Origin of the sequence: Bacillus altaicus (assembly GCF_042136375.2) — a bacterium.
Lineage (GTDB): Bacteria > Bacillota > Bacilli > Bacillales > Bacillaceae_G > Bacillus_A > Bacillus_A cereus_U.
The window spans coordinates 5,008,825-5,117,040 of sequence record NZ_CM143394.1 but is presented as its reverse complement, the minus strand read 5'-3'; the positions used below and the strand labels follow the sequence as shown (position 1 = coordinate 5,117,040).

The following is a 108,216-nucleotide window of genomic DNA, read 5'->3' as shown; positions in this document are numbered from 1 at the left end:
TGCCAAGCAAAAACCTAAGTCGTTTCGACTTAGGTTTTTTTGTGTTTATTTTTATTTACCGAATGTTAAAATCCATAAATTTAATAACGCTAAAGAAGAAAAAAGAATGAAATAGAGGCTGTTTAAAATAAGGGCAATGATTTTTTGTACTCCTGATTTTCCGAATGCTCCTAAAATAATCCCTAAGATAGGAAAGATTATTTCTATCATAAGTGTATATTTAAAATAATGAGAGTAGAAAAAATGGGATGATATAAATAAGTATTCAATAATTACAGCAATTACTGCGATGGAGAAAAATAAATAGGATAATAACACAGTTATTTTTTTCACGGTTATTCCCCCTTAGAAATTAAATCGTTATAATATAAGTTCTATTGATGTATAGAACAGAAGAGTGTATATATTTTAATTAAAACATACTGAAGTACCATATAAACAGTTATACGTAAAATAGATCTCTAGAAATATATATTCTAATTCCCTTTCCTTCTTGTATATAGTTGCAATTCTTCTTTTGAATATAACTAAAACACGAACGTTATCGATGACTAATAAAAAAACATTCGATTATTTATTGACATTGTTTATGAAATATTGTTAATATAGCCATAGAAACAATAATATATAAGACCTCATATAATCGCGGGGATATGGCCTGCAAGTCTCTACCTAACGACCGTTATTCGTTAGACTATGAGGGAAAGTCACTCGGTATTTTTCTATTCACAAGGGATACGTATGCCTGAGTAGAGCGCTTTCTCTCATAGTAAAAGAGAAACTGTTCTATTTCAGGCTTTTTTTATTTGAATCGGGGGGATTCTAATATGAAATCACTAGTTGGAGTCATAATGGGAAGCACGTCAGACTGGGAAACAATGAAATATGCTTGTGACATTTTAGATGAATTAAATATACCGTATGAGAAAAAAGTTGTATCGGCTCATCGGACTCCGGATTATATGTTTGAATATGCAGAAACTGCTCGTGAACGTGGATTAAAAGTTATTATTGCTGGAGCTGGTGGAGCAGCACATTTACCAGGAATGGTTGCAGCGAAGACAAATCTTCCTGTAATCGGTGTCCCAGTTCAATCAAAAGCGTTAAACGGCCTAGATTCGTTATTATCCATTGTCCAAATGCCAGGAGGGGTTCCAGTTGCAACTGTTGCAATTGGTAAGGCTGGTTCAACAAATGCTGGATTGCTTGCTGCACAAATACTTGGATCATTTCATGATGACATACATGATGCATTAGAGTTGAGACGAGAGGCTATTGAGAAAACTGTGCGTGAAGGTAGTGAGCTAGTATGACGAGAATCATCTTACCTGGAAAAACAATCGGCATTATTGGAGGCGGCCAGCTTGGAAGAATGATGGCGCTGGCAGCTAAGGAGATGGGTTATAAAATTGCTGTTTTAGATCCTACAAAGCATTCACCATGTGCACAAGTTGCTGATATTGAGATTGTTGCATCTTATGACGATCTAAAAGCAATTCAGCATTTAGCAGAGATAAGCGACGTTGTCACATATGAATTTGAGAATATTGATTATAGATGTTTACAATGGCTTGAGAAACATGCGTATTTACCACAAGGTAGTCAATTATTAAATAAAACGCAAAATCGTTTTACTGAAAAGAATGCAATTGAAAAAGCGGGGTTACCGGTAGCATCGTATAGATTGGTTCAAAATCAAGATCAACTTACAGAAGCAATTAAAGAGTTATCTTTCCCTTCTGTCTTAAAAACAACGACAGGTGGATACGATGGTAAAGGGCAAGTGGTTTTAAAGAGTGAAGCTGATGTTGTGAGAGCAAAAGAGCTTACTAATAAAGCAGAATGCATTCTTGAAAAATGGGTACCTTTTGAAAAAGAAATATCAGTTATTGTAACTCGTAGTGTAAGTGGTGAAACGAAAGTATTTCCCGTAGCGGAAAATATTCATGTGAATAACATTTTACATGAATCTATCGTTCCAGCTCGCATTACAGAAGAACTTTCTCAAAAAGCAATTACTTATGCAAGAGTACTTGCGGATGAATTAAAACTTGTGGGAACACTAGCGGTAGAGATGTTTGCTACAGCTGACGGTGAGATTTACATTAATGAATTAGCACCAAGACCTCACAATTCAGGACACTATACACAGGATGCATGTGAAACGAGTCAATTTGGTCAACATATTCGAGCAATCTGTAATTTACCTCTTGGAGAAACAAATTTGTTAAAACCAGTTGTCATGATTAACATTTTAGGCGAACATATAGAAGGGGTCCTAGGACAAGTGAATAGATTAGCCGGGTGCTATTTACACTTGTATGGAAAAGAAGAAGCAAAAGCACAGCGAAAAATGGGGCATGTTAATATTTTAAATGATAATATTGAAGTCGCTCTAGAAAAAGCGAAGAGTTTGCATATTTGGGACCATCAAGAACAACTGTTGGAGGGAAAAAGATGATTAATCGTTATACACGCCCTGAAATGGGTGCGATTTGGACGGAAGAGAACAAATTTAAAGCGTGGTTAGAAGTTGAGATTTTAGCGTGTGAAGCATGGGCTGAGCTTGGCGATATTCCAAAAGAAGATGTGAAAAAAATTCGTGAACATGCATCATTTGATATTGATCGTATTTATGAAATTGAAAAAGAAACACGTCATGATGTAGTTGCTTTCACTCGTGCTGTATCAGAAACACCAACATTAGGCGCGGAACGTAAATGGGTTCATTACGGTTTAACATCTACAGACGTAGTAGATACAGCTTTATCTTATATCTTAAAACAAGCAAATGAAATCTTGTTAAAAGACTTAGAAAACTTTGTTAGCATTTTAGCTAATAAAGCGAAAGAGCATAAATACACGATTATGATGGGAAGAACACACGGTGTACATGCAGAGCCAACAACATTTGGTTTAAAACTTGGTCTTTGGTATGAAGAAATGAAACGTAACGTAGAGCGTTTCAAACAAGCTGCTGATACAGTTCGCGTTGGTAAATTATCTGGTGCGGTTGGTACATATGCAAATATTGATCCATTCGTAGAAAAGTATGTTTGTGAAAACTTAGGATTAGAAGCAGCACCAATTTCAACACAAACATTGCAACGTGATCGTCATGCACATTACATGTCAACACTTGCACTAATCGCAACATCTGTTGAAAAGATGGCAGTTGAGATTCGTGGTTTACAAAAGAGTGAAACACGTGAAGTTGAAGAGGCTTTCGCAAAAGGTCAAAAAGGTTCTTCTGCAATGCCACATAAACGTAATCCAATTGGATCTGAAAATATGACTGGTTTAGCTCGTGTTATCCGCGGTTATATGATGACAGCTTACGAGAATGTTCCGTTATGGCATGAGCGTGATATCTCTCACTCTTCTGCAGAACGCGTAATTTTACCAGATGCTACAATCGCGTTAAATTACATGTTAAATCGCTTTGGTAATATCGTTAAAAACTTAACTGTATTCCCAGAGAATATGAAACGCAATATGACAAGAACATACGGCTTAATTTACTCTCAGCGCGTAATGCTTACACTAATTGACAAAGGTCTGGTACGTGAAGAAGCTTATGATATCGTACAGCCTAAAGCAATGGAAGCTTGGGAAACACAAGTACAATTTAAAGAGCTTGTAGAAGCTGAAGAGCGTATTACAAGTAAGTTAACGCAAGAAGAAATTAACGAATGTTTCAATTATGAACATCATATGCAACACGTTGATACAATCTTTGAACGCCTTGGATTAAACGAAGCGTAAAATTTCATATGGCACAGAATAGAGTCATTCTGTGCCATTCTTTATAAAAATATTATTCACATTTTTCAAACTACAGGGGGCTTGCGAAATGCAAAAGCTAGAATTGCTGTATGAAGGTAAGGCAAAAAGAATTTATCGTACAGAAGCAGCAGATATGGTTTGGGTAGAGTACAAAGATAGTGCGACTGCTTTCAATGGGGAGAAAAAAGCGACAATTACAGGAAAAGGTCGTTTGAACAATGAGATTACAACTTTATTGTTCAGAAAGTTACAAGAAGTTGGAATTAAAACACATTTTGTGGAGAAGTTATCTGATACAGAACAACTTGTCAAAAAGGTGAGTATTATTCCATTAGAAGTTGTCACAAGAAACGTAATTGCAGGTAGTCTTTCAAAAAGACTAGGAATGGAAGAAGGAACTGCTCTTACAACACCAATCGTAGAATTTTACTACAAAGATGATGATTTAGGAGATCCACTTGTAACGGAAGATCATATTCGTTTGTTAAATGTTGCAACACCAGAGCAAGTAAGCGTATTACGAGATGCAGCTCTACAAATCAATCAAGTGCTGATTGAGCATTTCGCAAGCTGTCGTGTAAGATTAGTAGATTTTAAATTAGAGTTTGGCGTAACAGAAGAAGGGGAAATCATATTAGCAGATGAAATTTCACCAGATACTTGCCGTTTATGGGATGAAACGAGCAATGAAAAATTTGATAAAGATGTATTCCGTCGTGATCTTGGGAATTTAACAGAAGCATATGAAGAAATTTTAAAACGTTTAGGGGGAGCTTCACATGTATAAAGTTAAGGTATATATAACGTTAAGAGAAAGTGTATTAGATCCACAAGGAACTGCGGTAAAGGGAGCACTTCATAGTCTTTCATTTACAGAAGTACAAGACGTTCGAATCGGAAAGTATATGGAATTAACAATTGATAAATCAGTATCTGATCTGGATAGCAAGGTAAAAGAAATGTGTGAAAAATTATTAGCAAACGTTGTAATGGAAGACTACCGTTATGAAGTTGAGGAGGTTGTCGCACAGTGAAATTTGCCGTAATAGTATTTCCAGGTTCGAACTGTGATGTTGATATGTTTCATGCAATTAAAGATGAGCTTGGCGAAGAAGTAGATTACGTTTGGCATGATACAGAGAACTTAGATGAGTATGATGCGATTCTATTACCAGGTGGATTCTCTTACGGTGACTACTTACGCTGTGGTGCTATTTCCCGCTTTGCTAATGCAATGAAAGCAGTGCAAAAAGCTGCTGAGCAAGGAAAGCCGATTTTAGGTGTATGTAATGGATTCCAGATTCTTGTTGAATCAGGATTACTACCAGGAGCATTAATGAGAAACGAAAACTTAAAGTTTATGTGCCGTACTGTTCAGTTACGTGTTGAAAATAATGAAACGATGTTTACATCACAATATGAAAAAGATGAAGTAATTAACATTCCAATTGCACATGGCGAAGGAAATTACTATTGTGATGAAGCGACTCTTAAACAATTAGAAGAGAATAATCAAATCGCATTCCGTTACGTAGAAAATCCGAATGGAAGCGTTTCAGATATTGCAGGTATTGTAAATGAAAAAGGAAATGTTCTTGGTATGATGCCACACCCAGAGCGTGCTGTAGATGAATTACTTGGCGGTGCTGAAGGTTTAAAAGTCTTTCAATCTATCTTAAAACAGTGGAGGGAAACATATGTCGTTAATGCTTGAGCCAAATCCAACACAAATTAAAGAAGAGCGTATATATGCGGAAATGGGGCTAACAGACGAAGAGTTTACCATGGTTGAAAAGATTTTAGGCCGTTTGCCGAATTATACAGAGACGGGACTATTCTCTGTTATGTGGTCTGAACATTGTAGTTATAAAAATTCAAAGCCAGTTCTTCGTAAGTTTCCAACGACAGGTGAGCGTGTCTTACAAGGACCTGGAGAAGGCGCTGGAATTGTAGATATCGGTGATAATCAAGCGGTTGTATTTAAGATGGAAAGTCATAACCATCCTTCTGCAATTGAGCCATATCAAGGGGCAGCAACAGGTGTCGGTGGTATTATTCGCGATGTATTCTCTATGGGCGCACGTCCAGTAGCTCTATTAAACTCACTTCGTTTCGGTGAATTACAATCACCACGGGTGAAATATTTATTCGAAGAAGTAGTAGCAGGAATCGCAGGATACGGTAACTGCATCGGTATTCCTACTGTTGGTGGAGAAATACAGTTTGATCCATGTTATGAAGGAAATCCACTTGTAAATGCAATGTGTGTAGGCCTAATTAATCATGAAGATATAAAAAAAGGGCAAGCACATGGTGCTGGTAATACAGTGATGTACGTAGGAGCATCAACTGGTCGTGATGGTATTCACGGTGCAACATTCGCATCTGAAGAGTTATCTGAAAGCTCAGAAGCGAAGCGTCCGGCAGTTCAAGTAGGGGATCCATTTATGGAGAAACTTCTTATTGAAGCATGTTTAGAACTTATTCAGTCTGATGCACTTGTTGGAATTCAAGATATGGGAGCTGCTGGTTTAACATCATCTTCTGCAGAAATGGCAAGTAAAGCAGGTATGGGTATTGAAATGTACTTAGATGATGTACCGCAGCGTGAAACAGGAATGACTCCATATGAAATGATGTTATCTGAATCACAAGAGCGTATGTTAATCGTTGTGAAAAAGGGTAGAGAGCAAGAAATAGTAGATTTATTTGAGAAGTACGGTCTTGCAGCAGTTACGATGGGGAAAGTAACTGAAGATAAAATGCTTCGCTTATTCCATAAAGATGTAATGGTAGCTGAAGTACCGGCGGATGCTCTTGCAGAAGAAGCGCCAATTTATTATAAACCGTCAAAAGAAGCAGCATACTTTGCTGAGTTCCAGCAGATGAAAATGGAAACACCGCAAGTAGAGGATTATAAAGAAACGTTATTATCTCTATTACAACAACCAACGATTGCAAGTAAAGAGTGGGTATATGATCAATATGATTATCAAGTACGCACAAGCACAGTTGTTACACCAGGTTCAGATGCAGCGGTTGTACGTGTACGCGGTACAGAAAAAGGATTAGCAATGACGACAGATTGTAACTCTCGCTACATTTATTTAGATCCAGAAGTGGGCGGTAAAATTGCAGTAGCAGAGGCAGCACGTAATATCGTATGTTCTGGCGGGGAGCCACTTGCAATTACAGATTGCTTAAACTTCGGTAACCCAGAAAAGCCAGAGATCTTCTGGCAAATTGAGAAATCAGTAGACGGTATGAGTGAAGCTTGCCGCAAATTACAAACACCAGTTATCGGCGGGAATGTATCAATGTATAACGAGCGTAGTGGTGAAGCTGTATATCCAACACCAACTGTTGGGATGGTTGGACTTGTACACGATTTAAAACACGTAACAACACAAGAATTTAAACAAGCTGGCGATTTAGTTTATGTAATTGGGGAGACGAAAGCTGAGTTTGGCGGAAGTGAATTACAGAAAATGATCTACGGAAAAATTTTCGGTCAATCACCAAGCATCGATCTAGATGTAGAATTAAAACGCCAAAAACAATTACTAGCAGCAATTCAAGCTGGATTTGTTCAATCTGCACATGATGTTGCAGAAGGTGGTTTAGCAGTTGCAATTACTGAAAGTGCAATTGGTGCTAACGGTTTAGGTGCTACTGTGAAATTAGACGGAGAAGCAACAGCAGTATTATTTGCAGAATCACAATCTCGCTTCGTTATAACTGTAAAACGTGAAAATAAAGAAGCATTTGAGAAAGCGGTTGAAGCAATTCAAGTTGGAGAAGTTACAAATACAAATGAAGTAACAATTCATAATGAAGAAAATGAAGTATTACTTACAGCAAATGTAGATGAAATGAGAAAGGCTTGGAAAGGGGCAATCCCATGCTTGCTGAAATAAAGGGGTTAAATGAAGAATGTGGCGTTTTCGGAATTTGGGGGCATGAAAATGCAGCACAAGTTACGTATTACGGGTTGCATAGTTTGCAGCACCGTGGGCAAGAAGGCGCAGGCATTGTTGTAAATAATGGGGAGAAAATCGTCGGTCACAAGGGGTTAGGTTTAATATCAGAAGTGTTTTCAAGAGGTGAGCTAGAGGGATTAAACGGAAAATCAGCAATCGGACACGTACGATATGCAACAGCTGGTGGAAATGAAGTTGCTAACGTTCAACCATTATTATTCCGTTTTTCTGATCATAGTATGGCATTAGCTCATAACGGAAATTTAATTAATGCAAAGATGCTTCGCCGTGAATTAGAAGCAGAGGGAAGTATTTTTCAAACAAGTTCAGATACAGAAGTACTTTTACACCTCATTAAACGTAGTACAAAAGATTCTTTAATTGATAGTGTAAAAGAGGCTCTAAATAAAGTGAAAGGTGCATTTGCATATCTTTTACTAACTGGAAATGAAATGATCGTTGCGTTAGATCCGAATGGGTTCCGTCCTCTTTCAATTGGAAAGATGGGGGATGCTTACGTTGTAGCATCAGAAACATGTGCTTTCGATGTGGTTGGTGCAACATACATTCGTGATGTAGAACCTGGTGAATTGCTTATTATCAATGATGAAGGAATTCACGTAGATCGTTTTACAAATGAAGTAGACCATGCGATTTGCAGTATGGAATACATTTACTTTGCACGTCCAGATTCTAATATCGCTGGTATTAATGTTCATGCAGCACGCAAAAACATGGGGAAACGTTTAGCGGCGGAAGCTCCTATTGAAGCGGATGTTGTTACTGGTGTACCAGACTCTAGTATTTCAGCAGCAATTGGTTATGCGGAGGCGACAGGAATTCCATATGAGTTAGGATTAATTAAAAATCGTTACGTTGGACGTACGTTTATTCAACCTTCTCAAGAACTGCGTGAGCAAGGAGTTAAGATGAAGCTCTCAGCAGTAAGAGGTGTAGTTGAAGGAAAACGAGTTGTTATGATTGACGATTCTATCGTAAGAGGAACGACAAGTAAACGAATTGTTCGCATGCTTCGTGAGGCTGGAGCGACAGAAGTCCATGTAAGAATTGCTTCACCACCTCTTAGGTATCCATGCTTCTACGGCATTGATATTCAAACGAGAAAAGAATTAATCGCAGCAAATAATTCAATAGAAGAAATCCGTCAAATCATCGGAGCAGATTCTTTAACATTTTTAAGTGAAGATGGATTAGTAGATGCAATTGGACGCCCATATGAAGGGAAATACGGTGGTCTATGTATGGCTTACTTCAATGGAGACTATCCAACAGCTCTTTATGATTATGAGAAAGAGCTTTTAGAAAGTATGAAATAAGAAGAAAAAGCTTCTACTTCTTTTGATGTAGAAGCTAGCTTCTTTCTTAAACTGGCCGCCCTGGATGGGGAGAAATTAAAAGACGAGGTGTAAAAAACGATGGCGAATGCATATAAGCAAGCAGGAGTAGATATTGAAGCTGGATATGAAGCGGTATCTCGCATGAAAAAACACGTACAAACAACAATGAGAAAAGAAGTGCTAGGCGGTTTAGGCGGTTTTGGAGGTATGTTTGATCTATCAAAATTTGCATTAGAAGAACCTGTATTAGTATCTGGAACAGATGGCGTGGGAACGAAATTGATGCTCGCTTTTATGGCAGATAAACATGACACAATTGGTATTGATGCAGTAGCAATGTGTGTAAATGATATTGTCGTCCAAGGAGCAGAGCCGCTTTTCTTCCTTGATTATATTGCTTGTGGTAAAGCTGAACCTAGTAAAATTGAAAACATCGTCAAAGGTATATCAGAGGGCTGTCGCCAAGCTGGTTGTGCATTAATTGGTGGAGAAACAGCTGAAATGCCAGGAATGTATTCTACGGAAGAATACGATTTAGCTGGTTTTACAGTTGGAATTGTTGATAAAAAGAAAATTGTAACAGGTGAAAAAATTGAAGCTGGTCACGTATTAATTGGCTTAGCATCTAGCGGCATTCATAGTAACGGTTATTCTTTAGTAAGAAAAGTACTACTAGAAGATGGAGAACTATCTTTAGATCGTATTTACGGACGCTTAGAACTACCTCTTGGTGAAGAATTATTAAAACCAACGAAAATTTATGTCAAACCTATTTTAGAACTATTGAAGAAACATGAAGTATACGGTATGGCACATATTACAGGTGGTGGATTCATTGAAAATATTCCACGTATGTTGCCAGAAGGAATCGGTGCGGAAATTGAATTAGGATCTTGGCAAGTTCAACCGATTTTTAGTTTACTTCAAGAGGTTGGAAAACTAGAAGAGAAAGAAATGTTCAATATTTTTAACATGGGTATTGGTATGGTAGTAGCAGTGAAGGAAGAAGAGGCAAAAGATATTGTTCGTCTTCTTGAGGAACAAGGCGAGAAAGCTCACATTATTGGACAGACTGTACAAGGATCTGGTGTTACCTTTATTGAGGGAACAGAAGTATGAGTAGATTAGCAGTTTTTGCTTCTGGGAGCGGCTCTAACTTTCAATCTCTTATTAATGCGGTAGAAGAAAAAAGATTGGATGCAGATATTAGTTTATTAGTATGTGATAAACCAGAGGCACGCGCTATTGGACGGGCACATTATCACCATATTCCGTGTTTCACCTTTTTAGCGAAAGCATATGAGTCAAAAGAAGCATTTGAAAGAGAGATATTAAAGAAGCTAGAAGAGTATGAAATTGATTATGTTATTTTAGCTGGATATATGCGTTTAATTGGACCGACTTTACTAGCAGCATACGGCGGAAAAATTATTAATGTTCATCCATCACTATTACCGAGCTTTCCAGGTAAAGATGCTGTTGGTCAAGCGTTAGAAGCAGGTGTGAAAGTAACTGGAGTAACGATTCATTATGTAGATGCAGGTATGGATACAGGTCCAATTATTGCGCAAGAAGCAGTAGTTGTTTCTGAAGGGGATACGAGAGAAAGCTTACAAAAGAAAATTCAACAAGTTGAACATAAATTATACGTAAATACAGTGAATCAAATTGTTCAGTCTGTGAAAAAAACAACTGTTAACTAACATACAACCAGGGGTGAAGGGTAAATGAAAAAGCGTGCATTAGTAAGTGTTTCAGATAAAACAGGAGTAGTAGAATTTGTTAAAGGTTTACTTGAACAAGGGATTGAAGTTATTTCAACAGGTGGTACGAAAAAATTATTAGAAGAAAACGGCTTGCAAGTAATTGGTATTTCTGAAGTAACTGGTTTCCCAGAAATTATGGATGGCCGTGTAAAAACATTACATCCAAATATTCATGGTGGTCTATTAGCAGTTCGTGATAATGAAACGCATGTAGCGCAAATGAATGAATTAGGTATTCAACCAATTGACTTTGTTGTTGTTAACTTATACCCATTTAAAGAAACAATCGCTAAGCCTGATGTAACATTTGCTGATGCAATTGAAAATATTGATATCGGTGGCCCAACAATGATTCGCTCTGCTGCGAAAAATCATAAATTTGTATCGGTAATTGTAGATCCAGTAGATTATGATGTTGTATTAGCAGAACTGAAAGAGAACGGTGAAGTAACAGAGGAAACGAAACGTAAATTAGCAGCGAAAGTATTCCGTCATACAGCAGCATATGATGCGTTAATTTCTAACTATTTAACAGAGCAAATGGGCGAAGAAAGCCCTGAAACAGTAACGGTGACATTTGAGAAAAAACAAGATTTACGCTATGGCGAAAATCCACATCAAAAAGCAACGTTCTATAAAGCGCCATTCGCAGCAACTTCTTCTGTTGCATATGCAGAACAATTGCACGGTAAAGAATTATCTTACAACAATATTAATGATGCGGATGCAGCACTGAGCATCGTGAAAGAATTTACAGAACCAGCAGTAGTAGCGGTAAAACATATGAATCCATGTGGTGTTGGAGTAGGTATGGATATTCATGAAGCATACACACGTGCTTATGAAGCGGATCCAGTATCAATCTTCGGCGGTATTATTGCAGCAAATCGTGAAATTGATAAAGCTACAGCTGAAAAGTTACATGAAATTTTCTTAGAAATTATTATTGCACCTTCGTTCTCACAAGAAGCTTTAGAAGTGTTGCAAAGTAAGAAAAACTTGCGCATACTAACTGTAAATATTGAAAAGGAAACGACTGCAAGCAAAAAGCTAACATCTGTACAAGGTGGTCTTCTTGTTCAAGAGGAAGATACATTATCATTAGATGAAAGTGCAATTTCAATTCCAACGAAACGTGAACCGTCAGAGCAAGAATGGAAAGATTTAAAACTAGCTTGGAAAGTTGTAAAGCATGTGAAATCAAATGCAATTGTTTTAGCGAAAGATGATATGACAATTGGTGTTGGTGCTGGACAAATGAATCGTGTAGGTTCTGCGAAGATTGCAATCACACAAGCTGGCGAAAAAGCACAAGGTAGCGCACTTGCATCTGATGCTTTCTTCCCAATGCCAGATACAGTAGAAGAAGCAGCAAAAGCTGGAATTACAGCGATCATTCAACCAGGCGGATCGATTCGTGATGAAGATTCTATTAAAATGGCAGATGCGTATGGGGTTACTATGGTGTTCACTGGTGTACGTCATTTCAAACACTAATAGCGGTTGTTTAAAAAGTCCGGTCAAGATAACTGTCGCATGTCGTCGTTGCAATGCCAGTGCGGTACTCATGTAGGAAAGCTACACTCCGTGTCCTCCTGGCAAATGCGCCTCGACCTGCTCGGTTCTCTTGATCCTCCCTTTTAAACTGTTATTGTTAGGGTTGTTTAAAAGGTCCGGTCAAGATAACTGTCGCATGTCGTCGTTGCAATGCCAGTGCGGTACTCATGTAGGAAAGCTACACTCCGTGTCCTCCTGGCAAATGCGCCTCGACCTGCTCGGTTCTCTTGATCCTCCCTTTTAAACTGTTATTGTTAGGGTTGTTTAAAAGGTCCGGTCGAGATAACTGTCGCATGTCGTCGTTGCAATGCCAGTGCGGTACTCATGTAGGAAAGCTACACTCCGTGTCCTCCTGGCAAATGCGCCTCGACCTGCTCGGTTCTCTTGACCCTCCTTTTAAAACTTCTATTGATATGAAAACAAACTAGGAGCATAGCTTCTAGTTTGTACTTATTTAAGTATTGGGGGATGAAATATGAATGTTTTAGTAATCGGCCGCGGTGGACGTGAGCATGCTTTAGCTTGGAAGTTTGCACAATCTGAAAAGGTAGAAAAAATATATGTAGCGCCAGGTAATGAAGGTATGCGAGACGTTGCAACACCAGTTGATATTGATGAGAATGATTTTGATGCATTAGTCTTATTTGCAAAAGAAAACAATGTAGGCTTAACTTTCGTTGGACCAGAAATTCCACTTATGAATGGAATCGTTGATCGCTTTAAGGAAGAGGGACTTCGTGTATTTGGGCCTAATAAAGCGGCTGCTGTTATTGAAGGTAGTAAAGCTTTTACAAAAGAATTGATGAAAAAGTATGATATTCCAACTGCGGCATATGAAACTTTTACAGACTATGAAGAGGCAGTAAAGTACATTCAAAAAGTTGGTGCACCGATCGTAATTAAGGCAGATGGATTAGCTGCTGGTAAAGGTGTAACCGTAGCAATGACGCTTGAAGAGGCATTGCAAGCTGTGAAAGAAATGCTACAAGATGTGAAATTCGGCGCAGCAAGCAAGAAGGTCGTTATTGAAGAGTTTTTAGATGGACAAGAATTTTCATTAATGGCATTTGTAAATGGAACAACTGTGCATCCAATGGTAATTGCTCAAGATCATAAACGAGCTTTTGATGGCGACAAAGGTCCTAATACAGGCGGAATGGGTGCATATTCCCCAGTACCACAAATTCCGGAGTCAGCGGTTCAAGAAGCGATTCAAACAGTATTACATCCAACTGCTAAAGCGATGATCCAAGAAAATCGTTCGTTTACAGGGATTTTATATGCGGGGCTTATTTTAACGAATGATGGTCCAAAGGTAATTGAGTTCAATGCACGCTTTGGCGATCCTGAAACGGAAGTTGTATTACCACGCTTAGAAAATGATTTAGTTGATGTATGTAACGCTGTATTAGATGAAAGTGAATTAACGTTACAATGGTCAAAGGAAGCAGTTATTGGTGTCGTACTTGCTTCGAAAGGATATCCAGAAGCATATGAAAAAGGTGAAATTATTAACGGATTAGATGCACTGCAAGATGTGATTGTTTTCCATGCGGGTACAGCGATGAAACATGGTGACTTTGTAACAAACGGTGGCCGTGTATTATTTGTTGCTTGTAAGGCGAATAGTTTACAAGAAGCGAAAGATAAGGTATATAAAGAAATCGGTAAAATTGAGAGTGATGGTTTATTTTACCGAAGTGATATAGGATATCGTGCAATTGGGCATGAGATGACGAGAAGCTAATGTATAAAAAATCCCGCTGATTTCTCAGCGGGATTTTTATGCATCTTTATCCTTTTTTAATTTCCCTTTTTGCTTTGCCATTTCTCGAAGCAAATACTCGATGTGTGCATTGACGCTACGAAACTCATCATTCGCCCATTTTTCGATGACTGCGTGTAATTCAGGATCAATACGTAATGGAAAGCTTTTCTTTTTGGCCATAATCACTTACAACCTTTAGTATAGGCTTCCTGTATTAATAACTGGTTGCGCACCTTTATCTGAAACGATGGCAACTAATAAATTGTTCACCATACTTGCTTTACGCTCGTCATCGAGTTCCAGTACGCCTTCTTCATCTAACATATGGATTGAATCTTTCGCCATCTTCACAGCACCTTCAACAATCTCTTTTCTAGCAGCTAATACTGCTTTTGCTTGTTGACGTTGTAGCATTGCATGGGCAATTTCTGTTGCGTAAGCTAAATGTGTTAAACGAGTTTCTAATACTTCTACGCCAGCGATTTCAAGGCGTGCTTCTAACTCACGCTTTAATTCTTCAGAGATTTCTTCAGTATTTCCTCGTAACGTGATACAAGTTTCATCTTGGAAATTATCATAAGGATATTTTGTAGCAACGTGGCGAATTGCTGTTTCACTTTGAATTTCTACGAATCGATCGTAATGCTCAACACCAAACATTGCTTTTGCAGAATCAACAACTTTATATACGATAACAGCTGCAATTTCAATTGGATTTCCCTCAACATCGTTTACTTTTAATTTTTTACTGTTAAAGTTTTCCACACGCAAAGATACAGTTTGACGAAACGCGAATGGAATTGTTAAAAATAAACCATTTTGACGAATTGTTCCTAAATAACTACCGAAAAACGTAATTACTTTTGCTTGGTTTGGTTGAACGATACCAATACCTGTCGCGAGAACCGCGGCTAAAATAATAGTTAATGCTGCTACTATGAAAATTTCTTGTACAAGGCAAAATACACCGATAGCGGCTAAAATTAAAATCCCGATAACACCGAGAAAACCATTAACATAAAATACTTGTTTTTCTTTCATATGATCGCCTCCTGATATAAAAATGATATCACTTTTATATCATTACATGCAAGGTTTTTATACCTGATTTTCTAAATCTTGTTGATTGATTTATGTACGTTTTAGGGATAAAACTCCAAAAAGATAAGAATGTACGTTCTGTTTTGTGATAAAATAAAGAAGACTTAGCCGCCCACTGCAGCAGCTAAGTCTCTTTGAGAGCATCTTGCATCGTGACAAATGATTCAAAGCGGTTTTGCCAGGATTAATTCTTCAATCGCTGACTCAATCTCTTTGTCAGAAGTGTCATAACTTCCATTTGACTTTGGTTTGTCATGACTGGAAGCTTGCTTAACTTCCTCTTTATTATGGCCTTTTTCAGTAAAGTTCATGCTAGGCATTTTAAATGCGCTCATATTCATATATTTTCCAAACTTACAGGCTTCAACAATAGGGCAGAAACGAACGATTCCCTCCGCAATTTTCATGGCACCAATCCATAGCAAAACTTTAGACCAAGTGCACCAAGGTTTACGTACGAGTTTAGCTGTACTACAACCGAAGAGGATGAGTCCGAGTGTAATTCGAATTAGAGCACTAATTGTGCCGATGTTTTGCTTCATTAGAAAAACACTCCTTTTTGATGAACTTCGAAATAGAAATACTATTTCATTTGTTAGTATTCCGTATAAGCTTTTTGATATGTAATCCAACATTTGACGTTGAAAAAGATGTTGGATTGGGCGTGTGTGTAGGTAGCTTTTTTTGTTATAATGAAAGAATGCGTAAAAGGAAGTTCAAAAAGTCCGGTAAAGATAGCTGTCGCATGTCATCGTTGCATACGCCAGTCCGGTACTCATGTAGGGAAAACTACATTCCGTTCCTCCTGGCGAATGCGCCTCGACCTGCTCGGCTCTCTATATCCTCCTTTTTGAACAAATATAGTAGGGAAGTTCAAAAAGCCCGGTAAAGATAGCTGTCGCATGTCATCGTTGCATACGCCAGTCCGGTACTCATGTAGGGAAAACTACATTCCGTTCCTCCTGGCGAATGCGCCTCGACCTGCTCGGCTCTCTATATCCTCCTTTTTGAACAAATATAGTAGGGAAGTTCAAAAAGCCCGGTAAAGATAGCTGTCGCATGTCATCGTTGCATACGCCAGTCCGGTACTCATGTAGGGAAAACTACATTCCGTTCCTCCTGGCGAATGCGCCTCGACCTGCTCGGCTCTCTATATCCTCCTTTTTGAACAAATATAGTAGGGAAGTTCAAAAAGTCCGGTAAAGATAGCTGTCGCATGTCATCGTTGCATACGCCAGTCCGGTACTCATGTAGGGAAAACTACATTCTGTTCCTCCTGGTGAATACGCCTCGACCTGCTCGGCTCTCTATATCCTCCTTTTTGAACAAATATAGTAAGGAAGTTCAAAAAGCCCGGTAAAGATATAGCAAGGAATTTAAAAACTCCTGATAAAAATTAACTGTTATTTTGAACAGAAATATAGATATAACTAGAGAAAAGAAAGGGTGTTTTCATGTACGATATTTCCAAATGGAAACATGTATTTAAGCTTGATCCAAATAAGGAGTTAAGTGACGAACATTTAGAAATGATTTGTGAATCTGGAACGGATGCTGTTATTGTAGGCGGAAGTGATGGAGTTACAATTGATAACGTATTACACATGCTAGTTAGCATTCGTAGATATGCAGTTCCTTGTGTGTTAGAGGTTTCTGATTTGGAAGCAATTACACCGGGATTTGATTTTTATTACATCCCAAGTGTTTTAAATAGCCGAAAAGTAGAATGGGTAACAGGTGTTCATCATGAGGCATTGAAAGAATTTGGGGATATTATGGACTGGGACGAAATTTTCATGGAAGGGTATTGTGTTTTAAATCCAGAAGCGAAAGTAGCCCAGCTTACAGATGCAAAATGTGATTTAACAGAAGATGATGTTATTGCATATGCACGTTTAGCAGACAAGCTATTACATTTACCGATATTCTATTTAGAATATAGCGGGACGTATGGAGATATTGAACTTGTTAAAAATGTAAAAGCAGAATTGAAGCAAGCTAAGCTATATTATGGCGGTGGTATTTCTAATGCAGAACAAGCGAAAGAAATGGCACAGTATGCTGATACAGTAGTTGTTGGAAATGTTATTTATGATGATATAAAAGCTGCGTTAAAAACAGTTAAAGCAGTAAAAGGAGAGTAGGTGCAGGCGCATATGAGTACGACAGATAGGTTATTAAATGGTTTAAATCCGCAGCAACAAAAAGCAGTACAAACAACAAATGGAGCACTTCTATTAATGGCAGGCGCAGGTAGTGGGAAAACACGTGTGTTAACACACCGTATTGCGTATTTACTTGGTGAAAAAGGTGTGGCGCCATGGAATGTGCTAGCAATTACCTTTACAAATAAAGCTGCTCGTGAAATGCGTGAGCGTATTGATAAACTTGTTGGACCAGAAGCAGAAGATATTTGGATTTCTACGTTCCACTCTATGTGCGTACGTATTTTACGACGTGATATTGACCGCATTGGGATTAATCGTAACTTTACAATTTTAGATTCAGGTGATCAGTTAACTGTAGTAAAGAAAATTATGAAGGAGCGCAATATTGACCCGAAGAAGTTTGAACCACGCTCTATTTTAGCGGGTATTAGTAATGCGAAAAATGAACTGTTATCTGCAGATAAATATGCAAAAAAAATTACAACCGCTGATCCATATGAAAAATTAACGAGCGATGTATATACAGAATATCAAAAACGCCTTCTAAAAAATAACTCATTAGACTTTGATGATTTAATTATGACGACGATTCAGCTATTTGAACGTGTTCCAGAAGTGCTAGAGTTCTATCAGCGTAAGTTCCAATATATTCACGTTGATGAGTATCAAGATACGAACAAAGCCCAGTACCTTCTTGTTAAACATTTGGCATCACGTTTTAAAAATCTTTGTGTTGTTGGTGATTCGGATCAGTCTATTTACCGCTGGCGCGGGGCTGACATTTCTAACATTTTGTCATTCGAAAAAGACTATGAGAATGCGCAAGTTATTCTGTTAGAACAAAACTATCGTTCATCACAAAATATTTTAAATGCAGCTAATGCTGTAATTGAAAAAAATTCAAACCGTAAACCGAAGAAATTATGGACAGACAATCAAATTGGGAGCAAAATCTCGTATTATCGTGCTGCAACCGAAAAGGACGAAGCGTATTTTGTTGCGAAAAAAATTCGTGACGATATTCAAATGGGGAAACGAAAATATACTGGTTTTGCAGTATTATATCGTACGAATGCCCAGTCTCGTATGATCGAGGAGATTTTCCTGAAATCTAATATCCCTTACAAAATTGTCGGTGGTACTAAGTTCTATGACCGTAAAGAGATTAAAGACATTTTGGCATATTTACGTTTAATTGGGAATCCAGATGATGAGATTAGTTTCGCTCGCATTATTAACATGCCAAAGCGCGGGATTGGTGCGACTTCTATCGATAAAATTATTAATTATGGTGTGCAAAACGGAATCTCATTAACTGCTGTATTTGATGAGATTGAGCATGTTGGAGTAAGTGCAAAAATTACAAAGGCAGTAAAAGAATTCGCAGGTTTATTACACAACTGGGTAAATATGCAAGAGTATTTATCTGTTACAGAATTAGTAGAAGAAGTTATTGAGAAAACAGGTTATCGCGATATGTTGAAAAATGAGCGTTCTTTAGAAGCAGAAGGTCGTTTAGAAAACTTAGACGAGTTTTTATCTGTTACGCAAACATTCGAATCTCAAAGTGAAGATAAGAGCCTTGTTGCATTCTTAACAGACTTAGCTCTTGTTGCTGATATTGATCGTGTAGATGAAGATCCAACTGCTGGTGAGGAAGTTATTTTAATGACGATGCACTCAGCAAAAGGATTAGAGTTCCCAGTTGTCTTTATTGTTGGCTTAGAGGAAGGGATATTCCCGCATACTCGTTCTCTTATGGAAGAAGATGAAATGCAAGAAGAGCGTCGTCTTGCTTATGTAGGTATTACTCGTGCAGAAGAAGAGTTATACTTATCGAATGCGCAAATGCGTACTTTATTTGGTAGAACAAGTATGAATGCAGCATCTCGATTTATTACAGAAATTCCGGCAGAATTGGTGGAATCATTAAATGAAACAGCACCGAAGCGTGAAACTTCGTTTGGTGCAAAAGGAAGAACGACAAGCGCAACTACAACACGTTCTCGTTCAGCTTTCGTGCGTCCGGCTGTTAAGACGACAGGTGGCGAGCAAATTGGCTGGGCAGTAGGCGATAAAGCTTCTCACCAGAAGTGGGGAGTCGGTACAGTTGTAAGTGTAAAGGGTGAAGGTGATGCAAAAGAGTTAGATATTGCGTTCCCAAGCCCAATTGGTGTTAAACGTTTATTAGCAAAATTTGCACCTGTGACGAAACAATAGGAAAGGACTGAGGATATGTCAAAAGAGATAACAAAAAAACGTATAGAAGAACTGCGTGATTTGTTAAATACATTTAACTATCAATATCACGTATTAGACAATCCTTCTGTTTCTGATGCGGAATATGACCGTGATATGCAGGAGCTTATGAAATTAGAAGCAGAGAACCCTGAATTTGTAACGGAAGACTCCCCCTCTATTCGAGTTGGGGGAGCTGTACTTGATATATTTGAAAAGGTAACGCATAAATCACCGATGTTAAGTTTAGGTAACGCATTTAATGAAGGAGATTTGCGTGATTTTGACCGAAGAGTACGTCAAGGAATTGATGATACGAATGTAAGATATATATGCGAATTAAAAATTGACGGACTTGCTGTTTCACTTCATTATGAAAAAGGGCGCTTTATTCAAGGTGCAACACGTGGTGATGGTGTAACGGGTGAAGATATTACCCAAAACTTGAAAACGATTAAAGCAATTCCACTTCGATTAAATGAAGAAGTAACGTTAGAAGCACGAGGCGAGGCTTATATGCCGAAGCGTTCATTCGTTAAATTAAATGAGGAAAAAGAGCAAAATGGTGAAGATGTATTTGCAAATCCGCGTAATGCGGCAGCAGGATCGATACGTCAACTTGATCCAAAAATTGCAGCGAAGCGTAACTTATCTATGTTTGTGTATGGTCTTGCTAATGTAGAAGAAAAAACAATTCCATCCCACAGTGAATCACTGGATTTCTTAGGTGATCTTGGATTTAAGACGAATCCAAATCGTCGTACATGTGAAACAATTGAAGATGTAATAGCGTATGTAGCAGAGTGGCAAGAAAAACGTCCGCATCTTGATTATGAGATTGATGGAATCGTTATAAAAGTAGATGATGTTGCTATTCAAGAAAGCTTAGGAACTACAGCAAAGAGTCCAAGATGGGCAATAGCTTATAAATTCCCAGCTGAAGAAGTTGTTACGAGATTAACAGGGATTGAATTAAGTGTCGGCCGCACAGGGGTTGTAACACCAACTGCGGAGCTCGAGCCAGTTAGAGTGGCTGGTACTATCGTTCGTCGTGCTTCTTTACATAACGAAGATTTAATTCGTGAAAAGGATATTCGAATTGGTGACTACGTTGTTGTGAAAAAGGCTGGAGATATCATTCCTGAAGTTGTGAACGTTATTTTTGATAAGCGTACTGGTGAGGAAGAAGAATATCATATGCCAACGCATTGTCCAGCATGTGAGAGTGAACTTGTTCGTTTAGAAGAAGAAGTAGCACTTCGATGTATAAATCCGACTTGTCCAGCTCAAATTCGTGAAGGATTAATCCATTTCGTTTCAAGAAATGCAATGAATATTGATGGACTTGGAGAACGTGTAATTACACAACTCTTTGATGCGGATTATATTCGTACGTTTGCTGATTTATATTCATTGACGAAAGAGCAATTATTACAACTAGAACGTTTCGGTGAAAAATCAGCAACAAATTTAGTCCAAGCAATTGAGAATTCTAAGGAAAACTCATTAGAGCGATTGTTATTCGGTCTTGGTATTCGTCATGTCGGTGCGAAAGCCGCACGTACATTTGCTGAGTATTTCGAAACGATGGATGAGCTTGTGAAAGCAACGGAAGAAGAACTAAAAACAATTAACGAGATTGGTGAAAAAATGGCTCAATCCGTTGTAACGTATTTCGATAATGAAGACGTATTAGAGCTATTACAACAATTTAAAGAGTATGGCGTGAACATGGCATACAAAGGTATAAAAGTTGCTGATCTACAAAATGTTGAATCGTACTTTGCAGGAAAAACTGTCGTCTTAACAGGTAAATTAGAAGTTATGGGACGCAGTGAAGCAAAGAAGAAGATTGAGGCATTAGGTGGAAAAGTAACAGGAAGTGTTAGTAAAAGTACGGATTTAGTTGTTGCTGGTGAAGCTGCTGGTTCAAAATTAGCGCAAGCAGAGAAGCACAATGTTGAAGTTTGGAATGAAGAGAGGTTCTTACAAGAGCTGAATAAGTAAGAGGTGCAAACTTACGATGAAAAAAATAGCGTTAGCGGTATTAAGTCTTAGCCTACTTGTAAGTGGGTGTAGTATGGGTTCCAATAAAGATGAAAAAGCAGTTGAGAAATCAGGGAAAGCGAAAGAACAAGCAGTTATCCCGAAATACTCCATTTCGGATGAATATTATAAGACAACGGTTCCATTTGATTCAGGTAAGGCACGTGGTTTAGTTGTACAAGGTTTAAATAGTCGTCTAGATATAGATGAATTTGAAACAGGACTAATGCGCATTGCCAAAGAATCATTTAGTACGAAAGATTATTTCTTTAAAGGCGGAAAGGTTCTAGAGGCTCAAAATATACAAATGCTTGTAAAAAGGAAGCGTACAGATGCTGAACAAAAAGAGCTAGAGGATAAGTTGAAAAAAGATGCAGTTAAATTTCCGAATATCGGACTGAATCCAGCCTTAAGTGAAGGTTCGGAGTCACTAGAAGTGAAAAATAAAAAAAATCCAATGTATATCTCAAATATTTTAGAGCATGATTACTATGTACAAAAAGGTGGGAACGATAATGAACCTGATGGCATTGTAATTGGATTAGCGATGAATTCTATTCAATATTATGAGGAAGAGCATGGGTATCCACGTGAAGCTGCAATCCCAGATGAAAAAATGTTAGCTGAAGGGAAAAGAATGGCACAAGAAATCTTGAAATTCATGCATCAAAAAGACGCTAACACAAAAAATGTTCCGATAACATTTGCAATTTATCGTCAAGGTCCAAAGTCTTCACTTGTGCCAGGGAATTTTGTTTCTTATGCTAAGGTAGAAAAAGGTAGTGAAACGGTTGAGGATTGGAAAGCAATCAATGAGAAATATTATTTGTTCCCGTCTGAACAAGCAAAAGCGGATAATAAACGTGAAGACCTTGCAAGGGTGTCAAACTTTAAAGCGAAGTTAAGTGAGTATTTCCAAGGTGATTATACAGCTGTTATCGGTACTGGAATGTATAGAGATGATGAATTAAAAGAAATGAAGCTTGATATTCCTGTTCAATTCAATGGGAAAGCTGAAGTAATTGGTTTTACACAATATGTAGCTGGACTTGTTATGGAATACTTCCCGAATTATATGAAAGTACAAGTAACAATTAAATCTGTAGAACGTCCAGAAGCGATTATTATACGTGAAGCGAAGCAAGATGAACCTTTTGTGAAAATTTTAGATTAAAAGATGAGAGCTGTTCCGTAAAGGAACAGCTTTTTTTCTTGAAAAATTTTGTTATAATTTTAAATGTTACAAATAAAGGGGTAAGGGGCAAATTCATGGAAGAACTAAGCTTTCAAGTCATTATTTTATTAATTGCATTCGGGTTTTTAGCTGCTTTTATTGATTCGGTTGTTGGAGGGGGAGGGTTAATTTCGCTTCCTGCACTTATGTTTGTTGGTTTATCACCAGCTTCGGCAATCGCAACGAATAAATTGGCAGCGACGATGGGGACGCTTACCAGTACAATTTATTTTATTCGATCAGGTAAGGTGGATTTTCGGATTGTAGGAAAGTTAATCCCGTTAACTATTATTGGAGCGGTCGCAGGTGCTTTAGTAGTAAAGTTTATTCCGCCTGATATTTTGCGTCCACTAGTGCTTGTAATGTTGGTTTTTATTGCCATTTATATTATTGCGAAAAAAGATTGGGGAAGTGCATCTACCTATAAAAAGATGACAAAAGGAAAAACATTAATGTTTTTCTTTGTTATTTTAATGATAGGGTTTTATGATGGTTTTTTTGGACCAGGGACAGGATCCTTTTTAATTTTTGCATTTTTATTAATTGGTTTGGATTTTATTCAAGCGGCAGCATCTGGAAAACTTTTGAACTTCGTTAGTAATATCGTATCTTTAATTACTTTTTTATTTTTAGATGTGATTCATTTTGAATACGGTATAATTATGGGATTATCAATGATTTTAGGTGCTTATTTTGGATCGAAGTTTGCGGTTCAAAAAGGTATTGGATATGTAAGGACTTTATTTTTATTAGTTACTATTTTATTAATCGGGAAAAATGTTTTGGAATATACTCATATTTTGTAGATTCATACGTATGTATGAATCTCTTTTTTTTATTATATTTTAAAAATTTATTAATTTTTAAAATATAAGTCTAGGAATATTTGAATAAATCTAAATTATCGTGTAGAATAATGTTGTAAAATGTAAACGTTTTTCTAAGGGGAGGCTAAAAAGATGGTAGTAGCATACAAACATGAGCCATTTACAGATTTTTCAGTAGAGGCTAACAAATTAGCGTTTGAAGAGGGTTTAAAGAAAGTAGAATCTTATCTTGGACAAGACTATCCATTAATTATCGGGGGAGAAAAAATCACTACAGAAGACAAAATTGTTTCTGTAAACCCTGCAAATAAAGAGGAACTTGTTGGTCGCGTTTCAAAAGCAAGCCGTGAATTAGCTGAAAAAGCAATGCAAGTAGCGGATGCAACATTCCAAACTTGGAGAAAGTCAAAACCAGAAATGCGTGCAGATATTTTATTCCGTGCTGCAGCAATCGTTCGTCGTAGAAAACATGAGTTCTCTGCTATTCTTGTAAAAGAAGCAGGTAAACCATGGAATGAGGCAGATGCTGATACAGCAGAAGCAATCGATTTTATGGAATATTATGCTCGTCAAATGTTGAAATTAAAAGACGGTATGCCAGTAGAAAGCCGTCCAATTGAATATAATCGTTACTCTTACATTCCATTAGGAGTAGGTGTTATCATTTCTCCTTGGAACTTCCCATTCGCAATTATGGCAGGTATGACAACAGCTGCTGTAGTTTCTGGTAACACAGTATTACTAAAACCAGCTAGTACAACTCCTGTAGTAGCAGCGAAATTTATGGAAGTATTAGAAGAAGCTGGTTTACCAGCTGGCGTAGTAAACTTCGTTCCAGGTAATGGTTCTGAAGTTGGTGACTACTTAGTAGATCACCCTCGTACACGTTTCGTTAGCTTCACTGGATCTCGCGATGTAGGTATTCGTATTTATGAGCGTGCAGCGAAAGTAAACCCAGGCCAAATTTGGCTAAAACGTGTTATCGCTGAAATGGGCGGTAAAGATACAATCGTTGTTGATAAAGAAGCAGATCTTGAATTCGCAGCTAAATCTATCGTTGCATCAGCATTCGGATTCTCAGGACAAAAATGTTCTGCATGTTCTCGTGCAGTAATCCATGAAGATGTATACGATCATGTATTAAATCGTGCTGTGGAATTAACAAAAGAATTAACAGTAGGTAACCCAGATGCAAAAGACATCAACATGGGACCTGTTAATGACCAAGCTGCATTCGATAAAGTAATGAGCTATGTTGCAATTGGTAAAGAAGAAGGTAAAATCGTATCAGGTGGCGAAGGAGACGATTCTACAGGCTGGTTCATCCAACCAACAATCGTTGCTGACGTTGCAGAAGATGCTCGTTTAATGAAAGAAGAAATCTTCGGACCAGTAGTAGCATTCTGTAAAGCAAAAGACTTTGATCATGCACTTGCAATTGCAAATAATACAGAATACGGTTTAACAGGAGCAGTTCTTTCTAACAACCGTGACCATATTGAAAAAGCACGTGAAGACTTCCACGTTGGTAACTTATACTTCAACCGTGGATGTACTGGTGCAATCGTAGGTTACCAACCATTCGGTGGCTTTAACATGTCTGGTACAGACTCTAAAGCTGGTGGCCCTGACTACTTAGCACTTCATATGCAAGCAAAAACTACTTCTGAAACTTTATAAGAAATAGTAAAAGAGATCTTCACAGTTTGTGAAGATCTCTTTTTTTGAGAAATTCTCTATATATAGAAGCTAGTTAATTTAAATCGAGAAATAGTTACCAAATATTACTATGTATTCTTTAGAATTAGTTAAACCCTATTAATATCGGGATAAACATGAAAATAGAAACAAAACAGCGAGAAAAATTGACTTATTAGTCATATTTTTTAGTATTCATTTTGAGGATTTCCTGTATAATACAATTTGAAAGAAAATCTATGGTTTGACAAGAGAACACTCCTTTCGGTTTTGCTAACTGAAAGGGGTGTTTTTTTAGGTCGCTAAAAACTCTTCTGTACTCATTATATTTGCGTATACTCCATTTAAACTCGCCAAAATTGTATTATGAATATAAACAGCTGGTATAGTAGCATTCTTAAATGAAAGATCTTTTGTAGCACAAGCATCGTGTATTACGGTACAGTGAAGGCCAAAATCAAAAGCAGCCCTTACCGTAGCATCAATACACATATGGGTCATCATCCCGCAGATTACGACGTGCTCAATTCCTGAACGTTGTAATCGTTCTAGAAGATCAGTTTCTCGGAAGCTATTTGGATAATGTTTAAGGATAACGGATTCCTCTCTAAGTGGACGGACATTTTCGTGAATATGGACACCTTCTGTATTGGGTAGGAAAAAAGTAGCACTATCCTTTATAGCTACATGTTGGATATGAAAAATAGGTTCGTTTCTAATTCTAAAATGTTGTAGTAGCTGATCAGCATATTCACTTGCTTCTACGGGATTACGTAATTCCATCTTGCCATTTGGAAAATAATCATTTTGAATATCGACGAGCAAAAGGGCTGTTTTCATATATTTATCTTCCTCCGAATTCATATTGAAATACTGTTATTCAATTAGTAGAGAAGATTCTCCTCTTTAAAAGTATGAGTGAGGAGGATGTTACATAACTATAAAAATTACTATTGTATTGTGATTTTTTTATTTGAAAATTTTAATAGAGGAATAATTAATATTTTTCTAAAAAATATATTGACTCTTATTATTCTGAGTTCTATAATGAGAATTAATTAAACGACAATTAAATCGATACACTCTTATCCAGAGAGGTGGAGGGACTGGCCCTACGATACCTCAGCAACGGGTTTTTTAATACCGTGCTAACTCCAGCAAGCTTAAAGTAGGCTTGGAAGATGAGAAGATGTGAACGAGTACATATAAGTGCTCTCCTTCTTATCTTTTACAAGTGATAAGAAGGAGAGCACTTTTTATTTTACCTCGAAAGCTCTACTTCAAGTTTTACAGCATATAGGAGGGAAGAAAATGATTTCTTTTAACAATGTAAGTAAAGTATATGAATCAGGTGGGCAATCTGTTCATGCGGTGGAGGATGTAACGCTGTCAGTTGAAAAGGGCGAAATTTTTGGCATTATCGGATTTAGTGGTGCTGGAAAGAGTACGTTATTACGTTTAGTAAATATGTTAGAACGACCAACTGCAGGAACAATTTCAATAGACGATAAAGATATTACATCATTATCGGCGAAAGAGTTACGGAAACTAAGACAAAGAATTGGGATGATTTTTCAAAGCTTTAATCTATTTAATTCAAGAACAGTGTTTGGGAACATTGCTTATCCATTAAGGTTAGCGAAATTGCCGAAGAATGAGATAAAAGAAAGAGTGAATGAACTACTAAAGTTTGTTGGTTTAGAAGATAAAGCGAACTATTATCCAGAACAGTTATCAGGTGGACAAAAGCAGCGCGTTGGGATTGCAAGAGCACTTGCGACATCACCGGATATTCTCATATGTGATGAGGCAACATCAGCTTTAGATCCGGAAACAACAACAGAAATTTTAAATTTATTAAAGAAAGTAAATAGAGAGTACAATTTAACGATTCTACTTATTACACATGAAATGCACGTTGTGAAAGAAATTTGTCACCGTGTAGCTGTTATGGAAAAAGGAAAAGTAATTGAAGAAGGAAAACTGTTTGACGTTTTCACACAACCAAAAACAAAGACAACTCAAAATTTTGTACGCTCTGTTATTAATGATCACTTACCAGAAAGTGTTCTAGCGAAAATTCAAAACGGAGGTCAGATTTATCGCCTGACTTTTACTGGGGAAGAGACAGGGCAGCCTGTACTATCATATATTGCGAAAAACTATAACGTCGATGTAAATGTTCTTTACGGAAATATTATTGAACTCCAAAATGTGCTATTTGGAAATCTTCTTGTAGAACTACAAGGTGAACAGAAAGAAATTCAAAAAGCATTACAACATCTAAGACTGCAAGTGCAGCTGAAGGAGGTAGAAGCTCATGCGAGTTGATTGGAGTATATTTTGGCCTCGCATATTAGATGCGACGGGGGATACCCTCTTAATGGTAATTGTAACCCTTATATTCGCTACAATTCTTGGTATACCTCTAGGTTTGCTTTTATATGTAACGAGAAAAGGAAACTTTTTAGAAAATAAATGGGTCTTTTCTATTCTTAATATCATAATTAATACAATTCGTCCGGTTCCATTCATTATCTTTTTAGTAGCTTTAAGCCCACTAACAAGAAGTGTTATTGGAACAACGATTGGAACAGCGGCAGCAATCTTCCCAATGACGTTAGTTGCATCAATTGGTATTGCTAGAATGGTTGAAACAAATCTTGTTTCTGTTCCGAAAGGGGTAATTGAAGCAGCGCAAGCAATGGGTGCTTCACCAATTAGAATTGTTTTTGAAATCCTCGTGCCAGAAGCGTTAGCACCATTAATCTTAGGTGTAACGTTTATGACAGTTGGTTTAATTGAATTTTCAGCAGTTGCTGGGCTTGTCGGTGGTGGCGGTCTTGGTGACTTAGCGATGACATATGGTTATCAACGTTTTGATACGTCAGTGATGTTCGTAACGGTTGTTTTACTTATCATTCTCGTACAGATAGCTCAAAATTTAGGGAACTACTTTGCGAAAGTCTTTTTACGCAGATCATAAAAGGAAGAGGGGAAAAGAAAATGAAGAAAATTTTAGCATTTGCATTATCAGCGATCGTAGGAATTACAGCCTTAAGCGGCTGCTCAGGTGGAGACACAGGTGCAGGAGCTAAAGAGAAAGTAGTTCGCATTGGTGTAACTGGAACGGATGGAAACGCTTGGGAAATTGTAAAGGAAAAAGCTGAAAAAGAAGGGATTAAAGTTAAACTGATTGAGTTCTCTGATTATACAACGCCAAATAAAGCGTTAGCTGATGGAGATATTGAACTAAACTCATTCCAGCACATTGCTTTCTTAGAGCAATTTAAAAAGGAGCATAGATTAGATATTACAGCTGTTGGTACAACACAAATTGCACCGATGGGCTTATACTCTGAAAAATATAAGAAAGCAAATGAAATCCCAGATGGTTCAGAAATTGCTATTCCAAATGATCCAACGAACCAAGCACGTGCATTAAAACTTCTTGATGCAGCTGGATTATTAAAGCTTAAGAAAGATTTTGGTCTATTTGGGGATCCAAGCGGCATTGCTGAAAATCCGAAGAAGCTAAAGATTACACCGGTTATCGCACAGCAAACACCTCGTGTGTTAAAAGATGTAGCGGCTTCAGTTATTAATAACGGTGTTGCTGGTCAAGCTGGATTAGACCCAGCGAAGGATCCAATTTTCTTAGAAGATCCAAATAATGAAAATGCAAAGGCCTATATTAATATTTTCGCAGCTCGTACGAAAGATAAAAAGGATCCAACACTGAAAAAAGTAATTGAACTATATCATTCAAAAGAAGTAACAGATGCAATTAAGAAAGAAACAAATGATGGTTCCATTTCAGTAGATCTTTCACTTGATGAGCTTGAAAAAATCGTAAAATAATTATTGAGTTTAACGACTAACAGTAGGAACCCCTCCGCTGTTAGCTCGTTAAACATATAATCTACTTAACAAACAAAACCCTAATTCTGTACCTTCCAATTTTGTATAACATAGAATCCAATGTTTGTTAAGTAGAGTGATGGACCAGGAGTTTTCCTGGTCTTTTTTTATGGTTATTCAATCATGATACTTTTTAAATTATCTTCGTGATGCTCTTGTTCTTTCGGATAAGCAGCTAGCTCCTCTTGTAAAATATTTAGTGCTTGCTTAGCTGATTGCTGAATCGGATTCGGTAACTCTTCTAATATAAGCATACCGAATTTTATTTTTGTACGAATTACCTTTCTTAGTAGTTCATCATGCATGTACTACACCTCCAAACCGAATATTTAGTACATCATCTTCAAACTTAGCTCCTTGAATAGAAAGGTGCGTTAATGTTTTTGGCAAGGTGATATTTCGCTTCGCAGAACCGGCTCGAATAATAAGTTCATCACCTTTTTGATTTAATGAAAGTTCACTTTTGTTTGAGAAGGGAATGGACAGAACGAAAATATACTCATCGCCATCTTTTTTTACATATTGTGTGCGACCGTTAAATTTCACTTCCGTAGGAGAAGAGTCAGATTTAAATAAAGCGTCTCCTACACGTTCTAACATAGACAAACCAACAACTTCTTGTTCAAACATCGGAGCTTCGTAAATAGGAAGTGGCTGAAAACTATCTTGAATTAATGTTTTATATTTCTTTTGTGTATCTTTCCATGCCTGAAAATAAGGATCGGTGACAGTGTTAGGGATGATGCGGTTAATCATAATGGCATCAACGTTATAATCGTATAAGTTTAAATACGTAAAGCTGCGCTGAGCTTCTTTAATGACCATTTTTTCAGGATTTACAACAACGCGAATGCTGGTTACCTCTCGGTTTGATAAAATATCTCTCATTTCTCCAAGCTGTTCAAGTGTATTTGTTAATTCGTCCATAATATCATCGGTTGGAAGGGGGACACCAAGGAGTGGTTGAGCTACAGGACGAACGACTTTTAAAATTTTTCTTTTAATAGGAAAGAGTTTTTCCATCCACCAGCCGAGCATGTCTGGAAAGCTGAGCATTGCTAAAGTTTCTCCAGTCGGTGCGCAATCAATAATGATGACGTCGTAAGTGTTGTGTTTATAGTAATCGAGTACTCGAAGTAAGCTAATTAAATCTTCCATACCAGGGAACATCGTTAATTCTTCTGTTGTAATATCATCGGCTGCTTTGGAAGTGAAGAGTAGTGTAATATATTTCTGCAATTTCCCCCAGCCTTTTTCCATTTCATAAATCGTATTAATCTCTTGTGCCCATAAGTTTTCGCGAATTTCTAATGGTTCAGAAGATAGCTTTATACCAAATGAATCTCCTAAACTATGAGCAGGATCTGTGCTCATTACTAATGTTTTTAATCCTTGTTTTGAACTTTGAAGTGCTGTTGCTGCTGAAATGCTAGTTTTTCCTACGCCGCCTTTACCTGTATACAAAATAATTCTCATCATTTTATCCCCTTTGTTTCGAATGTCGAATATTACGAGTATCGAAGTAAATGGTTGAATAAAAACCCAGTTAGGGCTTTATTCAATCGGAATGTTTTTCATTTTAGGTGTAGAAACCTTTTCTTCTGTTTTTTGCTGTGATGTAGCAATGTGATTCATGATCTTTTGGAAGATTTGTAGTAAGAATGCTTTTTCTTCTTCTGACAATGCTTCCGTCACTAGGCTAAAGTAATGGGCCGCATTTTGTTTCACTTCTTGAACGAGCATTACGCCGTTTTCTGTTAAACGAATTAATACAATGCGTCGATCGCTTTCATCACGGTAGCGTTCAATATAGCCCTTTTTTACAAGGCGATTTACAACGCCTGTCGTTGTACTCATCGGTATATCAAGAAGATCAGCGATTTTTGTCATTGTAATATCTGTATTTCGCTCCATCCAAAGTAAACAAAATACTTCTGTTTTGGAAAGTGTTAAATCAAGGCTTACCCATTCTTCAGGATAGAAAAGTTTCTTGGCGTTATCTAGCAGTAAGTCTAAAAAATGTTCATATTGCAACAATTATTTCCACTCCAGTATATTTCGAGGTTCGTAATATTTGTTTTTATTTTATGTGGAATTGAAATAAATGTCAATGATTTTGATTATTTTTTCAGATTAGAAAGAAAATAATCTTCAAAATAGCAATTTTTTGTGATAGATTAATAAATAGAAAAAAGAAAATTTACATAAAAATCCATTGTGATAAATATATTTATCTATAATGGGTGTACAGCTAACGAGGGGGAGAACGATGAGAAGACGAAATACGCAAGCGTTCACGTTTTTAGCATGGACTTCATTTGTTTGTGCGTTGTCAGGAATGCTAATTGGGATTTACACGTTAGATGAAACGCTTAGTGTAAAAGGGTACTATTTAATAGGAACATTATTTTTAACGATGTCTTGTTTTGTATTACAAAAAACAATTCGTGATAATGAGGAAGATAATGAAAGATTTCCGAAAAATAAATCGTTAGATAAAGAGTAAATTGTAAAGAAAGGCACTTGCCTTTCTTTTTTTATGTAAAAATGCCGTAAGTGCCGTGTGTTGACTTGCTTGAAGTACTGGAAATTTGGTATCATCAATAGTATTGTAGATTGAACGATATATTATGGAGGTGGCCTAGCCGTGTCAAGAATTTCCGTTGAGAATGTAAAGCACGTAGCACATTTAGCACGTCTTGCAATTACTGATCAAGAAGCAGAAAAATTTCAAAAACAACTAGATGCAATTGTTACATTTGCAGAACAGTTAAATGAATTAGATACAACTGATGTAAAACCAACAACTCATGTATTAACTATGAAAAATGTTATGCGTGAAGATGTGCCAGAAAAAGGTTTACCAGTAGAAGAAGTATTAAAAAATGCACCGGATCACAAAGATAATCAAATCCGTGTTCCAGCAGTATTAGAATAGAGGAGGGAATTTCGATGTCATTATTTGATCATTCTGTATCAGAGTTACATAAGAAGTTAAACAACAAAGAAATTTCCGTTACGGATTTAGTAGAAGAATCTTACAAACGTATTTCGGATGTTGAAGATAACGTAAAAGCTTTTCTTACATTAGATGAAGAAAATGCACGCGCGAAAGCGAAAGAATTAGATGCAAAGATTGGTGCTGAGGATAATGGTTTATTATTCGGTATGCCAATCGGTGTAAAAGATAACATTGTAACTAACGGTCTTCGTACAACTTGTGCGAGCAAAATGTTAGCAAACTTCGATCCAATTTACGATGCGACAGTTGTGCAAAAGCTAAAAGCTGCTGACACAGTTACAATCGGTAAATTAAATATGGACGAGTTCGCAATGGGTTCTTCAAATGAAAATTCAGGCTTCTACGCTACAAAAAATCCATGGAACTTAGATTATGTTCCAGGTGGATCTAGTGGTGGTTCTGCAGCGGCAGTAGCAGCAGGAGAAGTATTATTCTCTCTAGGTTCTGATACGGGTGGTTCTATCCGTCAGCCAGCTGCATATTGCGGCGTTGTAGGTTTAAAACCAACTTACGGACGTGTATCTCGTTACGGATTAGTAGCATTCGCATCTTCACTTGACCAAATCGGACCGATTACACGTACAGTAGAAGACAATGCATACTTATTACAAGCTATTTCAGGTATTGACCGTATGGATGCAACTTCTGCAAACGTTGAAGTAGGAAACTACTTAGCTGGTTTAACAGGCGATGTTAAAGGTTTACGCATTGCTGTACCGAAAGAATACTTAGGCGAAGGTGTTGGCGAGGAAGCTCGTGAGTCAGTACTAGCTGCTTTAAAAGTGTTAGAAGGTATGGGCGCAACTTGGGAGGAAGTATCTCTTCCGCACTCTAAATACGCTCTAGCAACGTATTACTTATTATCTTCTTCTGAAGCATCTGCTAACCTTTCACGCTTTGATGGCGTACGTTACGGTGTTCGTTCTGATAATGTGAATAATTTATTAGATCTTTACAAAAACACACGTAGCGAAGGTTTCGGTGATGAAGTAAAACGTCGTATTATGCTTGGTACATTTGCTCTTAGCTCTGGTTACTATGATGCATATTACAAAAAAGCACAACAAGTACGTACATTAATTAAAAATGACTTTGAAAATGTATTTGCTAACTATGATGTTATTATTGGACCAACAACGCCAACTCCGGCATTTAAAGTGGGCGAAAAAGTGGACGATCCAATGACAATGTATGCAAATGACATTTTAACAATTCCAGTAAACTTAGCGGGTGTTCCAGCGATTTCTGTTCCATGTGGATTCGGTGCTAACAACATGCCACTTGGTTTACAAATCATTGGTAAACACTTCGATGAAACGACAATTTACCGCGTTGCACATGCGTTTGAGCAAGCAACAGACTATCATACAAAAAAAGCAAGTCTGTAAGGAGGCGAGCATAGATGAATTTAGAAACAATTATTGGTTTAGAGGTTCACGTTGAGTTAAAAACAAATTCGAAAATTTTCTCTGCGAGTCCAACAGAATTCGGAGCGGAGCCAAATACACAAACGAGTGTAATTGACTTAGGATACCCAGGGGTACTTCCTACTTTAAATAAAGAAGCAGTTAACTTTGCAATGAAAGCTGCAATGGCATTAAACTGTGAAATCGCAACGGAAACGAAGTTCGACCGTAAAAACTATTTCTATCCAGATAATCCGAAAGCTTACCAAATCTCTCAATTTGATAAGCCAATTGGTGAAAATGGTTGGATTGAAATCGAAGTAGACGGTAAAAAGAAACGTATCGGTATTACACGTCTTCATTTAGAAGAAGATGCTGGTAAATCAACGCATACGGCTGAAGGTTCATTAGTAGACTACAACCGTCAAGGTATGCCTTTAATCGAGATCGTATCTGAGCCAGATATGCGTACTCCAGAAGAAGCATATGCCTACTTAGAGAAGTTAAAATCAATCATTCAATATACAGGTGTATCTGATTGTAAGATGGAAGAAGGTTCTCTTCGTTGTGATGCGAATATTTCCCTTCGTCCAGTTGGACAAGAGAAGTTCGGTACAAAAGCAGAACTGAAAAACTTAAACTCTTTCAATTACGTGCAAAAAGGTCTTGAGCATGAGCAAGTGCGCCAAGAAAAAGAATTATTATCTGGCGGTATCATCCAACAAGAAACACGTCGTTATGATGAAGCAACGAAGAAAACAATCTTAATGCGTATAAAAGAAGGATCTGACGATTACCGTTACTTCCCAGAGCCAGACTTAGTTGAACTTTACATCGACGATGAGTGGAAAGAAGAAATTCGTGCTTCTATTCCAGAACTTCCAGATGCACGTAAAGCTCGCTATGTTGAAGAAGTTGGTTTACCAGCTTATGATGCACACGTATTAACATTAACGAAAGAGATGTCTGATTTCTTTGAAGCAACAGTTGCAGAAGGTGCTGATGCGAAATTAACATCAAACTGGTTAATGGGTGAAGTACTTGCATACTTAAACAAACAACAAAAAGAATTAAAAGACGTTGCATTAACGCCTGCTGGCTTATCTAAAATGGTTCAATTAATTGAAAAAGGTACAATTTCTTCTAAAATCGCGAAGAAAGTATTTAACGAATTAATTGAAAAAGGTGGAGACCCAGAAGAAATCGTTAAAGCGAAAGGGCTTGTTCAAATTTCTGACGAAGGAACACTTCGTAAGGTTGTAACAGAAATTCTTGATAATAATGAGCAATCTATTGAAGACTTTAAAAACGGTAAAGACCGTGCAATTGGCTTCTTAGTTGGTCAAATTATGAAAGCTACAAAAGGACAAGCAAATCCACCGCTTGTTAACAAAATCTTACTTGAAGAGATTAATAAGCGCTAAAATAGTATAGATTCTTAAAGATTAAACAGAAAAAACACCCGTATTTGGGTGTTTTTTCTGAGTTAATCAAACGTTTGTTTAAATGGTGAAAAATAATTTAAACAAACGTTTGATTAACTGTCAAAAGTGAGAAAATGTTTCTATAGCAACTATGGTATGATAGTTGCAAAAAGGTGGGAATAATGATAAATCTAGACATAGAGGTTTTTTTTCATCTCATGAAATAATAGATAATTATTATTCATTATATGTAAATTGATGTGAGAGAATGGATAGACATAAAATTCTTGGTTAAATAAAACAAAACTATCAGGAGTGAACAGTTACTTTTGATGGGCTACACGAATCGGGTTCTTACTGCCTGTTTGAGCGGAATTAAAGAAGGATAGGAAGATGAGAGGAGGTAGGCATAGGGATACTGAATAAGGGTTCGGTGTATTCGTTTTTCAATGAATAAGGAATTTCCTGTGCTAATAAATATGAAGCGAGCAAGAATTATTTATAATCCTACTTCTGGGCGCGAGCTATTTAAGAAGAGCTTACCAGAAGTATTACAAAAATTAGAACAAGCTGGATATGAAGCGTCTTGTCATGCGACAACTGGTCCTGGAGATGCGACTGTGGCAGCGAGGCAAGCTGCTGATCGTAAGTTTGATGTTGTTATCGCAGCTGGTGGTGATGGTACATTAAATGAAGTAGTGAACGGTTTAGTAGGACATGAGCATCGTCCAAAGTTTGGTATTATTCCAGTTGGAACGACAAATGATTTTGCGCGTGCGATCGGTGTACCTCGTGCTATTGAAGAGGCTGCGGATATTATTTGTGAAGGAACAACGGTACCGTTAGATCTTGGTAGAGCGAATGATACATATTTCATTAATATCGCTGGTGGCGGCCGTATTACAGAATTAACATATGAAGTACCAAGCAAGCTAAAAACGGTATTAGGCCAACTTGCTTACTATTTAAAAGGAATCGAAATGTTACCATCATTACATCCAACATATGTTGAAATTGAGTATGATGGGAAAATGCTACAAGAAGAAATTACGATGTTTTTAATTACGAATACTCGTTCAGTTGGTGGATTCGAAAAAGTAGCACCATATGCATCTATTAACGATGGATTATTTGATTTATTAGTACTGAAAAAAGGTTCTATCGCTGATTTAATTAAAGCAGCAACACAAGCACAGCGTGGGGAACATATTAACAATCCGAAAGTGCTATATACACAAGCGAATCGTATTAAAGTTCATTCTCCTGATAAATTAATGATCAACTTAGATGGTGAATATGGCGGAGACGCACCAATGGAATTTGAAAATATATATCATTGTCTGGAACTATTTGTTCCTGAACATCAAGAGGATGCCCTGTAAAGGCATCCTTTTTTGCTTTCCACAGCATTCCCATCTTAAAATTCGGCTGAAGCAAAGAAGTTAGGTAGGAGTCGGGCTGCTCGTAAAAGCCTCTGTTGATTAAAGTTTCACTTTATACAGCTGAATTGTAAATTGGAAGTTAGTTTGATTTTTATGGTATTTTTACAATCCGTTTATTTTATGTACATACTTTATTGATACACTGGAGGAGATAAGAAATGAGAGGTAGGGTGCTATGGAGAAGGTAAAAGCAATACTATTTGATAAAGATGGGACATTAATGGATTTTCATTCGATTTGGATAAAAGTAGCTGAAGAGCTCGTTACAGAGTGTATAAATTTATATCAATTACCAGAATCAATGCAGCAGGATTTATTAAAAGAGATTGGCGTAGACGGAGCATTTGTTCATCCTCGTAGTGCGATCGCTGCTGGAACGAGTCTTGATGTGGCAAAGGGGCTTTGTAAGTATATTGCATCATCTAGAGAAGAAGAGATGCATCAATGGGTGAGTGAAAAGTTATTTGCTCTTATGTACGAGCATCGTTCACATATGAGAATGACGGCAGATTTACCGAAAGTTTTACAGGCGTTAAAGGATAGAGGATTTATTCTAGGTGTCGTTACAGCTGATGATTTCGCGCCGACAGAATTATTTTTAAAGCAATATCAATTGGAAGCTTTTTTTGATTGTGTTATAGCTTCAGATACATTTCCAGCACAGAAGCCAGATAAAAAAATTGTAGAATCGTTTTGTGAGAGATTTAATTTAGAGACATGTGAAGTAGCGGTCGTCGGGGATACACCGACGGATTTACATTTAGCGAAAAATGGTGGCGACTGCTATGCGATTGGCGTACTATCTGGTACGGGTGATCGTCAAACGTTAGAACCACTTGCAGATTTAATATTACAATCTGTTGAAGATTTAATTTCTCATTCAGGTGAGTTTATTTGGAAACAAAGAAAGTCTAATGTATAAATTAATAAGTCTATAAGGACTCTATATGAGTCTTTATAGACTTATTTTTTATGCCGAGATATTCAGGGAATGGGATGAATACTAGAAATGGGAAGTTGGCACACATCTTGCAATATAAAGAGAAAACATTGTATAGAAAAGGATGGGGTACATAATGAACACAAAAAAATTTGCTAAAGTAGATGAACAAATTCCAGGACCGAAAGCAGCGTCTTTATTAGAACGCCGCCAAAATATAGTACCAAAAGGAGTAAGTAATGGTATTCCAACATTTGTACAGTCTGCAAATGGTGCACTCGTAACAGATGTGGATGGAAATCAGTACATTGATTTCGCAGGAGCAATCGGGACAATTAATGTAGGACATTGTCATCCTACTGTTAAAGAAGCGCTTCATAAACAAGTAGATCAATATATTCATACTGGTTTTAATGTGATGATGTATGAGCCATATATTGAATTGGCAGAAAAGCTTGCCGCATTAGCGCCAGGTAATTTCGACAAACAAGTGCTGTTTTTAAACAGTGGGGCAGAAGCGGTTGAAAATGCAGTGAAGATTGCTCGTAAATATACGAAGAGACCTGGAATTATCGCATTTTCTAAAGGATTTCATGGGCGTACATTAATGACAATGACGATGACAAGTAAAGTAAAACCATATAAATTTGGATTTGGCCCATTTGCTCCAGAAGTATATAAAGCGCCATTCCCATATGAATACCGTCGCCCAGAAGGGTTAACAGAAGAGCAGTATGATGACTTTATCATTGAAGAGTTTAAGAACTTCTTCATATCAGAAGTAGCACCAGAAACAATTGCAGCTGTTGTAATGGAGCCTGTTCAAGGGGAAGGCGGATTTATCGTTCCAAGTAAGAAATTTGTTCAAGAAGTACGCAGTATTTGTTCAGAGCACGGTATTTTATTTGTAGCTGATGAAATTCAAACAGGCTTTAGTCGTACCGGAAAATACTTTGCAATTGATCATTATGATGTCGTTCCAGATTTAATTACGGTATCTAAATCATTAGGTGCTGGTGTACCGATAAGTGGTGTGATTGGACGTAAAGAAATTATGAATGAGTCTGCACCGGGGGAACTTGGTGGAACGTATGCAGGAAGCCCACTAGGATGTGCGGCTGCATTAGCTGTGCTTGATGTAATAGAAAAAGAGAAATTAAATGATAGAGCGATAGAAGTAGGGAAAGTCGTAATGAACCGATTCCAAGAGATGGAAAATAAATATAATTGCATCGGTGATGTGCGCGGCTTAGGGGCAATGTGTGCATTCGAGCTCGTTCAAGATCGCAAGACGAAAGCGCCTGATAAAATATTAGCGTCTAATTTGTGTGCAGAAGCAAATAAGCGTGGACTACTTTTATTATCCGCAGGAACATATGGAAATGTTATTCGTGTATTAATGCCATTAGTGATTACAGATGAGCAACTTGAGGAAGGTTTAACAATAATTGAAGAATCATTGCAAGCTTGTTATGAGCAAGCAAATATCGCTCGTGTATAAAGAATTGGGATAACTTAAAAAAGGGAATAAAGCTTTTCTTTTTAGGCGGAAGAGAGCATCTGTCCATGCATAGAATCGGTCAGCCCCTTTTCCTGCCCCATGCCAAGCTAAAACAAAGTGAGGGTGTGGTTGCGATGGCATTCTGTATTTTTTAAGGCAGCGAATTATGTGTTAAAAAATATAAATAGATTTGTATAAATAACAAATTGAAAACATTCTAGCTTACTCTATATAAAATGCAGAAAATTCATTTTATAATAAAGATAGTAAAGTGAATCGATGGATTTGAAGTAGGGAGTGGCTAGAATGGTTGCAGAAAAGGAACGAATGTTGATGGATTTACAAGATGTATTTGAATATGCATTTGATGAAATTTTTGTTACGGATGATAAGGGAATCGTTGTACGTGTAAATAGTATGTGTGAAAGGCATTACCAGCTCTCTGCTAAGGAATTAGTAGGAAAGCATGTACAAGAACTACAGAAAGAAGGGATTTTTTATCCGTCTGCAACGTTAGAAGTAATTGAAAAGAAAAGGCCAGTTGAACTTGTGCAAACAACGAAATCAGGAGAGTATTTGCATGTTCGTACAAGGCCTGTTTTTGATGATGAAGGAAATTTAAGAAGAGTGATTAGTTATTCTCGTGATCTTACTGAACTCTATCAATTACGTCAAAAGGTAGAGGAAATGGATAATCAGCTAAAGACATATAAGAAAGAATTAAGAGAAACATATGAGCATGAAGGGCTTATTTTTAAAAGCATCGCTATGCAAAAAATAATCGAAACAATAAAAAAAGTATCTGTGGTAGATAGTACTGTTCTCGTATTAGGTGAGACTGGAGTGGGGAAAAGCCGATTAGTACGCCATTTGCATGAAGTGAGTCACCGGAAGAATGAAAGTTTCTATGAAATTAATTGTGCGGCATTGCCGACGAATTTAATCGAATCTGAGCTTTTTGGATATTCAGGTGGGTCTTTTACAGGTGCAAATCGTGAAGGGAAAAAGGGGCTATTAGAATCAGCACATAAAGGGACCCTTTTCTTAGATGAAATTGGTGAAATGCCGCTTGAAATTCAAGCGAAGCTTTTGCAAGTATTGCAAGAAAAAACGTTTCGCCCTATAGGCGGAAGAGAATTAAAAAAGGTGGACGTTAGAATTGTAGCGGCAACAAATAGAGATTTAAGTACGATGGTGAAACAAGGAACATTTCGGAAAGATTTATACTATCGTCTGAATGTCATTCCAATTTCAATTCCGCCACTTCGGGAGAGAACAGAAGACATTTTGCCGCTCATCTATCATTATTTACAGCATTTTAATAAAAAGTACGGACGTGATGTGAAGTTAGCTCCTAGTACGTTACAAATGTTTGTAGGGTACCCTTGGGAAGGAAATAATAGAGAGATTGAAAATGTAATTGAACGAATTGTTATCACTGCTGATGATTTTGTAACGGTAGAAGATTTGCCACTATCTATGCAAGAGACAACGGTTGAACAATCCGGACAAAGTCTTTATAGAATGCTGGAAGAGGTAGAGAGAAATATTATTCTTAAAGCGTATAAAACGTATGGATCAAGTTATAAAGTGGCTGAGTTTTTGCAAATAAGTCAATCTGCTGCCACTAGGAAGATTAAGAAGTTCATAGAGGAGGAAGAAAACATTGGATAAAAAAGCGACGTTCGTAAATTTAGAGAAAAAGGCGATGTATATAAATGGTGAGTGGATTACACTGCAAGAACAAATCGAAGTGAATAATCCAGCGACAAAGGAAGTATTTGCAACTGTACCAAAGGGCGGGATTACAGAGGCAAAGCAAGCAGTTGATGCTGCACATGAAGCTTTTAAATCATGGTCAAAATTAACGGCAGCGGATCGTGCAGTAAAGTTAAAAAAGTGGTTCACACTCATTGATGAAAATAAGGAAGAAATTGCAGCAATCATGACGAGAGAACAAGGAAAACCGTTTGCAGAAGCGCTTGGTGAAGTAAATTATGCAAATAGTTTTGTTGAATGGTACGCAGAAGAAGGAAAGAGAATATACGGTGAAATGATTCCTGCTTCTCACCCGAATAAGCGTATTTTAGTTATGAAGCAACCAGTTGGGGTTATGGCAGCTATTACACCGTGGAACTTCCCAGCTGCTATGATTACGAGAAAGGTAGCTCCAGCACTTGCAGCGGGCTGTACGGCAGTTGTGAAACCAGCGAGTCAAACGCCATTAACTGCATTGAAGTTAGTTGAATTAGCACATGAAGCAGACATTCCAAAAGGTGTAATAAATATTGTAACAGGTAGTGCAAAAGCAATTGCTGATACGTGGATGGAAGATGAGCGCGTTCGAAAAGTTTCCTTTACAGGATCAACTGAAATTGGGAAAGAATTAATGGCTAGCGCTGCGCAAACGATGAAAAAGGTTTCGCTTGAATTAGGTGGTCACGCTCCATTTATTGTTATGAATGATGCTGATTTAGATAAGGCGGTAGAAGCGGTAATTGGTTCGAAATTCCGTAACGCAGGACAAACGTGTATATGTACAAACCGCGTCTTTGTTCAAGAAGAAGTGTACGAAGAATTTGCAGGAAAGTTCACAAAAGCTGTAGAGCAGCTTAAAGTTGGAGATGGATTCGGTGAAGGAACAACTGTAGGTCCACTTATTGATGCGAATGCAGTTTCGAAAGTACAAGAACATATTGAAGATGCAATTCAAAAGGGCGGGGAAGTTTTATATGGTGGCCATAAATTTGCAGAGTTAGATGGTTATTTCATTCAGCCAACAGTAATTGGATTGGCAAATGACACGATGCTTTGTATGAATGAAGAAACATTTGGACCGGTTGCACCAGTTGCGAAATTTAAAACAGTTGAAGAAGTAATCGAGCGAGCAAATAATACACCATATGGTTTGGCTGCTTATATTTTCACAAAAGATATTAGCCAAGCATTCCAAATTAGTGAAGCGTTAGAGTACGGTATTATCGGTTTAAATGATGGCCTTCCATCAGTTGCACAAGCACCATTTGGTGGCTTTAAAGAAAGTGGTATCGGACGTGAAGGAGGCCATTTCGGCATCGAGGAATATTTAGAAATTAAATATATTTCGTTAGGACTATAAGTAGTATACTAGAATCTCTATAAGGTAACAGAGAAGGAGATTCTAGTATGGTATATTGGCTATTATTACTCGTAACAATTATTTTTGAAGTAGCTGGAACGATAGCGATGAAACTATCGAACGGTTTAACAAAGCTCGTTCCAAGTGTACTTATTTTTGTCTTTTACGGTATTTGTTTCAGTATATTTGCTATCGTCGTAAAGAAGATTAACTTAAGTATTGCTTATGCGATTTGGTCGGGCTTAGGAACACTTCTTATTACGATTATTAGTGTGTACTTTTTTAAAGAGCATATTAACTTATTCCAAGCATTTTGCATTTTATTTATTGTTTTAGGAGTAATTGGACTGAAAGTGTCATCGGCATCATGAAAGCTATCTTTTGTAGAAGATAGCTTTTTTCTATTTGTGTAGTTAGCAATTACTACGACAAAATATGACAAGAAAACGTAAAGAGTTTTGCTATGATAAAGTGAAACTTTAATCAGTGGGGGTTTTGTTCATTCCCCACTGATTATTAGCCCGCACCAATCGGGCGTTTACGGGCAGTTGATCTCCCACCTAACTTTTTGCTCCAACTGAATTTTGAGGTGGGAGTTTTACTGCCCGTTAATGCGGGATAAATATAAAAATCTTGTCTCATATAGGGGGAAGGGTATGTTAAAGAAAGTGAGTCGAATTGTTTTAATTTGTGGCATGGCTTTTAGTTTAAGTGCTTGCACAGAAACTAAAAACAGCGATGAAAGTAAACAAGAGGACGTTCAAGATAAAGTTTATAAAATAGGAGAGACGGTGGACGTGGATGGTTTGCAAGTAACTCTCGATTCAGTTCAATTAGGGTATCCAGATTACACTACAGATAAAAAGAAAGATGATATTTTAGGGATTGTTTTCACGGTGAAAAATAATAGTAAAAAGGACATACCGTTTGCATTTTACGAATTTGAGATTACAGATAAGAAAGGTACAAAGTTTAAAGAATATAAATATGATAGCTTTACGAGTAAAAAGGTAGCGCCGGATGGAAAAATTCAAGATGTAATGCTATTTGATGTAACGAAAGGAAATACATATATCGCTACATACAGGCCTGAGTTTACGCATGAGAATAGAACGATAAAATTTGAATTGAAGCCGAATAAATAAAAACACATTGGGTAATCCAATGTGTTTTTATAGTCATGAAATTAAAACGCCCAGTTACCTTTACGGAAGATCGGCTCATGTCTTCCATCAGCTGTAATACCGTCGATATCAAGCTCAGCTGAACCAATCATGAAGTCTTCATGTGTAATACTAGCGTTCGCGCCATTTTCAGCAAGTTCTTCTTTAGACATTGTTTTCCCGCCATCTAAGTTAAATGCATAAGCATTTCCGATTGCAAGGTGGCAAGATGCATTTTCATCAAATAGCGTATTGTAGAATAAAATATTTGTGTTTGAAATTGGTGAATCGTGAGGTACTAAAGCTACTTCGCCTAAGAAGTGAGAACCTTCATCTGTTTCTACTAAATGTTTTAAAGCTTCTTCACCAGATTCAGCTTTATAGTCTACGATACGTCCGTTTTCAAATGTTAACGTAAAGTTATCGATAATGTTACCTGCAAATGCTAACGGTTTTGTGCTAGACACTTGGCCGTTCACACCTGTTTTAAGTGGCATTGTAAATACCTCTTCAGTTGGAATGTTAGCCATAAATGCTACGTTCTTTTCATTTAAGCTACCAGCACCAGCCCATACATGCTTTTCTGGAAGTTCAATTGTTAAGTCTGTTCCAGGACCAGTATAATGAAGAGCTGTATAATGTTTTTCGTTTAAGTAATCTACTTTTGTATGTAGTGTTTCATCATGTTCTTTCCATGCTTCCACAGGATTTTCTAAATCAGCACGAGTAGCTTTGAAGATAGCATCCCATAGTTTTGTTTCTTGTTCTTCTGGCGCTACGTCAGGGAATACTTTTGCAGCCCATTCTTTCGTAGGAACAGAAATTACGCACCAGCTTACTTTATCTGCTTGTACATAATCACGGTATACTTTCATCGCTTCTCCAGCTACTTTATGAGCTGTTGCAATTTTCTTTGGTTCTACACCTTTTAATAGATCAGGATTCTCTGCATAGATGGACATAAATGCAGCGCCTTCTTTTGCTAATTCTTCACGAGCATGTGCTTTCCAAGAAGGGAATTCAGAGAAAGCTTCTTCAGGAGCTAGATCGAACTTTAAGCGTGTTAACGTCTCATCATTCCAATCCACATATACGTGTTTTGCACCAGATTGATATGCTTTTTCTGTAACGAGGCGTACAAACTGTACAGCCTCAAGAGGTGCACTAATTGATAAAGTTTGTCCGGGCTGAATATTAACACCAACATTGACTGCAAGAGCAGCATACTTCTCTAACGTTTGTTCAAATGACATATGTATAATCTCCTTTAGTTTGAAAGATTTCTTACTATATATAATACAAGAAAATTCTAAAAATATATATAAATATAACGTAAAAAGAGAGCTCAAAATGTATTGAGCTCTAATAGTTATTTAATCGAAGAAGCAAATTGTTCTACAGTCGTTGTATGGTGTATGCGAACACGCTTCATTTTTAACAACTCATCAGGTTCACCCTTCGTAATGAATTGTCCAGGCTTCGTTGTTGTTGCAAATTGATAGTATTTCTTTGTTTCTGCGACAACTTTATCGTCTACATGACCGAATGGATAAGCAATTGCGATAACAGGCTTACCTGTTATTTTCTCTAGCTTTTCTTTTGATCCTTTTAACTCTTCGTCATAGTTTGTAATTTTCGGCAAGTCTGCATGTGTTGCTGTATGAGATTGTACAGAAAAAATACCTGAATCAACCATTTCTTTTATTTCAGATGTAGAAAGGGCGCCTTCTACATCAACGTTATCAACAATCATATATTCCGTTGCCGCTGGCTTAAAAGTATCATCTTTTAGCTTTTGTAAAATGCGAAATGCATTCATATTATTTTTCATACCGTCATCAAATGTAACGAAAACCGGCTTGTTTACTTTATTTATATCGCTCCAGCGTTCAAATGTTAATAATGTATAACTATTGTCTTTTAAATACTTCATTTGTGCTTCAAAGTTAGCGGGTGATACGAATAAATCTTTAATACCTTGCCCATGATAATCATCAATTGCGTGGTACATAAGAACAGGAACTTTTTGCTCGAAAGTAATAGTAGATTTCGTAAGTGGAATAGCTTTTCCGCCCTCTGTTGTTCCTGTAGCTTCAATTTGGTATTCACCGCGTTTTCCTTCAAATTCTTTTATATCAAAGGGAAGTGTAAATTGTTTATCTTTTTCTTTAGAAGAAAAGGATTTAGAACTTTCCTTTCCATCAGCAGTGTGCCAAATTTTATATTGTACTTCAGTTAAAGAATCCTTTATGTCTGTAATATGAATATTTGCGTTTGTAGATTCGTGCGTAATGGGATTATAAGAAATTTTACCTTGTGTTTGTACAGTCTCTTCTTGTTTTTTTACTTCTTGTACCTTTTTCTCTTTTGCAGGTTCTGGGCTAGCATTATTTGTGTTACAGCCTGCTAGAATGGCAGACGTACATAAAGCAATTGCTGCGTATTTTCTCATAAAATCACCTTCTATTGTGTATTATGTTGCATACTTACATTTAAAATCCCCACCTCTGTAAGAGAGGTGGGGATATACCCTTATTCATCATATCATTTTTAGATATGGGATAGGTTAGTGACTTTGAATAGAGGTATTCTTTCGTTTCTTATTTGATTTGATAGTGATATAACCTACTACAAAAATAAGAGGGATGATGAATACATAGATTGGCATTCCCCACACATAATAGCTTTTCATGCTTAAAACTAGTAAGTGTAAGAAGTCGAAAAGGGCGTGGGCTTTCATAATATCCTCCAGTGTTTTTTTACAAATTATAACATTATAAGTTTCTGATTTGTATATTTTGGTAATTGATTTAAGCTGATTTTAAAGTGAGAGAAAGGCTTATTAATATGTAATTTTGCATATATTGATAGTTTTTATTAAAACATCAGGATTTTAAACTATAATAAGAAACGCTATAAATGAAAGTAATACTGATGTACGGAGTGGAGAACAGAGATGAAGTATAAAAAATTAGTATATATCCTGCTCATATCGCTATTCATAGTCGGTTGTCAAAGTGAAATGAGTAAGGCAAATAGTGTAGAGGAGTATATTCCACCGCATCTTATGAATGCGGAAGTTACAGCGGATATTATGACACTTGAGATGGATCCAGATGCTCTTAAAAAGGTAGGGAATATTGGTCAAAGAATGAGAGAGCATCTAGTGAATAATATGGAATGGTATTTAAAATACGTAGAAGAGCATGCAGAGAAAAAAAGTTTTCCATATCATCCTAATTTCGGTGTTACAAAAGAAGAGTATGAGTTTGTACTAAATGCAATTGATCAAAGTAAATTGGTTAATACAAAGGATGGAAAGCTGAAATTCAAGAAAAAAAGTGACCATGAAGTAGAGATTTTTTCAAGTGAAAGTATAAAACTTCTTAAATATATAGTTATTGATACGGAGAAGAATACAGTAAAAACATCTCTAGGCGAATGTGAATATTTTGGAGAAATACTGGCATCGCCAGAACAGAAGTTAACTGGTCCTTGGCACGGAAAACAATGGATGTTAAAAAAAGATGACTTAATATATATGTTTTCTTTAGGGAAAATGGAAACAGGAAATAAATCAATTATTGATATTTCGGTGAAAGGTGAATATAAGGGAGAAATTATTAATAAGGAAGAGGCATTAGAGTTTTCTTCAGTTTCTTAAATGATAATAAAAAAATCACCTTGCTGTCTAAGCGAAGGTGATTTTTTATTAAATAAACAATCCAGCGATTGTTGCAGATAAAATAGAAGCAAGTGTTGATGCAAATAACATTTTCCAACCAAATTTAGATACGATGCTTCCTTGTTTTTCAGAAAGGGCACGGATTGTACCAACAATCGCACCAATTTGGCTAATACTTGCGAAGCTAATTAAGAATACTGTAACGATTCCAACTGTACGTGGATCTAATGTTGCAGCAGCCCCTTTTAAATCAAGGATTGCTACAAACTCGTTTAATACAATCTTCGTACCCATAATACCACCAGCTGGGATAATATCTTGAGTTGGAATACCCATTAAGAATGCGAATGGAGAAAGTATATAACCGAAGATTTGTTGTAAAGTAACAGCATATCCCATTGCACCTGAAGCAGCGCTAATTACGTAGTTTACAACTTCCATAACACCAATGAAGGCAATCATTAACGCAGCAACGATACCAGCTACTTTTAAACCATCAAGCGCACCGTTAATCATAGCGCCGATAAGGCTATCTCCGAATAGGTTTCTATCAAATTTTTGAACCACTTCGTCTTCTTTTTTCGTATCAACTGGTGTTAATAATGAACAAACGATTAAGCTTGAGAATAAGTTTAGCGGAAGAGCCGCTAATACATATTTCGCATCTAACATCATAACGTATGATGCTGTAACAGAAGCAGAAACGGAGCTCATTGCTGAACAACAAATGATAAACATACGGTTTTTATTAAAATGCTGTAAATCGTTTTTAATAACGATTAACGCTTCACTTGAACCGAAGAATACAGAATTTACTGCGTGGAATGATTCAACGCGTGGTAAACCAGTAATTTTTGAAAGTGCACCGCCGACAATACGAACGATGAATGGTAAAACACCTAAATAACTAAAGATAGAAAGTAGTGCTGAGAAAAATACGATAATTAGTAATACGTTTAAGAAAAAGACAAAATCTCTTTGAATTCCATTAAAGAGAAAATCGACACCTGTCGTACCAAGTTTAATTAGTTTGTTGAAAACTTTACTAATGAAGATGATAATTTGCTGTCCGATCTTTGTGCCAAACATAAACCAACCGATTAAAATTTGGAAACTAATCATAATAGCAATTGCACGGAAGTTGATTTTACTTCTATTGTTTGACAAAGCAAAGCATAAACCTAAAACGACAAGAATACCGATAATGCTCATTACATATTGCATGTAGTTGCCCCTTTCAGAAGTTCGTATAAAGTTTTTACATAAAACGCTCGTTATATTACTAAAAATAAAGTAATGGAAGTTTCATGTCATACGTAAGATGTCTGACCTTTTTGAAAAATAAAAAAAAGACTCCTATTGATTCACTTTCATCTATAAGAGAAAGCTAATCAATAGGAGTCTTTTTTATACATAGGCTAATATTCATTAGTTTTCCCCATAGTCCAGCAATTTAAGGTTGCCGGGTAGAAACTCTCGATCCATATTATCGACTATATATGAGGTAACATCGTCCGTATTAAATTAGTAGTAGCGTAACATTACTAGAGAACTATCGTCAATAGCTTTTTTTCTTCCAATAGAAATAGACCATATAAGTATGATAAAATGTAACGCAGTGTTATGAAAAAGAGAGGTCGGAAAATGAGTACAAAAATGACGCCACCAGTTGAAAAAAACGAGTTTATAGATGTAGTGTTTGAAGATTTAACACATGATGGTGCCGGTGTTGCGAAAGTGAAGGGATATCCTATTTTCGTAAAAAACGGATTACCAGGTGAGGAAGCACAAATTAAAATTATTAAAGTGAAGAAAAACTTCGCGTTTGGTCGTTTAATGAAGCTTCATCAAGAAAGTCCATATCGTAAAGATGCAGAATGCCCCGTGTACAACGAGTGCGGAGGTTGCCAGCTTCAGCACTTAACGTACGAAGGACAATTAAAAGCGAAAGAAAAACAAGTACGTGACGTTATGCAGCGCATCGGCGGATTAAGTGATGTTCCTGTTCATCCTGTACTGGGCATGAAGAACCCGTGGGTATACCGTAATAAAGCACAAGTACCAATTGGAGAACGCGAAGGTGGACTTGTAGCTGGTTTCTATCGTCAAGGAACGCATGACATCATTAATATGGAATCATGCTTAATTCAGGCGGAAGAAAACGATGCATTAATTCAAGAAGTAAAACGTATTTGTGAAAAAAACGGTATTTCGGCGTATAACGAAGAGCGTAACAAAGGAACACTTCGCCACGTAATGGCCCGCTACGGACAAGTAACAGGGGAAATTATGCTTGTCTTCATTACACGTACAGCTGAACTGCCAAATAAAGAAGCAATCATTGAAGAAATCGCAGCGAAATTCCCAGAAGTAAAATCAATTGTTCAAAACGTAAACACGAAACGTACAAACGTTATTTTCGGAGACAAAACGACAGTACTGTACGGATCAGAATATATTTATGACTTTATCGGTGACATTAAATTTGCGATTTCAGCACGTTCATTCTATCAAGTAAACCCAGAACAAACGAAAGTGCTATACGATAAAACGTTAGAATACGCAAAGTTAAATGGTAACGAAACAGTAATTGATGCCTATTGCGGAATCGGATCAATCTCCTTATTCCTAGCGCAAAAAGCGAAAAAAGTATACGGTGTTGAAATTGTTCCAGAAGCAATCGAGGACGCAAACCGAAACGCAGCACTAAACAACATGACCAACGCTGAATTTGGCGTAGGAGAAGCAGAAGTAGTCATCCCAAAATGGTACAAAGAAGGCGTAATCGCCGACACAATGGTCGTAGACCCACCGCGTAAAGGCTGTGACGAAGCATTACTAAACACAATCATCGACATGAAGCCAAAGCGCGTCGTATACGTATCATGTAACCCAGCAACATTAGCACGCGACTTAAAAGTACTAGAAGAAGGCGGATATAAAACACAGGAAGTACAACCTGTTGATATGTTCCCGCATACTACTCATGTGGAGTGTGTGGCTTGGCTTAAGTTGGTATAATAAAAAAGCAGTTGATATAGAAAAAATCTATACCATCTGCTTTTTGGTTTATAAAAATACCATTCATAAGCGATTTTAGTTAAAATAAATATTGCTGATTTTCACAAATTATAAATTGAGAGTTTGAAGATGTATTCATAGTGAGAGGATTTGAATTTGAAATGATAGATAATTTTTGGAGTGATTTACCACGACCGTTTTTTGTACTTGCACCAATGGAAGATGTGACAGATGTTGTTTTTCGTCACGTAGTAAGTGAAGCTGGTCGCCCAGATGTATTTTTCACAGAGTTTACAAACTCGGATAGCTATTGCCATCCAGAAGGTATGAAAAGTGTACGTGGCCGTTTAATTTTTACAGAAGATGAACAGCCGATAGTCGCGCATATTTGGGGAGATAATCCTGAATATTTCCGCCAAATGAGTATTGGTATGGCAGAGCTAGGATTTAAAGGTATCGATATTAATATGGGCTGCCCTGTACCGAATGTAGCATCAAGAGGAAAAGGTAGTGGCCTTATTCTACGTCCAGACGTTGCGGCAGAACTGATTCAAGCAGCAAAAGCGGGAGGACTACCTGTCAGCGTAAAAACACGACTTGGCTTTAAAGAGTTAAGTGAGTGGGAGGATTGGTTAACGCACATTTTCAAACAAGATATTGCGAACCTTTCTATTCACTTGCGTACAAGAGAAGAAATGAGCCAAGTAGATGCGCATTGGGAGCTCATTCCGGAGATCAAAAAATTACGTGACCGTATCGCACCAAATACGCTAATAACAATCAATGGAGACATTCCTGATCGTCAAACTGGAATGGAACTTGCTGAAAAATACGGTATTGATGGCGTTATGATCGGACGAGGAATCTTTAAAAATCCATTTGCTTTCGAAAAAGAGCCAAGAGAACATAGCAGTAAAGAACACCTTGATCTTCTAAGACTGCAGCTTGATCTTCAAGATCAATATGCAGAAGTACTACCACGTTCAATCACAGGGCTTCATCGCTTTTTCAAAATTTATGTAAAAGGATTCCCTGGAGCTGCTGAACTAAGAAATCAATTGATGAACACGAAATCGACGGATGAAGTGCGTGCGTTGCTTGATAAGTTTGAGGCGAGTGTTGATAAGGATGGAGATAGTGAAACAGTGTAACTTGTGAAAATTAGAGGGGATGGGATGTAGCGATTTTATGAGTGTTTGTTTCATTTTAATTAAGGGGAACCGTATCATAAGTAAGTGAAGTATTCTATGTAAAACAAGGGTAAGAAAAGAATACAGGAGAAAATCGGAAATGGCAGGGTGGTCTTGATTTTCACTGATATTATCATGTTTATTTTATTATGCCTATAACTTGGAGGCTATGTGAATGTTAAGTGATCAGACGAGATATTCTAGGCTCGCGAATATAACAAAAATAATAAATACAAAATTAGAACTACGTGAAGTATTGCAGCGTGTAACAATGGCGATATCAGAGGAGATTGTTAGGTGCAACGCTGTTGGAATTTATTTACCCCAGGAAGATGGAACATTTAGAGGGTTTGCAGGAAAACCAGAGACCATAAATGGCGTAACGCTCGATACTCAGGTAATTGATCCTGAAATAGACTTACTGGCAAAAGAAGTTATTGAAACCAAAAAAACCATCTATATCCCTGATACCTCAAAGGATCATCGGCCGGATCCGAGACCAGTTGATGCGTTCAAAATTAAGTCCTTATTAGCTCTGCCTATCTCATTTGGGCAAGAGTTATTTGGTCTTGTTTTTTTATTTGATTATGGAGTTCCAATGAACTTAACAGATTCAGAAATTCAAAGTGTTGAAGCTTATGTAAATATGGCTGCGGTCGCAATTCAAAACGCAAATAATTTAACACAAAAGGAAAACCTTATTGCCGAGAAGCAGCTGTTACTAAATGTTACCCGTGATTTATCAATGTGTTCCTCGATACAGGAGAGTTTTGATAAATGTTTTTTTTACTTAGGACAGATTTTAGAGAGTAAAAACATGGTTGCCCACCTTTTAGAACCGCTAGACAAAACAACGATTAAAACAACGAAGTTAAGCAAGGACTGTGATTGGACAGAAGCGGATTGGATGGAGAAAAGCTATGAAGCCAAAATCCAAGAGGTTATTCAAACAAAAAATATAGATAGTAAGGGTCTACTGATGATTCCATTGGTTTCAATGGGAGAAATATTAGGGGTAATCGTCGTTGGCAAAGAGGGAAAAGCTCACAATTACGATAATTCCCAAATTCAACTGGCAAAATCTATCGTTGATGCCACAGCTCCTACGTTTTCAAACTTGTTATATATGGATCAACTTGAAAGTATGGTGGAAGAGCGAACGAGAGAACTAGCTGCTGCTAATGAAAAAGTTACAAGTGTGATTGAAAGTATTACGGATGGATTCTTTACTTTGAATAATAAATGGGAATTTACGTACGTAAATAAGCATCAATATTTTCCACAAAGAAAAACAGCAAAAGATGTATTAGGTAAGAATATATGGGAGGTTTTCCCGAGTAGCGTCGACGCAGTTATATATAAGGAATTTCATCGTGCAATGTCAGAGCGAACTACAGTTCATTTCGAATTTTTTTCTATCTCTGATGAATATTGGCACGAAGTTATTGCATACCCGTATGATGATGGTATTTGTTGTATTTTTAAAAACATAACGGAAAAAAAGCAATATGAGCAGGAATTGAAAAGGTTATCCAACATAGATTTAATAGGGCAAATGGCAGCAGGTATCAGCCATGAGATTAGAAATCCAATGACAACAGTACGAGGATTTTTGCAGTTATTAAAAGAAGAGAACACCTATGAGAAACATAATAAGTACTTTAATTTAATGATTGAAGAACTTGACCGTTCCAATTCTATTATTACTGAATTTCTCTCGATCGGTAATACAAGGAAATCGGATTTGCAGATGTTAGATTTAAATTCAATTATCCACGATAGTATTCCTTTAATAAAGATTGATACGTATAATCAAAATAAATCTATTCAAGTCGATACAAATGACATTCCTGAATTATTTTTAAATCGTAATGAGATACGACAATTATTAATAAACCTATACCGTAATGGCTTAGAAGCGATGAGCACAGGGAAAGTTCTAACCATTAGTACCTACAAGGAAGGTCAAAATTGTGTGGTGCTTGCAGTGCGGGATCAAGGAAAAGGTATCAGGCCTGAAGTATTAGAGAAACTGGGTACTCCATTTTACACGACCAAAGATAATGGAACTGGATTGGGGTTAGGCATATGTTATGCCATTGCTGCCCGTCATAATGCAAAAATAGAAATTCAAACAGGATCGGAAGGCACTACCTTTTTTGTTAAATTTAATTATGAAAATAATGAATAATAACCTCATTTAGATTAGTTACGGTGAACTGTACCACAAATAAAAAGTAAAACTTAAGTAAACATAATCAATATATTTCACCTGAATTTTGCGAAACATTCATGTTTGAGTTTCCCACTAAATTAGAGTTGCATAAAAAGAAATGGACTAACCTATATCAGGTTAGTCCATTTTCAAGTGTGTTAATTAATAGTAAATCCCCATCCGTAATTTCGCACGATTATCCCATCCTTTTTTGCTGTTTTAAAATCATCCCCACAAGCATTAATCCACCTAAGACTACAAAACCTACCTCTAAAATGTTAAAGTAGTAACTTAACGACATTAATTTACACATGCTAAAAGCATTACTATAATCAACATTTCAGGAGGAAACACAATGGCTATAAGCAATAATGATATTTTAATTCGAGTAAGATATGCTCTGGATATAAAAGATATTGATATGGTAGAGATATTTAAACTTGGTGGCGTAGAAGTGACAAAAGAAGAAGTGCGAAAGATGCTGACAAAATTAAAAAACAGTTACTATGATGAAGCTGACGATGATAGTGATGTATTTGAAAATGATTACGAAATCAAATGCAATAATGTTATGTTAGAGTCATTTTTGAATGGTTTTATTACTTTTGAAAGAGGAAAACAAGATCCAAAACCAGGGCAATCGGATAGACAAGCGATGTCTTTAAAGAGTAATGGAAGTGTTAATAATCTCGTTCTAAAAAAATTGAAGATAGCACTATCATTAACAAGTGAAGATATGCTTGATATATTAGAAGACGTAGGAGTCATCGTAACAAAAGGAGAATTAGGCGCTCTATTAAGAAAAGAAGGCCATAAGAATTACAAAGAGTGCGGCGATAGATACGCAAGGAATTTCTTAAAGGGACTAGCTGTAAAGTATAGAGGATAATAAGTTTGTTAAAGCAGTAAATGATATAATAGGTAGAGTAGGACGTTAGTAGCCTGCTCTTTTTTATTTGCAAAAATAATTATGAACGAATACGTTAGGTGATGAAATGGTACATACATATTTAGGTGAGACAATTAATTTTCATATAACTTATAAGAAGAAAAAATCAGTACGTCTTTATGTAGATTCGTATGGAAATGTGGAAGTGCAAGCTCCGAAAGGGACGCCTGTTGAATACTTAGTCCAGTTGCTAGAGGAGAAATGGGATTGGATTCAGAAAACCCGTAAGGAAATGCAGGATCGAGCGCTTGGTCCACAGGAAAAGGGTTATGATCAAGGAGAGGGCTTTCTGTATTTAGGGAATACGTATCCGATACAGATTTCTCAAGATGCAAGTATTACGCAAGACAATGCAGTTTTTGAAGGGGATAAGCTACACATTTATGTGAATGAGCTTAAGGATGAGAAAATACAACAAGCTTTGAAACGATTTTACTATAAGCAGTGCAAAGCATTAGTAGAGAAGAGTATTAAAGAGCATCAAAGTAACTTTAAAACAAAACCGCGTTCTATTCGTATTACAGATAGTAGCCGTACGTGGGGAACTTGTGATTCGAATTTACAGCTAACCTTCAATTGGAAGTTAGCAATGGCACCACAGCGAGTAATCGATTATGTAGTTGTTCATGAAATGTGTCATATGGTTCATTTAAATCATGATCGTTCTTTTTGGCGTCTTGTTGGGAAGATAATGCCTGATTATAAGGAAATGGAAAACTGGTTAGCGTTATCGAGTTGGAAGATGACGGTTTAGTAGGGAATATCGATTTTTGTCGGTAAATCGATATTTCTTGTCGAATCGTTGATATATTGTGAGTTATGATAGATATATTTGAAAAATCGTTGATATATTGTGAGTTGTGATAGATATATTCGAAAAATCGTTGATATAATTTTATTTACCACAGAATTGTTCAACGGCTCGAAAAAAGGAGATGTCACAGTGGACATCTCCTTTTTCGGGCGTAGGAATTATCGTCCAAACTTCACAACGAAATTCCCATCTATTTTCTCCAGCTCATATCCACGATACCCCTCCGAAAGTAACGCTTGCTCTTCACTAACATCACTCATTGGAATATCTTTAACATCCGTCCAATCTCTTTCTGTATCCTTACGTAATTCCTTCACAAAAACATACCGCATACTACCACCATATTTCTCCTTCAGAGCAGCAATTTCCATTCCTTGCGCGAACTTATCCTTTAAACTAGGAATGTTGAAAGGTGCAACGGTGCAGCAAACGTAATCGTATTTGCTGTCTTCTTTTTGTAATTCGTCCATGATGACTGTTGCTAATATTTTTTGCATGCCATTTCCTCGGCAGTTTGGATGAACGTTTGAGATTTCTTGATAGATGACGCGGTGTAGCTGACTTTCTGGTAGGCCAATATCAAGTCCTAAATGTTCATCGTCGATAGGAGGGACTAGTAGGGCACGAAATGCGATGAGCTCGTTTTCTATAAAGGCACCGATCATCATTCCGTTTCCTTCTAGAATGTACTGAAATTCTTCTAGCGAGAGTGGTTGTAAACGACCTTTATCTTCTAGCGCTTCAACTACAACGTTTTGTAATGATAAAATTTGTTCCATATGTTCTAAAGATAGTAATGTAACGTGAAATGGATCGTTGTTTTGTTTTAATTTTCCTTCGTAAAGAGTCGTCATGTGTTAGTCCTCCTTTAGCGTACAACGTCTTGAAAGACGGTTAATTCTTGTAATATATTTTCGTTTATTTCAATGCCGAGTCCCGGCTTTTCGTTTAAGCGAATAAATGGTACGTCGTAATGTAAGTTTCCGATGTCTTTCGTGAATTTTAATGGACCTGTTAGCTCGACGCTAGTAATGATTTTTTTTGAGAAAGCGACATGGAATCCTGCGGAAGAGGCAACAGATGATTCGACCATGGATCCAACTTGGCATTCAATACCTGCCATTTCAGCTTGATGAGCGAGTTTTACAGCTGGATATATGCCGCCGCATTTCATTAGTTTTATATTCACTTTATCAGCTGCGTCTAATTTAATAATTTGGCGCATTTCACGAGAGCCTTTTAGTCCTTCATCAATCATAAGAGGAAGGTCTGTTTTAGAACGAATGTGAGCCATTGCGTCAATATCATCGGCTACAACAGGCTGTTCAATCCAGTCGATGTTTACATGTCCTAATGAACGAAGTGCTGTTAATGTGTTTGCGCTATTTTTCCATCCTTGGTTTACATCAACGCGAATCGCGATATCATTTCCTACACGTTCACGTACAGCTTCAATTCGTTTTACATCTTCTTTTACATTCGTGCCGACTTTCATTTTGAAAGATTGGTAACCTTTCTGAATCATGGAAGCTGCTTCTTCAGCCATATTTTCTGGCTCGGCGATACTTAAGACATGAGTGACAGGAAATTCTTCATGATAGCGTCCGCCAATTAATTGATATACAGGTTGATTTAGTTTTTTGCCCATTATATCAAAACAAGCAATATCAATGGCAGCTTTCGCAGTAGGAATACCGTAAATTGTATTGTCCATCATATCGTGTATTTTTTCGATATTCATTGGATTTTGCCCAATTAGAGCAGGAGCTAGTGTATGTTTTAAAACATGGAAAGTACTTTCCCATGATTCACCTGTAACGTGATCATCGGCAACGCCTTCACCGTAACCGATAATACCTTCATCTGTTTCCATTTTGACGATAATAGAAGGCATATCAGAATAAGAACCATAACTAATAACAAACGGATCGCGAAGCGGTAAACGAATTGCGTAAAGATGAATAGCTGTAATTTTCATTGAATAAAGACCCCTTCCTGTTTACAATGGTTTTGTACATTTGATATAGTTGACGTTAAATAGTCGTTAATTAATGATAAGGAGTTAGAGAAAATGATGATAAAAATTGCAGTTGTCGGTTCAAAAGAGTTTATGGAGAATCTTTTACCTATTGCTCATAAACTAGAAGAAATAGAGATTGATCCATATATTTACCTTCACCCGGCAGAATCTTCTGAAATATTAAAGCGTTTAAAACCTTGTGATGCTATCTTTTTCTCGGGTGCCCTACCTTATTATATGGCAAAAGAAATAAGAGAACAATTGCGAATTTCAAGTACGTACTTACAGCAAGACGAGACAACTGTCGCATCTTCACTCCTTTCTATAATATATCATCAAAGTATCCAACCTCATAAAATTTCGATTGATTTAGTAGATCGTTCGTTTATTACAAATGTGTTCCATGATATCGGTCTGAAAGAAACGCCGCAAGTGATGGATTATGAAAATATGTTATGGAGTAATGATGAAATTAAGAGTATCATTGATTTTCATTTAGCTAAATATCAATCTGGAGAGGTTGATTTAGCTTTAACTAGTATTCACGCTGTCTACGACGAACTTCAAAAAATAGGTATTCCTTCAGAGCGTATGATAGATCCAACGCAATCAATTATACATGGGTTAAAAGATGCAAAAATAAAAGCTGAGTTAGCAAAAAGCCATTCAGCTACTGTTGGTGCTTGTATTATATCCTTTATAGAGTTACAAGAAAGATCGCTCGAACAATTAAATGTAATTTCAAAAGAATTACGTGGTTCATTTAAACAAGTTGATGAAATGACTTTTATTTTGTATACAACTCGTGGTGATATCGAATCGAGTACAAAAACAAATACGATAGATCGTTTATTTACGAATATAGAAGGAGCGGTATCTATTGGATTTGGTTACGGAAAAACAGTAAATGAAGCGGAACAAAATGCAAAAATCGCTCAAGGTTTCGTAAAAAATAATCCGATAGAGCGCCGCTTTTATATACTAACAAGTGATAAAGAATTATTTGGTCCGTTCCCGAAAGAACAGAGAGTACAAAGTTTAAAAAACGATAATCCTGAATTAATGAAAATAGCGAAGGAAACGAAGCTTAGTCCTGCAAACTTGTCAAAAATTATTCAATTTAGTCAATCGCATCCATCATTGAAATTTACAGCGGCCGATCTTTCTAAGTACTTACAAGTGACTCGGCGATCGACGGAAAGGCTGTTAAAGAAATTAGTTGATTACAGGTATGCTAATATTTGCGGAGAGGAAATGCCCTATCAACAAGGGCGTCCTCGCGCGATATATGAGCTGAATTTACCATTGTATTCGTTTCAAAAATTTTAAGCTTCTAGTTGCGCTTTTTGTTTTTTCAATAGGTCTGCTTTTTCAATATCCGATAGCTTCGTAATTGTGAAGCCAGTTATACCATAAATGATTGAAATAATCGGTACGATGAAATTCAATATAGCATAAGGAGCATATTCGAATGCGCCTACTCCAAGTGTTGCGAGTATAAATACACCACATGTATTCCAAGGTACGAAAACAGAAGTTAATGTTCCACCATCTTCCAATGCTCTGGATAAGTTTTTAGAATGTAGTCCTTTTTCTGTGTACGCATTTGCATACATTCTTGAAGGAACAACAATCGAAATATATTGTTCAGAGCAAGTAAGATTCGTTGCAAAGCAAGATGCGATAGTAGAAGCGATAAGTCCTTTTGATGATGTCGCTAATTTTAAAATTTGATTTACAATTGAGCGAAGAATGCCAGTATGTTCTAGTACTCCTCCGAAAGTCATAGCGACAATTGTCATAGAAACTGTATTCATCATAGAGCTTAAGCCACCACGGTTAAATAGTTCGTCTACTAGCTTGTTTCCAGTGTCTATAACAAATCCACTTTGGAGTGCACCGACAGCTGATGAAACAGAACCACCTTGAATAAAGACTTGTGATAAGAATCCTAAAATAACACCTACGAGAATAGCTGGTATAGCAGGGACTTTTTTAGCGACCAATACCATAACGACTACTGGTATAATTAATAGAAAAGGCGAAATAACAAAGTTTTGTTGCAATACTTGTAACGTTTGATCGATGCTTTTTGCATCAATGTTGTTATCGCCAAAGCTTCTTCCTAAGAACGCATAAACGATAAGAGTAATAATTAAACCTGGAATTGTAGTAAATAACATGTGACGAATATGTGTGAATAAATCTGTATTTGTTAATCCTGCGGCTAAGTTTGTTGTGTCTGAAAGCGGTGACATTTTATCGCCGAAATAAGAACCGGAAATTATAGCGCCGGCAACCATTGGAGCTGGGATTCCCATACTTAGGCCAATTCCCATTCCAGCAACACCAATTGTTCCCATTGTGGACCAAGAGCTACCGATTGCTAATGCAACGATAGAACAAATAATTGTAATTGAAACTAAAAATAGTGATGGAGTTAAAAGTTTTAAGCCGTAATAAATCATAGTAGCGACGATTCCGCCGCCAATCCAAGCACCGATCGTTAAACCTACAAGAATAATGATAACGATAGCGGGTAATGCAAGGCGAATTCCTTTATACATCGATTCTTCAATGTCATTCCATTTGTAACCGTATCGCCAAGCGACGATAGAAGCAACGGTTGTACCGATAATAAGTGGGACGTGAGGGCTTTGTTCTAATACAACAATTGTAACCATCATAACTGCAACTGTAATGATAATAGGGATTATTGCTATGCCAAAAGGTATTTCTCTTTTCATAAACTGCCTCCTCATTATGTATGTTTGTATTTTTAGAATTGTCTTAAAATAGACGTTATTAAGTTATAATAACTAAAAATAGATGTAAGCGTCAATATAAAAACAGAAAATATCGAATGTTCTATTTGCATGGATATCTTTATAAGATGAGTTAAAATCGGGTATTAACGGTATTAAAAAATAAATAATTGACTTTTTTCTTAAAATTCAATATGTTCATAAAAACATCTGTTTTTCATAAGTATAATTAATCTGAATGGTTTGTAATTAGGGGAAGGAGAATGAAGTTTTGAAAACATTAGAACTACAAGAGCGTTTAACTGAAATTTTTCAGCATTTACATGAAAACCCTGAAGTAAGCTGGAAGGAATATGAAACGACAGCTTATATTACTAACTTTCTAAAAGAAGAAGGAATTTCATATAAAATATTTGATGATTGCCCTGGCGTGATTGCTGAAATCGGAAGCGGGAATCCAGTTATCGCGATTCGTGCTGATATGGATGCACTATGGCAAGAAGTAGACGGAGAATTTAAAGCGAATCACTCATGCGGCCACGATGCTCATATGACAATTGTGATGGGCCTTATTTTACAATTGAAAAATATGAGATGGGATAGCGGTACTGTTAGATTTATTTTTCAGCCGGCAGAGGAAAAAGGAAATGGTTCCTTAAAGATGGTAGAGAAGGGCGCCGTGGATGATGCTGATTTCTTGTTTGGTGTTCATTTAAGACCAATTGAAGAACTGCCTTTGAAACAAGCTGCACCATCTATTCGTCACGGAGCAGCAGGATTTTTAGAAGGAACGATTCATGGAGATGATGCACACGGGGCACGCCCACATCAAGGTATAAATGCAATTGATGTCATCTCGATGATTAATATTGGATTGAAAAATATATGGCTACCGCCGCAGACGTCGTATTCTGTTAAGATGACGAGATGCCAAGCTGGTGGTGATAATCTAAATATTATTCCAGGTAACGGGCATTTTAGTTTAGATATAAGAGCAGAAAATAACATATTGCTAGATGAATTGAAGCGAAAAATAGAGCAAGTAATTCAGTCAGCTGAATCAATGGGATCTAAACTTTCTTATGAGTGGATCGATCTCGCACCAGGAGCTGAAGTGTCAGAAGAAGCTGAGGGCTTTATGCGAAAAGGTATTCTTGAAGTATACGGAGAAAAGGGATGTACCGGACCGCTGTATACGACAGGAAGCGATGATTTCCATTACTACACAGTGAAGAGACCACATTTAAAAGCTGTCATGCTCGGACTAGGGGCAAACCTACAACCTGGATTACACCATCCGTATATGAAGTTTGATCATAGTTGTATAATGGATGGAGTAGAAATATTGAAACAAACTGTATTGAAAGTGCTGGAAGACAGGGGCTAGAAAGCTCCTGTTTTTTTGTAGGAATTTGTTGGAAGGTCGATATTCCTTATCGAAAAGACTGTGTAATTTCACGTACCAATTAATTTGATAAAAAATGAGCATTCAGTACGTGGTGTATAATAATAGTAATATTTCTTAATAGGAGCAAACGAATGAACGAACAATATTACGATGCTGTATTACATATAAAAACTGTCGGTGAGCAAAAGGGCTTTAATAAGTCTATGCACTATCACCGTTATGAACCGACACCATATAGCGGGTTGGATGAGTTATTGAATCAATATGAGATAAAAAGTAGTGATCGAATTGTAGACTTTGGATGTGGAAAAGGGAGATTGAATTTTTACATGCATCATAAGTGCGATGCATCAGCGGTTGGAATTGAAATGAATGAAGAGTTTTATAAAGAAGCAATGGAAAATCGTGAACGTTATGCAAGGAAGGTAAGAAACAGTAAAGATAAAATTCAATTTGAATGTTGTTTAGCACAGAAATACGAGATTGATCCACGTGATAATCGGTTTTATTTCTTCAATCCATTTTCTGTACAAGTGTTTATGAACGTAGTGAATAATATTTTGCTTTCGGTAGAAGCGGCGGAGAGAGAAATTGATATTATTTTATATTATCCTTCTGAAGATTATATTTTCTTCTTAGAGAATCAAACTGCGTTTGAATTGAAGAAAGAAGTTAGATTGCCAGGGGCGTATGAGAAGAATGGGAATGAGAGGTTTTTAGTTTATAGATTAGAACCTTTGTCATGATTTGTCGGTAAACCGATATATTTGAATTATCGCGGATATAATTTCATTCACTATTTATTATTCATTAAAATAAAAGCAGGTGCCACGGCACCTGCTTTTGTAAAACTCACGTCTATATAATTAGTTACGGATTAAGTAATCAAATGCACCTAAAGCTGCATTCGCACCTGAACCCATAGAGATGATAATTTGTTTGTACGGATTATTTGTACAGTCACCTGCACCAAACACTCCTGGTACGTTTGTAGCGCCGTGCTTGTCTGTTACGATTTCACCGCGAACGCGTTCAACTGTTTCGCCTAACCAGTCTGTGTTTGGCACAAGACCGATTTGAACGAATACACCTTGTAATTCAACATGGTGTACTTCTTCAGTTTCACGATCGATGTAAGAAATACCGTTTACTTTGTCAGTACCAGTAATTTCTTTCGTTTGAACGTTTTTCAGAACAGTTACGTTAGGTAAGCTGTTAAGACGTTCTTGTAATACAGCATCAGCTTTTAATTCTGGCATGAATTCAAGAACAGTTACGTGCTTAACAATACCTGCTAAGTCAATAGCTGCTTCAATACCAGAGTTACCACCGCCGATAACCGCTACGTCTTTTCCGATGAATAATGGACCGTCACAGTGTGGGCAGTATGCTACACCTTTGTTTTTGAACTCAGCTTCACCCGGTACGCCAACATTACGCCAGCGAGCACCTGTTGAAACGATTACGCTCTTACTTTTCAGAATAGCGCCGTTTTCAAGTTCCACTTCAATAAGTTCTTTTTTCTCTAAACGTTTCGCACGTTGTAGATTCATTACATCGATGTTGTATTCTTTTACGTGCTCTTCAAGACTTGCTACTAGCTTAGGACCTTCAGTGCGTTTTACGCTGATGAAGTTCTCAATACCCATAGTATCCATTACTTGACCACCGAAGCGCTCAGCAACGATACCAGTGCGGATGCCTTTACGTGCTGCATAAATTGCTGCACTTGCACCAGCTGGGCCGCCACCAACAACAAGAACATCGTATGGATCTTTATCAGAAAGCTCTGATGCATCTGGACCGTTACCCATTTTAGCTAAAATTTCTTCAAGTGTCATACGACCGCTTCCGAAAGATTCGCCGTTTAGGTAAACAGTTGGTACTGCCATGATGTCTTTACTTTCTACTTCCTCTTTGAATGCAGCGCCATCAATCATAGTATGTGTAATACCAGAGTTTAGAACGCTCATCACGTTAAGAGCTTGTACAACATCAGGACAGTTATGACAACTTAGGCTGATATAAGATTCAAAATGATATTCGCCTTGAATGTTTTTGATTTGATCGATTAATTTTTGTTCAACTTTTGGAGCACGTCCACTAACTTGTAGTAAAGCTAACACTAATGAAGTAAATTCGTGTCCTAATGGAATACCAGCGAATACGACACCAGTGTCTTCGCCAGGGCGATTTACGCTAAAGCTTGGTGTTCTCTCTAGTTCAACTTTTTCTACTGTAATCTTAGATGACATAGTAGCTAATTCATCTACTAGAGCTAACATATCTTTAGATACGTTGTCTTCTCCTGCGCTTACTTTAAGTAAAATATCGTTCTCCATTAACTGAAGGTACTGGGATAGTTGTGTTTTTATATCTGCATCTAGTATCATTTTGATCGAACTCCTTAGATTTTGCCTACAAGGTCAAGGCTTGGTTTAAGTGTTGCAGAACCCTCTTGCCATTTAGCTGGACAAACTTCACCTGGGTTGTTACGTACGTATTGAGCTGCTTTAATTTTGTTAACAAGAATGCTTGCGTCACGGCCGATACCGTCAGCATTGATTTCCATAGATTGGATAACGCCGTCTGGATCGATGATGAATGTACCACGAGCAGCAAGACCTTCTTCTTCCATTAAAACGTTGAAGTTTGTAGTGATTGTGCGAGTTGGGTCACCAATCATAATGTATTCGATTTTGCCGATAGTTTCTGAGCTATCATGCCATGCTTTGTGAGTGAAGTGAGTGTCTGTAGATACAGAGTATACTTCAACGCCTAAGTCTTTTAGAGTTGCGTATTGGTTTTGTAAGTCTTCAAGTTCAGTTGGGCAAACGAATGTGAAGTCTGCTGGGTAGAAACAAACTACGCTCCATTTTCCTTTTAAACTTTCGTCAGTAACTTGGATAAATTCTCCATTATGGTAAGCATTAGCTTTAAACGGTTTTACTTCTGTGCCGATTAATAACATATTAAAATTCCTCCTAAAGGTTGGTTTTGAGCATCGGAAATTAGTTTGCTCATAAAATATATTTTTTAATTAACTATAATAATTCTAATTCGATATTAATTATCATATAGAAGTGGTTATTTTGTCAAGAGAATAAACCAACTTTATACCAATTTAATTAATATTTATTCTCAATTAAGGCTGTTAGGGAATTAAAAGGTAATTTTTAAGTCATAAATTTTCAATGAGTGTTTGAAAGAGTAGTGTGTATGTTAGAGATATGGTGTAAGTATAAATTCTTAGGAAGGAAATATTTCTTAGAAGTTGTGGATTTGAAAAGTAACTTCTTATTTTATTGTACAAAGAATTGTGTAATAAATAAAACAAAATGTATCGGAATCTTTGTGAACAATTATTGTCAGCTTAAATATATATAATAAGAACTATATTGCAATGAGAAATAGAAACATTGACGCTCATTTCTAACAAGATATAATAAAAGCGAGATATGTATTGCAATAGAGAAGATATAGTATAGATTGAAAAAATTTCAGTCTATTATTTTTTCATGGCTTTTAGAAAACGTTTACATTTAGTGTGGAGGGGAAACCATGTCTAAGTTCACGAAGTATTTTTTAATGGAAGCTAAAGATGTGATTGCATATGTGCAAGAGAAATTACCTAAGTTCGAACATGCAAAGGGGCTAAAGTGTAAAGAAATAGGTGATGGTAATTTAAATTATGTGTTCCGCGTTTGGGATGAACAGAAGAACATTTCTGTCATTGTAAAGCAAGCTGGGGATACAGCGCGTATTTCAGATGAGTTTAAGTTGTCGACGAATCGAATCCGTATAGAATCAGATGTTTTGCGATTAGAAGGAAAGTTAGCACCTGGACTCGCGCCAAATGTATATTTGTTTGATAGTGTGATGAATTGTTGCGTGATGGAAGATTTATCAGATCACATAATATTACGCACAGCACTCATAAATCATCAAATGTTTCCGAGGCTTGCTGATGATGTAACTACTTTTATGGTAAATACTCTTCTATTAACATCAGATGTTGTAATGAATCATAAAGAGAAGAAGGAACTCGTGAAGAATTATATAAATCCTGAGTTGTGTGAGATTACAGAGGACCTCGTATATTCAGAGCCATTCACAGATCATAATAAACGCAACGAATTGTTTCAATTAAATGAAGGATGGATTAGAGAGCATATTTATAGTGATAAAGAGCTTCGTATAGAAGTAGCAAAACTTAAGTTTTCGTTTATGACGAATGCACAAGCGCTACTTCACGGTGATTTACATACTGGTTCTGTTTTTGTAAAAAGTGATTCTACAAAGGTTATTGATCCTGAATTTTCTTTTTATGGACCGATGGGATATGACGTTGGGAATGTAATGGCAAATTTAATGTTTGCTTGGGTGAATGCAGATGCAGTGATGCAATCTGGTATTGAGAAAGATACATATATGAACTGGATAGAATCTACCATGATAGATGTAATTGATTTATTTAAGAAGAAGTTTTTAGATGCTTGGGATATTCATGTGACAGAGATTATGGCGAAGGAAGAAGGTTTTAACCGAGTTTATTTACAATCTGTATTAGAGGATACAGCTGCAGTGACGGGTCTTGAGTTAATTCGTCGTATTGTTGGTCTAGCGAAGGTAAAGGATATGACTTGTATTGAGAATGACGCGGCGCGTGCTAGAGCGGAGCGAATTTGTCTTCAAGTAGCGAAGAAGTTTATTTTACAAGCGAATCAATATAAAACAGGTAGCAGCTTTGTAGAAACGTTAAAAAAACAGTCAATGCATAGTGCGAAGTAAGGGGAGAAGATGATGGCAGAGCAATTAATACCAATTCAGTGGAAAGATGATGCTTTAGTGTTATTGGATCAAACGGTATTACCGAACGAAGTAGTCTATGAATCTTTTAAAACGGCTGAGGGTGTGTGGGATGCGATTCAAGTAATGAAAGTACGAGGAGCGCCGGCAATAGGTGTTTCAGCAGCCTACGGTGTGTATTTAGGGATAAAGGAAGTTGCGAAAAGTTCGGCGGAAGAATTCATATCGGAAGTAAAAAAGGTATGTGCATACTTAGCGACATCAAGACCGACGGCAGTAAATTTATTTTGGGCGCTTGAAAGAATGGAAAGTGTAGCGAAAGAGAATGCTCATTTATCAATTGCGCAGTTGAAAGATAGATTATTAGAAGAAGCAAAAGAGATTCATAGAGAAGATGAAGAAATTAACCGTCAAATTGGAGAACATGCATTAACATTATTCCATGATGGCATGGGGGTATTAACGCATTGTAATGCAGGTGCGTTAGCAACGACTAAGTATGGTACTGCGACAGCTCCAATGTACTTAGCGAAAGAAAAAGGATGGGACTTAAAAATCTATTCGGATGAAACACGCCCTAGATTACAAGGTTCAACGCTAACAGCATTAGAACTGCAGCGAGCGGGAATTGATGTAACGGTCATTACAGATAATATGGCAGCAATGGTCATGTCACAAGGGAAAATTGATGCAGTAATCGTTGGATGTGATCGTGTGGCAGCGAACGGGGATGTAGCAAATAAAATTGGAACATTAGGTGTTTCGATCTTAGCTAAATATTATAACATTCCGTTTTATGTAGCAGCACCAACGCCGACAATTGATTTGAAAACACTGACAGGAAAAGAAATTCCAATTGAAGAAAGGGATGCTTCTGAAGTGATCAATCGTTTCGGACAATACTCTGCTCCGCAAGGAAGTAAAGTATACAATCCGGCATTTGATGTCACGCCATCTGACAATGTAACAGCGATTATTACGGAAAAAGGAATTGTGAAAGCACCGTTTACGGAGAATTTAAAAAAGCTATTTCAATAAGTAGATAGTTTTTTAGAAAAATAGTCATCATAAGCTTCATACTTAGGGGGATGTATATGTTATTACAAAACGAAAGAGAAGAAATTGTAGCGTATGGAAAGAAAATGATCTCTAGTGGTTTAACAAAGGGGACTGGCGGCAATATTAGTATTTTTAATCGTGAACAAGGTCTTGTTGCAATTAGCCCAAGCGGTTTAGATTATTATGAAACGACGCCTGAAGATGTAGTTATATTGAATTTAGATGGTGAAGTGATAGAGGGAGGGAGAAAACCATCAAGTGAATTAGATATGCATCTTATCTATTATAGAAATCGTGAAGATATAAATGCGCTTGTACATACACATTCTCCTTATGCGAAGACAATCGCATCATTAGGATGGGAACTTCCTGCTGTGTCATATTTAATTGCTTTTGCAGGCCCGAATGTCCGCTGTGCATCGTATGAAACGTTTGGTACGAAGCAATTAGCAGAGGCTGCTTTTGAAGGAATGATTGATCGTCGTGCAGTTTTACTTGCGAATCATGGTTTAATGGCTGGTGCGAATAATATAAAAATGGCGTTTACTATTGCAGAAGAAATAGAGTTTTGTGCTCAAATTTATTATCAAACGAAAAGTATCGGAGAACCGAAATTACTGCCAGAAGACGAGATGGAGAATTTGGCGAAGAAGTTTGAAGGGTATGGGCAGCAGTAGAATGAAATGAAAACCCCCTCAAGAAAAAATCTTGAGGGGGTTTCTTTATGCTTTCTTGAGCAACAAATACATAAAGTAAGGTGCACCAATTAAAGCAACGACAATACCAGCGGGAATACCGTTAGGTTCAACGATATTTCGTCCGATTGTATCTGCAAATAGTAATAGCCATCCACCAATTAAAACAGCAACTGGCATGAAGATTTGATGCCTTGGACCTACTAAAGATTTCGCGATATGAGGAGCCATTAGTCCAATAAAGCTAATTCCACCTGTTACAGAAACAGCAGCGGCAGCAAGTGCAACGGCTGCGATTAATAAGTATCTTCGTTCTTTTTCAATTTCAATTCCAACACCGATTGCTACTGGCTCGTTTAATGCTAGTATATTTAATCGATTTGCTTTATAGAAGACAAATGGGATTAATACGATTAGCCAAGGAAGCATTGCTAAAACAAATGTCCAGTCATCTCCCCAAATGTTTCCGGCAATCCATTTGGCGATAAAGTCCACTTTCATACGATCAGCGGATGAAATAAGGACAATCATTATTCCAGATAGTGCAAAGGAAAAACCGATACCGGTTAATGTTAATCGTATTGGCTGAAGTCCTGTTGATTTGCTATATGAAAATACGTAAATTAGAACAGCTGTTAGAAACGCACCGATAAATCCAACGAATGGTAGTAGGTAAAGAAATGAACCTACGTCTATTGGAAAGTATAGAAAGAAAACAGAAACTGCAACACCAGCACCAGCGTTAATGCCGAGAATACCAGGTTCAGCTAAATCGTTTCGGGTAATACCTTGTAATATAGCACCTGATAAAGCGAGTGCCATACCGGCTAATAATGTAATGACGATTCTAGGTAGCCTTAAAGAATATAAAACGAATTCTTCTTTAAATGTACCTTGTCCCATAAGTGTTGGAATTAATCTGTCATAGGAGAGAGCGGCAGAACCGAGTCCCATTCCAATTACAATTGTTGTGATGGTAAGTATAAGTAATGCAAGTATGATAAGGCGTTGTTTCTTTAGAATAGATTGCATCATGAGAAAGTTTTTCCTCCTTTACGTACAATAAATAGGAAGAATGGTAATCCTACAATTGCGACGATTGCAGCAACTGGTGTTTCATACGGAGCGTTAATTGTACGTCCGATTGTATCTGCGAGTAGCATAAAGGAAGCACCAGCGATCGCTGACATCGGTATAACAAAACGGTAGTCTGGTCCAACGATTGGACGAACCATATGAGGGACCATAAGTCCGATAAATGCCATGTTTCCGACAAGTGCTACAGAAGCACCTGCAAGCAAGATAATAATGATAAATAAAATCGTTTTAATAACGATAATTTTTTGACCGAGTCCAACGGCAACTTCTTCACTGAAACTAAGAACTGTTAATTTCTTTGCAAGTAAGATAGCGATAAATATACTTATTGAAATAACCGGAATAATAATTTTTAATTGGCTCCAACTCGTTCCAATTACGCCCCCAGCCGTCCACATTGATACATCTTGTGAAATTTTAAAGTAAATGCCAACACCTTCTGAGATTGCAAGTAGAAATGCTGAAACAGCAGCACCAGCTAATACAATTCGAAGAGGGGAAAGTCCACCCTTTTTCACCATACCAATTCCAAATACCATAATAGCGCCAATTGCAGCACCGATAAAGCAAGCTAGTGTTAAGTAAAGGTAGCTTATAGAAGGATTGAAGGCAAGTGTTAGTGCAAGTGCAGCATTTGCGCCACCAGTTAAGCCTAGTAATCCCGGATCGGCAAGTGGATTTCGTGTTAATCCTTGCATAATCGCCCCAGAAACAGCAAGTCCAGCTCCTACAAAAATAGCAGCAACTTCACGTGGTAAACGTATTTCGCGAATAATAGATATTTTGTCTCCTTTAGCGGAGGAAGTGAGTGCTAACCATACGTCTTTTATAGAAGTATCAGCAGCACCCAATACCATTGCAACCATAAAAATAAGAAGGAATGCAATTATGCTCAAAATTAGTTTGTATGTAAAAGCCATGGAACGTGGATTGTCGTGATCTTTTATCATTTGTTTCACATCTTTTCTTTTCATAGAATAAAGGAAGAGGAATTCTTAAATTAAGAATTCCTCATGTTTGTATTATTGACCAAGAAAGCTCTTCTTGAAGAAGTCTAGTTGGAAATCTAATGTAAGTGGATCATTGAAATAGAATTCCATCATGTTTGCTTCATATACACGATTATTTTTTACTGCTGGAATGTTTTTATATGATTCTGTCTCTTGGAATGAGTTATCAGTATCTTTGTTTTTACTTACGATTAAGTAATCACCAGCGAACTCAGGTAATACTTCAGTAGATAATGCGTAGTAGCCTTCTTTTAATGCTTTTTCTTTTACTTTTTCAGGCATTTTTAATTTCATTTCTTGGTAAAGAATTTCTGTTCCGCGGCCCCAGTTTTCGCCGTATACGTAAAGCTGTTTGTTGAAGTTTTCAACAACAGAAACTGTTGCGTCTTCACCAATCTTCGCTTTAATGTCTTTTCCAGCTGTTTGTGCGCGTTTCTTGAAATCATCAACCCAAGTTTTTGCTTCTTTTTCTTTATTTAATAATTTACCGATTTCTAAGTGTTGTGTTAAGTAATCAACTTTTCCGTAAGTGTATGTTACAGTAGGAGCGATTTTCTTTAACTTATCAACATTTTTAATATTTGATAAACCAATGATTAAATCTGGATTTAATTCTGCAATCTTTTCAACATTTTCATCTGATACTTCAGCGACATTTTTAAGTTTGCTATCGAAACGTGGGTTTTGTTTAGACCATGAATCTACCCCAACAAGATTTACACCTAATGACATTACGTTACCAGCGAATGATGATAGGACAACAACACGTTGTGGATTTGCTGGAACTTCTACTTTACCATTTTCAGATTGGTATGTAATTGTTTCTGATTTCTTACCTTTTGCGTCGTTCTTCTTGTCTGTTGAACCGTTGCTACAAGCACTCATAACAAGGACGAACAGAACTGTTAGTGAAATAAATAATTTTTTCATCGTCTTTCTCCTTTTGATAGATGATATGTGATATACAATAAATTGTTTAGCTTTGATCTTTTGAAAAGTTAGTGGTAATACAAAAGTCTTATTAACAATCTTGAACTTGAGATTTTACCATATAGTATTCACCATAGTAATAGAAGAAGATGTAATCTCACAGTTGCTAATAATTAACAAATTGATAATGATTATCACTATTGATTCTTTAAATACTATAATTTTATATAGGTGTATTGTCAATAGTGATTTTGATTGTAAAATTTATAAAAACAAGTTATATTTTATTGAGAATGATAATCAATTATTAGTAGCTGAGGAGTGACACGAATGAATCAAGAAGAATTGTTTGATGTAACTGTGATAGGCGGAGGACCTGCAGGGCTTTATTCAGCTTTTTATAGTGGACTAAGAGAGATGAAAACGAAAATAATAGAATTTCAACCACAGTTAGGTGGAAAAATACATGTTTATCCGGAAAAAATGATTTGGGATATTGGCGGATTATTACCGGTTACTGGTGAGAAATTAATTGAGCAACTTGTACAACAAGGATTAACATTTCAGCCTGAAGTTGTATTGAATACAAAAATAGAATCAATTATTCGTAATGAAGAGGGTATTTTTACGTTGAAAACAAGTTCTGGGGAAGAACATTTTTCAAAAACAGTGATCGTCGCAACTGGGAGTGGCATATTGAATCCACAAAAGTTATCAATTGAAGGTGCTGAGAGATTCGAAGTCTCAAATTTAAATTATACAGTTAAATCGTTAAAACGTTTCAAAGATAAAACGGTAATTATTTCAGGCGGAGGGAACTCGGCAATTGATTGGGCAAATGAATTAGAACCGATTGCGAAAAAAGTTTATTTAACATATAGAAAAGAAGAATTATCTGGTCATGAAGCACAAGTAAAACAACTTATGAACAGTTCGGCAGAATGTTTCTTTAATACATCGATTACAAAATTAATTGCCGGTGATAACCATGAGGCGATTGAACATGTAGAATTAACAAATCATGAAACTAGAGAGGTTTCTCATTTACCTGTTGAAGAAGTTATTATTAATCATGGATATGAACGTGACATTACATTATTGGAAAATAGTGAGCTAGATGTCGCTATTGTTGATAATTATTATATTGCAGGGAATGCAAATAGTGAGTCCTCGGTAGACGGATTATATGCCGCTGGAGATATTTTAAAGCATGATGGAAAATTACATTTAATCGCAGGAGCGTTCCAAGATGCTGGAAATGCTGTGAATAAAGCGAAACAATTTATTCAACCCGATGCAAGTGAGTACGGAATGGTTTCTTCGCATAATGAAGTATTTAAGAAGAGAAATCGAGAGTTAATTAAGCAGATGATGAAATAATAAAGTGAAACTTTAATCAGTGGGGGGTGTCCATCCCCCACTGATTATTAGCCTTCACCAATCGGGCTTTTACGGGCCGTTGATCTCCCACCTAATTCCCTCGCATTCGCTGAATTTTGAGGTGGGAGTCTTAATTCCCACAAATAGCGGGATAAAGGAACAAGTATACCCCCATTTACTTCTCTATTCGTATGGACGAGAGAGGTAAATGGGGGTTTTCCTGTTTATTATATCTTCAATCATTATCATGACACCGGTTTCATTAGTTCATGTGACATGAACGTTTTATTTGTAATCTCTCTAGAAAACAATGAATCTAGGATTGGTTTATGCTGTCCCTTTTTCCTGTTCATTAGGAAATGGCATATTTAGTATAGACGCAATGTATTGTTTTCCGTGTTTTCGAGCTAATGATTCTAATATTTGGCGAACGCGTTTTGTAAGATGACCTTGTTTTTTTATAGCCTCACAATATGCGTCATAGAAAACGTATTTAGCCCAAAGGAAATCATCTTGTTGGAATAAGAAATGATTTTTGTACCATTCGCCAATTGTATGATAGCAATTGTTTTCATGTACTGCTGCACTTTGTGAAAGAATACGATCGGATAAAGAATTAGATAGATGAGAAATTGTGTTGTCTGTTTCAACTCGTAATGTTTTTTCTAACATTGTAATGATGTGACGAGTAGCCATATGTTAACTCTCCTTTGTGTAAATGGGTGATACCATTCTATATTTAAAAAAATACTTACTATATTATTATACAATATATGGAATGGTTCTACCTGCTTTTTAAACGGCATTTACAAAATCTTTTTTATTTGTTTACAAAAATAAAGTAAGATACAGTATATATGAAAAAATAATAAAGGAATGAACACATTGTATATAACAATAGAAGAGGCTGCGGAGTATTTGAAATTACCAAAATCGTATGTTGAAGACTTAATTCAGCAAAAGAAAGTGCGTGCACTGTTTGATGGAGAGCAATATTTAATAAACAAGGAACAGTTTAATACACATTTAGAACAAATGGAGAAATATAAGCAGTTAGTGGAAGAAATATTAAACGAACCAATTCCAGAAGATATGGATGTTAAAGACGAAGATTAAATTTATAAAAACCCCCCCGTATTAAGATATGCAGAAATGTATCTTAATACGGGGGCTTTTTATATTAAGGGATGAAAAAGTCATCCAAAATCCTAGAGTTACTTTAAGGGAAAGAAGATTTTATAGGGATTAGTACTATTAGTTAAAAGCATATTTTTTCATAGCGGGGACAAACATAGCGAACATAACCTGTACAGATACATATACTATCAGTGCAAAAGCTTATAAATTAATGGAAGGGGTTTTCTCGTGAGTTTATTTCATTGTGATTTTTTGAAAGACTTAATTGGATCTTACGTGAGAGTAAACAGGGGTGGTCCAGAATCTCAAAGAGGAATAATAGTAGCGGTATATGCGGACTACTTTGTATTAGAGAATGAAAAAGGAGAGTACCATTACTATCAGCTTCGCCATCTGAAAAGTATTACAAAAAATACGAAAGATTGTGGAGCAGCGGATTACGGATGGGTGGAAGACGATAGTGCAGAGGACTTTGAAGCGTTACTTCAAAGTTTTAAATACCGCTGGGTGAAAATTAACCGTGGTGGTCCAGAGAAAGTTGAAGGCATTTTACAAGACGTTTCTTGCGATTATGTAACGTTAATTATAAAAGAAGAAGTTGTGTTAATTGCACTACCTCATATTAAAAGTGTTAATTATAACGCACCAGTATGTGGAGAGAGTGATGAGAGTAGCGATGAGAAAAGTAATGAAAATAGCAATAATTCAAGTCGAGCTCGCGCACAAAGACAATCAAGTAGAGGAAGATAATACAGAAAGGGGGATGCGAAATTGGAGAGTGTATTATGCTGTGATCAAATCAAGGGTTTAGTCGGTGAGAATGTAAAAGTAAATCTTCGCGGACCAGAAAGTCGAATAGGTGTACTGTTATCGTTAGGAAAAGATTACCTTACACTACAATTACCTCATGGAGAAGTAGTGTATTATCAGCTGAAACATGTGAAGAGTCTAGTCAAGAAAGTGAAAGAAACAAAATGTGACGATTACTATGGTTCATGTTTCTATTCTGATGAAGATACTTTTTTAGATGTATTAAGTGACTTGAAGTATAAGTGGGTAAAGATTAATCGTGGCGGACCAGAGAGTGTGGAAGGTTTATTAAGTGAAGTGCATGACGGATGTATTACACTAGTAAACGGTGAAGAAGTCATTTACGTGATTAATTTTCATATTAAAAGCGTAAATCAAGTAGTTAAATATAAAAAGAATGAAGAAGAATAATGTTTAATAAATAAGAGGGGCATTATGATTGAAAGTGAAGAACAATTTCTTATTTCGCTGCAATTATTCCGCGGTATATGAAAAAGGATTTCTTACTATTAAAAGACAGAACATTGCCCCTGATTATTTTTTAGAAATGAATGACAGGAAAATTGTGATTTCATAGAAAGGAGGATATAGATGAATGAGTTAAACAAGAACATTGGAGAAAATATATACGTTAAATTAATCGGTGAAAAAAGATTTAAAGGTGTATTAATTGATGTAGGGAATGATATTGTTGTTCTTTACAATGGACAAGACTATGTATATATATCTTTATACCATATCCAATATTATAGATTTTTAAGAGAGTATGATGAAGAAATATTGAAACCAGATGTGGATTCTGTAATTAAGAGGGAGTCCCCTTCAATTTCTTTGAGAAAAGTATTAAGCACCTCTAAAGGGATTTTTACAGAAATTTATGTGGCAGGAAATGCTCCAATACATGGTTATGTTACAAGTGTTATGAACGATTATATTGTTTTTTATAGCCCTGTTTACAAAACAGTATATATATCTTTAAAGCATTTGAAATGGTTAATTCCCTATAAAGAGAACCAAGTACCTTATTCCCTCAATAAAAATGAACTCCCCGTAAATCCATTAAATGTTACTTTAGCTAGAACGTTCGAAGAACAGCTTATTAAAATGTCTGGGAAAATTATGGTGTTTGATTTAGGTGAAGAATCTAACAAAATCGGAAAGATGGCGAAAATTGATGACGGACATATTGAAATATTAAAAGCACGTGATGCAAAAATGCATGTGAATATTCAACATGTGAAATCTGTCCATTGTCCGTAGGCTAGTTTAAAGGGCTGGCTTTTTCTTTTATATATGCGGAAGAAAAGGTCGAGCCTATTTGTTTACCGCTATTTGGATATGAGGGGGAAAGTGAATTGAATATATAAGTATGTTACTGTTTTACTTATACAGAGGTAATCTTGTACTAAATTATAAAAAAGATGTACGAGCTACCTTTTGGTGTATTCAACTCACTTTTGAGGAAGTGCTGCTCAACTACTTTATTAAAGGGGTTTTGTTTGTGGAGCAGTTTCCAAATTCGTTTTCGATTACATTGCTTGGCAGTGCTGGTGGAGCAGCAAAAGCAGTGTTAGCAATTTTGAATCAAGCGGTAGTAAATGAAAAAGATCCAATTTATGAAGTGATAAAAAATATGAACTTCCATTTGGTGGATATAAAACAAAAAGATAAAAGTTATTATGATGAGTTGTTTCCAAATCTGAAAGAGCAATTTTTTTTATATGAAATAAACCTTCAAGATGTAGTCAAATTTAAACAACATTTAAAAGAAAAAAGAACGAAGGTTGTTATTGATGTTTCAGGGGCAGATACGATTAGGGTACTGAGTTGTTGTAATGACCTTGGCATTTGTTACATTAATTCGGCTTTGGAAAATGAGGCGGTAGATCAGGACGATAGTTTACTTGGTTTTCAGCTTACGGAAAGGTATACGAGGTTTGAGAAGGAGAAAGAAACATTTACAAATACAAGAGCGATTATAGGCTCAGGTATGAATCCGGGTGTTGTTCAATGGATGGTTGTTGAACTTATGAAAGAACGTCCAAATGAAAAGCCGCGAGCATGCTATATTGTAGAACATGATAATTCGTTTTTGGGTGATAAAGGGCTAATAAAACCTCATACACTTTATGCATCATGGGCAGTAGAACGTTTTCTTGATGAAGCGATATGGAGTTATCCTATGTATATGAGTCATCATCGTCCACTTTACTTTTATGAGGATGTATATGCTTCAGAGTATAAAGTAAAGTTAGGTGAAAAAGAATTTTATGGTTGCTTAATGCCGCATGAAGAAGTTTTAATTTTGGGGAAATCTTTTAATATGGAAGTGGGTTTTCTTTATCGGATCAATGAGTATACAACAAACTTAATTAGACAGAACTTAGATAAAGTGGAAGATTTATGGAATTGGAATCGTAAAGTATTTAATCCAGCAGAAGATGATATTATAGGAGAAGATTTAGTCGGTGTGTTACTCGTTTATGAACATAACGAGACATACATGTATAATGTAATGAATAGTAGCCAAGTTTTTCAAAAATATAAAACAAATGCGACGTACTTCCAAGTAGGATGTGGGATTTATGCTGGCTTATGTAGTTTACTGTTAGATACTTTTGGACAAGGTGCTTATTATGTAGAAGAATTATTATTAAATACTGAAAGTAAGTATGGGGAATATTTAAATTTATATATGAAGGATTTTGTAGTAGGACATAATAATTTTACAGATGGATTGCTAAATGATAGGGCAAGATGGATATAAATTATGACTGAAAAGGAAGGAGCTGTATCTCCTTCCTTTTATAGTATGAGAAGGTTACATGTTGCCCTGAAAGCAATTTCATAATTATAATTTAAAGAGATAACACTTGAAATGTTTTTTGGTATTGATCAAGAGGAGTTTTTATATGAACAAATACACGAGCTTGATTTATGAAGAAAGAGAAGCTTTAAAAGTATTTATATTATTATTCTATATTATATTCTTTTTATATGACGGTATCTATTATTTCGTTTATCCCGCTATGAATATTAATGAAGCAAGGGTAGGGTGGCCAGAAGGTGGTATGGGAATAGGTGTATATATATTAGTAATATCTTTATTTCCTATTTCAATATATCTTCAAAAACAAGGTTATGTATATTTTGTAAAATACTTATTTTTAATTGGGTACATGCTTATTGATCTTATTAATAACTTAATGATTTATTTACACAGTGATCGTGTTTTTGAAAATGGAAATATGGTTGAAATATTTTTAATTTTATTTGCACCGATTTTCGTGAATAGAAAATATTTTTATTTCGTTTCCTGTAGTGTAATTGGAAAATATGTATTTTTTACTTTGATATTACAAGATGTAAAAGTTGTGATTCCGCTTGTATTATGTATATTCTTTTTCATCATTTCGCATTCTTTATTAAAGAGATTTCAATCTTATGTAAGGACAGTTGTTGAGATGATGAACAGTATGAAAGAGACAGAAAATTTAGCGGTTATTGGGACTATGTCTACAACAATTGCTCATGAAATTCGAAATCCATTAACAGCTTTAAAAGGATTTACACAGATTCAAAAAGAAAGAAATCTTGAAGATACGATGAGCTATGAGATTATGCTGCAAGAAATTGAAAGAATTAATGAGTTTGTTAGTGAATTGATGTTATTAGGAAAACCGAAACCAACAAATTATGAATGGTGTAATATAGGGGAAATCCTTTTATATGTTGTACAGTTAATGGAAAGCTATGCGACTCAATATAAAGTGAAATTTAATTTGCAAGTAGATGGAAATTTACCCGTTATAAGTGGTGATGATAAGCAATTAAAACAAGTGTTGTTAAACATCATCAAAAATGGAATTGAATCGATGCCAGGAGGCGGGAATATTCAGATTCTGGCATATGAAAAATCTGGAGAGAACTTGTGTATTTCTGTTGAAGATCAAGGTCTTGGGATAGAAAATGAGAAAATAGAAAAGATCGGAAAAGCTTTTTATACAACAAAAGAGAATGGTACAGGTCTTGGATTAATGATTACATATAAAATTATTGAAGAACATCAAGGGAGTATCGCGATTGAAAGTAGTATGGGGATAGGAACGAAAGTGGAAATTTATTTACCAACAGTGTAGTACATTAGACGAAATTACTTTTCAGAAAAGTGTTCTTGTTGTGTAAATATAAACATTTTATAAAATGTTTAAAGAAGGGTTTTTTTTATAAAACACTTCGTTTATAATGGAGGAAAATATCGACATAGAGCTTTTAGCTCATGTAACGGTTAGGTAGTGTTATGAAAAGAAAAGTAGGGGTGCACGCGCATCCTTTTTTCTATGCGGATATGATGAAAGGGGTGGTATGATGGAATTAACATTGAATTCAACTGTATGTTTACACACAATTCAATTTCGAAAAGAGAGATTAAATTATATTGTAAAAGATACAATTACAGGAGAAACATATGAAATGCCGCCACTTTGGATTGATGCACTAGCAATGATGCGTGACGGTTTTTCATTGGGAGAAATTGAGGAGAAATTAAAAGAAGAGTATCCGGCCGAAGAAGTAAATATGCTAACATTCACGAGGCAACTGTTAGAGCTAGAACTTGTCGGAATGGTAGATGGAGAAGAGATAGCTTGTACAAAGAAGAAAGACAAAGATTATTTAGCTTGGGTACGTCCAAGGGTGGAACAATTCTTTCTTAACTTAAATAAAAAATATAAAAGCAAAGGTCAAAAGTGATCTTTGCTTTTTTAGTGCAATACAAAATAGGTATTCACCCAAATAAAGGTTTTCGCATATTGTAGCTTATGTAAGTAGAATGCTGCGAAGGAGTGAGTGCAGTGACAGGGAATGTATTGAATTATTATGCCGGTGGAAATACAGCTAGAGGATTTTATAGCTTGTATGAAGAGAGTTTAAAAGGACTAGATAGGTTGTTTATTTTAAAAGGCGGTCCAGGTACAGGAAAGTCTTCTTTAATAAAGGCAATAGGGCGTGAATGGGTCGATAAAGGGTATAATATTGAATTTTTACATTGTTCTTCTGACAATAAATCAGTTGATGGTGTGATTATTCCAAAATTAAAAGTAGGGATTGTTGACGGTACATCACCGCACGTTATTGAGCCGAAAATGCCTGGAGTTGTTGAAGAGTATATAAATTTAGGTGTTGCTTGGGACTCAGATAAATTAAGAAAGCAGAAAATAGAGATTGAACGATTTGTTTCAGAAGCAAGCAAAGCCTTTCAAGCAGCTTACGGGTGTTTTAAAGAGGCGCTAGTTATACATGATGAGTGGGAGAAAATATATATTAATAATATTGATTTTAATAAAGCAAACGAATTAACAGATCAGCTTATACAGAAATTATTTGCAGATAAAGGCGGGAAGAAATCAATTGTGAAACATCGTTTCTTAGGGGCTGCTACACCGAAGGGAGCAGTTGATTTCGTTCCTAATTTGACAGAAGGGCTTCCGCATCGCTATTTTATAAAAGGTCGCCCAGGTTCTGGAAAATCAACAATGCTTAAAAAATTAGCAAAGGCAGCAGAAGAAAAAGGGTTTGAAGTAGAAGTGTATCATTGTGGATTTGATCCAAATAGTCTCGATATGATTATTGTAAGGGAATTAGGATTTGCAATTTTTGATAGCACAGCACCGCATGAATACTTCCCAAGCCGTGAGGGGGATGAGATTATCGATATGTATGATCTCATTGTTGCACCAGGGACAGATGAAAAATATGCTACGGAAATTCGCGACGTTTCAATTCAGTATAAAACAAAAATGAATGAGGCGATGTCTTTCTTAGCAAAGGCAAAATCAGTTCGTGATAAATTAGAACGAATTTATATTGCCGCTATGGATTTTTCAAAAGTCGATGCATATAGAGAAGAAATCCAAAAAGAGATTGAACGAATTGCAGTTACTGTAATTGAAAAGAAAAAATAGATGTTTTGTTAGGCTGTCGGGAATTTTCTGACAGCTATTTTAGTATCTGGTAAAATTAGTCTTATATTTGTCGAATTTCCAGGGAAATGATCAAAAAATGGGGAGGATATGAAATGAGAGAGAAAATTGAATTAGAACTAGAAAGAATTGAAAAAGAGAATGATGTGAAAATTTTATTTGCTGTAGAATCAGGGAGCCGGGCGTGGGGATTTCCATCGAAAGATAGTGATTATGATGTTAGGTTTGTTTATATACGTCCTGTAGAGTGGTATTTATCAATTCATGATAAACGTGATGTAATTGAATACCCAATTAGTGATGATTTAGATATAAGTGGCTGGGATATTAAAAAGGCATTGCAACTATTCGCGAAGTCAAATCCAGCTTTACTTGAGTGGATTCGATCACCAATTTTTTATTCGAAAAACTCTAACTTTCCAGAGCAGCTTCAGCAAATGAGTGAAAAGGATTTTAATCCGAAATCAACGATATATCATTACTTACATATGGCTTCAAAAAACTATCGTGAATTTTTACAAGGTGAAAATGTAAAGTTGAAAAAGTACTTTTACGTATTACGTCCTATTTTAGCTTGTAAATGGTTAGAAGAGAAAGGGACATTGCCCCCAGTAGAATTTGACCGGTTAATTATGGAACTATCAGTAGAGCCTAGTGTATTGAATGAAATTGAAAAGTTGTTAATAAAGAAAAAAGCAGGTACTGAATTGGACGTTGGATTGAAAATTGAGGTGTTGAATCGATTTTTAGAAGAACAAATTAATTACTATCAGCAATATGTGAAAGGGATGGAAAAGAGATTAGGGATTGATATTGAGAGTTTGAATACATTATTTCGAAATATGTTGTTTGAAGTATATGAAAAAGAGCACAAGTGAGTTTGTGCTCTTTTTGTGTTTTAGGAATAAAGAAAACGGTGCTAGTGACGATTAGTCTTACAAAAGGGAGTAAATGAAAATTCACGCTGAATCTGTAATTATTCGTTATCAACTCGCTTTAATGGTTGATCTGCTGGACCTTCCATAACATCCCCATCAATTGAAAAACGGGAACCGTGACAAGGGCAATCCCACGTACAATCACCGTTATTCCATTCAACTTCACAGCCAAGGTGTGTGCAAGTTGTATCGACGATATGTAATTTTCCTTCTTTATCTTTATAAGCACCTGCTCGTTTACCGTTGACATGTACAACAGATCCTTCGCCAACTTCAAGATCTTCTGGCTTACGTAATGCGGTTTCAATTTTCCCCTCAATTAAATGTTTCGCAACGTCAATGTTTTGTGAGAGAAATGTTTTTATATCCGGATTTGCATGAAAACGTGATGGTGCAAACAGTTCTTTATATGGACTGTGGACTTTTAGAATGGAGTCCTTCAGTAAATGAGCTGCTGCAGTTCCAGTCGTCATACCCCATTTACGATATCCTGTTGCCACAAATATATTTGGATTCCTTTCGTTAATATGTCCGATATAAGGGAGTTTATCTAAAGTAATTAAGTCTTGTGCAGACCATCTATAAGGAATTTCATCTACTCCAAAAGTAGATTCAGCAAAGGAATATAGTGCATCATAATGAAGCATCGTATTAATTCCTTGTCCTGTTTTATGACTCTCTCCGCCAATCAATATTAGCTTTTCTCCATTGCTTGTCGTATAACGTATGGAGCGTTTTGGATCATCGATACTTAAATACATGCCCCCTGGATAATCTGTTTTTGCTTTTATTGCAAGAGCATAGGAGCGTTCTGCGTACATTCGCGTAAAGAAAAAGCTATTAGCATCATAAAAAGGAAAATGTGAACAAGAGACAATATATTTACAAGTGATGCGATGGTCACCCTTTGTAATTACTTGTGGATAATCTCCTTTTTCCACATCAATAGCTGTTGTTTGCTCATAAACCATTCCGCCCATTTCCACAAACTTTTCTAAAAGTGTTTTTAAATAAAGGAGGGGATGGAATTGCGCTTGATTTTTCATCACAAGTGCAGATTGTACGGGAATAGGAATCGACAGAGATTGAACATAGTCACAAGGTATATTTAATTTTTGATAGGCTTCATATTCTTTCGTTAAATTTCGCAGGCCACTATTGGTAGTTGTATATAAATACGAATCTTCATTTGTGAAATTACAGTCGATTTTATATGTTTGCACAGTCTCATTTATGAATTGTAGAGCTTTACTATTTGATTCGTAGTAAAGTTGAGCTTTTTCAACACCAAAATTGTTTATTAATTCATCATAAATGAGATCATGTTGAGCTGTTACTTTTGCGGTTGTATGCCCAGTTGTTCCATTTAAAACAGAACCAGAATCAATTAAAACGACTTTCATTCCTTCTTTAGCGAGTAAATAGGCGGTGGTAATGCCTGTAATACCAGCACCGATAACGGCAACTTCTGTCTTTATATTTTCGGATAAATGAGGAAAAGTAGGAAATTGAGTAGATTCAATCCAATAGGATGATGGTAACTGCGGAAATGTGTCATCTGTCATTTTGAAAACCTCCTAAATTAGAACAATTTCCCTTTTAATATTTCCATATTATATGGAATTCATGTATGTTGTTTTCGTAGCGTTCTATTTTTATTAAACGAAAGATAAAATTATTTTAATATAATTATTTTATTGGGGCAGTATGAAGAAGTAGGGTTTATATAAAGCTAAATTCAAGTGATTCCATTTGTTGATTACATAGAGAGTTCTTGAATGAGATAGAGTCTGTGTTGTTTAAGTGGATGTGTATATATAGCGGATAAAGCCTTATGAAATCTATGCTTTTTCTTTAGTGAAATAAAGTATAATTATAAAAATATAACCAACTTTTATTACTAGGTCATAAAAGTTGTTGACAATATAGAAATTCTATTGTTATGATTCATCATGTGGAAAGGTTGATAGAGAGTAAAAAGAGAAATGTTTTTCATTGATAATAAAAGCGGAAAAATAAGTGACGATAGAGTGAGTATATTTTCCTTATGATAAATGCTTTTTGGATCACGTAGTAAAATCAATCTGGAAGCAAGAATTAATATATGCAAGTTGCGCAGGGCGCGGCATAAGAAAGGGGCAAAAGGATGAAGGAGCTTCATACGTTTGGGTGGTATGCAGCGCGTGTATCACCACATTTGCCGAAAAAAGCATTTAAACCAGTTCCTAATCGTTTATTTGGTGGACTGGCTTATTTACTTGTGGCATTGGCTGGTTTAATAACGATCGGTGTATTTGAATTGAATGTGTGGGCAAATCTAGGAATTGCAATTGTTCTTGGATTATGTTTTGCTTCACTTGGGTTTTTAGGACATGAAATTTTACATGGAACAGTTGTAAGAAAGGCATGGCTTCGTGATTTTTTAGGTGCGATAGCATTTATGCCATTATCAACTGGCCCAAAACTTTGGAGAAAGTGGCATAATGCAACGCATCATGTTCACACACAGCATGAAGAGAATGATCCAGATGCATGGCCGACATTTGAGAAACTGAAAAAGAGTAAGTTTTTGAGTTGGGTATATCGCATGCCTCTTCATGTACGTTCATTCTTTAGTTTTCTGTCACTAACAATTCAATTTACGTTACATTCGACTCGAATGTTCTTTCATTTTATAAAAGAATTTAAGTCATCCAATCAAAAATCTGTATGGCTTCAACTTCTTTTGCCCTGGACAGTTTGGATTAGTTTATTGTTTATTATGGGACCTACAAAGTGGTTCTTTGCATACGTGATTCCGTTGTTAATTGCTAACTTTATTGTAATGGCGTATATCGCAACAAATCACCGCTTAAATCCTATTGTTCCAGTAAATGATCCTTTAGCAAACTGTTTATCAGTAACAGTGCCGCGCTGGGTAGACGTTTTACATTTCAATTTCTCATATCATACAGAACATCATCTGTTTCCTGCTATGAGTTCTAAATACTATCCATTAGTAAAAGATAAAATTAAAGAAATGTGGCCGGAACGCTATCACGAAATGCCGATGACAAAAGCATTGGCAGCACTTTGGAATACACCACGTGTGTATTATCACGGAAGTGAATTAGTTGATCCGCATAGGGAGCATTTCTATGGCTCTTTAGGAAATGGATTGGATCCTCATAATATTTCATATCGTGAGGAACATATAGAGGAAAAAGAGACTATAAAAAAAGCAAATCAATAATAGATATATTTTACGATGAAAAAGCAAGCTCTCTTAGAGCTTGCTTTTTGTTATAAAGAAACTTCTTTCTTGTTCTTCGTCTTGACGTGGACAGAGTTATTTTCTTTCCGTTGTAGTCTTTTTTCTAGAAGACTAACAAAATAAGTAAATAGAAGAACAAGTACGAGATAATATAAACCAACGATTATATATGTATCTAATTGTTGGAAGTTACCTGCAGCGATGGATAAACCTGATCCCCATAATTCGGACAATCCTACATAAGCGACAAGTGAAGAATCTTTTAATCCAATAATAAATTGGTTCCCTAGAGGGGGAAGAGACAGACGAAATGCTTGTGGTAATATAATCCGGCGCATCGCTAAAGGGTAAGGCATCCCTAAAGAGCGAGCGGCTTCTAATTGTCCCCGGTCAACGGATTGAATTGATCCGCGAAAAATTTCAGTAATATATGCACCGTTATGAATGGCTAAAGCGATTGCTCCTGCCCAAAAAGGGGTAAAAACAACAACAGATGTAATCCCAAAATAGAGAATAGCAATTTGAACAATTAAAGGTGTACCACGAATAATGGCGATGTATACATGAGCAATACTATTTAAAACCTTATTGTTAGAGATTCGAAAGAAAGCGACTAGTAATCCAATTAGTGAACCGAGTAATAGGGATGTTAATGTTAATTGTAATGTGACAATAGTAGCCTTTAACAGTGTGGGATAGGTAGAGATAAAAATTTCAAACATATGTGTCACCTCATATTGTATGGATTTTAGTAGGAATGAAATGCCCCACATAAAAAGTGGGGCATGATTTATGAAATCTTTGAATAGCCAACTTACTTTGTTTTTGCCTCGTCTCCAAGAATATTACGCCCAAACCATTTCTTACTAATCTTTTCATACGTGCCGTCTTTAATGATTTCATCTAGCGCTTTATTTACCTTTTCGACCATGTCTTTATTGTCTTTATGAATAGCAATTCCCATTTCATCAAGGTTTAACGGTTTTCCAGCTTCTTTTATATTGGATTTACCTTCTTTAATCATACGAAGACCAACCATTTGATCAGTAATAACTGCGTCTACACGTCCTGGTTCTAAGTCCATAAGTGCAGTAATATCACTATCATATTCTGTAATTTGATCTGTATGTTTTGCAACAAGGGTTTTGAAAGTACTTGCTTTTACAACACCTATTTTTTTACCTTTCAAGTCCTCTGGAGAAGAGATAGATGTATTCTTTTTAGCTACAAAAATTTGTGCACCAGAGCGATAATATGGATTTGAGAAATTCACGGCTTTTAATCGCTCTTCTGTAATAGCCATACTTCCTAATATCACATCATATTTTTTTGATTGTAGACCTTGAATCAATGTTTCCCAAGGATTTGTAACAGGAACAGGTTTCATTCCCATCTTTTTCCCGAGAGCTTCACCTATTTCTACATCAAAACCGACAAGTTTCCCGTCATTTTCTTTATAGTTAAAAGGTTTGTATAAACCACTCATCGCATAACGAAATTCTTTTTCACCATTAGATGAAGTGGTAGAGCTTTCCTTACTACAGGCTCCTAGTATGAAGGATGTGCATAATGTAATACTCGCAACAATGGTTAATAGTTTTCTTTTCATAAAACCCCTCCTATATATTGATCATACGGATTGTTTTCAATATGTTATGGAGATATTTTATTTGGACAATTAGTTGTGCCCCGTATGAATGCATTTCTTTATGTTTGAAACAGAAGTTATATTATAAAACGTTGCGTAAGAATTGCTTTGCCCGTTCATGCGATGGAGCGGAAAAAAATTGCGCTGGTGAAGCATCCTCTACAATTTTCCCGTCATCCATAAAGATAACGCGGTCAGCTACATCTCTTGCAAAATTCATTTCATGAGTAACAATGACCATTGTCATTCCTTCTTCAGCAAGTTCTTTCATAACTTGCAACACTTCTCCAACAAGTTCAGGGTCTAAAGCTGAGGTAGGCTCATCAAATAGCATAATTTTAGGGTTCATGGCAAGAGCTCGTGCAATCGCAATTCGTTGTTTTTGACCACCGGAAAGAAGGTGGGGAGTTACATCTGCTTTATCTTGTAGGCCGACTTTTTGTAGGAGTTGATTTCCAATCTCCTTTGCATTTGCTGTCTCCAATTTTTTTACGTGAATAGGTGCTTCTATGATGTTTTCTAGTGAGGTCATATGAGGAAAGAGGTTAAAGTGCTGAAAAACCATACCGACATTTTCACGGACTTTGTTTAAATTTGAATGCTTTGGATCAATTCGCTCACCTTGTAAGTGAATTTCACCTTCATCGTACATTTCTAAAAAGTTAAGACAGCGAAGTAATGTACTTTTGCCGGAACCACTGGCACCGATTAAAACAACAACTTCTTTTTCTTTTACTTCTAAATCAATTCCTTTTAAAACATCAAGTGAGCCGAATGATTTTACTAGATTTCGAACTTGAATCATACAAAACCCCCAGTCAAAAATATATTTACAAATGTTGCCCCGTATTTCTGTTATTAGTCATAAATTGTCAGAATCCTTTATTTTTTTCAGGGGATTTGATATTCAAGGAAATAATGATTTTAAAAATCCCTATATCTTTCTATAACGAAAATATGGATAATAATATATAGGCAGTACATATATTGCTTATAAAAAGGGGGAAGAAAAGATGGGAAAAGAAAGGAAAACTTTTTCCTTTGGTTTACGTACACAACTTATGCTATTTACTACAGTTTTAGCTTTTATTACATATTCAACAAGCATATTTTTTATTTACGTGATATACGATTATTTTCAAAGTTATGTAAGTCAAACTGTCTATAATATTATCGTTATGTTATTAGGTGTAGTATGGTCTGGAATTTTAGCGTATGGAGCAGCAATCTTTTTAATTAAACCACTTCGAAAATTGGAAGAGGCTGCAAGGAAGGCGGCCGATGGCGATATTCGTGAAGATGTCCCGTTACCAAAAACGGATGATGAGATTAAATCTTTAAGTGTTGCATTTAATATGATGCTCGAGAACTTAAGAGGTATGGTAAAAAATATTGATACTACATTTTCGTATACAAATAATCAAGTTCAGCAAATTAGAAGACAAACAGGGGAAGCGACAAAGCAAGCACGCGGTGTGTCTGAAACTCTTGCAGAGATTTCTTCTGGCGCCGAGCAATCAGCAGCTTCCATTCAGGCGATTGTTTCAACTGTCGATACAACAACCTCTATTGCGAGTGAAGTAGAAGAAAAAGCAAAACAGTCCGACGAGTTGTCTTTAGAAATGGTTCAAGCTTTAGGACAAAGTACACGTGTCTTTACTTCTTTAATTCAAGGCATTCAAACATTGGCAAAAGAGAATGAAGATTCGATGCAAAATGTACAGAAGTTAGAAGAACGAATGAAACAAGTAGAACATATTGTTTCTGTTGTGAGTGAGATTGCTAGTCAAACGAATTTATTAGCATTAAATGCTTCTATTGAGGCAGCTCGTGCTGGAGAGCATGGAAGGGGCTTTGCAGTTGTAGCTGAAGAAGTACGTAAACTTGCTGATGAAAGCGATCATTCTGCAAGAAATATATCGCAGTTATTACGAAATATGCAAGAGGAAGTGCAACAAGTCGCATTGAAAATGACGGAGCAAGTGAAAACAGCTAAAGAAGAGGCGAAACGCGGAGAAGCTACAGAATTAATTTTAAAAGAAATGTCATCGAGTATTATGGAAGTTGCTGATGCAACTAAGCAAATTAGTAGCTATATGAACGAACAAGTGAGTCACATTCATCAAACAGGAGCACAGACGAAGGCTGTAGCAGCAATTGCTGAGGAAACATCAGCTGGTTCACAAGAAGTGGCACGTGTGACGTTGCAACAATCTAAAAATATGGTAGTAATCGATCAATTATTAAAGGATTTAGAGAAGCAAGCAGCGGACTTGAAACAAACCATTGAACGATTTTCAATGTAAAAAGGAAGAACAGAATTCTGTTCTTCCTTTTTACGTATGGAAAGGAGGAATGCTTTGTTGAAAACGAAAAACATTACAAGGGTCATATGCTGTCTTCACTTTACGCAACCTTTGAAAATTAGAGCCATAATAACTAGTTTGCCAATTTTTTATGTCGATATCGGGCCAATTGACATAGTCTCCCAGTGTGTAAGGATCTAAGCTTTCCCGTAAATCTTTAACCCAGCGTATATTTCGATTTTCTTCATCGTTGCATTTCCAAGAAGTAATATATTCTTGAGCAATAATTGCCTTGCGGTGGAAATAAGCTGTTTCATTAGGCGAAATGTTTTCTACAGCACCTACGAGTGATTGGTGCCAAATACTCGCATCTTTATTTGGTGCATGAGAAAGAAAATATTGTAAGATTTGAATACCTTTAAGAGGGATAGGTTTATATACGTAGGAACCAGAACGTTTGAATTTTTCAGGAATATTGCCGCTATTAAAGAATTGAACAGCCTTTATATACGGGACTTCATCTATAAAGAGAGAAGGATTACCAGTTTCAAGAAGAGGAGATAATAGATGATAGAGTTCAGAAGGAGAGCCGACAAATTCACCTTTCACCTCGATTTTATTTCGTTGTTTAGAGAATAATTCAATTGATGAAGTGAGACGTTCATCTATATAAGGTGCCCAGTTTTGCCAAGCTTGAAATGCAGCAATAAAGTCTTTCCATTCCCATGTAAGTGAGAAAATTGATACGTTTTTAATAGGGTGGACTCGAAAGGTTAAGGAAGTAACAATTCCGAAATTTCCACCACCACCGCCACGGCATGCCCAAAATAGGTTAGGGTTTTCTTGTTCATTTGCACGAATGATTTTTGCACCAAATTTTCCGCACGCTTGTACCATTTCGACTTCTACTAATTGATCACATGTTAGTCCAAATAAGCGTGAAAGCATGCCAATGCCACCGCCGAGTGTTAACCCCACAATTCCGACACTTGCACTTGTGCCAGCTGGTATTGTAACACTATATTTCCAAAGTTCTTTATAAACAGTTCCAAGATTTGCACCAGCTTCAATTGTTGCTGTTAATTTCTCTGTACTAACCGTAATTTGCTTCATTTCACTCACATCAATAATAAGTCCGCCATTTAAAAGAGAGAAATTTTCGTAGCTATGACGTCCACTTCTTAAGCGAAATGGTATATGACGCTCACGTGCCCATTTTAAGGCGTTACACACATCATTTTTATTTTGACAAAAAACAATAATACAAGGAAATTTTGGAATGCTTAAATTTAAATTTATTCGGGCTATGTCATACCCAGGATCCGAGGGAACGACGATACGACCAGTTAATTTTGTTTGTTTCAATTTATATCTCCTTTCTGAAATAATATGAGCTTGTATTAGTATATGAAGAGTGTATTTAACACGCATGGACGAGAAGAAGAGAAGGGTTAGATTTATCCCGTTATTTGCGAGCAGTAAGACAATCCGGCTGAAGCAAAGAAGATAGGGCTGCTCGTAAAGCTCGATTGGTAAGGGCTAATAATCAGCGGGGAATGGACACCTCCTTAACGATTAAAGTTTCACTTTATCTTTGTGAGAAATAAATAAGGCATAAGAATAAGGAAACTACATAGAGTTCAATGAAAACAGTTGCAAACTATTCATATTTTGTTATGATAGTGTTACGAAAACGTTTGCATAAAAAATCCGATGGGATGCAAAAGGAGAGAATTAGTATGAATAAGACATGGTGGAAAGAAGCTGTCGCTTATCAAATTTATCCACGTAGCTTTATGGATTCAAATGGTGATGGTATTGGAGATTTACAAGGTATTATTGCAAAACTGGATTATTTAAAAGATTTAGGTATAGATGTAATTTGGATTTGTCCAATGTATAAATCACCTAATGACGATAATGGTTATGATATTAGTGACTATCAAGATATTATGGATGAATTTGGTACGATGGAAGACTTTGATGCATTACTAGATGAAGTTCATAAGCGTGATATGAAGCTTATTATTGATTTAGTTATTAATCATACAAGTGATGAACATCCGTGGTTTATTGAATCACGTTCTTCTAAAGACAATCCGAAGCGTGATTGGTATATTTGGCATGATGGTAAAGACGGCGCGGAACCAAACAATTGGGAAAGTATCTTTAATGGTTCTGCATGGGAATATGATGAAGTGACAGAGCAATATTATTTACATTTATTCTCGCGTAAACAACCAGATTTAAACTGGGAGAATAAAGAAGTTCGTGAAGTTTTATATGATACTGTTAATTGGTGGCTTGATAAAGGTATTGATGGTTTCCGCGTCGATGCGATTAGCCACATAAAAAAAGAAGATGGTTTACAGGATATGCCAAACCCAAAAGGGTTAAAGTATGTGCCTTCTTTTGACAAACATATGAATGTAGATGGTATTCAGCCATTACTAGAAGAATTAAAAGAAAATACATTTGCTAAATACGATATTATGACTGTTGGAGAAGCAAATGGTGTGAAAGTTGAAGATGCTGATCTTTGGGTTGGAGAAGAGAACGGTAAATTCAATATGGTATTCCAGTTTGAGCATTTAAGCTTATGGGATGCAGAAAAGAAGAAAGATCTTGACGTTGTTGAGTTGAAAAAAGTATTAACAAAGTGGCAAAAAGGTTTAGAAAATAAGGGATGGAATGCTTTATACATTGAAAATCATGATAAGCCACGTATTGTGTCTACTTGGGGAAATGATAAAGAATATTGGCGTGAAAGTGCAACGGCTTTAGGTGCGATGTATTTCTTTATGCACGGCACACCGTTTATTTATCAAGGACAAGAAATTGGTATGACAAATGTTCAGTTCCCAAATATTGAAGATTATGATGATGTAGCAGTTAAAAATTTATATCGTGAGAAAATTGCAGAAGGAGTATCTCATCAAGATATGATGGAAATTATATGGGCTTCTTGCCGCGATAATTCACGTACACCTATGCAGTGGAATACTGAAAGTAATGCTGGCTTTACAACGGGAACACCTTGGTTTGGCATGAATCCGAATTATGAAGAAATTAATGTTGAAAAGCAGAAAAATGAAGAGGGATCTATTTTCAATTTCTATAAAAAAATGATTGCCTTGAAAAAAGAGAATGATGTATTAAATTATGGTACGTATGATTTACTTTTAGAAGATAATCCGCAAATTTACGCATATACTCGTACATTAAACGATGAAAAAATCATTGTTATTAGTAATATCTCGAAAGAGGGAGCAGTGTATAATGAGGAGAAATTTGCACTAGAACGCAAACGTTTGCTTTTAAATAACTATAAAGTTGCCGATCATGATCAATTAACTACAATCACGTTAAAACCTTATGAAACAAGGGTTTATCGCATTGCATAATAAAAAAGGATGCTCTTTGAGCATCTTTTTTTATTAAAAAAAATAAATTTCTATTGCAATGTGAAAACGCTTTTATTAAAATAGATTTATGAAAACGGTTGCGTAACAAAAAAGAAGGAATCGTTTTCATAAGAGAAACAGAAATTATAATTTAAATCATTATGTTGTTATAAATAAAGGGGAGGAAGAACAGATGAAAATTACGTCTTTTGATTTTTGGCAAAAGTTCGGGAAGGCATTATTAGTTGTTGTAGCTGTAATGCCGGCAGCGGGCTTAATGATTTCGATCGGTAAGTTAATTGGGATGTCTGCTGGGGATATTAACGCAGTTCATACAATTGCTCGAGTAATGGAAGACATCGGTTGGGCAATTATTACAAACCTACACATTTTATTCGCAGTAGCAATTGGGGGATCTTGGGCGAAGGATCGCGCAGGTGGTGCATTTGCAGCACTATTAGCATTCGTCTTAACAAACAGAATTACAGGAGCTATCTTTGGCGTAAATGCCCAAATGTTAGCGGATTCAAAAGCGACAGTTTCTTCATCATTAGCAGGTGATTTACTTGTAAAAGATTATTTCACTTCTGTACTTGGTGCACCAGCATTAAACATGGGAGTTTTCGTAGGGATTATCACAGGTTTCTTAGGAGCTACTTTATATAACAAATACTACAATTATAATAAACTGCCACAGGCATTAGCATTCTTTAATGGAAAACGATTCGTACCATTCGTTGTAATTGTATGGTCTACAGTCACAGCGATTGTATTATCACTTGTATGGCCATTTATCCAAAGTGGATTAAATGAATTCGGTCGCTGGATTGCAGCATCTAAAGACAGTGCACCGGTTATTGCACCGTTTGTATACGGAACGTTAGAACGTTTATTATTACCGTTTGGATTACATCATATGTTAACGATTCCGATGAACTACACAGAGCTAGGCGGAACATATACGATGTTAACTGGCTCAAAGGTTGGACAAATTGTAGCAGGACAAGATCCATTATGGCTTGCATGGATTACAGATTTAAATAACTTATTAGCAAATGGAGATACGAAAGCATATAACGATTTATTAAATAACGTTGTACCAGCTCGTTTCAAAGCTGGACAAGTTATCGGCTCAACAGCAGCGTTAATGGGGATTGCATTTGCGATGTTCCGTAATGTTGATAAGGAAAAACGTGCAAAATATAAACCAATGTTCTTATCAGCTGCATTAGCAGTATTCTTAACAGGTGTAACAGAACCAATTGAATTCATGTTCATGTTTATTGCGCCAGTATTATATGTTGTGTATGCAATTACAACAGGACTTGCATTCGCATTAGCAGATTTAATTGATCTGCGTGTTCATGCATTCGGATTTATTGAGTTAATTACACGTACACCAATGATGGTCAATGCAGGATTAACAAGAGACCTAATTAACTTTGTCATTGTTTCATTAGTGTTCTTCGGTCTTAACTTTACGTTATTCAATTTCTTAATTAAAAAATTCAATTTACCAACACCAGGGCGTGCAGGTAACTATATTGATAATGAAGATGAGTCATCAGAAGGAACAGGAAATGTACAAGACGGTTCATTAGCAACAAAAGTTATTGATTTATTGGGCGGAAAAGATAATATTGCTGACGTAGATGCTTGTATGACACGTTTACGTGTAACAGTAAAAGATTTAGATGTTGTTGCACCAGAAGCAAAATGGAAACAAAATGGTGCTTTAGGACTTATTGTAAAAGATAAAGGTGTACAAGCAGTATATGGCCCGAAAGCTGACGTATTAAAGTCAGATATTCAAGATATGTTAGGTGCGTAATAATATGAAATTGCTAACTTTAAATTGTCACTCTTGGCAAGAAGAGAATCAAATTGAAAAAATAAAGTATCTTGCTAAAGCAATTCAAGAAGAAGATTATGATGTGATCGCATTGCAAGAAGTAAGTCAGTCTATACAAGCTGAAAATGTATGCGGTAACAAGAAAAAAGATAATTTTGGACTTTTACTGCTAGAAGAGTTAAGAGCATTAAATGTAAAAGAATACAATATTATTTGGGATTTCTCTCATATTGGATATGATGTGTACGAAGAAGGATTAGCAATTATAACAAAGCACAACATTGTAAGGGAAGATACGTTCTTTGTCTCAGAAAATAAGGATACAACGTATTGGAAAACACGCAAAATTGTAAGTGCAACAATTGTTTATAATGATAAGAATATAACGTTTTATTCTTGCCATCTCGGTTGGTGGAATGATGAAGAAGAATCATTCAAAGACCAAGTTGATCGTTTAATGGAGCGTGTAAATAGCAATGAACTTTCCTTCTTAATGGGTGATTTTAATAACAATGCTCGTTTGGAAGGAGAGGGTTATGAGTATACGATGCAAAAAGGTTTATATGACACATATGAACTAGCGATAGAGAAGGATGAAGGAACAACTGTCCAAGGTGAAATTGCTGGTTGGGATGAAAATAAACAAAACTTACGAATCGACCTAATATTAAGCAATCAAAGTAAAACAGTTACTTCTTCAAAAGTCATTTTTAATGGAACAAATCGAAATGTAATTTCTGATCATTTCGGTGTAGAAGTACAATTAGATATATAATAGAAGAAAACCTCACAGATAATGAAAAGCTGGGAGGTTTTTTTGTGAATACAAGTATTCCCAAGAGAAAACACTTGTATTTTTTATGACATTTCCTATATATTTGTTATTATTGAATGTAAAACTAATTTGGTCATTTTGTATGCATACTTTTTTTACTTCGTTATATAATGAAGTAAGTGAAATATTTAATGGGAAAAATAGTATGTTTTCATTTAATCCACGATGTAGAAAGTGATATAATTGCAAAATGTATGTATCATTTTCTAAAGAAAGAAAAATATATAATTAGGTGATTGCTTATATGAAACAGATTTGGCGTATTTATAAGACAGATTTACGGAATGTAGCCAAACATTGGGCTGCAATTGTTATTGTATTAGGTTTGATGATTCTACCATCGTTATATGCGTGGTTTAACATTGAAGCCTCTTGGGATCCTTACGGAAATACGAAAGGAATCCAGATTGCAGTTTCTAACCAAGATGTTGGATCAAATTTAAGAGGGAAAGATATTAACATCGGGAAAGAAATTGTAGATTCACTTAAGAAGGACAAAAATTTTGGATGGAAGTTTGTCGATGAAAAGCAAGCAATTTATGGAGTAGAGCGTGGAGATTATTCCGCAAGTATTACTATTCCAAAAGATTTTTCTGAAAAGATTGCAACAGTCTTGAATGAAAACCCACAGAAACCAGAACTTGATTACTATGTAAATGAAAAAGTAAATGCGATTGCACCGAAAATTACAGCTAAAGGTGCATCGGGTCTTACAGAAGAGGTTAGTAAAAACTTTGTTAAAACAGCAAACGGTGAGATTTTTAAAATCTTCAATGACCTTGGAATCGATTTAGAAACTAACTTACCGAGTATCGAGAAGATCAAGGATCTCGTATTTAAGTTAGAAGCACAGTTCCCAGAAATGAATACACTTGTGGATAAGGCATTAGATGATGCGACTCGGGCAGAAGATGTTGTGAAAGTAGCACAAAAAGAGTTGCCAGTTGTAGAAAGTGTTATTAATGATGGGCAGGAAGCGTTAGGGAATTTAGATAAGTTCTTTGCAAACAACGATCAAACATTGCAAAATGCACCTGGGACGATACGAAATCATTTAACAACGGCTAAAGATGTAATGGACAAAGCAAATACGTTTACGAACTTTTTAATGAATCCAGGGATAGACCTTTCTGGTATGAAGGGATTACCTGAGTTTCCAGCACGTCCAGATCTTTCAAAGTTAAATGATGAAGGTTATAAAAATATTGCAAGAAATATTAATCAAACGGTGAATAATGTTTTAAACTCAGCACGTGCAGGAACAGCATATGGAAAAAGTGTTGTGAATGGATTGCAAAATGGACAGTTTGATCCAGAAAAGGCAAAGCAAGATCTTAATGCGGTTTCTGAAAATCTTCAAGGTCGTACAGATAGTGTTGCATACCTTATTAATGTATTTACTGAACTTCAAAAATCGGCTACGACTGATTTTGGTCAAAGCTTTTTCCAAGGGCGAGTGGATCGCTTAACTAAGCTTAAAAGCGGTATGGAAAATGCAAACAACGGTATTAAAGATATTGTAAATGTTATTGGTACAGGACAAGAAGTAAAGAAAGATGTAACAGATGTAGCAAATCAAAAACTAGATGCAGCAAATGGATTAATTGATCAAACTGAAAAAGATTACAATGAAACATTTGTAGCGGATTATAAAAAAGCAGTTAGCACAGTTGATCAAGCTAAAGCTGATGCAAATGAAGCATACGATACTGTGAAAAATGAATATGATAAGGCAAAAAATAATTTTGAAGGTGTTATAGCAGACGTAAATAATAGAGGTGTTAATGGATTAGATAGCACAAAAGTAGCTTTAAACGATTTAAATGGTCAATTACAAGCTACTAAGAATCTAATTGGTGATGCGATTCCGGTTCTAGAAAGCACAAATAAGGTATTAGCAGATGTAAATAGTGGCAAAAACCTTAATAATGGAATTGCAAAATTGAATAAAGCACAAAATACTGTTCAAAAAGGTATAGATGCAACGAATAAGGCAACTACACTAATTAACAATGGACAGAAGCCTACAAAAGAGGTTGTAGAAAGTATTAATGAAGCAACTAAAAATGCTTCAGCTCAATTAGGAGATTTCTTAGCAACATATGATTCAGAAATTGTTCCAAACTTTAACACAGCAATTGCTCGTACAAAAGAGATGTCTAAAAATACATCTCAAATTTTAGGCGAGGCAGATAAGAAGCTTCCAGATGTGAAAAAATTACTTGAAGACTCATCAAAAGGCTTAGTAGATGGTCAAAAGAAAATTGCAGACATTAAAGCTGAAATGCCGGAGACTGAGAAAAAGATTAAAGAATTAGCAGATAAAATTCGTGATTTTGAATCTGAAGAGGATATAAAAGACATCATACGCTTATTGAAAAACGATGTTGAAAAGCAAAGTGACTACTTTGCAAATCCAGTAAATTTAAAAGAGAATAAATTATTTGCAATGCCGAACTACGGTTCAGCAATGTCACCATTCTATACAGTGCTTGCATTATGGGTAGGCGCATTATTAATGGTTTCATTATTAACGGTAGAAGTACACGAAGAGGGCGCGAATTATAAGAGCCATGAAGTTTACTTCGGACGTTTATTAACATTCTTAACGATAGGTCTTTCACAAGCGTTTATCGTATCAATGGGAGATATATTCTTACTCGGTACGTACGTAGTCGATAAGTTCTGGTTTGTGTTATTTAGTTTATTTATTGGGGGAGTATTTGTTTGTATCGTGTACTCACTCGTTTCTATTTTCGGAAACGTTGGGAAATCGATGGCGATTATTTTACTTGTACTACAAGTAGCAGGATCGGGCGGTACGTTCCCAATTCAAATGACACCACCATTCTTCCAAGCGATTTATCCGTTCTTGCCATTCACATATGCTATTAGTGCAATTCGTGAAACAGTAGGTGGAATGCTTTGGGATATAGTAACTAGAGATTTACTTGTGTTAAGTGCTTTCGTAGTAATAATGGTTGTGGCTGCATTATTACTGAAAACACCAATTAACAAATCAAGTGAAAAGTTTGTTGAGAACGCAAAAGGAAGTAAAATTATTCATTAAAAATAAAAGGTTCCTACCGATAGTGGTAGGAACCTTTTTGTTTAATCAAATTTTAATTTCTTTAATGCTTCTGCGAATGGATTGTTTAATGGTTCTTCTTCTTTGTTCTGCTGTTTCATATATTTTTGAACGTCGCGTTTATCAGCTTTGCTGCCGGATTCTTTTTTACGTCTCTCTTGGAATGTAGAAAGTTTCTCACGATAGCCACATTTACATGCGAAAATTTGGCCTGCTCCTTCACCACCAAGTTCTAGTTTCTTTTTACACTGAGGACAGCGTGCATTTGTAGTGCGGGATACATTTTTACGGTGACCACATTCGCGATCTTGGCATACAAGCATTTTACCTTTTTTACCGTTTACTTCTAACATTGGTTTACCACAGTCTGGACAAGACTTCGTTGAAATGTTGTCGTGTTTATATTTCTTATCACTCGATTTAATTTCAGCAACAATTTCTTTTGTATAGTTCTTCATTTCTGAAATGAATACTTCTTTCTTTAATTTTCCTTTAGCGATAGCTTCTAACTTTTGCTCCCATTCACCAGTTAGTGTAGGAGATTTCAGTTCGTCTGGCACTAAATCAAGTAACTGACGGCCTTTTGAAGTAATATGAATATCTTTACCACGTTTTTCAAGTAAGAACGAATTGAATAACTTGTCGATAATATCAGCTCGTGTAGCTACAGTACCTAATCCACCAGTTGACTTTAACGTGTCAGCAAGTTGTTTGTTTTGCGTATCCATGTATTTTGTTGGGTTTTCCATCGCTGAAAGTAATGTTGCTTCATTAAAACGTGCAGGTGCTTTCGTTTGACCTGATGTTTGGACAATTAGTTTTACGTTTAATGTATTGCCTTTTTCGATGCGAGGTAAGATTTGTTCTTTTACATCATCGCTTGTATCATCATCTTCAAATCGATTTTCATAAACCTCTTTCCAACCAGCATGTAAAATCGTTTTTCCGCGTGCGATGAACGTTTCATCACCAATTTTCGTGCGCAATGTTAGTTGTTCATATTCAAAGGCCGGGAATAAAACAGCCAAGAAACGTTTTACAACTAAGTCATAAATTTTACGTTCTTTATCTGTGAAAGCTGAGAAGTTTACATAGCTCTCTGTTGGAATAATTGCGTGATGATCGCTTACTTTACTATCATCAACAAATGATTTATTAGATTTTACAGGTTTCTGCAATACTTTATGTGCTAAAGGACGGTATTCTCCAACTCCACAAGCCTTCAGACGCTCTGGAAGTGTTCCGACAATATCAGATGAAATATAGCGTGAATCTGTACGAGGGTACGTTAAAACTTTATGCTGTTCATATAATTTTTGCATAATGTTTAATGTTTCTTTCGCAGAGTAACCAAATATTTTATTCGCATCACGTTGTAGCTCAGTTAAATCGTAAAGACCAGGAGCGAACGATTTCTTTTGTTTTTTATCAATGTCTACAACAGTAGCATTTTGTTTACTAATTTTGTTCACGATTGCATCAGTTTTTTCTTTATTAAAGCTACGGCTATTTCCTTTTGTATCTTGCCAAGTTAGCTTTAATCTCTCAGCTGTTTGAGCTTCGATACCATAGTAAGTTTGAGCTTTGAAATGTTTGATTTCATCTTCACGGCTTGCAATCATGGCTACAGTAGGTGTTTGAACATGTATACTGTTTTTAGGTTGAAATTTAATATATCCTTTTAATAGTAATGATATCAATAATAATTTCACCCATGTACATTTTTATTTTGGGTATAAAAAATAAACAAGTATAGTAATAGAACTTAGGGGAGGAAACTATGAGATTTGTTGTAAGGGAATTTGATGAAACTTCAAGAAACGGAGAAATATTCAGTAGTATTGGTATCGGAATTAAAGAAAATAATTATCTAATATTTCCTTCACCTCTTTCAAATTTTATAAAAAGAGAATATAAAAATAAAGGAAAGTCTATTAATAGTCAAAGAAATGTAGCTTATGCAATAACAAGATTTTTAAATTATTTATATGAAAATAAAGATAGTTATCCTGAATTAATTATAGGGGGACTAAGCAGTTTAACTCTTCAACATGGAGCGGATTATATCTCCTATTTATCATTAAAAAGTAGAGCAGGGGAATTAAAGAGTGAATATGTAAAAACTGAGATACAGTATCTAAACAAACTTTTCCATTGGTTAAAATCAGAAAACATAATTAACCAGGTCTTTAGTGTGAATTACCAGACTGTTTATTGTGGTCGGAAAAGCCGGAATATTGAGGTTAATGTTTTTGAAAACACTAATGATCTAGATATTATTTTACCAATAAGAAATTCCATTCAAAATAATGTTATTAAAGACTTTGGTAAAAATAGAAATAGACTAATTATAGATTTTATTATGACAGCAAAGCGTATTGAACCATTAATGGCATTAGGTATAGCTTTACAATTCTTTGGAGGATTAAGACGTTCTGAGGTCATTAACTTAAAATGCTCTAGTTTAAAGTGGGCTAATAGTAATCTAATAATTGAGATTAGAGACAATCAAAACATCTTATTTGCAGATGCAATAAACAAGGCTGATATTCAAGTTAAATATCCAAGAGATCAAATATGTATTTGTCCTGAAATTATAAAGCCCCTGTATGAAAAACACCTAAAAATACTAACTAAATTAACTAAAGGAACTTCCGAAGCACTTTTTATCTCAGCGAGGAACTTTAAAGCTTTAAGGGGCAAAAGATATTCAGCGAAAATTGATAAGATTAAACAACAGTTTTTAAATGACTTACTAGCAAAAAATCAAGTCGAAGATTATATACTGTTAACAAACAATAAATGGTCTACGCATATTGGCAGAGGTGTTTTCACGAACATACTAATAGATTTGGGCCTAACTCCTACCCAAATTGCATTAGCTAGAGGTGATAGAAGCTTACAGTCTGCATTAAGTTATGTAGATGAAAACACATTACTTAGTTCTATGAATTTAGCAATCAATAATTTTGACTTACTAAAGGAAGTGTAAGATTTGCCTAATCATATGACATTAAAAGAGGTTTCAACTCTCCTTAACTTATCAATATATCAAACTAGATTATTTCTTAAAGAAGCCTTAATACAAAAAGTAAGTATTAATAATTCTAGAGAAATTGTTTATGATACCAATATTATAAACAATTTACGGAATGTTCTTGAAAAACGATATAAAGACAATTGCTTAAATAAATATACTCCTAAAGAACTTATCACGTTAGGATGCACTCAACACGATAGAGATATTCTTAAGAGCGAACATACTGAGCTTTTCGATAGATATAGGACTTTTACTGGAGTCTCTTATTTCTATGACAAATTAGAAGTAAATGCATATTTAGCATCTAAAAACTGTAGTTGTGAATTATTATCACTTTCGCAAATAATGGAATTAGTGGGTTTTAAAACCCACCACCAACTTCAACAAGCATTAAATGATTGCGATATTAAAGAAGTAAAAAGAGGATATAGCTCTTTCAAGTATTATAAGGAATCAGATATAAAATCCTTTATTGACTTAGTTAAAAAAAGGTATTCATTTAATAAAGCCAATCGTTTGAGCACTCAGCAAGTGCAGGAACTAGGATTTAAAAAAAATGATAGGATAGTACTTCAAAAGGTTAAGGCAGAACATATCGATAGAATTAATGAGTACGCTGGGGTGCTCGCCTTTTATGATAAAGTCGAAGTGGAGGGAAAGTTAAAATCCAGAAAAATTTTAACTCATACTATCTGCGAAAAGGATGCTAAAGAACATTTAGGCTATACAAATACTAAAAAGTTCAAAAAGGTAATTCAAGAATATGACATTGCATTAACTTCAAACGGGAAATATGAAATTAATTATTATGACAAATCAAGTATAGATTCCTTGAAAAATATTATAGATAAAAATTATGAACATAACCTTGAAACCAAAATAACTGGTGGTCAAATAAAAGTCTTAGGATATTCTAAAAAACTTATTCGTAAATTAACCCCTATCCATACAAGGCCTATTGATAACGTATATAAGTTTGCGAGTGCCGTTATTTTCTATGATAAGGAACAATTTCTCGATCTAAAGAAACAATATCGCGATCTAGCTGAAACTAATAATGTTTTAACTGAATATTATACTTCTAGACAATTAATGGAATTGCTTGATATACCAAGTAATATTAATAGATATATGGCTAAACTTAGGATCCCTCCTATAAAAATTTCTCCATTAGGTCAAAATTATTGGCCCAAGGATGAGATTGATGATTTTGTTAAAAGGAGGACGGATTTATATAACTACTACGATTCGAATTATTATTTAATTAGTGAAGTAGAATATTTACTAGGATATAAAATAAGTAAGTTCTACAGAATTTGCTCAAATTTTAACATTCCCGTTATTTCTGAAGAATTACCGATTGAAGTGAAATTTAAAAAATTCTATAAATCTCATGTAGCTTTTCCGAAAGACAAAATCGATGCCATTCTTGCAAGAATAAATGACAAACAACGGCAAATTACTATTAATAATCAAACGACCAATGTTTTGGAATCTATTAATGATATACAACAGGATTCAACTATTATCCCACGAGCAGAGAGTTCATTCCGGATGCTTGAATATTTAGAGAAGGAAAAGAATGCACTGATTACTGAGAAAATCAAAAAACATGTTTCACCTATAGAAACTAATCAATCAACTACTATTACGGATCCTATTGATGTTATAAAATATGATCCAAACATCATCTCAGAAATAAAGAGCTCACTTCAAGTACTTGGGCATTTAGAAGATGAAAAAATCGTACAAATTATAGAGGAAATAACAAACTATTCAACGCCCTCTATAAATGACAAAATTAAAACCATAATTTCCGAAAAAGATTTAATAATCCAATTAGACTATTCAAGAAAACAGTTTGATGAAAATAAAGAAAACTTTCGTATCTTAAAGTTGGAGTACGAGAATCTTAATTATTATTTGCTAGAAGATTGTTCTAATCTTTTAAAAAAGTTATATGAAGAGCAAAATAATTTATTAAACTTAAACTATACTTATGATGAAGCAATTACTAAAGTCCCCAGCCTTGTATTAAATAAAAATAGAGAAAAGTTTCAAATACCATCTCATTTGAGGTTCGGTCGGCTAAAAAAACTTAGAATTGTATATCCTAAGAAAGTTATTGATGATTATTTAAAATCATTAAAATCCCCCAATTTAATTGAACAATATAAAAATGAATTGGAGTACACTACCCTCCCAGATAAAATCTTTTTGAAAGCAGTCAAAGAATTAGGTTTGCATTTTCAAAATTTAGTTAAAGGTACAGAAAAGGCATGGCATAATTTTGTTTCAAAAAAATTATTAAGTTCAAACGGAAATATTAAAACGATCAAGAAACTTTTTGTTCGATTTATTAAAATAACAGAATTACTACAGTCGACATTAATTTCAAAAGAAATTATGGACATGACTTCTAATGAGATTAATTTCGTATTTTTAAACAATAAAGTTCCAGGTGCTTACAAAGAATCTTTATATAGTTTCTTTAATCACTTGTTTTCAAAATTTACCAATTGTAAGTACTTGGTTTCAAAACTTAATAACCCCCATGTGGAAAAAAAAGAGCGTTTAGCAAACTCTAAACACAATAAGAAAATCTATTCGACTAATGAGTTTTTAACACTACTGGACTATGTTAAAGACAGTAAATTCCATAAAGAAAATGCTATTTCTGAATATAAAGCAAAATCAATGGATGGGACAAAGGGGAATTATGAATCAATTTGGTTATACGTAATGCTTCATTTAAATAACGGATGGAGAAGTACTGATTTTATTGAAAAGATACCTCGTATCCCCTTGTCTATCCCTGTGCAGGATTATAAATCATTTGAAAATCACAATTTAACCTTAGAGGAAGCTACAAAAATCATCTGGGAGTTAAAATCAAACTTAATGAATGTTTATCATAACAAAAATGGTAAAAAGGCTTTTTTCTTTATTTCTGAAGATATGATTGTACCTGTAGCTAATGCCATCGTTTTATGTGAACTTAAGGCTCAATTGATAAATTCAAAAAGAAATAACTTAATTGATTTAGGTAATTCAAACGAATTGACTATTAGCATGCATGATAAATTTTTCGGGAATTTTCCTATAAATAATTTTAAATTTAAATCGCTAATGGCTAACAGTACATTTATAACCTTTGTGAATTCAATCCTAAAACAAAAAACAAATCGTAATCCTTTGGAGATTACTAAATTCATTAGAAATCATGATTCTTTAGACACTACCAACAGATATGTCCATGTAAATGAAGAACATCTAAATAAAATTAGTAAGCAATTATTCGATAAAGGCTATTTTGGTTATACCTACGATTATTTAAAACAAATTGTTATTGGTGAATCTCAAAATAATTTTATGGAAAACAATGAAAAAAATCTGTTAGCCACAGTTTTTGGAGACATATATAAAATTGAAAATTTCTCCATAATGTTAAATGCAATTGAAGAACAAAAGAAACCATTATACGAGTTCGTTAAGAGTTTATCGCAAGAACAACAGAGAGAAGTATTGGATTTAATAAATATGAATCAATTGCCGGCCAAAGAATCTTTTTGGCAATGTATTCTTGGTGATTGTTTATATTTAGATAGAAAATGTAACAGTTGTCCATTTGCAATCCCACATTTCTATGTACTAACAAAGACTGTTTACAACCTAAATAATTTGATACCTAAATTAGAACAGATTCAAAACATTTCTTATAAAGGCGAAAGGGTTAGATTAGCTAATTTATTATACAAAAACCTTTCTTTAATAAGTACTGCTAAAAAACAATTTGGAGAAAATGTACTAAGCTCATTTTTAGGCAAGGACTACTCAGATTTCTTAAATAACATACGCAGCTTAGATAGTATAAATGAAAATCTAACAATTGGAGGCAATTAATATGGAGAATAATCATAGTTTGGATTTTTCGTCTACCTCAACTCATTATAATGAGAGTCTCCGTGGCACTTTACAAGATAGGATAAACAGTCTTAAAGGCACGGGTGTAAATCTTACAGCCGAAGCATCCAATAACAGATGGAATATTTATGATGAATATTTTTCACAAACATATTTTGTAGACTTTAGCTTCGATTCTTTTTCATCAAAGAAGTTTGATGCTGACCAATTTATCTTGCTATTAAAATCTTGGTTTATTTTACTTTTAGAGGATGGTAACAGCTTTCAGCATTTGACAAGGAAAACAAGAAGAGCAAAGGATGCACTGATCCTAAGTAAAGGATTTAATCTAGAAGCAATAGATGAATTTGAACTTAACTATTTTTCTAAAGAGCTTAAACATAATTCTCTACAAACTAAAGCATCTTTTCTATTAGAATTTCTAGATTTTTGCCAAGATCTGATAGTGCCAGAAGAGTATCTGGAACTAATTTTAAGATACTATCAAATACAGAAATCAACAGCAATAAGAAAATTACCATCAAGCCAAGATGTTCTTAAATTTTCTTTAATAGTTGAAGTATACTTTTCAAATGAGGAAATTGATAAAGAATATTTGGACTACTATCCAATTTATTTATGGTGGAATTTAACAAACATTATCCCAATACGTATTAACGAATTTTGTAATTTGAAATTTGATTGTTTAAATTTTAATAAAGAAGGATGTTTTTTATCTTTACCTCGAAGCAAAAATCTAAGGAATCGTAAAATCGCTTACGACAAAATTTTGATTTCGGATAAAATTGCCAATTCAATCAAATTATATCAACAAAAAATATATTCTGTTAAACCGTCTAAAACATTATTGCAAACGTCTAGTACAGTTCGAAATATAAAACCAGAAATCTTTAATTACACAAATTTCAAGAATTTATTAAACAAATTTTATAGTGAAATTGTTTGTGGGAAGTATGGCCTCAAATTATTAGAGAACAGCTTGGAGCCACATATCCAATCACCTTACAATATTTATAGGAAAATAAGACCAAATGATACTCGCCATTTTGCATTTTTGAATTTAATGTTGCAAGGTTATCATCCCAGTGAGATTGCTAGATTAGGGGGACACAATTCTATTTATTCTCAAATGGCTTATCATAACCACTTGGAATATTGGGTTGATTCAGACCTAATAAAATTATTAGCGAATCAAAAAAGACATTTAGGTGACCTTTCAAACGAATTTTTCAAAGAAATTATTTTCAAAAATGCGATGAATACCACTACGGAAGTTTCTGAAGTTGTTAAAATTCCATTAGAAATCGGTTATTGTACAGATCCCTTACAAGATTGTCCTGTAGATGAACACTATCTCTGTAAGCATTGGAGAATAACCTTAGATGATTACCAAAAACATTATGATAAACTACAAAACATCCTTGTTAATCAAGAGTCTGTTCTTAAATTATGCATCGATAAATTATTAGCACTTCATAAAACCGGTCTCATACATCATAAAAATGATGTATATGATGAAAAAAATTCGCAATTCAATTATCAATTAATTGAAAGTTCTAAGAAAGTAAAAGATGCATTATACCAATTAGCAAAACTAAAGGAAAGGTTTGAAATATATGAAAAGTCGAGGGCGTAAGCCTAAAATATATCCTAAAGATATTCTTCTAAAGATTATTGATGATTTCTTAAAAACTCAGGAAAATGTTCAAATTATACGTTATAAAGAAATATTCCTTTATGCACTAGAAAAATATAACAAAGGAGTATTAGATTTTAAACTGAGTGAAGATTTTTGGAGAAAACCTGGTCGCCAAGGAAAATTGTTAGTTGATGAGATCAATAAAAAGAGAAGCGCTTTAATAGAAAATAATAAACAATACATTGAAATTATTTCAACAAATGATGTTATAAACAGATTATCACAAGACACTCCAGCTACTAAAAAGAAAATTATTAATCAACTGAAGGTAAATGAGTATGGCTATCGAAAAATATCTACTCGCTACAAGCAACTCAAAGAAAAAGAAGCTAAGATGACACAAGAAATCATCGAACTTAAGGCTGAGATTGCTAATCTTAAGGACAATAACGAAATCTATCAAAATGTTCTTTTTCAATGGGCAAATTTATCAAGTATTAAAGAGCTTGATTTAATAAACTTAATTACAACTGGAAAAACTAGATCTGCTACAGTGGAACAGCTATTTCAGGATATGTTTAAAGAACAGCCTAATAAGGTTATGCTAGAGCTTAATACTGACAATAAAATTGATAATGTAGTAACAATAACGAAGACAAAAAATACACTTATCGAAGACTTAGACTTATAGTTTGCCAATAAAGTGGAAACATAAAAAATATATTTCACTTATAACTAAGAGAACCTTACTCAACTAGCATAGGTTCTCTTAATCTAGGTATGTCTTTGTATAGTATATTCGCTTTTAAATTTCTCCTGTGTTTTGTGAAATAAATCCTTTAAGTAACGTATAAGTCTTCAACTTCTTTAATCAATTCATGAGGCGTTATTTTTAGTACCCCACAAATAATAAATATCGTATTAATGCTAGGCTGTCTTTGCCCACGTTCTAGTAATCCAATAAAAGTTCTATCTAGGTCGCATTGTAACGCCAATTGTTCTTGGGAAAGACCAGCTAGTTTTCTGTGTTTTCTCAACACGGTACCAAAAGCTTTTGATATCTCCATAAGCTCACCTCTTAGTTAATTAACTAAGAAATTCACTAATTTAATCGACCGACTATAGTCATCATAAAAAGGTGATGCTACAATATTAATAAACATTTTTTGAAGGAGATTTTTTATGTCTAGTAAGAAATATGGCGAAAGTTTTAAAAAGAAAATTGTTCAATTACATCTTGAAGGAAGGGCAACAACTGAACTGGGTAAGGAATATAAAGTGTCACCCACCGCAATCTATTCTTGGATAAAACTATATGCTGATGAATCGGCTATTTCTTTTAAAGAATTTAGTGCTATTCAAAAGGAAAATAAACGTTTAAAACAGGAAGTAGAAATACTTAAACAAGCAATGACAATAATGACCTCAAAATAGAACTAATACTTATCCATATGTGGATTTGAAATAAAGTTTGATTAAAATACGGTATCTTTTTTTGTGAAAACATTGATAAACCAGTGTTTTATGTTTATTTATGATCTATTAACAAAAAGCATATCTGCTTCGTACCTTAATCGGTAAGAAACAGATATGCTTTTTATTTTCCAAAAAAACAAATTATCTATTTACAGAATGCATTCTGTTATTTAATATAATAAATAGAACGCATTCTGTTAATTAACAAAACGAATCGGATGGTGATTAAATGTTTAAAGTTGGAGATACACCAAAATTTTTCACACAACAAGGCCTTAAATCGGATACTGAATTACTTCTTGATAAAGTCATTATTTATCGCTCAAATTCTCGATTTACCTCAAGCTCTAATGCTGGGCCTGCGAGATCGATG

93 protein-coding genes and 3 riboswitches (1 of these 96 only partly in view) are annotated in these 108,216 nt (G+C 35.7%); of the genes, 66 read left to right on the top strand and 27 right to left on the bottom strand.

The window, feature by feature from the left end; translation table 11 throughout:
- Window positions 1-51: 51 nt before the first annotated feature.
- Window positions 52-333 (bottom strand): hypothetical protein, encoded by a 282-nt coding sequence (locus ACE38F_RS26300; RefSeq protein ID WP_215555040.1) that lies wholly within the window; start codon window positions 331-333, stop codon window positions 52-54.
- 282 nt (window positions 334-615) lie between these two features.
- A riboswitch (purine riboswitch) is annotated at window positions 616-717 on the top strand.
- A gap of 110 nt (window positions 718-827) precedes the next feature.
- Between ACE38F_RS26300 and purE the strand changes: the two genes are divergently transcribed.
- From purE to purD, 12 genes are all read left to right on the top strand, one after another.
- Window positions 828-1,313: a 5-(carboxyamino)imidazole ribonucleotide mutase gene (purE, locus tag ACE38F_RS26295; protein WP_002010008.1), complete on the top strand. Its 486-nt coding sequence runs from the start codon at window positions 828-830 to the stop codon at window positions 1,311-1,313.
- Entirely contained in the window at window positions 1,310-2,461 is a 1,152-nt protein-coding gene (gene purK, locus ACE38F_RS26290; RefSeq protein WP_215555041.1) for a 5-(carboxyamino)imidazole ribonucleotide synthase, read from the top strand. Before purE ends, purK begins: the two co-directional genes overlap by 4 nt.
- Window positions 2,458-3,765: an adenylosuccinate lyase gene (gene purB, locus ACE38F_RS26285; RefSeq protein WP_215555042.1), complete on the top strand. Its 1,308-nt coding sequence runs from the start codon at window positions 2,458-2,460 to the stop codon at window positions 3,763-3,765. The genes purK and purB overlap by 4 nt, the downstream gene beginning before the upstream one ends.
- 88 nt (window positions 3,766-3,853) lie before the next feature.
- The gene (purC, locus tag ACE38F_RS26280) at window positions 3,854-4,573 is read left to right on the top strand and encodes a phosphoribosylaminoimidazolesuccinocarboxamide synthase (protein ID WP_002010014.1); all 720 of its coding nucleotides are present in this window, start codon (window positions 3,854-3,856) and stop codon (window positions 4,571-4,573) included.
- Entirely contained in the window at window positions 4,566-4,820 is a 255-nt protein-coding gene (gene purS, locus ACE38F_RS26275; RefSeq protein WP_002159504.1) for a phosphoribosylformylglycinamidine synthase subunit PurS, read from the top strand. The genes purC and purS overlap by 8 nt, the downstream gene beginning before the upstream one ends.
- On the top strand, window positions 4,817-5,500 hold the full coding sequence (purQ, locus tag ACE38F_RS26270; RefSeq protein WP_002159503.1) for a phosphoribosylformylglycinamidine synthase subunit PurQ: 684 nt from the start codon (window positions 4,817-4,819) through the stop codon (window positions 5,498-5,500). Before purS ends, purQ begins: the two co-directional genes overlap by 4 nt.
- On the top strand, window positions 5,484-7,703 hold the full coding sequence (purL, locus tag ACE38F_RS26265; protein WP_375370616.1) for a phosphoribosylformylglycinamidine synthase II: 2,220 nt from the start codon (window positions 5,484-5,486) through the stop codon (window positions 7,701-7,703). Before purQ ends, purL begins: the two co-directional genes overlap by 17 nt.
- Window positions 7,688-9,103: an amidophosphoribosyltransferase gene (purF, locus tag ACE38F_RS26260; RefSeq protein WP_215555044.1), complete on the top strand. Its 1,416-nt coding sequence runs from the start codon at window positions 7,688-7,690 to the stop codon at window positions 9,101-9,103. Before purL ends, purF begins: the two co-directional genes overlap by 16 nt.
- Window positions 9,104-9,202: 99 nt before the next feature.
- Window positions 9,203-10,243 (top strand): phosphoribosylformylglycinamidine cyclo-ligase, encoded by a 1,041-nt coding sequence (gene purM, locus ACE38F_RS26255; protein WP_341307841.1) that lies wholly within the window; start codon window positions 9,203-9,205, stop codon window positions 10,241-10,243.
- The gene (gene purN / locus ACE38F_RS26250) at window positions 10,240-10,827 is read left to right on the top strand and encodes a phosphoribosylglycinamide formyltransferase (protein WP_215555046.1); all 588 of its coding nucleotides are present in this window, start codon (window positions 10,240-10,242) and stop codon (window positions 10,825-10,827) included. The genes purM and purN overlap by 4 nt, the downstream gene beginning before the upstream one ends.
- A gap of 24 nt (window positions 10,828-10,851) precedes the next feature.
- A complete protein-coding gene (gene purH, locus ACE38F_RS26245) occupies window positions 10,852-12,387 on the top strand; it encodes a bifunctional phosphoribosylaminoimidazolecarboxamide formyltransferase/IMP cyclohydrolase (RefSeq protein ID WP_375370615.1) in 1,536 nt (511 codons plus the stop codon).
- 535 nt (window positions 12,388-12,922) lie between these two features.
- Entirely contained in the window at window positions 12,923-14,194 is a 1,272-nt protein-coding gene (gene purD / locus ACE38F_RS26240) for a phosphoribosylamine--glycine ligase (protein WP_215555048.1), read from the top strand.
- Window positions 14,195-14,230: 36 nt separating this feature from the next.
- Here purD and ACE38F_RS26235 read toward each other — a convergent pair whose 3' ends face one another.
- The 3 genes from ACE38F_RS26235 to ACE38F_RS26225 all read right to left on the bottom strand — a co-directional run bounded on the left by ACE38F_RS26235 (window position 14,231) and on the right by ACE38F_RS26225 (window position 15,858).
- Entirely contained in the window at window positions 14,231-14,395 is a 165-nt protein-coding gene (locus ACE38F_RS26235; protein WP_001085171.1) for a type II toxin-antitoxin system antitoxin, read from the bottom strand.
- Between the two features lie 15 nt (window positions 14,396-14,410).
- On the bottom strand, window positions 14,411-15,256 hold the full coding sequence (locus tag ACE38F_RS26230; protein WP_215555049.1) for an SPFH domain-containing protein: 846 nt from the start codon (window positions 15,254-15,256) through the stop codon (window positions 14,411-14,413).
- Between the two features lie 224 nt (window positions 15,257-15,480).
- A complete protein-coding gene (locus ACE38F_RS26225) occupies window positions 15,481-15,858 on the bottom strand; it encodes a YgaP family membrane protein (protein WP_002159494.1) in 378 nt (125 codons plus the stop codon).
- 912 nt (window positions 15,859-16,770) lie between these two features.
- Between ACE38F_RS26225 and pcrB the strand changes: the two genes are divergently transcribed.
- The 6 genes from pcrB (at window position 16,771) to pruA (ending at window position 25,509) form a co-directional block, all read left to right on the top strand.
- Window positions 16,771-17,460, top strand: a complete 690-nt coding sequence (gene pcrB / locus ACE38F_RS26220; RefSeq protein ID WP_002113485.1) for a heptaprenylglyceryl phosphate synthase — start codon at window positions 16,771-16,773, stop codon at window positions 17,458-17,460.
- A 12-nt stretch (window positions 17,461-17,472) separates the two neighbouring features.
- Window positions 17,473-19,704 (top strand): DNA helicase PcrA, encoded by a 2,232-nt coding sequence (gene pcrA, locus ACE38F_RS26215; RefSeq protein ID WP_375370614.1) that lies wholly within the window; start codon window positions 17,473-17,475, stop codon window positions 19,702-19,704.
- A gap of 15 nt (window positions 19,705-19,719) precedes the next feature.
- Entirely contained in the window at window positions 19,720-21,729 is a 2,010-nt protein-coding gene (ligA, locus tag ACE38F_RS26210; protein ID WP_215555051.1) for an NAD-dependent DNA ligase LigA, read from the top strand.
- A gap of 16 nt (window positions 21,730-21,745) precedes the next feature.
- Window positions 21,746-22,942, top strand: coding sequence for a CamS family sex pheromone protein (locus tag ACE38F_RS26205; protein WP_215555052.1), 1,197 nt, complete (start codon window positions 21,746-21,748; stop codon window positions 22,940-22,942).
- Window positions 22,943-23,037: 95 nt separating this feature from the next.
- Window positions 23,038-23,808 carry a TSUP family transporter gene (locus tag ACE38F_RS26200; protein ID WP_002091347.1) on the top strand — a complete coding sequence of 257 codons (771 nt, stop codon included), beginning with the start codon at window positions 23,038-23,040 and terminating at the stop codon, window positions 23,806-23,808.
- A 153-nt stretch (window positions 23,809-23,961) separates the two neighbouring features.
- A complete protein-coding gene (gene pruA / locus ACE38F_RS26195) occupies window positions 23,962-25,509 on the top strand; it encodes an L-glutamate gamma-semialdehyde dehydrogenase (protein WP_215555054.1) in 1,548 nt (515 codons plus the stop codon).
- Between the two features lie 312 nt (window positions 25,510-25,821).
- Here pruA and ACE38F_RS26190 read toward each other — a convergent pair whose 3' ends face one another.
- A complete protein-coding gene (locus ACE38F_RS26190) occupies window positions 25,822-26,367 on the bottom strand; it encodes a cysteine hydrolase family protein (protein ID WP_002159488.1) in 546 nt (181 codons plus the stop codon).
- A gap of 242 nt (window positions 26,368-26,609) precedes the next feature.
- Window positions 26,610-26,715, top strand: a riboswitch (SAM riboswitch).
- Window positions 26,716-26,838: 123 nt separating this feature from the next.
- On the opposite strand from ACE38F_RS26190, the gene ACE38F_RS26185 reads away from it, so the two are divergent.
- From ACE38F_RS26185 to ACE38F_RS26175, 3 genes are read left to right on the top strand one after another with little or no spacing between them, the layout of a single operon-like run.
- Window positions 26,839-27,858, top strand: a complete 1,020-nt coding sequence (locus tag ACE38F_RS26185) for a methionine ABC transporter ATP-binding protein (RefSeq protein ID WP_002029486.1) — start codon at window positions 26,839-26,841, stop codon at window positions 27,856-27,858.
- Window positions 27,848-28,513, top strand: coding sequence for a methionine ABC transporter permease (locus ACE38F_RS26180; RefSeq protein ID WP_001261864.1), 666 nt, complete (start codon window positions 27,848-27,850; stop codon window positions 28,511-28,513). Before ACE38F_RS26185 ends, ACE38F_RS26180 begins: the two co-directional genes overlap by 11 nt.
- A gap of 20 nt (window positions 28,514-28,533) precedes the next feature.
- The gene (locus tag ACE38F_RS26175; RefSeq protein ID WP_375370612.1) at window positions 28,534-29,388 is read left to right on the top strand and encodes a MetQ/NlpA family ABC transporter substrate-binding protein; all 855 of its coding nucleotides are present in this window, start codon (window positions 28,534-28,536) and stop codon (window positions 29,386-29,388) included.
- Window positions 29,389-29,561: 173 nt separating this feature from the next.
- Here the strand turns inward: ACE38F_RS26175 and ACE38F_RS26170 are convergent, their stop codons facing one another.
- The 3 genes from ACE38F_RS26170 to ACE38F_RS26160 form a co-directional block, all read right to left on the bottom strand.
- Complete coding sequence (locus ACE38F_RS26170) at window positions 29,562-29,753, bottom strand: DUF3926 domain-containing protein (RefSeq protein WP_078179980.1); 192 nt, start codon at window positions 29,751-29,753, stop codon at window positions 29,562-29,564.
- Window positions 29,746-30,927 (bottom strand): ArsA family ATPase, encoded by a 1,182-nt coding sequence (locus ACE38F_RS26165; protein WP_375370611.1) that lies wholly within the window; start codon window positions 30,925-30,927, stop codon window positions 29,746-29,748. Before ACE38F_RS26165 ends, ACE38F_RS26170 begins: the two co-directional genes overlap by 8 nt.
- Before the next feature lie 75 nt (window positions 30,928-31,002).
- Window positions 31,003-31,485: a MarR family winged helix-turn-helix transcriptional regulator gene (locus tag ACE38F_RS26160; RefSeq protein WP_002113502.1), complete on the bottom strand. Its 483-nt coding sequence runs from the start codon at window positions 31,483-31,485 to the stop codon at window positions 31,003-31,005.
- Between the two features lie 232 nt (window positions 31,486-31,717).
- Here ACE38F_RS26160 and ACE38F_RS26155 point away from each other — a divergent pair, with 232 nt between their 5' ends.
- From ACE38F_RS26155 to ACE38F_RS26105, 11 genes are all read left to right on the top strand, one after another.
- Complete coding sequence (locus tag ACE38F_RS26155; RefSeq protein WP_002029490.1) at window positions 31,718-31,954, top strand: YiaA/YiaB family inner membrane protein; 237 nt, start codon at window positions 31,718-31,720, stop codon at window positions 31,952-31,954.
- A 141-nt stretch (window positions 31,955-32,095) separates the two neighbouring features.
- Window positions 32,096-32,386: an Asp-tRNA(Asn)/Glu-tRNA(Gln) amidotransferase subunit GatC gene (gene gatC, locus ACE38F_RS26150; protein WP_000086999.1), complete on the top strand. Its 291-nt coding sequence runs from the start codon at window positions 32,096-32,098 to the stop codon at window positions 32,384-32,386.
- A 14-nt stretch (window positions 32,387-32,400) separates the two neighbouring features.
- On the top strand, window positions 32,401-33,858 hold the full coding sequence (gene gatA, locus ACE38F_RS26145; RefSeq protein ID WP_002139408.1) for an Asp-tRNA(Asn)/Glu-tRNA(Gln) amidotransferase subunit GatA: 1,458 nt from the start codon (window positions 32,401-32,403) through the stop codon (window positions 33,856-33,858).
- Window positions 33,859-33,872: 14 nt separating this feature from the next.
- Complete coding sequence (gene gatB, locus ACE38F_RS26140) at window positions 33,873-35,300, top strand: Asp-tRNA(Asn)/Glu-tRNA(Gln) amidotransferase subunit GatB (RefSeq protein WP_002201956.1); 1,428 nt, start codon at window positions 33,873-33,875, stop codon at window positions 35,298-35,300.
- 479 nt (window positions 35,301-35,779) lie between these two features.
- Window positions 35,780-36,682 (top strand): diacylglycerol kinase, encoded by a 903-nt coding sequence (locus ACE38F_RS26135; RefSeq protein WP_375370621.1) that lies wholly within the window; start codon window positions 35,780-35,782, stop codon window positions 36,680-36,682.
- 235 nt (window positions 36,683-36,917) lie between these two features.
- Window positions 36,918-37,664 carry an HAD family hydrolase gene (locus tag ACE38F_RS26130; protein ID WP_341307833.1) on the top strand — a complete coding sequence of 249 codons (747 nt, stop codon included), beginning with the start codon at window positions 36,918-36,920 and terminating at the stop codon, window positions 37,662-37,664.
- 154 nt (window positions 37,665-37,818) lie between these two features.
- Complete coding sequence (gabT, locus tag ACE38F_RS26125) at window positions 37,819-39,183, top strand: 4-aminobutyrate--2-oxoglutarate transaminase (protein WP_375370610.1); 1,365 nt, start codon at window positions 37,819-37,821, stop codon at window positions 39,181-39,183.
- Between the two features lie 306 nt (window positions 39,184-39,489).
- Window positions 39,490-40,857: a sigma-54 interaction domain-containing protein gene (locus tag ACE38F_RS26120; protein WP_002159480.1), complete on the top strand. Its 1,368-nt coding sequence runs from the start codon at window positions 39,490-39,492 to the stop codon at window positions 40,855-40,857.
- Entirely contained in the window at window positions 40,850-42,301 is a 1,452-nt protein-coding gene (gene gabD, locus ACE38F_RS26115; RefSeq protein ID WP_002159479.1) for an NADP-dependent succinate-semialdehyde dehydrogenase, read from the top strand. Before ACE38F_RS26120 ends, gabD begins: the two co-directional genes overlap by 8 nt.
- A gap of 47 nt (window positions 42,302-42,348) precedes the next feature.
- The gene (locus ACE38F_RS26110; RefSeq protein WP_002113527.1) at window positions 42,349-42,672 is read left to right on the top strand and encodes a DMT family transporter; all 324 of its coding nucleotides are present in this window, start codon (window positions 42,349-42,351) and stop codon (window positions 42,670-42,672) included.
- Window positions 42,673-42,957: 285 nt separating this feature from the next.
- Complete coding sequence (locus ACE38F_RS26105; RefSeq protein ID WP_375370609.1) at window positions 42,958-43,446, top strand: DUF4352 domain-containing protein; 489 nt, start codon at window positions 42,958-42,960, stop codon at window positions 43,444-43,446.
- A 41-nt stretch (window positions 43,447-43,487) separates the two neighbouring features.
- Here ACE38F_RS26105 and ACE38F_RS26100 read toward each other — a convergent pair whose 3' ends face one another.
- Window positions 43,488-44,717, bottom strand: coding sequence for an aminopeptidase (locus ACE38F_RS26100; protein WP_215555067.1), 1,230 nt, complete (start codon window positions 44,715-44,717; stop codon window positions 43,488-43,490).
- 116 nt (window positions 44,718-44,833) lie between these two features.
- On the bottom strand, window positions 44,834-45,916 hold the full coding sequence (locus ACE38F_RS26095) for a polysaccharide deacetylase family protein (RefSeq protein ID WP_375370608.1): 1,083 nt from the start codon (window positions 45,914-45,916) through the stop codon (window positions 44,834-44,836).
- 504 nt (window positions 45,917-46,420) lie between these two features.
- Here ACE38F_RS26095 and ACE38F_RS26090 point away from each other — a divergent pair.
- On the top strand, window positions 46,421-47,128 hold the full coding sequence (locus tag ACE38F_RS26090; RefSeq protein WP_215555069.1) for a hypothetical protein: 708 nt from the start codon (window positions 46,421-46,423) through the stop codon (window positions 47,126-47,128).
- 48 nt (window positions 47,129-47,176) lie between these two features.
- Here ACE38F_RS26090 and ACE38F_RS26085 read toward each other — a convergent pair whose 3' ends face one another.
- Complete coding sequence (locus ACE38F_RS26085) at window positions 47,177-48,373, bottom strand: NupC/NupG family nucleoside CNT transporter (protein ID WP_375370607.1); 1,197 nt, start codon at window positions 48,371-48,373, stop codon at window positions 47,177-47,179.
- 197 nt (window positions 48,374-48,570) lie between these two features.
- A riboswitch (purine riboswitch) is annotated at window positions 48,571-48,672 on the bottom strand.
- Between the two features lie 121 nt (window positions 48,673-48,793).
- Here ACE38F_RS26085 and rlmD point away from each other — a divergent pair.
- The 5 genes from rlmD to ACE38F_RS26060 all read left to right on the top strand — a co-directional run bounded on the left by rlmD (window position 48,794) and on the right by ACE38F_RS26060 (window position 55,278).
- Complete coding sequence (gene rlmD / locus ACE38F_RS26080) at window positions 48,794-50,170, top strand: 23S rRNA (uracil(1939)-C(5))-methyltransferase RlmD (protein WP_341307827.1); 1,377 nt, start codon at window positions 48,794-48,796, stop codon at window positions 50,168-50,170.
- A 161-nt stretch (window positions 50,171-50,331) separates the two neighbouring features.
- Entirely contained in the window at window positions 50,332-51,321 is a 990-nt protein-coding gene (locus ACE38F_RS26075) for a tRNA dihydrouridine synthase (protein ID WP_375370620.1), read from the top strand.
- A gap of 214 nt (window positions 51,322-51,535) precedes the next feature.
- Window positions 51,536-53,551 (top strand): GAF domain-containing sensor histidine kinase, encoded by a 2,016-nt coding sequence (locus tag ACE38F_RS26070; protein ID WP_341307826.1) that lies wholly within the window; start codon window positions 51,536-51,538, stop codon window positions 53,549-53,551.
- A gap of 379 nt (window positions 53,552-53,930) precedes the next feature.
- Window positions 53,931-54,464, top strand: coding sequence for a YehS family protein (locus tag ACE38F_RS26065; RefSeq protein ID WP_215555073.1), 534 nt, complete (start codon window positions 53,931-53,933; stop codon window positions 54,462-54,464).
- A gap of 106 nt (window positions 54,465-54,570) precedes the next feature.
- Entirely contained in the window at window positions 54,571-55,278 is a 708-nt protein-coding gene (locus tag ACE38F_RS26060; protein WP_215555074.1) for a M48 family metallopeptidase, read from the top strand.
- Window positions 55,279-55,496: 218 nt separating this feature from the next.
- Here ACE38F_RS26060 and ACE38F_RS26055 read toward each other — a convergent pair whose 3' ends face one another.
- Together ACE38F_RS26055 and ACE38F_RS26050 are read right to left on the bottom strand one after the other, a co-directional pair.
- Window positions 55,497-56,192: a GNAT family N-acetyltransferase gene (locus ACE38F_RS26055; RefSeq protein WP_375370606.1), complete on the bottom strand. Its 696-nt coding sequence runs from the start codon at window positions 56,190-56,192 to the stop codon at window positions 55,497-55,499.
- A 14-nt stretch (window positions 56,193-56,206) separates the two neighbouring features.
- Complete coding sequence (locus ACE38F_RS26050) at window positions 56,207-57,316, bottom strand: mandelate racemase/muconate lactonizing enzyme family protein (RefSeq protein WP_375370605.1); 1,110 nt, start codon at window positions 57,314-57,316, stop codon at window positions 56,207-56,209.
- A 93-nt stretch (window positions 57,317-57,409) separates the two neighbouring features.
- On the opposite strand from ACE38F_RS26050, the gene ACE38F_RS26045 reads away from it, so the two are divergent.
- Window positions 57,410-58,687, top strand: coding sequence for a transcriptional regulator (locus tag ACE38F_RS26045; RefSeq protein WP_375370604.1), 1,278 nt, complete (start codon window positions 57,410-57,412; stop codon window positions 58,685-58,687).
- On the opposite strand, the gene nhaC is transcribed toward ACE38F_RS26045, so the two are convergent.
- The gene (gene nhaC, locus ACE38F_RS26040) at window positions 58,684-60,105 is read right to left on the bottom strand and encodes a Na+/H+ antiporter NhaC (RefSeq protein WP_002010164.1); all 1,422 of its coding nucleotides are present in this window, start codon (window positions 60,103-60,105) and stop codon (window positions 58,684-58,686) included. The two genes, ACE38F_RS26045 and nhaC, sit on opposite strands and share 4 nt — an antisense overlap.
- Before the next feature lie 289 nt (window positions 60,106-60,394).
- On the opposite strand from nhaC, the gene ACE38F_RS26035 reads away from it, so the two are divergent.
- Both ACE38F_RS26035 and ACE38F_RS26030 read left to right on the top strand, forming a co-directional pair.
- Window positions 60,395-61,510 (top strand): M20 peptidase aminoacylase family protein, encoded by a 1,116-nt coding sequence (locus tag ACE38F_RS26035; RefSeq protein ID WP_375370603.1) that lies wholly within the window; start codon window positions 60,395-60,397, stop codon window positions 61,508-61,510.
- Window positions 61,511-61,662: 152 nt separating this feature from the next.
- Window positions 61,663-62,277, top strand: coding sequence for an SAM-dependent methyltransferase (locus ACE38F_RS26030; protein WP_375370602.1), 615 nt, complete (start codon window positions 61,663-61,665; stop codon window positions 62,275-62,277).
- Between the two features lie 120 nt (window positions 62,278-62,397).
- Here the strand turns inward: ACE38F_RS26030 and ahpF are convergent, their stop codons facing one another.
- Together ahpF and ahpC are read right to left on the bottom strand one after the other, a co-directional pair.
- Window positions 62,398-63,924: an alkyl hydroperoxide reductase subunit F gene (gene ahpF / locus ACE38F_RS26025; RefSeq protein ID WP_215555080.1), complete on the bottom strand. Its 1,527-nt coding sequence runs from the start codon at window positions 63,922-63,924 to the stop codon at window positions 62,398-62,400.
- A 14-nt stretch (window positions 63,925-63,938) separates the two neighbouring features.
- On the bottom strand, window positions 63,939-64,502 hold the full coding sequence (ahpC, locus tag ACE38F_RS26020; RefSeq protein WP_000924420.1) for an alkyl hydroperoxide reductase subunit C: 564 nt from the start codon (window positions 64,500-64,502) through the stop codon (window positions 63,939-63,941).
- A gap of 590 nt (window positions 64,503-65,092) precedes the next feature.
- Here ahpC and mtnK point away from each other — a divergent pair.
- From mtnK to ACE38F_RS26005, 3 genes are read left to right on the top strand one after another with little or no spacing between them, the layout of a single operon-like run.
- On the top strand, window positions 65,093-66,322 hold the full coding sequence (gene mtnK, locus ACE38F_RS26015) for an S-methyl-5-thioribose kinase (RefSeq protein ID WP_375370601.1): 1,230 nt from the start codon (window positions 65,093-65,095) through the stop codon (window positions 66,320-66,322).
- Between the two features lie 12 nt (window positions 66,323-66,334).
- Window positions 66,335-67,378 carry an S-methyl-5-thioribose-1-phosphate isomerase gene (mtnA, locus tag ACE38F_RS26010; protein ID WP_375370600.1) on the top strand — a complete coding sequence of 348 codons (1,044 nt, stop codon included), beginning with the start codon at window positions 66,335-66,337 and terminating at the stop codon, window positions 67,376-67,378.
- Between the two features lie 56 nt (window positions 67,379-67,434).
- Window positions 67,435-68,076, top strand: coding sequence for an L-fuculose-phosphate aldolase (locus ACE38F_RS26005; protein WP_215555083.1), 642 nt, complete (start codon window positions 67,435-67,437; stop codon window positions 68,074-68,076).
- Between the two features lie 45 nt (window positions 68,077-68,121).
- Here ACE38F_RS26005 and ACE38F_RS26000 read toward each other — a convergent pair whose 3' ends face one another.
- The 3 genes from ACE38F_RS26000 to ACE38F_RS25990 are packed head-to-tail and all read right to left on the bottom strand — an operon-like array spanning window position 68,122 to window position 71,132.
- Window positions 68,122-69,129, bottom strand: coding sequence for a FecCD family ABC transporter permease (locus tag ACE38F_RS26000; RefSeq protein WP_375370599.1), 1,008 nt, complete (start codon window positions 69,127-69,129; stop codon window positions 68,122-68,124).
- Entirely contained in the window at window positions 69,126-70,166 is a 1,041-nt protein-coding gene (locus ACE38F_RS25995) for a FecCD family ABC transporter permease (RefSeq protein WP_215555085.1), read from the bottom strand. The genes ACE38F_RS26000 and ACE38F_RS25995 overlap by 4 nt, the downstream gene beginning before the upstream one ends.
- A 48-nt stretch (window positions 70,167-70,214) precedes the next feature.
- Entirely contained in the window at window positions 70,215-71,132 is a 918-nt protein-coding gene (locus ACE38F_RS25990; protein ID WP_000732562.1) for an iron-hydroxamate ABC transporter substrate-binding protein, read from the bottom strand.
- 330 nt (window positions 71,133-71,462) lie between these two features.
- On the opposite strand from ACE38F_RS25990, the gene ACE38F_RS25985 reads away from it, so the two are divergent.
- The gene (locus tag ACE38F_RS25985; protein WP_375370598.1) at window positions 71,463-72,512 is read left to right on the top strand and encodes an NAD(P)/FAD-dependent oxidoreductase; all 1,050 of its coding nucleotides are present in this window, start codon (window positions 71,463-71,465) and stop codon (window positions 72,510-72,512) included.
- 327 nt (window positions 72,513-72,839) lie between these two features.
- Here ACE38F_RS25985 and ACE38F_RS25980 read toward each other — a convergent pair whose 3' ends face one another.
- A complete protein-coding gene (locus ACE38F_RS25980) occupies window positions 72,840-73,208 on the bottom strand; it encodes a hypothetical protein (protein WP_000235488.1) in 369 nt (122 codons plus the stop codon).
- Window positions 73,209-73,388: 180 nt separating this feature from the next.
- On the opposite strand from ACE38F_RS25980, the gene ACE38F_RS25975 reads away from it, so the two are divergent.
- The 9 genes from ACE38F_RS25975 to ACE38F_RS25935 all read left to right on the top strand — a co-directional run bounded on the left by ACE38F_RS25975 (window position 73,389) and on the right by ACE38F_RS25935 (window position 81,318).
- Window positions 73,389-73,628 carry a helix-turn-helix domain-containing protein gene (locus tag ACE38F_RS25975; protein WP_002010190.1) on the top strand — a complete coding sequence of 80 codons (240 nt, stop codon included), beginning with the start codon at window positions 73,389-73,391 and terminating at the stop codon, window positions 73,626-73,628.
- A 249-nt stretch (window positions 73,629-73,877) separates the two neighbouring features.
- Window positions 73,878-74,399, top strand: a complete 522-nt coding sequence (locus ACE38F_RS25970) for a spore coat protein (protein ID WP_215555088.1) — start codon at window positions 73,878-73,880, stop codon at window positions 74,397-74,399.
- A gap of 21 nt (window positions 74,400-74,420) precedes the next feature.
- Complete coding sequence (locus ACE38F_RS25965) at window positions 74,421-74,870, top strand: spore coat protein (RefSeq protein ID WP_215555089.1); 450 nt, start codon at window positions 74,421-74,423, stop codon at window positions 74,868-74,870.
- A gap of 180 nt (window positions 74,871-75,050) precedes the next feature.
- On the top strand, window positions 75,051-75,719 hold the full coding sequence (locus ACE38F_RS25960) for an LSm family protein (RefSeq protein WP_375370597.1): 669 nt from the start codon (window positions 75,051-75,053) through the stop codon (window positions 75,717-75,719).
- 241 nt (window positions 75,720-75,960) lie between these two features.
- Window positions 75,961-77,226 carry an S-adenosylmethionine decarboxylase related protein gene (locus tag ACE38F_RS25955; protein WP_375370596.1) on the top strand — a complete coding sequence of 422 codons (1,266 nt, stop codon included), beginning with the start codon at window positions 75,961-75,963 and terminating at the stop codon, window positions 77,224-77,226.
- Window positions 77,227-77,371: 145 nt separating this feature from the next.
- Entirely contained in the window at window positions 77,372-78,598 is a 1,227-nt protein-coding gene (locus tag ACE38F_RS25950; protein ID WP_375370595.1) for an ATP-binding protein, read from the top strand.
- A 229-nt stretch (window positions 78,599-78,827) separates the two neighbouring features.
- Window positions 78,828-79,211 (top strand): hypothetical protein, encoded by a 384-nt coding sequence (locus ACE38F_RS25945; protein WP_033714284.1) that lies wholly within the window; start codon window positions 78,828-78,830, stop codon window positions 79,209-79,211.
- Window positions 79,212-79,312: 101 nt separating this feature from the next.
- Window positions 79,313-80,422 carry a PRK06851 family protein gene (locus ACE38F_RS25940; RefSeq protein ID WP_375370594.1) on the top strand — a complete coding sequence of 370 codons (1,110 nt, stop codon included), beginning with the start codon at window positions 79,313-79,315 and terminating at the stop codon, window positions 80,420-80,422.
- Window positions 80,423-80,535: 113 nt separating this feature from the next.
- Window positions 80,536-81,318: a nucleotidyltransferase domain-containing protein gene (locus tag ACE38F_RS25935; RefSeq protein WP_375370593.1), complete on the top strand. Its 783-nt coding sequence runs from the start codon at window positions 80,536-80,538 to the stop codon at window positions 81,316-81,318.
- Window positions 81,319-81,416: 98 nt separating this feature from the next.
- Here the strand turns inward: ACE38F_RS25935 and ACE38F_RS25930 are convergent, their stop codons facing one another.
- Window positions 81,417-82,943, bottom strand: a complete 1,527-nt coding sequence (locus tag ACE38F_RS25930) for an FAD-dependent oxidoreductase (RefSeq protein WP_375370592.1) — start codon at window positions 82,941-82,943, stop codon at window positions 81,417-81,419.
- Between the two features lie 581 nt (window positions 82,944-83,524).
- On the opposite strand from ACE38F_RS25930, the gene desB reads away from it, so the two are divergent.
- Window positions 83,525-84,610 (top strand): Delta(10) desaturase DesB, encoded by a 1,086-nt coding sequence (gene desB / locus ACE38F_RS25925; RefSeq protein ID WP_088098661.1) that lies wholly within the window; start codon window positions 83,525-83,527, stop codon window positions 84,608-84,610.
- Between the two features lie 50 nt (window positions 84,611-84,660).
- On the opposite strand, the gene ACE38F_RS25920 is transcribed toward desB, so the two are convergent.
- From ACE38F_RS25920 to ACE38F_RS25910, 3 genes are all read right to left on the bottom strand, one after another.
- Window positions 84,661-85,353, bottom strand: coding sequence for an amino acid ABC transporter permease (locus tag ACE38F_RS25920; protein ID WP_215555097.1), 693 nt, complete (start codon window positions 85,351-85,353; stop codon window positions 84,661-84,663).
- Window positions 85,354-85,445: 92 nt separating this feature from the next.
- A complete protein-coding gene (locus ACE38F_RS25915) occupies window positions 85,446-86,240 on the bottom strand; it encodes an ABC transporter substrate-binding protein (RefSeq protein ID WP_215555098.1) in 795 nt (264 codons plus the stop codon).
- Window positions 86,241-86,361: 121 nt separating this feature from the next.
- Window positions 86,362-87,084 (bottom strand): amino acid ABC transporter ATP-binding protein, encoded by a 723-nt coding sequence (locus ACE38F_RS25910; RefSeq protein WP_002113623.1) that lies wholly within the window; start codon window positions 87,082-87,084, stop codon window positions 86,362-86,364.
- 208 nt (window positions 87,085-87,292) lie between these two features.
- Here ACE38F_RS25910 and ACE38F_RS25905 point away from each other — a divergent pair, with 208 nt between their 5' ends.
- A complete protein-coding gene (locus ACE38F_RS25905; RefSeq protein WP_215555099.1) occupies window positions 87,293-88,585 on the top strand; it encodes a methyl-accepting chemotaxis protein in 1,293 nt (430 codons plus the stop codon).
- Window positions 88,586-88,615: 30 nt separating this feature from the next.
- Here the strand turns inward: ACE38F_RS25905 and ACE38F_RS25900 are convergent, their stop codons facing one another.
- Window positions 88,616-89,950 (bottom strand): FAD-binding oxidoreductase, encoded by a 1,335-nt coding sequence (locus tag ACE38F_RS25900; RefSeq protein ID WP_375370591.1) that lies wholly within the window; start codon window positions 89,948-89,950, stop codon window positions 88,616-88,618.
- Between the two features lie 374 nt (window positions 89,951-90,324).
- Between ACE38F_RS25900 and ACE38F_RS25895 the strand changes: the two genes are divergently transcribed.
- From ACE38F_RS25895 to ACE38F_RS25880, 4 genes are all read left to right on the top strand, one after another.
- Window positions 90,325-91,989, top strand: a complete 1,665-nt coding sequence (locus ACE38F_RS25895) for a glycoside hydrolase family 13 protein (RefSeq protein WP_375370590.1) — start codon at window positions 90,325-90,327, stop codon at window positions 91,987-91,989.
- Between the two features lie 193 nt (window positions 91,990-92,182).
- Entirely contained in the window at window positions 92,183-93,820 is a 1,638-nt protein-coding gene (locus ACE38F_RS25890; protein ID WP_215555102.1) for a PTS transporter subunit IIBC, read from the top strand.
- Window positions 93,821-93,824: 4 nt separating this feature from the next.
- On the top strand, window positions 93,825-94,616 hold the full coding sequence (locus ACE38F_RS25885) for an endonuclease/exonuclease/phosphatase family protein (protein ID WP_215555103.1): 792 nt from the start codon (window positions 93,825-93,827) through the stop codon (window positions 94,614-94,616).
- 304 nt (window positions 94,617-94,920) lie between these two features.
- A complete protein-coding gene (locus ACE38F_RS25880; RefSeq protein ID WP_375370588.1) occupies window positions 94,921-97,746 on the top strand; it encodes a YhgE/Pip family protein in 2,826 nt (941 codons plus the stop codon).
- A gap of 41 nt (window positions 97,747-97,787) precedes the next feature.
- Here ACE38F_RS25880 and topB read toward each other — a convergent pair whose 3' ends face one another.
- Window positions 97,788-99,476 carry a DNA topoisomerase III gene (gene topB / locus ACE38F_RS25875; RefSeq protein ID WP_375370587.1) on the bottom strand — a complete coding sequence of 563 codons (1,689 nt, stop codon included), beginning with the start codon at window positions 99,474-99,476 and terminating at the stop codon, window positions 97,788-97,790.
- 68 nt (window positions 99,477-99,544) lie between these two features.
- On the opposite strand from topB, the gene ACE38F_RS25870 reads away from it, so the two are divergent.
- From ACE38F_RS25870 to ACE38F_RS25855, 4 genes are read left to right on the top strand one after another with little or no spacing between them, the layout of a single operon-like run.
- A complete protein-coding gene (locus tag ACE38F_RS25870; protein WP_375370586.1) occupies window positions 99,545-100,756 on the top strand; it encodes a site-specific integrase in 1,212 nt (403 codons plus the stop codon).
- 3 nt (window positions 100,757-100,759) lie between these two features.
- The gene (locus ACE38F_RS25865; protein ID WP_375370585.1) at window positions 100,760-104,707 is read left to right on the top strand and encodes a helix-turn-helix transcriptional regulator; all 3,948 of its coding nucleotides are present in this window, start codon (window positions 100,760-100,762) and stop codon (window positions 104,705-104,707) included.
- Window position 104,708: 1 nt separating this feature from the next.
- Window positions 104,709-106,364: a tyrosine-type recombinase/integrase gene (locus ACE38F_RS25860; RefSeq protein ID WP_375370584.1), complete on the top strand. Its 1,656-nt coding sequence runs from the start codon at window positions 104,709-104,711 to the stop codon at window positions 106,362-106,364.
- A complete protein-coding gene (locus ACE38F_RS25855) occupies window positions 106,345-107,058 on the top strand; it encodes a hypothetical protein (RefSeq protein WP_375370583.1) in 714 nt (237 codons plus the stop codon). Before ACE38F_RS25860 ends, ACE38F_RS25855 begins: the two co-directional genes overlap by 20 nt.
- Before the next feature lie 148 nt (window positions 107,059-107,206).
- Here the strand turns inward: ACE38F_RS25855 and ACE38F_RS25850 are convergent, their stop codons facing one another.
- Window positions 107,207-107,434: a helix-turn-helix domain-containing protein gene (locus tag ACE38F_RS25850; protein ID WP_375370582.1), complete on the bottom strand. Its 228-nt coding sequence runs from the start codon at window positions 107,432-107,434 to the stop codon at window positions 107,207-107,209.
- A 115-nt stretch (window positions 107,435-107,549) separates the two neighbouring features.
- Between ACE38F_RS25850 and ACE38F_RS25845 the strand changes: the two genes are divergently transcribed.
- Together ACE38F_RS25845 and ACE38F_RS25840 are read left to right on the top strand one after the other, a co-directional pair.
- Window positions 107,550-107,801, top strand: coding sequence for a transposase (locus ACE38F_RS25845; RefSeq protein ID WP_375370581.1), 252 nt, complete (start codon window positions 107,550-107,552; stop codon window positions 107,799-107,801).
- Between the two features lie 271 nt (window positions 107,802-108,072).
- On the top strand, window positions 108,073-108,216 hold the start of the coding sequence (locus ACE38F_RS25840) for a hypothetical protein (RefSeq protein ID WP_375370580.1). The gene runs 594 nt beyond the window's last position; the window shows 144 of its 738 coding nt (coding positions 1-144); its start codon is at window positions 108,073-108,075; its stop codon lies beyond the right edge, outside the window.

Coding starts and splice junctions, on each gene's coding strand:
- ACE38F_RS25960 (WP_375370597.1), top strand. CDS start 75,051: ATGAATGAGTTAAACAAGAACATTGGAGAAAATATATACGTTAAATTA.
- gatA (WP_002139408.1), top strand. CDS start 32,401: ATGTCATTATTTGATCATTCTGTATCAGAGTTACATAAGAAGTTAAAC.
- purS (WP_002159504.1), top strand. CDS start 4,566: ATGTATAAAGTTAAGGTATATATAACGTTAAGAGAAAGTGTATTAGAT.
- ACE38F_RS26205 (WP_215555052.1), top strand. CDS start 21,746: ATGAAAAAAATAGCGTTAGCGGTATTAAGTCTTAGCCTACTTGTAAGT.
- ACE38F_RS25905 (WP_215555099.1), top strand. CDS start 87,293: ATGGGAAAAGAAAGGAAAACTTTTTCCTTTGGTTTACGTACACAACTT.
- ACE38F_RS25845 (WP_375370581.1), top strand. CDS start 107,550: ATGTCTAGTAAGAAATATGGCGAAAGTTTTAAAAAGAAAATTGTTCAA.
- mtnK (WP_375370601.1), top strand. CDS start 65,093: ATGTCTAAGTTCACGAAGTATTTTTTAATGGAAGCTAAAGATGTGATT.
- ACE38F_RS26085 (WP_375370607.1), bottom strand. CDS start 48,373: ATGCAATATGTAATGAGCATTATCGGTATTCTTGTCGTTTTAGGTTTA.
- ahpC (WP_000924420.1), bottom strand. CDS start 64,502: ATGTTATTAATCGGCACAGAAGTAAAACCGTTTAAAGCTAATGCTTAC.
- mtnA (WP_375370600.1), top strand. CDS start 66,335: ATGGCAGAGCAATTAATACCAATTCAGTGGAAAGATGATGCTTTAGTG.
- ACE38F_RS26055 (WP_375370606.1), bottom strand. CDS start 56,192: ATGACGACTCTTTACGAAGGAAAATTAAAACAAAACAACGATCCATTT.
- ahpF (WP_215555080.1), bottom strand. CDS start 63,924: ATGATACTAGATGCAGATATAAAAACACAACTATCCCAGTACCTTCAG.
- ACE38F_RS26005 (WP_215555083.1), top strand. CDS start 67,435: ATGTTATTACAAAACGAAAGAGAAGAAATTGTAGCGTATGGAAAGAAA.
- gatB (WP_002201956.1), top strand. CDS start 33,873: ATGAATTTAGAAACAATTATTGGTTTAGAGGTTCACGTTGAGTTAAAA.
- ACE38F_RS25935 (WP_375370593.1), top strand. CDS start 80,536: ATGAGAGAGAAAATTGAATTAGAACTAGAAAGAATTGAAAAAGAGAAT.
- ACE38F_RS25895 (WP_375370590.1), top strand. CDS start 90,325: ATGAATAAGACATGGTGGAAAGAAGCTGTCGCTTATCAAATTTATCCA.
- desB (WP_088098661.1), top strand. CDS start 83,525: ATGAAGGAGCTTCATACGTTTGGGTGGTATGCAGCGCGTGTATCACCA.
- purM (WP_341307841.1), top strand. CDS start 9,203: ATGGCGAATGCATATAAGCAAGCAGGAGTAGATATTGAAGCTGGATAT.
- ACE38F_RS26110 (WP_002113527.1), top strand. CDS start 42,349: ATGGTATATTGGCTATTATTACTCGTAACAATTATTTTTGAAGTAGCT.
- purE (WP_002010008.1), top strand. CDS start 828: ATGAAATCACTAGTTGGAGTCATAATGGGAAGCACGTCAGACTGGGAA.
- pcrB (WP_002113485.1), top strand. CDS start 16,771: ATGTACGATATTTCCAAATGGAAACATGTATTTAAGCTTGATCCAAAT.
- purD (WP_215555048.1), top strand. CDS start 12,923: ATGAATGTTTTAGTAATCGGCCGCGGTGGACGTGAGCATGCTTTAGCT.
- ACE38F_RS25915 (WP_215555098.1), bottom strand. CDS start 86,240: ATGAAAAGAAAACTATTAACCATTGTTGCGAGTATTACATTATGCACA.
- nhaC (WP_002010164.1), bottom strand. CDS start 60,105: ATGAAAAGAGAAATACCTTTTGGCATAGCAATAATCCCTATTATCATT.
- ACE38F_RS26065 (WP_215555073.1), top strand. CDS start 53,931: ATGGCTATAAGCAATAATGATATTTTAATTCGAGTAAGATATGCTCTG.
- ACE38F_RS26000 (WP_375370599.1), bottom strand. CDS start 69,129: ATGATGCAATCTATTCTAAAGAAACAACGCCTTATCATACTTGCATTA.
- ACE38F_RS26070 (WP_341307826.1), top strand. CDS start 51,536: ATGTTAAGTGATCAGACGAGATATTCTAGGCTCGCGAATATAACAAAA.
- ACE38F_RS25880 (WP_375370588.1), top strand. CDS start 94,921: ATGAAACAGATTTGGCGTATTTATAAGACAGATTTACGGAATGTAGCC.
- ACE38F_RS25850 (WP_375370582.1), bottom strand. CDS start 107,434: ATGGAGATATCAAAAGCTTTTGGTACCGTGTTGAGAAAACACAGAAAA.
- ligA (WP_215555051.1), top strand. CDS start 19,720: ATGTCAAAAGAGATAACAAAAAAACGTATAGAAGAACTGCGTGATTTG.
- ACE38F_RS26185 (WP_002029486.1), top strand. CDS start 26,839: ATGATTTCTTTTAACAATGTAAGTAAAGTATATGAATCAGGTGGGCAA.
- ACE38F_RS26045 (WP_375370604.1), top strand. CDS start 57,410: ATGATGATAAAAATTGCAGTTGTCGGTTCAAAAGAGTTTATGGAGAAT.
- ACE38F_RS26190 (WP_002159488.1), bottom strand. CDS start 26,367: ATGAAAACAGCCCTTTTGCTCGTCGATATTCAAAATGATTATTTTCCA.
- pcrA (WP_375370614.1), top strand. CDS start 17,473: ATGAGTACGACAGATAGGTTATTAAATGGTTTAAATCCGCAGCAACAA.
- ACE38F_RS26155 (WP_002029490.1), top strand. CDS start 31,718: ATGAGAAGACGAAATACGCAAGCGTTCACGTTTTTAGCATGGACTTCA.
- ACE38F_RS25950 (WP_375370595.1), top strand. CDS start 77,372: ATGAACAAATACACGAGCTTGATTTATGAAGAAAGAGAAGCTTTAAAA.
- ACE38F_RS26030 (WP_375370602.1), top strand. CDS start 61,663: ATGAACGAACAATATTACGATGCTGTATTACATATAAAAACTGTCGGT.
- ACE38F_RS25975 (WP_002010190.1), top strand. CDS start 73,389: ATGAACACATTGTATATAACAATAGAAGAGGCTGCGGAGTATTTGAAA.
- ACE38F_RS25995 (WP_215555085.1), bottom strand. CDS start 70,166: ATGAAAAGAAAAGATGTGAAACAAATGATAAAAGATCACGACAATCCA.
- ACE38F_RS26235 (WP_001085171.1), bottom strand. CDS start 14,395: ATGGCCAAAAAGAAAAGCTTTCCATTACGTATTGATCCTGAATTACAC.
- ACE38F_RS25930 (WP_375370592.1), bottom strand. CDS start 82,943: ATGACAGATGACACATTTCCGCAGTTACCATCATCCTATTGGATTGAA.
- ACE38F_RS26130 (WP_341307833.1), top strand. CDS start 36,918: ATGGAGAAGGTAAAAGCAATACTATTTGATAAAGATGGGACATTAATG.
- ACE38F_RS25885 (WP_215555103.1), top strand. CDS start 93,825: ATGAAATTGCTAACTTTAAATTGTCACTCTTGGCAAGAAGAGAATCAA.
- ACE38F_RS25985 (WP_375370598.1), top strand. CDS start 71,463: ATGAATCAAGAAGAATTGTTTGATGTAACTGTGATAGGCGGAGGACCT.
- ACE38F_RS26135 (WP_375370621.1), top strand. CDS start 35,780: ATGAAGCGAGCAAGAATTATTTATAATCCTACTTCTGGGCGCGAGCTA.
- ACE38F_RS26050 (WP_375370605.1), bottom strand. CDS start 57,316: ATGAAAATTACAGCTATTCATCTTTACGCAATTCGTTTACCGCTTCGC.
- ACE38F_RS25945 (WP_033714284.1), top strand. CDS start 78,828: ATGGAATTAACATTGAATTCAACTGTATGTTTACACACAATTCAATTT.
- purH (WP_375370615.1), top strand. CDS start 10,852: ATGAAAAAGCGTGCATTAGTAAGTGTTTCAGATAAAACAGGAGTAGTA.
- gabT (WP_375370610.1), top strand. CDS start 37,819: ATGAACACAAAAAAATTTGCTAAAGTAGATGAACAAATTCCAGGACCG.
- pruA (WP_215555054.1), top strand. CDS start 23,962: ATGGTAGTAGCATACAAACATGAGCCATTTACAGATTTTTCAGTAGAG.
- purC (WP_002010014.1), top strand. CDS start 3,854: ATGCAAAAGCTAGAATTGCTGTATGAAGGTAAGGCAAAAAGAATTTAT.
- purK (WP_215555041.1), top strand. CDS start 1,310: ATGACGAGAATCATCTTACCTGGAAAAACAATCGGCATTATTGGAGGC.
- ACE38F_RS26100 (WP_215555067.1), bottom strand. CDS start 44,717: ATGTCATTTGAACAAACGTTAGAGAAGTATGCTGCTCTTGCAGTCAAT.
- ACE38F_RS25890 (WP_215555102.1), top strand. CDS start 92,183: ATGAAAATTACGTCTTTTGATTTTTGGCAAAAGTTCGGGAAGGCATTA.
- ACE38F_RS26105 (WP_375370609.1), top strand. CDS start 42,958: ATGTTAAAGAAAGTGAGTCGAATTGTTTTAATTTGTGGCATGGCTTTT.
- purL (WP_375370616.1), top strand. CDS start 5,484: ATGTCGTTAATGCTTGAGCCAAATCCAACACAAATTAAAGAAGAGCGT.
- ACE38F_RS26200 (WP_002091347.1), top strand. CDS start 23,038: ATGGAAGAACTAAGCTTTCAAGTCATTATTTTATTAATTGCATTCGGG.
- rlmD (WP_341307827.1), top strand. CDS start 48,794: ATGAGTACAAAAATGACGCCACCAGTTGAAAAAAACGAGTTTATAGAT.
- ACE38F_RS26170 (WP_078179980.1), bottom strand. CDS start 29,753: ATGCATGATGAACTACTAAGAAAGGTAATTCGTACAAAAATAAAATTC.
- ACE38F_RS25990 (WP_000732562.1), bottom strand. CDS start 71,132: ATGAAAAAATTATTTATTTCACTAACAGTTCTGTTCGTCCTTGTTATG.
- purB (WP_215555042.1), top strand. CDS start 2,458: ATGATTAATCGTTATACACGCCCTGAAATGGGTGCGATTTGGACGGAA.
- ACE38F_RS25920 (WP_215555097.1), bottom strand. CDS start 85,353: ATGTTTGAAATTTTTATCTCTACCTATCCCACACTGTTAAAGGCTACT.
- ACE38F_RS26120 (WP_002159480.1), top strand. CDS start 39,490: ATGGTTGCAGAAAAGGAACGAATGTTGATGGATTTACAAGATGTATTT.
- ACE38F_RS25870 (WP_375370586.1), top strand. CDS start 99,545: ATGAGATTTGTTGTAAGGGAATTTGATGAAACTTCAAGAAACGGAGAA.
- ACE38F_RS25980 (WP_000235488.1), bottom strand. CDS start 73,208: ATGGCTACTCGTCACATCATTACAATGTTAGAAAAAACATTACGAGTT.
- ACE38F_RS25910 (WP_002113623.1), bottom strand. CDS start 87,084: ATGATTCAAGTTCGAAATCTAGTAAAATCATTCGGCTCACTTGATGTT.
- ACE38F_RS26175 (WP_375370612.1), top strand. CDS start 28,534: ATGAAGAAAATTTTAGCATTTGCATTATCAGCGATCGTAGGAATTACA.
- ACE38F_RS26225 (WP_002159494.1), bottom strand. CDS start 15,858: ATGAAGCAAAACATCGGCACAATTAGTGCTCTAATTCGAATTACACTC.
- purN (WP_215555046.1), top strand. CDS start 10,240: ATGAGTAGATTAGCAGTTTTTGCTTCTGGGAGCGGCTCTAACTTTCAA.
- ACE38F_RS26090 (WP_215555069.1), top strand. CDS start 46,421: ATGAAGTATAAAAAATTAGTATATATCCTGCTCATATCGCTATTCATA.
- ACE38F_RS26180 (WP_001261864.1), top strand. CDS start 27,848: ATGCGAGTTGATTGGAGTATATTTTGGCCTCGCATATTAGATGCGACG.
- ACE38F_RS25855 (WP_375370583.1), top strand. CDS start 106,345: ATGAAAAGTCGAGGGCGTAAGCCTAAAATATATCCTAAAGATATTCTT.
- ACE38F_RS26230 (WP_215555049.1), bottom strand. CDS start 15,256: ATGAAAGAAAAACAAGTATTTTATGTTAATGGTTTTCTCGGTGTTATC.
- ACE38F_RS26165 (WP_375370611.1), bottom strand. CDS start 30,927: ATGATGAGAATTATTTTGTATACAGGTAAAGGCGGCGTAGGAAAAACT.
- ACE38F_RS26060 (WP_215555074.1), top strand. CDS start 54,571: ATGGTACATACATATTTAGGTGAGACAATTAATTTTCATATAACTTAT.
- ACE38F_RS26075 (WP_375370620.1), top strand. CDS start 50,332: ATGATAGATAATTTTTGGAGTGATTTACCACGACCGTTTTTTGTACTT.
- ACE38F_RS25860 (WP_375370584.1), top strand. CDS start 104,709: ATGGAGAATAATCATAGTTTGGATTTTTCGTCTACCTCAACTCATTAT.
- ACE38F_RS26095 (WP_375370608.1), bottom strand. CDS start 45,916: ATGAGAAAATACGCAGCAATTGCTTTATGTACGTCTGCCATTCTAGCA.
- purF (WP_215555044.1), top strand. CDS start 7,688: ATGCTTGCTGAAATAAAGGGGTTAAATGAAGAATGTGGCGTTTTCGGA.